This is a genomic window from Moritella sp. F3, assembly GCF_015082335.1.
Taxonomy (GTDB): domain Bacteria; phylum Pseudomonadota; class Gammaproteobacteria; order Enterobacterales; family Moritellaceae; genus Moritella.
Genome location: NZ_BLRL01000002.1, coordinates 57,672 through 173,014, shown reverse-complemented (window position 1 = coordinate 173,014; position 115,343 = coordinate 57,672). Strand labels below are relative to the sequence as shown.

Annotated in this window: 100 protein-coding genes and 1 riboswitch (2 of these 101 cut by a window edge); of the genes, 53 read left to right on the top strand and 47 right to left on the bottom strand. The window is 40.2% G+C overall.

The window, feature by feature from the left end; translation table 11 throughout:
• The 3 genes in view from JFU56_RS03915 to JFU56_RS03905 are tightly spaced (at most 3 nt apart) and all read left to right on the top strand, a layout consistent with a single transcriptional unit that may run on beyond the window.
• Window positions 1-874: the 3' portion of a hypothetical protein gene (locus tag JFU56_RS03915; protein ID WP_198435984.1), read on the top strand. 1,013 nt of this gene lie to the left of the window's left edge; only the last 874 of its 1,887 coding nucleotides appear in the window; its start codon lies off the left edge, out of view; it ends in the stop codon at window positions 872-874.
• 3 nt (window positions 875-877) lie between these two features.
• A complete protein-coding gene (locus tag JFU56_RS03910) occupies window positions 878-2,884 on the top strand; it encodes a hypothetical protein (RefSeq protein WP_198435983.1) in 2,007 nt (668 codons plus the stop codon).
• A complete protein-coding gene (locus tag JFU56_RS03905; protein ID WP_198435982.1) occupies window positions 2,868-3,326 on the top strand; it encodes a hypothetical protein in 459 nt (152 codons plus the stop codon). The genes JFU56_RS03910 and JFU56_RS03905 overlap by 17 nt, the downstream gene beginning before the upstream one ends.
• A gap of 590 nt (window positions 3,327-3,916) precedes the next feature.
• Here the strand turns inward: JFU56_RS03905 and JFU56_RS03900 are convergent.
• The 3 genes from JFU56_RS03900 to JFU56_RS03890 all read right to left on the bottom strand — a co-directional run bounded on the left by JFU56_RS03900 (window position 3,917) and on the right by JFU56_RS03890 (window position 6,668).
• Window positions 3,917-4,339 (bottom strand): hypothetical protein, encoded by a 423-nt coding sequence (locus JFU56_RS03900; RefSeq protein ID WP_198435981.1) that lies wholly within the window; start codon window positions 4,337-4,339, stop codon window positions 3,917-3,919.
• Window positions 4,340-4,366: 27 nt separating this feature from the next.
• On the bottom strand, window positions 4,367-5,296 hold the full coding sequence (locus JFU56_RS03895; protein WP_198435980.1) for a hypothetical protein: 930 nt from the start codon (window positions 5,294-5,296) through the stop codon (window positions 4,367-4,369).
• Window positions 5,297-5,459: 163 nt separating this feature from the next.
• Complete coding sequence (locus JFU56_RS03890) at window positions 5,460-6,668, bottom strand: HEPN domain-containing protein (RefSeq protein ID WP_198435979.1); 1,209 nt, start codon at window positions 6,666-6,668, stop codon at window positions 5,460-5,462.
• Window positions 6,669-7,310: 642 nt separating this feature from the next.
• On the opposite strand from JFU56_RS03890, the gene JFU56_RS03885 reads away from it, so the two are divergent.
• Window positions 7,311-9,461, top strand: a complete 2,151-nt coding sequence (locus JFU56_RS03885; protein ID WP_198435978.1) for a YecA family protein — start codon at window positions 7,311-7,313, stop codon at window positions 9,459-9,461.
• 499 nt (window positions 9,462-9,960) lie between these two features.
• On the opposite strand, the gene JFU56_RS03880 is transcribed toward JFU56_RS03885, so the two are convergent.
• From JFU56_RS03880 to JFU56_RS03865, 4 genes are all read right to left on the bottom strand, one after another.
• Window positions 9,961-10,536 carry a hypothetical protein gene (locus JFU56_RS03880; protein ID WP_198435977.1) on the bottom strand — a complete coding sequence of 192 codons (576 nt, stop codon included), beginning with the start codon at window positions 10,534-10,536 and terminating at the stop codon, window positions 9,961-9,963.
• Window positions 10,537-10,664: 128 nt separating this feature from the next.
• Complete coding sequence (locus tag JFU56_RS03875) at window positions 10,665-11,537, bottom strand: DUF2971 domain-containing protein (protein WP_198435976.1); 873 nt, start codon at window positions 11,535-11,537, stop codon at window positions 10,665-10,667.
• A gap of 115 nt (window positions 11,538-11,652) precedes the next feature.
• The gene (locus JFU56_RS03870; protein ID WP_198435975.1) at window positions 11,653-12,225 is read right to left on the bottom strand and encodes an ion channel; all 573 of its coding nucleotides are present in this window, start codon (window positions 12,223-12,225) and stop codon (window positions 11,653-11,655) included.
• An 870-nt stretch (window positions 12,226-13,095) separates the two neighbouring features.
• Entirely contained in the window at window positions 13,096-14,280 is a 1,185-nt protein-coding gene (locus tag JFU56_RS03865) for a hypothetical protein (protein ID WP_198435974.1), read from the bottom strand.
• 113 nt (window positions 14,281-14,393) lie between these two features.
• Here JFU56_RS03865 and JFU56_RS03860 point away from each other — a divergent pair, with 113 nt between their 5' ends.
• Window positions 14,394-15,584 (top strand): chromosome partitioning protein ParB, encoded by a 1,191-nt coding sequence (locus JFU56_RS03860; RefSeq protein ID WP_198435973.1) that lies wholly within the window; start codon window positions 14,394-14,396, stop codon window positions 15,582-15,584.
• 595 nt (window positions 15,585-16,179) lie between these two features.
• Here the strand turns inward: JFU56_RS03860 and JFU56_RS03855 are convergent.
• The 4 genes from JFU56_RS03855 to JFU56_RS03840 form a co-directional block, all read right to left on the bottom strand.
• Window positions 16,180-16,356: a hypothetical protein gene (locus tag JFU56_RS03855; protein ID WP_198435972.1), complete on the bottom strand. Its 177-nt coding sequence runs from the start codon at window positions 16,354-16,356 to the stop codon at window positions 16,180-16,182.
• Window positions 16,357-16,580: 224 nt separating this feature from the next.
• Entirely contained in the window at window positions 16,581-18,986 is a 2,406-nt protein-coding gene (gene ygjK, locus JFU56_RS03850) for an alpha-glucosidase (RefSeq protein ID WP_198435971.1), read from the bottom strand.
• Between the two features lie 15 nt (window positions 18,987-19,001).
• A complete protein-coding gene (gene ygjJ / locus JFU56_RS03845; RefSeq protein WP_198435970.1) occupies window positions 19,002-20,108 on the bottom strand; it encodes a protein YgjJ in 1,107 nt (368 codons plus the stop codon).
• 515 nt (window positions 20,109-20,623) lie between these two features.
• A complete protein-coding gene (locus JFU56_RS03840) occupies window positions 20,624-20,926 on the bottom strand; it encodes a DUF496 family protein (RefSeq protein WP_026032257.1) in 303 nt (100 codons plus the stop codon).
• 224 nt (window positions 20,927-21,150) lie between these two features.
• On the opposite strand from JFU56_RS03840, the gene JFU56_RS03835 reads away from it, so the two are divergent.
• The 6 genes from JFU56_RS03835 (at window position 21,151) to JFU56_RS03810 (ending at window position 28,310) form a co-directional block, all read left to right on the top strand.
• Window positions 21,151-21,729 carry a VOC family protein gene (locus JFU56_RS03835; protein ID WP_198435969.1) on the top strand — a complete coding sequence of 193 codons (579 nt, stop codon included), beginning with the start codon at window positions 21,151-21,153 and terminating at the stop codon, window positions 21,727-21,729.
• 57 nt (window positions 21,730-21,786) lie between these two features.
• A complete protein-coding gene (locus tag JFU56_RS03830) occupies window positions 21,787-23,673 on the top strand; it encodes an ABC transporter ATP-binding protein (RefSeq protein WP_198435968.1) in 1,887 nt (628 codons plus the stop codon).
• Window positions 23,674-23,692: 19 nt separating this feature from the next.
• Entirely contained in the window at window positions 23,693-24,127 is a 435-nt protein-coding gene (gene msrB / locus JFU56_RS03825) for a peptide-methionine (R)-S-oxide reductase MsrB (RefSeq protein WP_198435967.1), read from the top strand.
• Window positions 24,128-24,267: 140 nt separating this feature from the next.
• Window positions 24,268-25,800: a YdiU family protein gene (locus JFU56_RS03820; protein ID WP_242065839.1), complete on the top strand. Its 1,533-nt coding sequence runs from the start codon at window positions 24,268-24,270 to the stop codon at window positions 25,798-25,800.
• 270 nt (window positions 25,801-26,070) lie between these two features.
• Window positions 26,071-27,945, top strand: a complete 1,875-nt coding sequence (locus JFU56_RS03815; protein WP_242065838.1) for a methyl-accepting chemotaxis protein — start codon at window positions 26,071-26,073, stop codon at window positions 27,943-27,945.
• A gap of 80 nt (window positions 27,946-28,025) precedes the next feature.
• Window positions 28,026-28,310: a hypothetical protein gene (locus tag JFU56_RS03810; RefSeq protein WP_198435966.1), complete on the top strand. Its 285-nt coding sequence runs from the start codon at window positions 28,026-28,028 to the stop codon at window positions 28,308-28,310.
• A gap of 76 nt (window positions 28,311-28,386) precedes the next feature.
• On the opposite strand, the gene JFU56_RS03805 is transcribed toward JFU56_RS03810, so the two are convergent.
• From JFU56_RS03805 to JFU56_RS03795, 3 genes are all read right to left on the bottom strand, one after another.
• Entirely contained in the window at window positions 28,387-28,899 is a 513-nt protein-coding gene (locus JFU56_RS03805) for a hypothetical protein (RefSeq protein ID WP_198435965.1), read from the bottom strand.
• A gap of 97 nt (window positions 28,900-28,996) precedes the next feature.
• Window positions 28,997-29,932, bottom strand: coding sequence for a LysR family transcriptional regulator (locus JFU56_RS03800; protein WP_198435964.1), 936 nt, complete (start codon window positions 29,930-29,932; stop codon window positions 28,997-28,999).
• Between the two features lie 107 nt (window positions 29,933-30,039).
• Window positions 30,040-30,996, bottom strand: coding sequence for a LysR family transcriptional regulator (locus tag JFU56_RS03795; protein ID WP_198435963.1), 957 nt, complete (start codon window positions 30,994-30,996; stop codon window positions 30,040-30,042).
• 132 nt (window positions 30,997-31,128) lie between these two features.
• Here JFU56_RS03795 and JFU56_RS03790 point away from each other — a divergent pair, with 132 nt between their 5' ends.
• On the top strand, window positions 31,129-31,965 hold the full coding sequence (locus JFU56_RS03790) for a hypothetical protein (RefSeq protein WP_198435962.1): 837 nt from the start codon (window positions 31,129-31,131) through the stop codon (window positions 31,963-31,965).
• 175 nt (window positions 31,966-32,140) lie between these two features.
• On the opposite strand, the gene JFU56_RS03785 is transcribed toward JFU56_RS03790, so the two are convergent.
• Window positions 32,141-32,911, bottom strand: coding sequence for a response regulator transcription factor (locus tag JFU56_RS03785; protein ID WP_198435961.1), 771 nt, complete (start codon window positions 32,909-32,911; stop codon window positions 32,141-32,143).
• A gap of 245 nt (window positions 32,912-33,156) precedes the next feature.
• On the opposite strand from JFU56_RS03785, the gene JFU56_RS03780 reads away from it, so the two are divergent.
• The 6 genes from JFU56_RS03780 (at window position 33,157) to JFU56_RS03755 (ending at window position 39,899) form a co-directional block, all read left to right on the top strand.
• Window positions 33,157-34,737, top strand: a complete 1,581-nt coding sequence (locus tag JFU56_RS03780; protein WP_198435960.1) for an arylsulfatase — start codon at window positions 33,157-33,159, stop codon at window positions 34,735-34,737.
• A 112-nt stretch (window positions 34,738-34,849) separates the two neighbouring features.
• Entirely contained in the window at window positions 34,850-36,181 is a 1,332-nt protein-coding gene (locus JFU56_RS03775; protein WP_198435959.1) for an anaerobic sulfatase maturase, read from the top strand.
• Between the two features lie 11 nt (window positions 36,182-36,192).
• On the top strand, window positions 36,193-36,786 hold the full coding sequence (locus tag JFU56_RS03770; protein WP_198435958.1) for a hypothetical protein: 594 nt from the start codon (window positions 36,193-36,195) through the stop codon (window positions 36,784-36,786).
• A gap of 41 nt (window positions 36,787-36,827) precedes the next feature.
• Window positions 36,828-37,856, top strand: a complete 1,029-nt coding sequence (locus JFU56_RS03765) for a hypothetical protein (RefSeq protein ID WP_198435957.1) — start codon at window positions 36,828-36,830, stop codon at window positions 37,854-37,856.
• A gap of 97 nt (window positions 37,857-37,953) precedes the next feature.
• The gene (locus JFU56_RS03760) at window positions 37,954-39,204 is read left to right on the top strand and encodes a carboxylesterase (RefSeq protein ID WP_198435956.1); all 1,251 of its coding nucleotides are present in this window, start codon (window positions 37,954-37,956) and stop codon (window positions 39,202-39,204) included.
• Between the two features lie 140 nt (window positions 39,205-39,344).
• The gene (locus JFU56_RS03755; RefSeq protein WP_198435955.1) at window positions 39,345-39,899 is read left to right on the top strand and encodes a type II secretion system protein; all 555 of its coding nucleotides are present in this window, start codon (window positions 39,345-39,347) and stop codon (window positions 39,897-39,899) included.
• A gap of 113 nt (window positions 39,900-40,012) precedes the next feature.
• On the opposite strand, the gene JFU56_RS03750 is transcribed toward JFU56_RS03755, so the two are convergent.
• The 3 genes from JFU56_RS03750 to JFU56_RS03740 form a co-directional block, all read right to left on the bottom strand.
• Window positions 40,013-40,576 carry a xanthine phosphoribosyltransferase gene (locus JFU56_RS03750; RefSeq protein WP_198435954.1) on the bottom strand — a complete coding sequence of 188 codons (564 nt, stop codon included), beginning with the start codon at window positions 40,574-40,576 and terminating at the stop codon, window positions 40,013-40,015.
• 15 nt (window positions 40,577-40,591) lie between these two features.
• A complete protein-coding gene (locus tag JFU56_RS03745; RefSeq protein ID WP_019442987.1) occupies window positions 40,592-41,917 on the bottom strand; it encodes an NCS2 family permease in 1,326 nt (441 codons plus the stop codon).
• 92 nt (window positions 41,918-42,009) lie between these two features.
• Window positions 42,010-42,111: riboswitch (purine riboswitch) on the bottom strand.
• A gap of 387 nt (window positions 42,112-42,498) precedes the next feature.
• Window positions 42,499-42,849, bottom strand: a complete 351-nt coding sequence (locus tag JFU56_RS03740; RefSeq protein WP_017220730.1) for a phasin family protein — start codon at window positions 42,847-42,849, stop codon at window positions 42,499-42,501.
• Window positions 42,850-43,281: 432 nt separating this feature from the next.
• Here JFU56_RS03740 and JFU56_RS03735 point away from each other — a divergent pair, with 432 nt between their 5' ends.
• Window positions 43,282-43,614, top strand: a complete 333-nt coding sequence (locus JFU56_RS03735) for a hypothetical protein (RefSeq protein ID WP_198435953.1) — start codon at window positions 43,282-43,284, stop codon at window positions 43,612-43,614.
• Between the two features lie 203 nt (window positions 43,615-43,817).
• Window positions 43,818-44,633: an EAL domain-containing protein gene (locus JFU56_RS03730; RefSeq protein WP_198435952.1), complete on the top strand. Its 816-nt coding sequence runs from the start codon at window positions 43,818-43,820 to the stop codon at window positions 44,631-44,633.
• Between the two features lie 61 nt (window positions 44,634-44,694).
• Here JFU56_RS03730 and JFU56_RS03725 read toward each other — a convergent pair whose 3' ends face one another.
• The 4 genes from JFU56_RS03725 to JFU56_RS03710 all read right to left on the bottom strand — a co-directional run bounded on the left by JFU56_RS03725 (window position 44,695) and on the right by JFU56_RS03710 (window position 50,577).
• The gene (locus tag JFU56_RS03725) at window positions 44,695-47,793 is read right to left on the bottom strand and encodes an efflux RND transporter permease subunit (RefSeq protein WP_198435951.1); all 3,099 of its coding nucleotides are present in this window, start codon (window positions 47,791-47,793) and stop codon (window positions 44,695-44,697) included.
• Between the two features lie 2 nt (window positions 47,794-47,795).
• Window positions 47,796-49,124, bottom strand: a complete 1,329-nt coding sequence (locus JFU56_RS03720; protein ID WP_198435950.1) for an efflux RND transporter periplasmic adaptor subunit — start codon at window positions 49,122-49,124, stop codon at window positions 47,796-47,798.
• Window positions 49,111-49,803, bottom strand: coding sequence for a TetR/AcrR family transcriptional regulator (locus JFU56_RS03715; protein WP_198435949.1), 693 nt, complete (start codon window positions 49,801-49,803; stop codon window positions 49,111-49,113). The genes JFU56_RS03720 and JFU56_RS03715 overlap by 14 nt, the downstream gene beginning before the upstream one ends.
• 186 nt (window positions 49,804-49,989) lie before the next feature.
• Window positions 49,990-50,577, bottom strand: coding sequence for a TetR/AcrR family transcriptional regulator (locus tag JFU56_RS03710; protein WP_198435948.1), 588 nt, complete (start codon window positions 50,575-50,577; stop codon window positions 49,990-49,992).
• 240 nt (window positions 50,578-50,817) lie between these two features.
• Between JFU56_RS03710 and JFU56_RS03705 the strand changes: the two genes are divergently transcribed.
• Entirely contained in the window at window positions 50,818-51,351 is a 534-nt protein-coding gene (locus JFU56_RS03705; RefSeq protein WP_198435947.1) for a dihydrofolate reductase family protein, read from the top strand.
• A 70-nt stretch (window positions 51,352-51,421) separates the two neighbouring features.
• Here JFU56_RS03705 and JFU56_RS03700 read toward each other — a convergent pair whose 3' ends face one another.
• On the bottom strand, window positions 51,422-51,784 hold the full coding sequence (locus JFU56_RS03700; protein ID WP_198435946.1) for an MmcQ/YjbR family DNA-binding protein: 363 nt from the start codon (window positions 51,782-51,784) through the stop codon (window positions 51,422-51,424).
• Between the two features lie 158 nt (window positions 51,785-51,942).
• Between JFU56_RS03700 and JFU56_RS03695 the strand changes: the two genes are divergently transcribed.
• The 3 genes from JFU56_RS03695 to JFU56_RS03685 all read left to right on the top strand — a co-directional run bounded on the left by JFU56_RS03695 (window position 51,943) and on the right by JFU56_RS03685 (window position 53,688).
• Window positions 51,943-52,491, top strand: coding sequence for a DUF2975 domain-containing protein (locus JFU56_RS03695; protein ID WP_198435945.1), 549 nt, complete (start codon window positions 51,943-51,945; stop codon window positions 52,489-52,491).
• A gap of 9 nt (window positions 52,492-52,500) precedes the next feature.
• On the top strand, window positions 52,501-52,725 hold the full coding sequence (locus JFU56_RS03690) for a helix-turn-helix transcriptional regulator (protein ID WP_198435944.1): 225 nt from the start codon (window positions 52,501-52,503) through the stop codon (window positions 52,723-52,725).
• Between the two features lie 72 nt (window positions 52,726-52,797).
• A complete protein-coding gene (locus tag JFU56_RS03685) occupies window positions 52,798-53,688 on the top strand; it encodes a hypothetical protein (protein ID WP_198435943.1) in 891 nt (296 codons plus the stop codon).
• 79 nt (window positions 53,689-53,767) lie between these two features.
• Here JFU56_RS03685 and JFU56_RS03680 read toward each other — a convergent pair whose 3' ends face one another.
• The gene (locus JFU56_RS03680; protein ID WP_198435942.1) at window positions 53,768-54,355 is read right to left on the bottom strand and encodes a LysE family translocator; all 588 of its coding nucleotides are present in this window, start codon (window positions 54,353-54,355) and stop codon (window positions 53,768-53,770) included.
• 143 nt (window positions 54,356-54,498) lie between these two features.
• On the opposite strand from JFU56_RS03680, the gene JFU56_RS03675 reads away from it, so the two are divergent.
• From JFU56_RS03675 to JFU56_RS03645, 7 genes are all read left to right on the top strand, one after another.
• Window positions 54,499-54,942, top strand: coding sequence for an Lrp/AsnC family transcriptional regulator (locus JFU56_RS03675; RefSeq protein ID WP_198435941.1), 444 nt, complete (start codon window positions 54,499-54,501; stop codon window positions 54,940-54,942).
• A 117-nt stretch (window positions 54,943-55,059) separates the two neighbouring features.
• On the top strand, window positions 55,060-55,989 hold the full coding sequence (locus JFU56_RS03670; RefSeq protein ID WP_198435940.1) for a patatin family protein: 930 nt from the start codon (window positions 55,060-55,062) through the stop codon (window positions 55,987-55,989).
• A gap of 146 nt (window positions 55,990-56,135) precedes the next feature.
• Window positions 56,136-57,236, top strand: a complete 1,101-nt coding sequence (locus JFU56_RS03665) for an alkene reductase (RefSeq protein ID WP_198435939.1) — start codon at window positions 56,136-56,138, stop codon at window positions 57,234-57,236.
• A gap of 621 nt (window positions 57,237-57,857) precedes the next feature.
• Window positions 57,858-59,255, top strand: a complete 1,398-nt coding sequence (locus JFU56_RS03660; protein ID WP_198435938.1) for a uracil-xanthine permease family protein — start codon at window positions 57,858-57,860, stop codon at window positions 59,253-59,255.
• Between the two features lie 218 nt (window positions 59,256-59,473).
• Window positions 59,474-60,826: an 8-oxoguanine deaminase gene (locus tag JFU56_RS03655; protein WP_198435937.1), complete on the top strand. Its 1,353-nt coding sequence runs from the start codon at window positions 59,474-59,476 to the stop codon at window positions 60,824-60,826.
• Window positions 60,827-61,201: 375 nt separating this feature from the next.
• On the top strand, window positions 61,202-63,112 hold the full coding sequence (locus JFU56_RS03650) for a methyl-accepting chemotaxis protein (protein ID WP_198435936.1): 1,911 nt from the start codon (window positions 61,202-61,204) through the stop codon (window positions 63,110-63,112).
• A gap of 355 nt (window positions 63,113-63,467) precedes the next feature.
• Entirely contained in the window at window positions 63,468-65,378 is a 1,911-nt protein-coding gene (locus JFU56_RS03645; RefSeq protein ID WP_198435935.1) for a methyl-accepting chemotaxis protein, read from the top strand.
• Window positions 65,379-65,485: 107 nt separating this feature from the next.
• On the opposite strand, the gene JFU56_RS03640 is transcribed toward JFU56_RS03645, so the two are convergent.
• Window positions 65,486-66,814, bottom strand: a complete 1,329-nt coding sequence (locus JFU56_RS03640) for an anaerobic C4-dicarboxylate transporter (RefSeq protein WP_198435934.1) — start codon at window positions 66,812-66,814, stop codon at window positions 65,486-65,488.
• 344 nt (window positions 66,815-67,158) lie between these two features.
• Here JFU56_RS03640 and fdhF point away from each other — a divergent pair, with 344 nt between their 5' ends.
• The 3 genes from fdhF to JFU56_RS03625 all read left to right on the top strand — a co-directional run bounded on the left by fdhF (window position 67,159) and on the right by JFU56_RS03625 (window position 74,380).
• Window positions 67,159-71,337 (top strand): formate dehydrogenase subunit alpha, encoded by a 4,179-nt coding sequence (gene fdhF / locus JFU56_RS03635; RefSeq protein ID WP_198435933.1) that lies wholly within the window; start codon window positions 67,159-67,161, stop codon window positions 71,335-71,337.
• 666 nt (window positions 71,338-72,003) lie between these two features.
• The gene (locus JFU56_RS03630) at window positions 72,004-73,494 is read left to right on the top strand and encodes a SulP family inorganic anion transporter (protein WP_198435932.1); all 1,491 of its coding nucleotides are present in this window, start codon (window positions 72,004-72,006) and stop codon (window positions 73,492-73,494) included.
• A 10-nt stretch (window positions 73,495-73,504) separates the two neighbouring features.
• On the top strand, window positions 73,505-74,380 hold the full coding sequence (locus JFU56_RS03625; RefSeq protein WP_242065837.1) for a universal stress protein: 876 nt from the start codon (window positions 73,505-73,507) through the stop codon (window positions 74,378-74,380).
• 133 nt (window positions 74,381-74,513) lie between these two features.
• On the opposite strand, the gene lpxL is transcribed toward JFU56_RS03625, so the two are convergent.
• On the bottom strand, window positions 74,514-75,440 hold the full coding sequence (lpxL, locus tag JFU56_RS03620; protein WP_198435931.1) for an LpxL/LpxP family Kdo(2)-lipid IV(A) lauroyl/palmitoleoyl acyltransferase: 927 nt from the start codon (window positions 75,438-75,440) through the stop codon (window positions 74,514-74,516).
• A 448-nt stretch (window positions 75,441-75,888) separates the two neighbouring features.
• Here lpxL and JFU56_RS03615 point away from each other — a divergent pair, with 448 nt between their 5' ends.
• Window positions 75,889-76,332, top strand: a complete 444-nt coding sequence (locus JFU56_RS03615; protein WP_198435930.1) for a hypothetical protein — start codon at window positions 75,889-75,891, stop codon at window positions 76,330-76,332.
• Window positions 76,333-76,428: 96 nt separating this feature from the next.
• Here JFU56_RS03615 and JFU56_RS03610 read toward each other — a convergent pair whose 3' ends face one another.
• Window positions 76,429-76,977 (bottom strand): disulfide bond formation protein B, encoded by a 549-nt coding sequence (locus tag JFU56_RS03610; RefSeq protein ID WP_198435929.1) that lies wholly within the window; start codon window positions 76,975-76,977, stop codon window positions 76,429-76,431.
• 8 nt (window positions 76,978-76,985) lie between these two features.
• Window positions 76,986-77,141 (bottom strand): DUF5993 family protein, encoded by a 156-nt coding sequence (locus JFU56_RS03605; RefSeq protein ID WP_198435928.1) that lies wholly within the window; start codon window positions 77,139-77,141, stop codon window positions 76,986-76,988.
• Between the two features lie 317 nt (window positions 77,142-77,458).
• On the opposite strand from JFU56_RS03605, the gene JFU56_RS03600 reads away from it, so the two are divergent.
• Window positions 77,459-77,686, top strand: a complete 228-nt coding sequence (locus JFU56_RS03600; RefSeq protein ID WP_198435927.1) for a hypothetical protein — start codon at window positions 77,459-77,461, stop codon at window positions 77,684-77,686.
• Between the two features lie 127 nt (window positions 77,687-77,813).
• Here the strand turns inward: JFU56_RS03600 and soxR are convergent, their stop codons facing one another.
• Window positions 77,814-78,257 (bottom strand): redox-sensitive transcriptional activator SoxR, encoded by a 444-nt coding sequence (gene soxR, locus JFU56_RS03595; RefSeq protein ID WP_198435926.1) that lies wholly within the window; start codon window positions 78,255-78,257, stop codon window positions 77,814-77,816.
• Between the two features lie 115 nt (window positions 78,258-78,372).
• Here soxR and JFU56_RS03590 point away from each other — a divergent pair, with 115 nt between their 5' ends.
• Together JFU56_RS03590 and JFU56_RS03585 are read left to right on the top strand one after the other, a co-directional pair.
• Entirely contained in the window at window positions 78,373-78,783 is a 411-nt protein-coding gene (locus JFU56_RS03590; protein WP_198435925.1) for a RidA family protein, read from the top strand.
• A gap of 101 nt (window positions 78,784-78,884) precedes the next feature.
• Complete coding sequence (locus JFU56_RS03585) at window positions 78,885-79,781, top strand: DMT family transporter (RefSeq protein ID WP_242065836.1); 897 nt, start codon at window positions 78,885-78,887, stop codon at window positions 79,779-79,781.
• Between the two features lie 74 nt (window positions 79,782-79,855).
• Here the strand turns inward: JFU56_RS03585 and JFU56_RS03580 are convergent, their stop codons facing one another.
• Window positions 79,856-81,679, bottom strand: coding sequence for an SgrR family transcriptional regulator (locus tag JFU56_RS03580; RefSeq protein ID WP_198435924.1), 1,824 nt, complete (start codon window positions 81,677-81,679; stop codon window positions 79,856-79,858).
• Between the two features lie 200 nt (window positions 81,680-81,879).
• On the opposite strand from JFU56_RS03580, the gene JFU56_RS03575 reads away from it, so the two are divergent.
• From JFU56_RS03575 to JFU56_RS23185, 3 genes are all read left to right on the top strand, one after another.
• On the top strand, window positions 81,880-82,056 hold the full coding sequence (locus JFU56_RS03575; RefSeq protein WP_198435923.1) for a hypothetical protein: 177 nt from the start codon (window positions 81,880-81,882) through the stop codon (window positions 82,054-82,056).
• Complete coding sequence (locus JFU56_RS03570) at window positions 82,053-82,442, top strand: VOC family protein (protein WP_198435922.1); 390 nt, start codon at window positions 82,053-82,055, stop codon at window positions 82,440-82,442. The genes JFU56_RS03575 and JFU56_RS03570 overlap by 4 nt, the downstream gene beginning before the upstream one ends.
• A 251-nt stretch (window positions 82,443-82,693) precedes the next feature.
• The gene (locus JFU56_RS23185) at window positions 82,694-83,185 is read left to right on the top strand and encodes a type II secretion system protein (RefSeq protein ID WP_198435921.1); all 492 of its coding nucleotides are present in this window, start codon (window positions 82,694-82,696) and stop codon (window positions 83,183-83,185) included.
• Window positions 83,186-83,347: 162 nt separating this feature from the next.
• Here JFU56_RS23185 and JFU56_RS03560 read toward each other — a convergent pair whose 3' ends face one another.
• The 3 genes from JFU56_RS03560 to JFU56_RS22995 all read right to left on the bottom strand — a co-directional run bounded on the left by JFU56_RS03560 (window position 83,348) and on the right by JFU56_RS22995 (window position 84,477).
• Entirely contained in the window at window positions 83,348-83,524 is a 177-nt protein-coding gene (locus JFU56_RS03560) for a hypothetical protein (RefSeq protein ID WP_198435920.1), read from the bottom strand.
• A 1-nt stretch (window position 83,525) separates the two neighbouring features.
• Window positions 83,526-83,795 carry a hypothetical protein gene (locus tag JFU56_RS03555; protein WP_198435919.1) on the bottom strand — a complete coding sequence of 90 codons (270 nt, stop codon included), beginning with the start codon at window positions 83,793-83,795 and terminating at the stop codon, window positions 83,526-83,528.
• A gap of 172 nt (window positions 83,796-83,967) precedes the next feature.
• Window positions 83,968-84,477 (bottom strand): hypothetical protein, encoded by a 510-nt coding sequence (locus tag JFU56_RS22995; RefSeq protein ID WP_242065835.1) that lies wholly within the window; start codon window positions 84,475-84,477, stop codon window positions 83,968-83,970.
• 204 nt (window positions 84,478-84,681) lie between these two features.
• Here JFU56_RS22995 and JFU56_RS03545 point away from each other — a divergent pair, with 204 nt between their 5' ends.
• Window positions 84,682-85,215 carry a type II secretion system protein gene (locus JFU56_RS03545; RefSeq protein WP_242065834.1) on the top strand — a complete coding sequence of 178 codons (534 nt, stop codon included), beginning with the start codon at window positions 84,682-84,684 and terminating at the stop codon, window positions 85,213-85,215.
• Between the two features lie 186 nt (window positions 85,216-85,401).
• Window positions 85,402-85,887 (top strand): VOC family protein, encoded by a 486-nt coding sequence (locus tag JFU56_RS03540; protein ID WP_198435918.1) that lies wholly within the window; start codon window positions 85,402-85,404, stop codon window positions 85,885-85,887.
• 97 nt (window positions 85,888-85,984) lie between these two features.
• On the opposite strand, the gene JFU56_RS03535 is transcribed toward JFU56_RS03540, so the two are convergent.
• Entirely contained in the window at window positions 85,985-86,395 is a 411-nt protein-coding gene (locus JFU56_RS03535; RefSeq protein ID WP_242065833.1) for an XRE family transcriptional regulator, read from the bottom strand.
• 127 nt (window positions 86,396-86,522) lie between these two features.
• On the opposite strand from JFU56_RS03535, the gene JFU56_RS03530 reads away from it, so the two are divergent.
• The 3 genes from JFU56_RS03530 to JFU56_RS23220 all read left to right on the top strand — a co-directional run bounded on the left by JFU56_RS03530 (window position 86,523) and on the right by JFU56_RS23220 (window position 89,082).
• Window positions 86,523-87,728: a C45 family peptidase gene (locus JFU56_RS03530; RefSeq protein ID WP_198435916.1), complete on the top strand. Its 1,206-nt coding sequence runs from the start codon at window positions 86,523-86,525 to the stop codon at window positions 87,726-87,728.
• Between the two features lie 117 nt (window positions 87,729-87,845).
• Window positions 87,846-88,463: a hypothetical protein gene (locus JFU56_RS03525; RefSeq protein ID WP_198435915.1), complete on the top strand. Its 618-nt coding sequence runs from the start codon at window positions 87,846-87,848 to the stop codon at window positions 88,461-88,463.
• Window positions 88,464-88,866: 403 nt separating this feature from the next.
• Window positions 88,867-89,082, top strand: a complete 216-nt coding sequence (locus tag JFU56_RS23220) for a DUF3955 domain-containing protein (RefSeq protein WP_198435914.1) — start codon at window positions 88,867-88,869, stop codon at window positions 89,080-89,082.
• Window positions 89,083-89,225: 143 nt separating this feature from the next.
• Here JFU56_RS23220 and JFU56_RS03515 read toward each other — a convergent pair whose 3' ends face one another.
• Window positions 89,226-90,065 (bottom strand): delta-class carbonic anhydrase, encoded by an 840-nt coding sequence (locus JFU56_RS03515; RefSeq protein ID WP_198435913.1) that lies wholly within the window; start codon window positions 90,063-90,065, stop codon window positions 89,226-89,228.
• A 270-nt stretch (window positions 90,066-90,335) separates the two neighbouring features.
• The gene (locus JFU56_RS03510) at window positions 90,336-92,321 is read right to left on the bottom strand and encodes a methyl-accepting chemotaxis protein (protein WP_374221034.1); all 1,986 of its coding nucleotides are present in this window, start codon (window positions 92,319-92,321) and stop codon (window positions 90,336-90,338) included.
• A gap of 583 nt (window positions 92,322-92,904) precedes the next feature.
• On the opposite strand from JFU56_RS03510, the gene JFU56_RS03505 reads away from it, so the two are divergent.
• Together JFU56_RS03505 and JFU56_RS03500 are read left to right on the top strand one after the other, a co-directional pair.
• Window positions 92,905-93,759, top strand: coding sequence for a hypothetical protein (locus tag JFU56_RS03505; protein ID WP_198435911.1), 855 nt, complete (start codon window positions 92,905-92,907; stop codon window positions 93,757-93,759).
• A gap of 937 nt (window positions 93,760-94,696) precedes the next feature.
• The gene (locus tag JFU56_RS03500) at window positions 94,697-94,900 is read left to right on the top strand and encodes a YaeP family protein (RefSeq protein WP_305798234.1); all 204 of its coding nucleotides are present in this window, start codon (window positions 94,697-94,699) and stop codon (window positions 94,898-94,900) included.
• 75 nt (window positions 94,901-94,975) lie between these two features.
• On the opposite strand, the gene JFU56_RS03495 is transcribed toward JFU56_RS03500, so the two are convergent.
• From JFU56_RS03495 to JFU56_RS03470, 6 genes are all read right to left on the bottom strand, one after another.
• The gene (locus JFU56_RS03495) at window positions 94,976-95,599 is read right to left on the bottom strand and encodes a heme-binding beta-barrel domain-containing protein (protein WP_198435910.1); all 624 of its coding nucleotides are present in this window, start codon (window positions 95,597-95,599) and stop codon (window positions 94,976-94,978) included.
• A 511-nt stretch (window positions 95,600-96,110) separates the two neighbouring features.
• Window positions 96,111-97,283 (bottom strand): MalY/PatB family protein, encoded by a 1,173-nt coding sequence (locus JFU56_RS03490; RefSeq protein WP_198435909.1) that lies wholly within the window; start codon window positions 97,281-97,283, stop codon window positions 96,111-96,113.
• Window positions 97,284-97,390: 107 nt separating this feature from the next.
• Window positions 97,391-98,884, bottom strand: coding sequence for a glutathione synthase (locus tag JFU56_RS03485; RefSeq protein ID WP_198435908.1), 1,494 nt, complete (start codon window positions 98,882-98,884; stop codon window positions 97,391-97,393).
• Window positions 98,885-98,932: 48 nt separating this feature from the next.
• Window positions 98,933-99,472, bottom strand: coding sequence for an RNA polymerase sigma factor SigZ (sigZ, locus tag JFU56_RS03480; RefSeq protein ID WP_198435907.1), 540 nt, complete (start codon window positions 99,470-99,472; stop codon window positions 98,933-98,935).
• Between the two features lie 310 nt (window positions 99,473-99,782).
• Window positions 99,783-100,823 (bottom strand): GMP reductase, encoded by a 1,041-nt coding sequence (locus tag JFU56_RS03475; RefSeq protein WP_198435906.1) that lies wholly within the window; start codon window positions 100,821-100,823, stop codon window positions 99,783-99,785.
• A gap of 537 nt (window positions 100,824-101,360) precedes the next feature.
• Complete coding sequence (locus JFU56_RS03470) at window positions 101,361-102,365, bottom strand: ornithine cyclodeaminase (protein ID WP_198435905.1); 1,005 nt, start codon at window positions 102,363-102,365, stop codon at window positions 101,361-101,363.
• 275 nt (window positions 102,366-102,640) lie between these two features.
• Between JFU56_RS03470 and JFU56_RS03465 the strand changes: the two genes are divergently transcribed.
• Window positions 102,641-103,261, top strand: a complete 621-nt coding sequence (locus JFU56_RS03465) for a TetR family transcriptional regulator C-terminal domain-containing protein (protein WP_198435904.1) — start codon at window positions 102,641-102,643, stop codon at window positions 103,259-103,261.
• A gap of 70 nt (window positions 103,262-103,331) precedes the next feature.
• Here JFU56_RS03465 and JFU56_RS03460 read toward each other — a convergent pair whose 3' ends face one another.
• The 4 genes from JFU56_RS03460 to JFU56_RS03445 all read right to left on the bottom strand — a co-directional run bounded on the left by JFU56_RS03460 (window position 103,332) and on the right by JFU56_RS03445 (window position 107,243).
• Window positions 103,332-104,183, bottom strand: coding sequence for a dimethylarginine dimethylaminohydrolase family protein (locus tag JFU56_RS03460; protein ID WP_198435903.1), 852 nt, complete (start codon window positions 104,181-104,183; stop codon window positions 103,332-103,334).
• Window positions 104,184-104,283: 100 nt separating this feature from the next.
• Window positions 104,284-105,228: a citrulline utilization hydrolase CtlX gene (ctlX, locus tag JFU56_RS03455; RefSeq protein WP_198435902.1), complete on the bottom strand. Its 945-nt coding sequence runs from the start codon at window positions 105,226-105,228 to the stop codon at window positions 104,284-104,286.
• Window positions 105,229-105,658: 430 nt separating this feature from the next.
• On the bottom strand, window positions 105,659-106,795 hold the full coding sequence (gene dapE / locus JFU56_RS03450) for a succinyl-diaminopimelate desuccinylase (protein ID WP_198435901.1): 1,137 nt from the start codon (window positions 106,793-106,795) through the stop codon (window positions 105,659-105,661).
• Window positions 106,796-106,892: 97 nt separating this feature from the next.
• A complete protein-coding gene (locus JFU56_RS03445; RefSeq protein WP_198435900.1) occupies window positions 106,893-107,243 on the bottom strand; it encodes an ArsC family reductase in 351 nt (116 codons plus the stop codon).
• 230 nt (window positions 107,244-107,473) lie between these two features.
• Between JFU56_RS03445 and JFU56_RS03440 the strand changes: the two genes are divergently transcribed.
• The 4 genes from JFU56_RS03440 (at window position 107,474) to lhgO (ending at window position 113,851) form a co-directional block, all read left to right on the top strand.
• Window positions 107,474-108,823 carry a sigma-54 dependent transcriptional regulator gene (locus JFU56_RS03440; protein WP_198435899.1) on the top strand — a complete coding sequence of 450 codons (1,350 nt, stop codon included), beginning with the start codon at window positions 107,474-107,476 and terminating at the stop codon, window positions 108,821-108,823.
• A 474-nt stretch (window positions 108,824-109,297) separates the two neighbouring features.
• Complete coding sequence (locus JFU56_RS03435; protein ID WP_198435898.1) at window positions 109,298-110,320, top strand: TAXI family TRAP transporter solute-binding subunit; 1,023 nt, start codon at window positions 109,298-109,300, stop codon at window positions 110,318-110,320.
• 67 nt (window positions 110,321-110,387) lie between these two features.
• Complete coding sequence (locus JFU56_RS03430; protein WP_198435897.1) at window positions 110,388-112,511, top strand: TRAP transporter permease; 2,124 nt, start codon at window positions 110,388-110,390, stop codon at window positions 112,509-112,511.
• A gap of 14 nt (window positions 112,512-112,525) precedes the next feature.
• On the top strand, window positions 112,526-113,851 hold the full coding sequence (gene lhgO, locus JFU56_RS03425; protein ID WP_242065832.1) for an L-2-hydroxyglutarate oxidase: 1,326 nt from the start codon (window positions 112,526-112,528) through the stop codon (window positions 113,849-113,851).
• Window positions 113,852-113,977: 126 nt separating this feature from the next.
• Here the strand turns inward: lhgO and JFU56_RS03420 are convergent, their stop codons facing one another.
• Window positions 113,978-115,343 carry the 3' portion of an ATP-binding protein gene (locus JFU56_RS03420; RefSeq protein WP_198435896.1) on the bottom strand. The gene runs 686 nt beyond the window's last position, so the window shows 1,366 of its 2,052 coding nt (coding positions 687-2,052); the start codon falls outside the window, past its right edge; the stop codon is at window positions 113,978-113,980.

Genomic DNA, 115,343 nt, shown 5'->3' with positions numbered 1-115,343 from the left:
AACATCAAAGATAATGTATCAAGAACTTGGTATTGCTTATTCAAAAACACATCCACTCTGCCCCTATTTTGATACTAAAGGCAATGTGTTTACGGTGGATTATTGCGGGAGTAGTCTTGCAAGCCTCAATAAGCAGCTTGTAAAAGTAACGGGAGTGAAGGTTAATACAATGCGTTTTAGAGCTACAAAATCAGATACCTTGATGCGAGTCACCGAAGATATCTTTTTGGTGTCTGAGGGGCTTAATAATACCGTTAATTTGGTTGCTAAATCTTATTCAAGCGGCGTTCAGTCTGACCATGACAGCAATCTTAATGCTACATTTTCTGCTCAAATGTCGGTAGCTAAAGGCGAAACGATTACTAAAGCAGTTGAAAATGCAAAGGTCATGCACAGCGATATTCTAAGTGATTACGACTATAAACAGCGTCTACAAGGGGCTCGTGGCGACAATAGACCGCTCATGAAAACCCCCTGTGGTGTTCGATGTCAAGGTGCGACACCTGAAAAGCTGGATGCGGAAGCAAGGCGTATGAAGCAACTAGGTATCGACTTCTCAAAAGATACTGGGCGCTGTATTGACTTCATGGGTTGTTTTGATTGCCCCAGTCACAAATTGGTCGCGTCAGAAAATGATATTTGGCTAATGCTTTCATTTTCAGAAGGGATTAGTGATTTAAAAAATATGGTAGCAGGTAATTCAGCACCCAAAGATGAATATTTCATGGTAGAAACCACGCTCCAAAAAGTGCTTATCCGCCTAAATAAGAAAGCACCTAAAAACTATGCGTCAGCAAAAATTAAAGTCGATAGTGGTGAGTTTCACCCACTATATCAAGATGTAGCGATTGTAGATCAATTCTTTAAGGAGTAAACCATGTCTAAAATACTGATGCAACTCAATCAAGACCTTGCTGAAAATCCATATGTGACATTTAACTCAGACGATCAAGGTGTATCCCGTGTATTTGATTTAACATGGGATTTTCACGCAAAAAAACAGAATACAACCGAAATCAATTTTGGCCATATTGATGATAAACACCGCCAAAACATCCAATCTTACTTGTATGCACTGGTAGAGTGGCAAAAAGAGCATTCATCAAGTGGCGAGCATTGCGCCGTAGGGACATTACTTGAGCATAGAAAAAGTCTTACTGTAATCGCAACACGTTGGGGTAACAGTGATTTCAGCTTATTATCTAATGAACGAGAATGGAAAAAATGTTCAAAAAAACTGGAAGGGTATGGGGCTGAAAATACATGTAATAATCTTGCTAGGAGTGTTAATATATTGAATAAGATAGAATTAATAAGCCGGTATGTCTCTCAAGAAGATAGTGTAAAATGGATTAAAAATGGCGCAGGAGATGGTCAAGCTATCGCTTTACCTGAAGCAATTTACGCTAGCATCCTTAAGCAAACTATCGAATTTGTAGAAACTTTTTATCCTTATCGTCATCAAATCTCAGATATCATGGTAAAAGTCTACGCTTATCAAGATGACATGCTCCAAGTTGAATTAGACACTCTCAGTCTCAACCATATAGATGAGATGACAGTAAATCAACGTGCCTGCTTTACACGGAGAACAAACCGTGACATCTACCGTTGGGCAGCGGTACGCGAACTTCAAAAGGCTCTTCCTTGCTTTAAGGTGAACAGGCAAGGACATTGGTTAGTCGCTTTACTTAAAAAATGTTTTATGTGTGTTGGCTTATTTTCTGCTGCAAGGCAGAATGAGCTAATGACCATGAACAAGGATAGTTATAGCGTTACTCAGTCAGGAGTGTCCAAGGTATCAGGGTTCACCACAAAGAAAGAACATGGTAATAAAATCTATACCACTTGGAATACTGCTCCGATAAGTAAAATGGCATTGGGGCTAGCTTATGATGCTACAAAGGCTACTCGCCAATACGCTTTAAATAAAGTAGAGCAAGGCTTTCAATCGGGTCAATTAACAAAAGATAAATACGACTTTAAAGTTCAAGAGCTTAGCAGTTCTTTCATTGCCGCTGATATTCCATTTTCCTCATCTGAATTACAGGCTAAAAAAAACTTCAAGCTTAGTTCAATTCACGAATTGAACCTTAAAGAATTTAATATTATTGCCACCGAAGAAGATGTTGCGCAATTTGACTTATTAAACCCAAGTAGAGCTGGTGATTTAAAGGTTGGTAGTGGGCTACCAAAATTATCCCCACATGATTTAAGACGCAGCTTTGTTGTTTTTATGGTGCAGAATCGGCTTGGTAATTATTTGACGGTTAAATATCAACTCAAACATGGCAACGTCAATATGTCTAAGTGGTATGCAAACTACTCTGAACTCAATCGCACCCGAGATTTGCTTATGGATAAAGAGTTAATGGGTATGTTTGATGAACTTATCCACGAGTCGGTTGTAGATGCATTTGATGATATTTATAACGAGTCTGAGACACTTAGTGGTAAAGAGGGGGAGCGTATTAGTAAGGAAAAGCAAGAGTGCTTAAGACATGGTGAGCAAGTTTTGATGACTCGAAGTGAGCTTGAAGCGTTAGTTAAATCAGGAGATAAATCCATAGTGAGACTGCCAACAGGTGGTTATTGCACCAACCGTAATTGTGAGCGGTTGTGTTCACTGATGGATATCGTAGAAGCGCCGTGCGAGCACAAGGTTATCACCGACAAAGCTGCTAAAAGATTATCCAAAGAAAGGGATAAACTCATCGCATCATTTAAAGTTGTCAACGATATGGGTGATTATACAGATGAACTGATTTTAGATGCAAAAAAGGTGAAGATTCAAAGCATTGAACCCACTCTTAATGCTCATAAAATTCCTTATGAAAAGTTTAATGATGCAATTAAGGTGTACGGTCATGAAAATAGAATTTAAAGCAACGTGTAAGGCTGAAGGGCTTTTAGTGAATGCGTTTCAACGCTTGCTCGATGGCAAGCCTCTCAGTGTTAAACCGACAGGTAAACTTACGTTAAATCGCATCAACCGAGAGGCGCAGCTCGGCAATAGCTATATTCATAAATTTAAAGAGCTTGTTGAGTATGCTAAACCTATTATCGATGAATATAACTTAAATCGAGTCAAGGCGATGACAACAGGTTTGAATATTGAAATCGACACACCTCTTTCGGAAATTGATAAGCTAAAAAGTGAATTAAGGAAGAGTATTGCCCTAAAAGATAAATATCGTATAGATAAAGAAAATGCGATTAAAGCGAGAAAAGATTTAGAAGCGGAAAACTCTAGATTGTTATTTCGTGTATTTGAATTGCAGCAAGAGTTGCAAGAAACAAATAATACTGTTGTAGTGGCAAAGTAATACTGACCAGTATTTTAGATTTACTCTTGTGAAATTAGTGTCAGAAGACAAAATAGTTTGATCGTTTTTAATGAATTAAAGCCTTTATTTAGTCACACGGCTTAGAACGAACCCCCTAAGCTATTGAATTAGTCAGTTCGTCAAAGATGACTAAAGAAGAGGCTTCTAGAGCGGTTGGGGTCGGGGTAGCTACACTGTATCGTTACATTAAGGAGTCTAAGCAGGTTAGCTAGATGGTACGTACATCACGTCTATAAGATTCCCTGTTGAGGGCAATTCAGAGTTACCTAAATTAGTCATTCGTTTAAAGCAACGCACAAAACTAAGTGTGAAACTAAGTAAAATTATCTGTCTCAGCTTAATTTATTCACAGGTCTACAATTTATCACGTAATAGGTCATAAATTGTCGACCTACATGACTAAGAAACACTGTTATCTAACTGGCATTTGGACAGGAATGGCTTAGAACTTATGCTTCAATAAGGACCTTTCGCATTACTGAAAGTAAAGCGAAGTTGGGATTAACGCCGTGCTCACCGGCAAATTGGGAATGGGCGAAGCGAGTAATTTGTCCGAGTGCAGTAACTTGTTATGTCTTATTACAACTTGGATACTTACCATGCGCAAGGCAATACGATAAGATAACCTTACGCTCTGCAAATTTAGCTAATGCCTTTTTCTGTGCCGAATTTCCTTCTGGAGAATATATCGACAAGTACAAGTCGTGAGGGATTTCATCAACAGGGATTTTATCCAAATATTTGGATGAAAAAGTCCAGCCACCACTATGTCCATTTTTTCTCTTAAAGGCTGAATTAGAAAATGCCTTTAATCTTATTTTTAGTTTCTGCGTTGTTTCACCAACATAAATTATATTATTATCAATAAAATCTACTTTTTCACTTGGTTTAATTTCAAATTTACCAATAATGTAGGTGCCTTGCTGTTCAATTCCATCTTTAGCTTCAAAGTCTTTAAAGTTAAACCATTCTGAAAAAACAATATCTAGCATCGAAAGAATTCCTTTTTAAACAGATTGTTATATGCGTTTTTTATATTCAACTATATCAGCAACAAACAAGTTATTTTCATTATTATTCATATCTGTTCTTTCACTAAAAAAACCTTTTATGACTCTAAACATACCACTTGGAGAAACAACATCATTTTCCTGAGGCAACCAGTTTGACATGAGTATGAGAGTCTCTTGCATTATAACTGATACGAATTCTGCTACTTCTGGTTTTAAAACATAACGATTTAAAAGTAACTCACGAGTGTCCTTTTCAAAATACCCACTATCGTAAACAACAAACCTTGAGTCATGGATTGTAGACTTCATTAGTAATAGCTTATCGTCATTAGCCGGATTTAGTGTCTTCCCATCCACAACTTTAAATTCAATTCCTTTCTCTGCACATGCCTTAAAGTTTTCTTGGTTTTTATATATCAATTCAAGCTTCGTTAAGTTGTTTGATATTTTTAATAACCCTATGGAATCTAGATGGGATGAAAATTTTAAGAAAATACTATCTTTACCTATTTCATTAAATAAGCTTCTTACTTCCGATGAGGATTTAAATATTTGAAAACCCAAATAACTTTGATTTGCTACATGGTTTTTGATTTCACCTTTTTTTAATTTTGCTATACCCATAATATTTTCAATTGTATTCGTATCAAGGTTGTAGCCATAAACTATCTTTTTCACGAAGTACAAATAGCTAAATATGCTAGATGATATTTGTTGTCTAATATGTTGATGGATATATCGAAGTTCTTTTTTTAGGATAAACTGCCTAACGAAATCGTAGAAGAAGTAAGCGATAAAAAAGAATACTCCATTAGCTCCGACTGACAAAAGAACATTCTTAAAATCACCTTCAGGAATAAAAATAGTTGAAATAAAAAACAGTAAAGTAACTGTTCCTAAAGATAGGTATGGCAACACTCTATTTTCTAAATTCATCAACTCTACCTATGGATGCGCACGAGCATATAACGCTGCATTAAGGTGTGAGCAACGCTACTACCAAGCCGAAACCATCGCACCGTAAATACAAAAATCAACGCAGAGACAAAAATGCCAAGCGTTGGGAATCACTCTTAAATGCTTTGTTATTTGCGACTATTTATGCACTATATTTAATTTTTTTAAGTTCTTCGTACATACTTTCCACTGTATTACATGAACAGTACGGTTCCGAAACGAGAAGCTTGGTGATTACATTTCGTATGTAAGATACAAATATTGCATAACTTTCTTCTGACACATCCTTACTACCCGCATGAACAATACCTGAACGAATGGAATATAGCTTTTTAATATGCTTCTCAATTTCAAGCCTGCTACTTAAATCGGAGCCCAATAGTAACGCCGTACTTTCAGATATTTGACTTAAAATTGAAGGGGAGACTATCGACTTTTCGCTGTAAGTAAATATCGACTCCAATGCAATAGATGCTTCAATGAAAGCTGCTTGTATAGCATCCTCTTGCAGTGAGCGTCCTAGCCATTCAATTGCAGTAGCTAACCTTTGCTCTAGCTTTGATTGTCTTTTGTCAATTAGCTGCCAGACCTTATCATACCCGACCTCGCTATTTGAAAAATAATTGTTGTCGAGTGGAATAGGCTCTACATAACCATATCTACTGCTTTCTACATTCAGCTGACCATCACTAGATGAGATATATGCTTTCCGTACTTTAGAACCAGAAAAATGTAAAATCCCGACTTCAAACTTTCGATTTGATGTGCCAATGATATACCTTAAAAATAGGGTAAACTTTTGAAATGCTTCATCTGCAATTTCTTTAGCACGATCTCGGTCTCTCGCGTTTACATTATATTTGATAAGATATTCTGGTTCTTTTCCAAAAAACATAAAGTCATGGTCGCTTTCTTTGAAGTCATGTTCTTTTGCTAACGAAATATGAGATATTTCAAAGTTACCAAAGGTAAGCTTTTGATTTTGATTCATCGCAATGCCAAAAATTTCTCTGTAAACAGAGAAGTCAACCAACGGTGTAGCCTTAAGATCTCGAAATAAAGCCTTAACCTTTTCATCAGTGATTTTTTCATCAGCGAACTTAGCTTCACCAATTGTAGCAATTAGTTTTTTTACAAATACTTTATGTGAAAAAGAATTAAATATATCTTTTTCTTCCTCGTAAAGTGAGTTCACTAACTCTTCAAATTCAAGCAGGTTATTGTGTCCAACAACATTTAACCTTTTATTAGGTAGCCCAAAAGACTTAAAGGGTTGCTCATTTATCTGCAAATTCAAACTTCCGGCCTCAATAAGGTCGCTAATTTTTAATACTTTATCTAATTTATTCATCATTATCCCTGTCAAGCACATCACATTTATATAGTAGGACGTCTCGAATCCCCAAATCCATTCACCATGATAAAGAGCAATTAACCCATTGAAAAAATATTTGTATTAAAAATTTTTTAATTACCTGTTCCTGACAAATCGAGCCGTCTTAAAATTATTTACTTAGTCTTGTAAGTTACAAGAAGTACTCTCTATGCCACTGATTGTATTGCCATTGATTATCGCTGACAAGATAAATCTGATTGTCTTTTGGCAATTCGAGACCACTTACCTAAAGGCTAATGATATTGTATAAAACAATCTCATTTAATTGTTTTCATTAAACATGAGTATTGCAAATAAGAGGGTTATTTTTTCATAAAAATATATGGAAAATAGATATGGATATATTGCGGTTGAGTAACAGATCTAACACGAAAAGGGGCAGATTCTAGTTTGAGTGATTGTAAATTCAATGGTGATTGGTGCAGCTTTTGATTGGTGTTGCTAAGTCGCTTTGTGCCCCAAAGCGACTTAGAAAATACTATTAATTATTATCTATATGAGTGACCAGTTTTACATAACTAATACATTTTTTTCAAGGGAAGTGGTATTTATGTTATTTTACAATTAATTAACGGCAATAAAACGCAAAGGTATCTTATGAATAAAAGCACACTACGTGAGAATGACAAATTTATTGAATTAGAAGAATTATGTTCACAAGCTGGGTTTATTCATGCATTTTCATACCTATGCCAAAGAGATTGTACTATTGGTTTTCAAGGGGAGTTTCAAGGTGGCGATTTACACAGTTTATATACCCCAGAGCGATTAATAAAAACCGAACTTTCAACACTCCATGGGCTTCTGCTCAAGGCTGGTTATGATAACTCAATAATTGATAGTGACAGGCTTAAATATTTAGCTGATAGGTCTGATATTTTGTTGGGAGAAATTCATAAGTCAATGCAAGCAAAAATGATGGGGCAATTTACCCCTCAAAATATAAAGAAAGATGAGTCTGATTTCTTTTCGTCTCCAGACTTCATTCGTGAGTATATTTTTTATAGTGCAGAGCAAGCGTTTGAATTTCAATTTGCAGGTTTTTCTGTTGAAAGATATGAAAAGGACTCTCAGTGGTTGTTGGATAATGTCGGTTTCGATATGAAAGAAGCTCATATTATCTACTTGGCTATTACAAAGATATTGAACGGTGCTTTACAGGTTTTAATTGATAAGGGCGAAGAAAAATTAGAAATAAAGTCATACCTTGAACAAAATGAAATACCTATCGAGGCTATTTCTCAAATAACCAACTTTACAGAGGAAAAAATCACACGTTTTCTAAGTGCGTTTAGTACTAACTCAGAGAGTGATAACACTTGCTTTTCATCTGTCGATAACTTTAATATTTCCAACCCAAAGCCAATTATTCAGATAGATGATAAATATTACTTATTCCAAGTGGTTGCGCTTGCACAATCTCTTTATGAAAGCCCTATATTTTGGCTTAGAAATGACAAAGCATACATGCAAAAAGCTGTTCTTAATCGAGGCGCTTATACCGAAGAATTCGCGTATAACAAATTTGAGTCAGTTTTTGGTAAAGGCAACGTCTTTACTAACATCGACATATACCAGAGTGTATCGAAGAAGGTAGGTGAAATAGATGTTCTGGCTAGATTTGGGAATAAATACCTAATTATTCAAGCGAAGTCCAAGGGCATGACAATTCCAGCCAAAAAAGGACAAGTGGAGTTAGTAAAAGATGACTTCATAAAGGGCTTTCAAAATGCATACCTACAGGCGGTAGAATGCGCCGATGCATTGATGCTTGATGACATTATTCTCAAAGATATAAATGGAAAAGTATTAGACCTTGGAGGTAAACCGACAGTTTGTTACCCCATATGCCTCACATCAGAGAGCTATCCAGCATTAAGCTTTCAGTGCCGACAGTACTTGCAGTATGAGGAGACAAAAAGACTCCTACCTCCGCTTGTTATAGATGTTTTCTTTTTGGATGTGCTAGTTGAGTTTTTAAGCCAGCCTTTATTGCTTTTAAGTTATATTGACAGGCGAGGTAGTTATTTAAAGCCTATGATGGCGAGTACCGAATTGGTGTTTTTATCCATGCACTTAAAGAAAAATTTGTGGTTGGATGAAAACAAAAACGACTTTATGATAATGCATGATGACATAGCCTCTGATTTAGATGCATCTTTCATGGTGAGGAGGTTAAGACTTCCCGGAAATCCTACACCAGAGGGGATTCTGCAAAGGTACTCCAAAGGTTTTATAAGCAAGGTTTTATTTAAAATACAACTTTTAAAGAATGATAAATTGACAGATTTTGGTTTTGATTTACTTAAAACTAACGGTGGTTTTTTAGACACGTTAGACCGCGCCGTTGCCAAAATATCCTACAGTACGATTCAGGATGGGCAAAACCATGACTTCTCAGTGTTGCTTGATGGTAGTAGTAAAACAGGGTTTACCATTCATACCGAGGTTGGAGATTTAGACGAGCAAAAAGCACGGCTATCTTCACATATGAAAGTTAGGAAATACATTGATAGAGCCGATAACTGGGTTGGTATAATCATAGAGCCTGTAAATGGCATGATAACAGCAATGTGTCATATCAATTATCCGTGGGAATACAATGAACAAGCAGAACCCTTAGCTAAAAAAGGTAAAAAACAAGGTGATTTGGCAGGTTTAAAGTCAAAGCTAAAATTTAAAATTGGACGCAATGATAAGTGCCCTTGTGGTAGTGTAAAAAAGTTCAAAAAATGTTGTATAGATTAATTAAATAATAATGTTGTGGCTAAGTAAAACTAGCCACTGGCTTGCCGTTTCTAAGTCGCGATGGGGGCGATAGCGCCTTAGCATTATACCTTCTAACCTCGTTTCGGTTTTGGTTAGATCCTAATTGCGCTCGTAATAGGGTTCGCGTGATCAATTATGATATGGAAAATCACTCCCACTCCTCACATGAGAAAATGTATGGAAAATCAACTTGAACATATTGTGATTGAGTAACCGCTCTAAGCCACTTTGGGGCAAATTTGGCTTAGCGTTATTACACTAAGCCGCAGCTGGACAAAACCTTGTTAGACCACTTCACATTGCACCGTAAAAAACTCGACTTGAACTGAATATGCCGAGCGTTGGAACGCTTTATTAATACTATTTTTTCGCTGGTATTTTTTCTTTAGAGTTCGTGATTACATGCCTTGTATCATTTCGAATAGGCTGTGGTGGTTTTGGCATAGGTGGTTTCTTCTTATCTGACACTGAGTGCTCCTTAAAGGTAATAATTAAATGAAAATACAATAAATGTTATGCATGTAAAAACTGCGGATATGATAGATAAAACTGAAGCTATACGAAGTTTAATTCCACGATTGTGATTAGTCGTACTACCAATGCTACAAGCTGAATCCAACTTCCCTAGAAGTGTATTCATTTCAGTTTCATAAACAAATTGATCTTCTGACTCCCAGCGTGTGTATGCATTGTTTGCATATTCCGCCCAACTGTTTTCATAGAGCTTGGAGTAGCCACCAATTGCTGGAATTGATAAAATGGCAAAGCCAAATGCGGCAACTCCAGATACTATCGCCAAAGAGATGATTACAAGACACGAAACCATTACAGAAAACAGCTCTGTATTCGTTGATAGCTTCGAATGCATCCACTCAACAAAAGCAAAGTCAAAACCAATTAAGACAACTAGAAGCCAAAGAATCGCTCGACTAACAACAACCTGATGCCTGTTAATATCGACCATCTGAACATAATATTCTTTCTCAGCAAGAGTCACCAGTTTGTCTAGTGTTTTACTATACCCCTTAGAGTCATACTTTGTTTCATTTGCCACTGATTGATTGTCCTCTTACGAATAGCCCTAATGCCGCGTTAAGCGGACTAACATAGTTGGTTACAATGTGGAGCGAACTTGAGTCTAACCAACTGTTTTGGTTGCATTTAAACGTCTTGTTAACTGTTTTAACCTCTATAAGGAATAGTTGATTTAACCACATTAACTTTCTGTAATCCTGATTTAGATAACAAAAGCTCAATTGATTTTTTGCTAAGTTCTGAGTGTGGGTTAGGACCTATGACAATTTTTTTAAAGCATTCATTTTCAATTTTTAAATTAACATATGGAATTAGGTAATACTCTGAACTGCGTAAACAAATATTTTCATGGATCTCGCCGTAAACTACATATCTCCATTCAGATTCTTCACTAAAACTAGAGTCTTTCATCAATGTACATGCAGTTTTCATTTGCATAATAACGTCTGATGATACATTTTGATTAATGAACGAATTAGCTTCTGTAAACTCGACACATTTATCTATACCAAGCTTAAGAATATGCTCGGCATATTCAGACTTAAATTTATCATTGTAAATAACTGGATATAAAAGACTATTGCTTGAGTGACTTGATTTAAAATTTGGTTCAACTGTAATAGATACACCATGACAATTTGGAGTATATGCACGCCACTGACTTAGCAGGTCTTTTTCATTAGTGAACGATAATACAAAAACACCGGAGTTTTGTGAAAAGGTAAGGCTAGAACCAATTCCTTCACTAAAAACAAAAAATGGCGATAAGGAGTCTAAAAATCGAGTAACTTTAGCATTTTCTAAGTTCTCTTTCTTTAGCTTTTCATAAGCTTTTTTTAGAAAGTCAAAACCATGAAAAAATTCCTGATGGTCATTTAAATAACTAATTTCAGTCACCCAAAAAGACAATTTCCCATCTTGTTTTACAATATTATTTAAAGCTTCATATGAAGTATAATGACATAGCTCACTAGGTCTTTTTTGGTTTAAATAATCTAAGTAATAATTAAATTTATTCATATATTGATAGGTACCATTGAACAGTTAACGCCTTGCTAAGCGGCGTAAAATTGTTGGGTATAATTTGCGAGGAACGAGCGTAAGCCAACTGTTTTACGTCCGTTTCAGCAACTTGTTAGTTTTTGTCTTGCAACTCAACTCTTTTTAACGCAATTGATGCCACGATACCTGCAAAAACTGCGAAGCCCATAAAGCCAATAATAGATTGAATAGTTGCAATTACTTCTGAGAAAATATCGTTAGGCACGATATTTCCGTAACCTAAAGTTGTTAGCGTAACAGTACTAAAATAGAAGTGTTTCCAAGTTCCTTGAATCTCATTTCCGCTAGCATCCACCACACTTCCAAACATGTATAAGCATGAAAATAACGCGATATAGTTAAGAATAATGAAAGGTACGCTAATTTTTAGCATCGCTGAATCATACGCTGGCTGATAAGACTGTTTGATAATTAAAGCCCAAGGTTTATAAACACCTTGTGAGAACCAAAAGCCAAAAAGCATAAATACTATATATGGCCAAGGAGAATACCAAGCGGTAGCCCAATAAAAAAAATGAGTAAAAAGAATAAATGTGAAAACAGATATTCTGACTCTTAGCTGTGAAGAAAAGGCAAATTGGGCGAAGCTAGTTTGTGCCAACCAATATGAAAACTTGATCAATCGACTTTGTTCTTCATTTTCCATAATTTAATTCAAACTCCAATATATCGATTAACCCGTAAAAAATTCAACATTTGTATAGTAGGACGTCTCGTTTCCTCAAATCCATTCGTCATAAAAATGAAGCTAAGAAATTGAAAATAATATTATATTGAAAATAGTATTATTAATTACTTCTGGATAAATGAGCAGTCCTGTAAATCATTTTTTGAGTCTTGTAAGTTATAAACAAAACTAGCTATACGACTGATTGTATTGGTATTAATTTCTACTGGCAAGATAAACCTGACTGTCTTTTGGCTATTCGAGATTGCTTCCACCACAAATGCCAATAACACTGTATAAAATGATCATATCTAACCGCTTAACTAGGTATAAATATGAGCAACTTAGTTGGTAAATTTTGCATGAACAAATCTATGGAAAATCAATGTTAACGTATAGTTGGTGAGTTGAAGGTCTAAGTCAAAAAGGGGCAATATCGTGTTATCTGACCTAAGCTCCAAGAATATTGATCACCCGTGAATTTGTATCCAAATATGAGCATCGTGATTAAGTAGCCTTGTTAACTTGACTTGATCTTTTCCAGAAAAACAGTCTAGAAATAACTCTATGTGGAAATGGGAGTTTCTTTGTGTCTATTCTTTTAATTTGTTTCCGAAAACACAATCAGTGAGGTTTGACAACCAGTAAAGCACTGTAATTTAAATGGTAATCATAGGTACTGTTATTGGAGAACCGGTGTTTACTGCGCGCTATTTAACCTCGGTAAATTATAATTATGGTGGTAAGCATAAAGCCTCAGCAACTAAGATCTAGACATCAATATACACATTTAAAATACGGCTTAATTATTAAAAAATTCATTGCCGTACCGACTGTTTAATAGCTCATTTAACTAACCAACTCAATAAAGTACCGAGCAATCCCCTCTCTAAAGGTTCTTCCTCCACTGGTTGCGTTCTTGTATTGACAACCTCGCATATCCAGTTTCATAACTGGACAATGTTGCCAGTGTTCTGCATCACGAGAATAGTCGAGCTGCCCTAGCTGGTGACCAACTCTTTCTAGTTCTTCAAGAGTATATTGGTTGCTAATCAAATAATGAATAACCAGTCCTAACGCTTGCCAGATTTGTGTTGAGTAATGGAATCCGTCGCGATTGTACTTCAATTGATGTTGGCAAGATGACAACCAAGCTGAAAAAAATGTAGTGATAGCTGGTTTGATACTATCTAGACGCGGTAAGTCAATCAGGCTCCCATCTGAAAGTTGGTTCATAACTTTTGTCGACATCCTAAGCTTGTTGCCAGCGACGGCTGCAACGATCATATGCAGCATAGTCGATTCAGTAGTAATGAACGGATCACTCTTTGTTACTCGGGTAGCTTTTGTTGACATGCCCCCCATTTTATCTAGCTTCAACTCTTTTGCTAGCTGATGAATGAAATCTTTAACTAAAGACTCACTCGCAATTCTACTTAAGCTGACAGAGTGAAGTTGAAGGCTTCTCTGATTAAAAGTTTTACACAAGCTTAAGATATCTCTTTGGTCTAAATCACCATCATCATTGAAAATTATATTCACCACAAGCTGTTGCTCAGTAAGAATTTTTACAATTCTTCCATCAACTTTTTCTTGATCCTGATTAGTAACAAAATAAGGATACTGTAATTTATAACCAAGCAGATTCATGATGGCACAATACGTCAAAATACCATCAACAAGAAATGCTTTCTTGCGGTAATAGTTTAGCGAATAAAGCGATCCCTTTAGTCCACTTGCAGGTAAATCAGCATTACCAACCGCAATAGTGATAGATAAAGGTGGAGCTAGTTGATCGGAATAAAAAGAATGAGCAATCTCTTGCTCTAACTTTCTAATTCGTTTTTGATTTGTTGAATTAAGTAGCTCAGAAAAAACAGAATCAAGCTCTTCAGGAAGCTCTTCGAATGCAGAAAAATAATGCTGTATTTCAGTTGCCGGAATAAAACAAAGTAAAGATTTCCCCATGCTATAACTGTGATCTACTGATAACCCTAAAACTTTAACATCGGAACTAAGCAACTGTTTTTCCATTATTAACAATTAAATTTAATGACAATTATAAATATATTTCGTATTTCTTCTTGATCAGGGCGCTGCCCCGATCAATAATGCGCCGCTATTTTAATGGTTATAAGAGGTTTAGCATGAATGATAAGAGCAAAGATTCATTTGAGGATAAGTTGGTAAGTGGGTTAATAAAAAAGTATCAACCCCAGCATAAATCTTACCTCGGTAGCTCTAGAGAGCTAATTGATGCATCTCTAGAGCGCTTATCACGAGCTCAGATGAATGAAATATTTAAGAAAAGATCGGATTATTATCCAAATTTGAAAATAATTCAAACATCTATTAAGCATGAGGTTGTGTACATTTCACCAACTTTAGCAAGGGACATATTGCAGTACTCAAGCCGAGGAGCAATCAATCCCGAGCATAAAAATAGACGAGTAAGTAAAGCAGAAGTTAAACGCTATACACTGGCTATGGATGATAGTAAATGGTGTCTAACAGGCGAACCGATTGTATTTAGTTCTGATGGCGAAGTACTCAATGGTCATACACGGATAGAAGCAGCAGCCAACTCATCTAAAGGATTCATTACAGTTATAATTTATGGTGTAACCGACGATCTATCCTTCGCTCACATCGACGTTGGGAAAATCCGTTCTCGTGCCCAAGTGTTGGAAATGGCTGGTGTGCAGGTTGATGCGAATATTTTATCTAGAGTTGCAATGCTGGCAAAAGCTTTCGATCAAACAAAAAACCGTTATGCATTTCGTGGCACACAAGGGACTTCATTCCAACAAGCTGAGATCTTGCATTATGTAGAAAGCCGGGAGGAACTTGCGTTGTCCGTAGATTTTATCTCTAAGTTAGCTAAAAAGCATAAGCATGAGATCCAAGCTGCGCCTCATATCTATGCCTTCGCGCATTATCTTATTAAAGCTGAAACTGCGAACTATGATGGTGAACTAGCTATCACACCAGAGGCTTACTTATCACGGATGATATCTGGAATAGGAATTCAAAGTGAAGGAGACATTGAATACCAAGTTCGTAACTATTTACAAACTCTGGTTGGAGAAGCCAGCTCTTATGCTGTAATTTGTCGATTAAGCAGTATTTTTAAAGGCTGGAACCTGCACCATGCTATCGATATTGTCGGTAATAAAATTGCTGTCCGCCGTGTTGCGAGATACAACAAAGATGAAGACGGTAATCGAACCCCAGCTAAAAGTGCCGGTAATATAAATGAGGCCTTTACCTATCCGTTTGCGGAAAAAGGAAAAACACCGTTAAAAATCCTCAAGCAAGCTAATCTGATACTCTCTTAGATATAGAGATACGGGCATGGGGGAGAGGCTATAAAACATGATGTAAGCATGCAAATAGTCTCTTCCATGACTCTTTTTCACGTTACATGAATGATTAATCTGTTCAAACAAAGATTGGGACAATTTCGGATTAGAGCTGTAAGGATTAGAGCTTTAAACCTAAGCCATTGATGGACAAAAGTGGCTTAGTGCTATTGTACTAACCGAGGTAATACACATTAGATTTTGTACGGGGAGTGAATGGTATCAAAAGCTGTAAATGATTCGTCAAAATTTAGATTTGATTTGTATGTCACATGTAATAGGTTTAAGTAATAGTAATACTTATCTGTTGTCACAACAGGAATCTGATCAGACTATAATGTTATTTATTGAAAAGTGATCAAACTATGTTGTCTTCTGACAATTAGAACATCAACGGTAAACCAGAATAAATATATTTTGATTGAACAACTGTGACCACTATTCGGAAATGATGTTTAATCAATCATTGGTTTAAACAAGTTGAGAATATAATAAGATATTCTTAACTTTTATTATAAAATAATCATAATACCTGAGAGTCTCACAAAACCCTTGGTATAACTAGCCTCTCTCATGATTCATAATAAAATAAATTAATACTTGTGAATAACAGTGCATTCCAAGCTGAGAACGTCATGGTCATGACGATACCTGCAAGGGCGAGAAACACAAATGGACTTTCTTTAGAAGGTAGTTTCGATAGTGCTCTAGATCGTGCTTTAGAGAATACTTTGGATTGTGCTTTCATTACATCGACTGCTAATTGCCTGAGGGGCAGTTAGATTAGCATTGTTAGTGGGTAAATAAAAAGGTCACCACGTTATAGTGATGACCTTTATTATTTAAATAGCCCCGGCTAAGGAACTGTTAATTAACCGCTATTTCAACTGGTTCGTTATGTACCAGTGTTTTGCTTACTTTACGTTATTTACCTATTTACCTATTTAACTAGTTATTTAACGACGCCGTTACTTATTTAGTTTCTTCAGTAAAGAAGTCGTTATACAACATGTATAAGTGAGCTGCACTCCACGAGAAGTTTGGCGCGCCTTGTTGTTCACCCGTAAGCGGGTTGTAGTTCTCACGAATAGGACCGTCTTGTACTAGACCATCAGCGTTATCGAAGAACGCCGTTGCCATTTCAACTGCATCTTCACGGTAACCATATTGCTCCATGCCTTTTAGGCCGAAGTAGAATTGGTCAACCCATACACGTCCACGCCAGTAAATGTCTGGACCAAACGCAGGGCTTGAGATCGCGGCTGTACCCAGTGGCACGTAAGTATTAAACTCACTGGTATCCTTCATCACTTTAACCACTGCATCTGCATTGTCTTGTGTTGCTGCGCCATTGAATAGCGGTGACCAGCCTTCAGGACCTTTACCGCGTTCAACGATTGGGCTACCGGCACAGCCATTTGCTAGCGGTTTGTTTTCAATACGAATATCGTAGAAGAAACCTGTGCTTTCATCAAACATACAGGTATTGATGTAAGTCGCTAGGTTATCCGCTTTACCACGGAATTCTTTCGCTTCATCATCTTTACCCAACATGTCAGCCATTTGCGCTAAGTATTTATTATCGCTATACATGTAACTTGCTTGGTCAACAGACTCTTGCAGTAATGAATAACCAAGCAGGGTACCATCTTCAGCGCGGTTTTGGGCAAATGCTACATCCCAGTCACTGCGTTTACCGCCGCTAGCTACGTAAGCATCAAGCTGCTCTTTATCGATAAAGCCGAATGCGGCGGCGTCATCACGCCCCGATTCCCAAGACGCGGCTGTTTGTGCTGGTACTTCGATATGATCAAAGTTGCCTTCAGCAAGGATCTTGTTGTATTTCTCGATACCCGCGTAAGTGGTTTCTTTGCCATCACGTTTAACCGTGAATAGCATGTTACCGTCTACATCATTGTGGGCTTTATCGCGCGCAGCACCGTATTCAGGTACGCCATTGCCATTGTTATCACGGTTGCGTAACCACCAGTTATGATAAGCGACTAATTTAGGATACATTTCTTCTATCCACGCTTTGTCTTCCGTGGTTTTATACACTTCCATCACTGCCCAAGCGGCTAGACTTGGTTTGGTATTACGTTCGTTCCAGTTACCACCGTCACCGCCACGTTCAGGACTGATGTTATAAGCCAGTAAGTCGGGCACATAACCAGCATCCCATGGACGCACTGAATCGTTAGCTTGGATTTGGTAAGCGAACATCGCACGAATGTTATCTTTCGCTACGTCAGGGTTGAAGTGTGCCATTGCATACGCTTGTTTCCAGGTATCCCACGGCCAGGTTTGGTTGCCCGAGAACCAACGTGCGGTTACTGATGGCGTGACTGAATCAAATTTCATCGCGCCAGCGACACCACGCCAGTTACCGTTTAAGGTTTCCATCGCTTTCACTGCCACACGTTCTTGTTCTGGTGTTGCATGCGTGTTGGTTAAACCTTTGTCTAAATAGCCTTCCCAGCGTTGTGCTGAAGCATTTAAGTACTCCGTCGGGTTCGCTAGTATTGCTTTAATGTTTGCTTGTTCAGCTTGATTTTCTTCCGCTGTTAACACATGAGAATAGGTGGTGTAGAAGGTTGTCGAACCGGTAATAGTTGTTTTAGAGGTAAACTTATGATCATCAATCACAGTCTCCATCGGGATTGATTTATGGATCTGATATTCAGAATCACCTGAAGTCAGTAATGACCACGTCGCACGTACTTTACCAAAGGTAACGGTTAAGCCATCGCCTGTTGCAACAAGTGCACGGTCGTAATCAGGGTAGGCCTGGTCGATAGTCTTATCTGATTGTGATTTACCTTCTTTAGCATGGTTTTTTTCAAGTAATTCACCATCCCATACTAGCTCAACAGGTGATGCTGACGTTACTTTTGTTTCTAGCAATGAGGTGCGGTTTGATGCAAAACGTAATGTCAGTTCAACCGTCACATCAGCAGATGTTAACTTTTGTACCAGTGCGCCCGGTAAGCTATATGCTTCCATGGTGAACGCTACTTTTTTACCGTCTTTGAACACGCTTAAACGGTCAAAGTTGTTCGACATAAAGTTAATGTATTCTTCCGTTAACAGCGCTGTACCAGGGAAGCCACCCATACCTTCGTCGTTGTCTGGTAGTAAATGGCCGTGCCACGCACCAAGGTCAAAGAATGGGTTAAAGCGCTGGTGATCATCAAAATCGTAATCACGCATGTATTCTGGTGAGCCTGTACGGTCTATCACATTTTGAAAACCAGCGGCTTGTAGTTCAGTTACTGATGTTGTATCTGCAGTTGTGTCAGATGAAAAATTTGTCGCACAACCAGTCGTTAGAAGTGCAGTACCAATTGCGAGTGCAATGAGAGATTTATTCAGTGTCATTATCTTAATTCCTTATTACCAGTAGAAGTACTGCATGATAAATACTTGGTTGTCATCTTTTGATGTGTCGTTGCTTAAGTAAAACTTGCTGTCCATTGCGGTCGCAAATTTACCATCGCCATATTCCCACCATACACCAGCATTGACGTAAGAGGTCACTTCATCTTCCGCTGTTTCTAGCTCGTTATTCGCATAGTTGTAACCGGCAGAAAGGTATACGCCTTGCGTTGCTTCATACCAAGTACTGGCCATGAAACCAGTTTCTGTACCTTCGCTTGTTTTGACGCCGTTGCTGAAACTTGCTTGATCGGTGTGATGCCATACACGCGCGGCAACATTTTTGTATTCAGCACCGACTAAAACCATTTCGCCAGCACCATCTGTTACTTCAGCGCCACCTAATAATGTGAGGTCTTCTAATAGATCGTATTGCACATAACCATTCGCCATTGCCGCGTAGGTATATTTGTCGGCGTAGCGATCGTATTTACCAAAATTAACGAGCGCATCATCTTCATCAAACTTGCCTTCTGGTGCCGCTGAGATGCTATAGCGTAATTTACCTTCTAGATTCTGTATTTTAGCTGCGAAGTTTAGATCTCGCGTGTTTGGTACTGTGTAACCATACTCAACGGTTGCATCGCCCCACCATTGGATATCATCTAACGACGAATCGTTACGTCCAACAATAATTTCTGTTTTGGCATCAGTGCGGTAACCCACGTAAGCACGGTTAACGCCCCCTTCGAAACCACCCCAACCATGTCCAGTTGCCCAAGGGTTACCCTCGCCATCGACTTGTACAGTCCAACCTTCTGCGTATAGCAAACCAAACCAGTTGCCCATTTCAATTTCTAGGCCCGCTTCAATATAAGTACCATCGGCGTAACGACCTTTATCGTCACCTTCTAGTGCTGAGTGGCCACCGACACCGAGCTCACCGTAAAAATTAAAGCTTGGTTCATTTGTTGTGGTCGTCGGTTCACTTATTGCAGCAGTTTCAGTTATTTCAGCGGGCTGATTTTGACTATGTGCTGGCGAAGTAACTTCTTCTGCATTGGCGTATAGCGCTGTAAAAATACAACTAGTAACAATCGTTATTTTAGTAAAAATTGTTTTCATTTTATTTGTCTCTGTTTATTGGCAAGGGTTGAATAAACACAGGGATGCTAAGTTGATGTCCTTGTGGATTCAAATGCAGTCTACAGTCAAATTTTGGTTTTACGAATAAAGTTTTACTAAAGTGTGATCTATTTTAGTAAAGTTACACTAGGTTACAATTGGATTAAACAAGGGCTAAATGAAGGGTATTTTAGAGTCGTGCGGAGGTTATATTGTCGGTCGATAAAGTACGAGCATGATTAAAGAGGCGTGCTTATCTGTAGGCGAAGCGATCTGTTAAGCGACGTAGTGATAGCTAAGAGACTGGTCTTTAAGGAATATAATTGGGTTGGAAAGTAAAACTGGAGAGGGGGTTAAGATAAAACACCAAACCGAGCAAGCGGACTTGTGTATTAGGTGCTTATCTTAATGTTGATATCCGCTTATTTATTTTATAAATAATTTTTATTATTAATAATAAATTATTTTTAGGCGCAGATTATCATGTAGGTGTATGGGGTTCGATTTCTCTGCTTTTATTTAGTGCTAACCGCTTTCGTGATAGCTTTAATTTTTTTGCTGATTTCACGGCGTTCTTTAGATAGTTCAGCACCTGTGATGATGTGATCATCAACACGGTCTTCGTAATCTGATTTCATGTTCGCAATGATTTCAACAATTTCTGCTTGAGTCATTTCTGGTGAAAGATAATCAAGTAGGTTATCAAGTAGATCAACACGTTTTTGGTTATCACGGATCTTTTTCGCGTTATCTAGGATTTCACGTTTTAGCTTGTTTTTACGACGAGCACTTTTTACTGCATCAAAAGCATTATTCATTAGTACACCCATATAGTCTGAAAGTTAAGAGACGTTATTAAAAGAAATCCTCTTTAATTTAGCAGGATAATGTCCTAAAAGCTCTGTGTTTTTGAGCTAATGAGGGTTGAGTTTAAAAATTTTGCACTAAATCAACAATGGTTATTTTATAAACCACGCAGTCAAAATGGCGCCTGTGGTATCATTAACAGACTTAGATTCAAATATTAATTGAAGGAATTACCATGCAATATCAAGATCTAACTCAACAGTGGCCAGCGTTCTCTGACGCGATCTTAGCATTTTCACAGCAGCTTGGTTTATGCAAGCAAGGCAATTTAAAGTCGGAGGCGTTATGGTGCGATCATGTGGCTTTGCGCGTTAACGATATTGCCGTTGCCACGTCTTTATTAGCGGAATTTAAACAACGTGGTGAAGTCATTTCTGACAGCATGATCAATGGCCGCCCGATATACATCATTGTATTAGATGAGCCAGTACAACTTGGTGATTGGCAAATTGATTGCGTGGAGCTGCCTTTTCCAGGAAAGTATTATCCACAACAAGGTTGGGAACATATTGAGCTTGTACTACCAGGCAATGCGACAACGATGGCGGAATTAGAGCAATCGTTACGTATGGTTAGTCCTAATATTGACGCTGTGTTAGCCAGTGATAGCAGTATTAAAATTAAACATTCAGCGCCACAAGCGGCAGGTGAAACATTGGCTAATCCGACGATAGCATTCAAACAAGGGGATATCTGTATTAAGGTACACAGTGCAGGTATTAAAGCTGTTGTTGCGAGTGAAACTGCGGCATAATAACTGCAATTGATAATCATTCGTAACAACTTAAGGGTGACGTGGTTTTAGAGCATTATGATAAAAACAACTTCTCAATCTCAGCAGCAAAACAATCAACAATCATCATCAACACAAGCGTCCGACCAGGATGTTTCATCGCGTAATTCAGGACATCGAGGCAATCGGATTAGCTGGAAGTTGATCCGTGAACGCGTATTACGTCAAAAGAAACCGTTAATCAGCGCTCACATTATTGCGGTATTTGCCACTTTAGTCAGTGTGCCTATTCCGTTGATGATGCCCTTGCTGGTGGATGAGGTTTTGCTCGAGAAACCCGGCGCTGCCGTGCAAGCAATGCAAAATATGTTTCCTGAATCATGGTGGGGACCACAGTTATATATTTTAGCTATTCTTGGTTTTGTGGTGTGCCTGCGTCTATCTAGTCTTGTCTTGTCGGTTTGGCAAGCAAGGCAATTTACCATTATCGGTAAGAATTTAAGTTTCTATATTCGTGATAAATTGATGCACCATTTACCTTTGGTATCATTAACTGAATATGAAACTCAAGGCTCTGGTGCGATCAGCTCTCGTTGCATTACGGATGTGGAAACCATCGATAAATTCCTGGCTGAAACCTTGTCCAAGTTTCTTGTTAGTATGTTGACGATCTTAGGTACAGCGGCTATTTTATTATGGATTGATTGGCAACTTGGTCTGATTATCCTATTGCTTAACCCTGCGGTGATTTACTTTTCTCGCTCATTCGGCAAGCGAGTTAAAAACTTAAAAACTCGTGAAAATGCGGCGTTTGAAGCTTTCCAAGAAGCCTTGATTGATACTTTGGATGCAATCCAGCAGTTACGTACAGCGCAACGTGAAAAGCAATATTTTAGTCGTGTCATTGATGCCGCCAGCGAGTTACGTAATAGTGCTATTCAGTCACAATGGAAAACCGATGCTGTTAACCGTTTAAGCTTCACTATTTTCCTTATTGGTTTTGAAGTGTTCCGTGCGATTGCGATGCTAATGGTGGTGTTTGCTGATTTAACGATTGGTCAGATCTTCGCAGTATTTGGTTATTTGTGGTTTATGATGGGGCCAGTACAAGAATTGTTGAGTATTCAATATACTTACTTTGCGGCTTCTGCGGCATTAAAACGCTTAAACAGTGTGTTCGAATTAACGCAAGAGCCACAACATCCATGTGTCGTGGATCCGTTTGCCAGTCAAGACGGCGTGAGTGTTGAGTTTAAAAATGTATGCTTTGGCTATAATACTGAAAACAAAGTGATCCGTAATGTAAATTTAACTATACCGAAAGGTAAGAAGGTGGCGATTGTTGCAGTGAGTGGCGGTGGTAAATCAACACTGGTGCAGTTGTTATTAGGGCTATATGAGAAACAGCAAGGCGAGATCTTAATTAATGATGTGCCGCTGAATCAAGTTGGTTATGATAAAGTACGTGAGAACATTGCGACGGTATTACAGCAACCTATCTTGTTTAATACTTCGATTCGTGAGAATTTGTCTATGGGTCATCAATTTAGTGATGATGAACTGTGGAAAGCACTGCAAGTTGCCGAAATGGCTGACACAATCAAACAGCTGGGTCATGGATTAGATACCTTAGTCGGACGTAATGGTGTACGTCTTTCTGGTGGTCAACGCCAGCGTTTAGCGATTGCGAGAATGGTATTAAGTAAACCTCAAATGGTGGTATTTGATGAAGCGACATCGGCATTAGATACCGAAACTGAAAGTCGTTTACACCATAATTTGAGTGAATTTTTAGCAGATAGAACAACATTAATTATTGCCCATAGACTCAGCGCAATTAAACAGGCTGACTTGATCTATGTGCTCGACGATGGCGAAATAAGCCAGTCAGGACAACATCATGAATTATTACAGGTTGAAGGGCTTTATCAAACGTTGTACGGCCGCTTACAATCAACTCATTAACCGTGAGGATAACAAGAGTATGAATAAAGAAATAAAGAACACAGATAAAAGCAGTATTTCGGTGACTAAAACTGACGCTGAGTGGCAAGCAGAGTTAACGGATGAAGAGTTTCACGTGTGCCGTAAAAAAGGCACAGAGCATCCTTACACTGGTACCCTGTTAAACAATGAGACAGTGGGTGTATATAATTGTAAATGCTGTGGTAGTGCGTTATTTACTAGCGCGAGCAAGTTCAACTCGGGTTGCGGTTGGCCAAGCTTTGATAAAGAGATTAAATCAGGCGCAGTGGTGTATACCGAAGACAACAGTTTAGCTATGCAGCGTATTGAAGTGACGTGCAGTAACTGTGATTCGCATTTAGGCCATGTATTCCCAGACGGACCAACAGAGACGGGTCAACGTTTTTGCATTAACTCGATATCAATGGGCTTTAATGCCGATAGTAAAGACTAGGTCGTCAAGCTAGAACGCTAAAGTAATCGTCACAAAATAGTCGATGAAACATATACCCAAGTTGTTGTTAGGTGTTGAACACAATACCATGCAATAATTTGGGTATATTTATATAAAGCCTTTAACCGCAGGGATAATCCGTGAGCATCGTGAATAAGGCTGCAGACAGCCATGAGCAAATCGATAGTCATAATAAGCTGACAAGTATTGATTCACTGAACTGTGATAATCACTATTCGACCTTGCCTGCGCATTTTTATAACAAGCAAATGCCAGATGGGCTTAGCGACCCGAAAATGGTTAGCTTAAACCCGCAAGTATTAGCCCTGTTAGGTTTAGATAATGTTGTTGCTGATAGCGATGCGTTATTACTGCTATGCTCTGGTAATTATCTACCAAGCGGGTTCACCCCCCTGGCAATGAAATATACCGGTCATCAGTTTGGTCACTATAACCCAGATCTCGGTGACGGTCGTGGTTTGTTGTTAGCGCAAGTTAAAGGCAATGATGACGCAGATAGTACTACTTGGGATCTGCATTTAAAAGGTGCAGGTCGAACGCCTTACAGCCGTCAAGGTGATGGTCGCGCGGTATTACGTTCAAGCATACGTGAGTATTTATGTAGTGCGGCAATGCAAGGTTTAGGCATTCCAACAACACAAGCACTAAGTGTGGTTGTCGGTAGTGACACCGTGATGCGAGAGCAAGTTGAACAAGCTGCCATGGTAGTACGCGTTGCCGAGTCGCATGTACGCTTTGGTCATTTTGAGCACTTTTATTATACTCAGCGTTTAGACGATTTAAAGTTGATGCTGGATTACACGCTGACGCATCATTTCCCTGAAACGCTCGATGCAGAAGTACCTTACTTAGCATTTTATAAACAAGTCGTGACAACAACAGCAGAGCTGATGGCACATTGGCAAGCGGTTGGTTTTGTTCATGGTGTCATGAATACCGATAACATGTCGATTTTGGGACAAACTTTTGATTATGGCCCATTCGCATTCCAAGATGATTTTGATCCCGCTTATGTTTGTAACCACACCGATTATTCAGGTCGCTATGCCTTTAATCAGCAGCCTCAAGTAGGTTACTGGAACTTAATGGCACTAGGTCGTTCATTAACGCCGTTCATGGATATTGCGCCGTTAAATGAAACGCTGCAAACCTATGATGATATTTTCTTGGCGAAATTACGTGAGTTAATGCGTGGTAAACTCGGTTTACAACAAGTGCATGATACGGATGGTGAGTTGATTAAAAACTTGCTAGAAACATTAGCAAGTAGCGCGGTGGATTATACCTATTTCTTCCGTCTATTAAGTGACTTTAATAGCACCGAAGGCGCTGATAATCGTTCGATACGCGATCAGTTTATCGACCGTGATGCATTCGATGCTTGGGCGGTTAAATATCAGCAACGTCTAGCCTTAGAATCGAGTGTGGATGACGTTCGTAAAGTGAGTATGAATCAAGTTAACCCTAAGTACATTTTACGTAATTACTTAGCACAGCAAGCGATTACGCAAGCAACAGACTACGATTACAGTTTGGTTAATGAATTAGTGGCTGTGTTAGCAGATCCGTTTGCCGAACATCCTGATTTTGAAAAGCTTGCAGCCTTACCACCTGAGTGGGGACGTAAAATGGTATTGAGTTGTTCGTCTTAATATTGGCAGTACTAGCTAACCGTATTCTCCCTATATTGCGTTATTATTGTCCACATAGCTTTCGTTTTAATTATGAAATGAAAGAAAATACCCCTACATTGTTAGGTAACAGTCACAACTAAACATTCGTTTTCGTTACATAAAAAAAATCTAAGGTAATATTTTCGTTCTGAGTATCATGCTTATACACGCGATAATTTATACGAGCATGATGACTGTTAGTTGATAACAGATATAGCATTCATTCTTGCCTATAATTTGGAACGTAATATGAAAATGAACAAGATAACCTTGAAAGCTCGATTGATATTAACCGCTTCTCTTGCGGTTTTTATTGGTGCAGGGGCTGTCGGTACAACCAGCTATTTTTCGTCTAAACACAGAATTGAAAATGAGACTTTATCAAGAATAGAAAGTACGGCAAATTCATATAATAAATCGTTAACGGATTGGTTAAGTTCTAAATCTGACACCCTGAATAGCATGCCTGAAAAAACACCATTAATGATGGTCCGCAGTACGTTAAAAATAATCAAAAATGCAGGTCGTTTTGAAAATGTGTTTTTTGCTTATCCTGATGGTCAGCAGAAGAATGCGAATGACGTTGACCTGCCAGAAGGTAATAACGACCCGAGAGAGTGGGGTTGGTATCAAAATGCCTCAATAGATAATATTTTTATGGATACGCCCACAATTGCAGCGGCGACAGGGCATAGAGTCGTGTCGATGAGTAGAGCAATGACATTTTATGATTCTTATATGGTGATTGGCGCGGATGTTAAAATTGATATTTTAATTTCTAATCTAGCGCAAATGCTGATCCCCGGAGATGGTAAAATCTTTGTGGTTTCTAACGAAGGTAAAATCTTTGCTGATGTGAATACAGACCTTATTAATAAGCGCTTAAGCGATATTTCGTTAGATAATAAATATTTAAATAATGCAGAGCCCCAGCTTTATAATGACATGATTAATGGCATCGACAGTGCTGTATATGTTGCGCCAATTAAAGGCACAAACCTAAGAACCATTATCGTTATTGATAGAGCAAGGATAACTCAAGATATTAGAGATAATGCCTTTGTACAATTATTTGCGGCATTGGGTGTTAGTTTAATTGTGTCTTTGTTTATGTTCTTATTTATTCAAAAATTATTAAACCCATTACTTGCGGTTACAAAATCGTTAAAAGAAATCGCGGCTGGGGACGGTGATCTTACTCACCGTTTGGATGCGAGTAATGCAGATGAAATCGGCGAGTTAAGCCAAGCCTTTAATGATGTAGCTGAAAGCCAGCGCTCTTTAGTTGCCGAAGTAAAACATCAAGCAACTATGCTTAAATCTATGGCTGAAATAAGCAAAACAAAATCACATGAAAACAGTAACATCATCAAAGAACAACAAATTGAAGTTTCTATGGTCGCAGCTGCAGTTAATGAAATGACTACGGCAACAGTTGAAATTGCACGTAATGCCGAAGAGGCTGCAAGTTCAGCGCAAGCATCTTCTGAAAGTGCCGAGAAAGGTATGGCTATCATATCTGGTTCTATCAAGTCGATCAGCAATCTATCAAGTGAGATAAAACAGACATCTGATGTAGTTGAAGAGTTAAATTCGCACGTATTAGAAATTAATAGCATACTTGTCGCTATCCAAACGATAGCAGACCAGACGAATCTACTCGCGCTGAATGCTGCTATTGAAGCCGCGCGAGCGGGGGAAGCAGGGCGAGGTTTTGCTGTTGTCGCTGATGAAGTGCGAACACTTTCGCAAAAAACCCATCGCTCTACCGGTGAGATCCAAAATACCATTCAAACGTTGCAAGATATTGTTGGTAAAGCCACTGTATTAATGAAATCAAGCGAAAAATTGGCGTTGTCTACCGTATCAGAGTCCGATCTTGTCGCTGAATCGTTTAATGATATCAATGTGTCTATCCAGAAAATTTCTGACATGTCGACGCAGATAGCCACGGCTGTTGAACAGCAAACCGCAGTAACAGGTGAGATTTCTGAAAACGTAAATAATATTAATAGTGTCTCTGATATTCTATCCGACAACTCGATTGATGCTAACGAACAGTCTAATGTACTTAATGCTGAGGCTAATAAGTTGTATGACAGTGTCTCAATATATACGGTTTAATTATTGAAATATAATTAAGATAATAACTCGATATCTTGTACTATACGGGACAGGTTTCATGATCCCTAGGATTCAGATAAATGAATATAGATAAAGCAAAAAAACGTATTGAAAAGCTCGCTAAAAGAGGCTTTAAAGGCTACCCAATTGTATCATTCGAGTACTTTGGTGCAACGGCTGACACTGCGACAGAAGTTGTGGTGACATTTACGGCAGAAGAAGGTGCTGCGCCGCAAGCTCAAAAATTTGCAAGTAAAAGTGATGCTCGAGAAGATGAAACGATTCAATCAGTATTAGTTAAAACAATTGAACGTACAGATGCGAGCACAGTGACGCAAGTTGACGGTGTGTCGATTATTAAGTAATGCGATGATCACGACGTAAACAAAAATCTGTAGGGGATATTGCTCCCTACAGATTTTTTAGTTTTTAATTAAATCGTTAAAAACTAAAGATAACGCCAGTTGAGAACATTGCACTAAGATCATAAGGTAAAAATGTTTTATCGCGGTCAATATAGTTAAGATCCGTTCCTGCTCTGAAGGCAATATTATCCGTTACTGCAATAACCCAACTAGCCGAAATACTGACCCCAGTCGCTTCTGAGTATCTCATTTCGTTACTCCCAAATCGATTTTGCTTACCCTCATATTCGACCCAACCCGCTTCTAGCTGTAGTGACATTTTAGGTCTATTTACGAGCTGCTTTTGTGCCCCAATGCGATATGTTTTTAACCTGTCGTTATCAAGATATAAAAATTGTGCTGAAGTATGGCTGTAAGATAAATAGACGGCATCCAAGCCTAAGGTATCGGTCAAACCGAGTTGTATTCCTGCACCTGAAATACCAGTCCCTTCATAGGGGCCAATTTTCATTTCTGGTGAAATATGTACCGTATTAGCCAGCGCAGATGTTGAACTGATCAGTAGTAACGGAATAAGTATCTTATGCATAGGATGCGCCTGTATTAAAAGAGTAATAATTTTTAGTTAATACTATTTAAATATGCGGCGGGGGGCTAAACGTTATGCCTTATCTGGCTGATAAGCATTACTTATGATTAAGCTGTAATTGTGTTTGAATTACACCTGAGATTAATTCATATAACCAGTTAAACAGCGCACTATTACGGTGTCTGGTATGGCAATAACTGTAAACGTCAATATAGAAAGGTTCACCTTGTATTTCCACGTCTAGCGCTCGTAGGTTAGGATATTGCTGAATCGGAAATAAATTAGTGTGGGGCAAATACATGTCGGTATGTTGAATAATATCCAGTAATACCATGATGAATTCAGAGCGAAATCCGACTTTATATTCCAAACCATGGGCTTTCATCGTTTCAGCTGCAAGGCTAAAACCTTCATTCCATCCGGGTGATATCATCGACGCAATTTCATAACCCGCATAATCATCAGGGGTGGTCAGTAGGCGTTTAATGGGATGAGATTCTCTGACGATCACTTGGCCGCGTAAGGCTGCTAATTGTTTGCTATAAACTTCTGCTGGTGCTGCAATATCATAATTAATGCCAATATATACATCGTCTTTTTGAATGTCTTCAAGCGTGGAACGCGACCAGCTCACCAATTCAATACTGGCATTGGGCGCTGATGCTTTAAGAGCTTGATAAAGTGCACCTGACAAACATGATAGTACGACGGGGGATAGGGCAATTTTAAGCGATGTATCCAGAGTGGCAGGATCAAAACTTAAGCTGTGATTAATACTGTTTGCTAAGCCATTTAAATGCGGCGCAATGGACGTCGCGAGGGCCTCTGAAAATGGCGTGGCTTTGAGTCCGGTCGGTACCTTAACAAACAGTTCATCATCAAAGTGATGGCGCAACTTGGTTAATGACTGGCTAATAGCAGGTTGGGACACAAATAATCGCTCTGAGGCCTTTCTCATGTTGAGTTCTTGAGAAAGGATCAGAAAGACCTTTAATAAATTCAGATCTAATGTGCTATAGAGATCTTTTTTCATGCCGATCCTGCCGTTAAAAGGGGAATAATTTCTAGTCTAATCAAGTTTGTATTAATAAGACAGTCACTTTTTATAAGTCACCTTGATCAGTTTTAATAATTAATGAGTTAACTCACCATTACAGTGCGACTAAGTACATTATTGAGTTTATCTTCGATTACTTTTTTAACAATCTCAGCGCTAAATTTATATAAGGGTACATGGTGGTTTTTTTCAAGATAATAGAATGCGTGATTGATTTTGTTCGGCAGTTTGTCATTCAGCCATTGCGGTTGGATGCATACCATATCGTCGTCGCAAACAGAGGCGGATAATGTTTCTGTGAGCGCCAGAATATCAGAATGTTTGGCCAAGCAGTTAAGGACTGACATACTTGCTGAGCGATATTTTAAATCGAATAACTTAAAATCACGAGACTGGAACAAGGATTCACTTTCAAGGCTATCGGGTAATAGGCAGCCGCCCAGTGGATATTGATGAAACTCTGCTTGTTGCATGCCACCTGTAACCCAAGGGTGATCTTTTCGAGCCACGATCATGCCTTGGCTTTGGGTTAATGGAATGCAGCGTATTGATTTTGGAGTGCTGATCGGATCGAAATTCATTGCCATATGGACACGCCCCTCAATCATGTCTTTCATGGTATTTTCTGTCCACGTCGTGACATTTATTCTGGCATTAGGCAAAGATTCAAACATGATTGATGTGGTGAACTCGGTGGCAAAACTTTCTAAAAACACACTTGATACCGCCACGGTGAGTTCACCATGAAAGTTCTCTGGTTCAAAATAGCTCACCGGTAATAATAAATCGTCAATGGCCTGAATATTTTCGCTTAAGCCTTCACTGATTAGGATCGCGCGTTGTGTCGGTGCTAACCCATTGTTGGCTGAATAAAATAAACGGTCACCAGTGAATATGCGTAATTTTGCTAATGTTTGGCTGACAGCTGATTGCGTAACACCTAATTTTTTCGCTGCAACTGTGGTGCTTTTAGCCTGATAAATAGCATTAAATATACGCAGGTAATTGAGGTTTATTTTTTCATTATAATTGGTATGCATAAGTTTTTCCATCACGGTATTCGTGGTTTTATTAGTATCGCTAATAGCGGCTATAAGTGGTATTAAATGGCTGCTTCATTCATATTTCCCACCAAGTTAATCGACTCGTTATATCGTTATTTGGAGAAAGTCATGGGTATGAATAAAACGTTATTATCTTTAATTGCAGCTGGTGTGATCAGCGCAACCTGTAGCGCAAGTGTGTTTGCTAATGAGTCTCTGGAATCTCAGAATGATCAGGAGTACCATGATGCCGATCCGAGAAACAGTAACTTCAGAGCCGCTGTATTTTCCAGTGATGCTGGCGAATTAAAACTACTTGCTGGTGGCGGTGCTAGCGGATTAAGCAGTGATATATCGCAAACAATCGGCTTCGCTGAATATTATACTCAGTCTAACAATGCCCGTGTTCGCGCTGCTCACTTCGACCGCTTTGGTGGTGCATACATGGATCTTTATCGTTTAGACGATGCTGCTGGTATGTACACCGCGGGTTATATGCTGCCGTTAGAAAGTGATGATGGCACATTGTTTTTTCCTTCATTGAATTATACTTATATCGATTTTAAAACCGCAGACCTGTCCGAACTTGCTAATTCAGCCATGGCTGGTTCACCATTATCAGTGAGTGGTTTTTCAGTAAGTGATGCTGATATTCAGCAAGCACTCAAAGGTAATGATGCTCATCTTGGTTCCGTAAATCTGTATGCGGTACACCCTTGGAGCGAGACTCACTTTTCTGTATTCAATGTCAATCTTGGTTCATCGTATTCAGGCGTTGATATGCAAGTGGCTAATATTATGTGGGTACAAGGTATTAAAACTCACGTTGCTGATAAGACCATTAACATCATGCTTGAAGTTAAATACGATTCAATGAAGATCCAAACTGAACAAAGTAATTTATCTGATGGTGAAGAAAGATCAGAAGAAGTCACAGTCTCTGTCGGTGTTGATTATCGATTCTAATCGCCGCTACATTTGCTAGCGCTATATTAAGCGTTATGATTATCGATTTATCATTGCTGTATTATCAGTTTATGACTTGCTATTAATTAATTTTAATAGCAAGTCATAACATAAATTGTGCAGTAATGATAAATGACATAAAGAAGGGATTAAGCAGTAAAATTACTGATTTTTGTTAGTCGCTGGAAATACCTAAACCGTTACGCAGCGCAAACTGGATTAGCTCTGCTGGTTTATCCAGTTCTAAAATATCTAACATGCGATATTTATGAGATTCGATGGTGCGTGGGCTTAAGAATAGCTTCTCTGCACATTGTTTAGCACTATCACCTTGCGCTAATAATGTCAGGACGGCACACTGCTTTTTACTCAGCAGTAGTAACTTTTCATTTTCATTTATATCTTGTTGCAAGTTGAGGGCAAGGGTTGAATGCTGCCAATAGCATAGCCACATTTCACACAAGAGCTTGAGGCGTTTTAGATCCTCGTTACCTAACGGCTGATCATTATCGCCAAATCGAGTAAAAGACAGCGCTCCCCACTTTTGTCCAAATAGTTGCAATGGAATAATGCAATGCCAGCGCCCACCTTGCTCGTGTAACTTATTCAGTACTAAGCACTTATCTTTTTGTAATTCCTGTGCGGTAAAGCTGTTCCAATCATGTTTGGTTTTTAATAACTTAAAGTAGTCCTGGTAATTACCATCAATAAAATGCTGCTTAATTAATGGCGGAATACCGGCTTTTTCGACCGACTCGGTTTTACCATTATTAAGTAAGATCATCGAGTTAGGAAATAGTGTAAGCCTATCAATATTAAACCAATCCAATGCATCCATAGCGATCTGACGCCAAAGTTGAATGAAGTCTTTTGGAGAGCTTGAAATTAACGCGTTCGATTGCGCCATGAGCAGTTGTTCGAAATCATTATGAGTAGATTCAGGCATTCTTAGTTCCATGTTTAACACGCAAGTGCGAGTGTGGCAGTGCTAGGATTAAAGTATTTGCTTAAAAGCACTAGCGTAAAAGTACTGCAAAATAGACTTTGTGAGCTTGGATTATGGTTTCAGTGATGTAAATCAATTCACTATTTTATTCAGTAAATTTACTGCTTACTGAATACCTTAGCATATGGAGAATAGCCCGTGATGATTTTATTCACAAATTAGTAAAGCAATCACAGGACATTATTATGTTTAAAAATAAGACGTTTTTGCAATTGTCGATAGGTGCAGTGCTTGCCTCGACTGCAACGGCAAGTTTTGCGACCACCGATGAGAACCGTCCTAATATCTTAGCCATTTGGGGTGATGATATTGGTATTGATAACATCAGTGCTTATACGCATGGACAAGCAGGTCATTGGACTCCCAATATCGACCGAATCGCCAGTGAAGGCGTGTTATTTACTGATTACTATGGCGAGCAATCTTGTACCGCTGGCCGTGCTGCATTTATCACGGGTCAACATCCAATCCGTACAGGTCTAACTAAAGTCGGTATGCCGGGTTCTACACAAGGCATGCGCCAAGAAGATCCAACCATTGCTGGTATGTTGAAAGACAAAGGTTATATGACGGGTCAGTTTGGTAAAAACCATTTAGGTGATCGCCCTGAACAACTACCAACAGCCAATGGTTTTGATGAATTCTTTGGTAACTTGTATCACCTTAATGCTGAAGAAGAGCCTGAGCACGCTGATTACCCTAAAGGTGCTGGCTTTAAAAAACGTTTTGGCCCGCGTGGTGTTATCCATTCGTACGCTGATGGTCGTACAGAAGATACGGGCGCGTTAACCAAGAAACGTATGGAAACGGTTGATGAAGAATTTCTTGCTTCAGCACTCGACTTCATTGATCGCGCACATGAAGAAAAGAAACCTTTCTTTGTTTGGTTTAATGCCACTCGTATGCACGTTTGGACGCATCTGAAAGAAGAGAGCAAAGGCTTATCTAAGCGTGGCGGTTTATATGGTGATGGTATGGTCGAACACGACAACATGGTTGGTGTGTTGCTGGATAAGCTCGATGATCTTAAGATTGCCGATAATACTATCGTTCTGTATACCACTGATAACGGTGCAGAAAAATGGTCTTGGCCTGATGGTGGTACTTCACGCTTTAAAGGTGAGAAGAACACTACATGGGAAGGCGGTTTCCGTGTTCCTGCGATGGTGCGTTGGCCAGCTAAGATCCCTGCGGGTCAAGTCGTTAATGAAATCACAGCACACAATGATTGGGCGACAACATTCCTTGCTGCAGCAGGTGAACCAACAATCGCAGCAGATCTGAAAAAAGGCACTAAGTTAAACGGCAAGAAATACAAAGTGCATTTAGATGGTTACAACTTGTTACCTAATCTCATTAAAGCTAAATCTACCACAGCTGATGACAATAAAGATTGGCCACGTAAAGCCTTTGTTTACGGTACTGATAGTGGTGATGTTGCTGGCGTACGTGTTGGTGATTGGAAAATCCTTTACTCGTACCAAGAATGCCACGGTATTGAAGCATGGCGCTGTCCGATGACAGAAGGCCGCATGCCGTATGTATTCAACTTACGTCAAGACCCGTATGAATCAGCATTTGATACTGCTGGTGCATATGAAACTTGGTTGGTTGAACATCTACCGTACATGTATATGGGCGCTGGTTATACTTTCCAGTGGTTAAATACCTTTAATGAATTCCCACCACGTCAAGTACCTGGTTCATTCTCAATCGATAAGATTGTAGAGAAAATGCAAATTTGGGAACGTGCTCAATACCAATAATCATGACTAATTGATTATGCACAAGTAACGAGCTGCTTAGGTAGCTCGTTACTACAAACTAAGGAGGGTTTGCTACTACCACACCACTGCATCGATAATTAAGTGAGATACCATGACTAATAATCTAAATAACATGATGGATAAAAGCATCGCTAAAAAAGACGTAAACATGTACAACCCGCATCAACCGACTAAGCGTATGAACATCATGACTAAGCCAACGGGTTCAACGTGTAATATTGATTGCCAATATTGCTATTACCTCAGTAAAGAAGAACTACTGGGTGATAAAGATGATTGTAAGCCAGTCATGAAAGACGACATGTTAGAAGAATATATCCGCACTTATATCGAGCAACAAAATCATTCCGAAATTGTTTTCCATTGGCAAGGTGGGGAACCAACACTACTGGGTGTTAACTATTTTCGTGACGTCGTGCGTTTGCAAAAAAAATACGCACCAAAGAATGTCACTATCGAAAATAACATGCAAACCAACGGTATTTTACTCAATGACGAATGGGGCAAGTTCTTAGCAAAGAATAACTTCATGGTCGGTATTAGCATTGATGGACCAGAAATGATCCACAATACCTATCGTGTAAACAGAGCTGGGCGAGGCACGTTTAAGCAAACATTTGCAGGCATCAAGATCCTGCACAAATACAACATAAGTTTTGCCACGCTAACTTGTGTTAACAATTTAACTGGTGATAACGCACTGGAAATATATCGTTTTTTACGCGATGACGTTAAATCTAAACAAATGCAATTTATTCCCATTGTTGAGCCTAAAAGCTTTAAAACGACCGCGCCGCAGCATTGGAAAAATGAAGAGGTCATATTTCAAGGTATGCCTGAAATGGATCCAAGTCACCGGAACTCTGTGGTTGAAAGCTGGTGTGTATCACCGTCGCAATGGGGCAAGTTCCTGTGCACTGTGTTTGACGAATGGTTAGACAACGACATCGGTCAAATCAACGTACCTTATTTTGAAGCAAGTATCGAAGCATGGATGGGACGTGTAAACCCATTATGTACCCTTGCTCCCATGTGTGGCAAAGGTCTGGCTATCGAAGCCAATGGCGACGTATTCTCGTGCGATCACTACGTTTACCCTGAATATAAGCTCGGTAACATCAAAGATAAAGCGCTAGAAGATATGCAATTCTCAGCGGGACAGGAACAATTTGGTCGTGCTAAAGAAGCAAGGTTACCGAAACAATGTCGCGAATGTGAATATCAATTTGCGTGTTTTGGTGAGTGTCCTAAAAATCGTTTTATCAAAACCTTAGATGGTGAGTCCGGCTTAAATTATCTGTGTGGTGGTTGGAAGCAATTCTTCAGTCATATCGACCAATACATCATGATGATCATCGTCAGCATGGGTTATAACGTACATAAAAAGATTAACGCTGACGCCATGAAAATCAAATTTAAATAAAGGTACACGCAATGAAAAAAATACTCATTACAGCGCTATTCAGTGTCGCGAGTCTATTATTGGTTGGTTGCTCAAGTATGGCATCATTATTTCTAGAACGTGATAATGCAACAGATCTAGCAACTGTAACCACTAACATTATTACTGAAGATGCGGCCTATTTCCCTAACGACATCGTCGAGCCGTTGATCGACCAATCATTCGCGACGATGGCTCGAGAATATAAAATGTACGCAACGTATTTTAATATCTGTCAAAAGGCGCCTGATGATGCGGTATGTGAAGCACCGTATAAAAAAGCAATGACACGCTACAAGCAAGCTAAAGCAAATCATGATGTATTAAGTCTGTTGTGGACTTCAGATTTGAAAGACATTGAGATCCCGCCAGCTGCAATGAATGAATTGGGTGAGCTATTGGTTAAACTGGATTATTTACCTCTTAATAAAGGTCAGGAAAGAAATCAAAGCGGTAAATTTACTGTAGAGCAAATAAGCCAAGCTACTTATCATTGGATGCAAAATAAGGGCTTACCAAAGACAGAGACTATCTTGTTATTACATGAGGTATTAATAAAGTCTGACGCACTTAAATTAGCGATTTAGATTAAGAAAATATTTAGCATAGTTAAAACTAGGAATGATCCATGATGAAATACGTTGTTAAGCAAATAATTGAAATACCAGCTAAAGCCATCATGGTTGCAATGCCGTTGGTTGTTAGCTTATTTATCGCATTATTATTGACGACGAGTGTTCGCGCGACAACATTTGATAGCGCTACTCTTTCTGAAATTTCGCAAAGTAAAGAGGCGCCGCTCCAGCAGCGTGTTGCAGCGACAATGGAGCTGGGTAATATCAGCGATCAAAATGCCATCATTGCTATTGGCCGAGCAACACGTGATGACGCGGTTGAATTACGACGAGCTGCTATTTTTGCGGTCGAACATTGGCAGCATTCAGCGCGCTGGGATATTATATCGCCACTATTGAATGATGCTGTAGAAAGCGTGCGATTTGAAGCAGCATTGGCCGTTGTTACTTTATGGCCTATTTTAAATGAGGATCAACGACAAGTACTCGGTGAACAGATTGAAGCATATATGTTGGCATTGCCAAATGATGATGCAGCATTGGTACAGCGCGCCTATTTATATCGCGTTCGCGGTGATTACGAGCAAGCTGAGATCGTCTTTACAGCCGCATTAAATCGCAATATAGGTAATAACGATAACTTCATGTATTTAGAATATGTGGAGCTGTTAAAATCCACCGACAGAAACCAGCAGGCAATCACTTTACTTGAAGATGTTGTGCAAACTCAGATCACTCAACAAGGTAAAGCCAGCAGTGAATTGTATTTTAGTTTAGGCTTAGCGCACTATCGTGAAAAAAACAGCGGTGCTGCAATTGCAAATATTAAACTCGCTCATGAAGAAAATGACCAGGATGCACAAGTCAGTTATACCTTGGCATTGCTGACTAAAGTACAAGAACCTATGGCGGCCGTTGAACTGTTGTCACTGGCTTATCAAGTAAATCCGCAACCTAAATATTTGTATAGCTTGTGCGAGTTACAATTACAACAAGGCATAGATGCGAGTAAGTGTCTGAGTGATTTACGTTTGTTAATCCCAGTACAGATCGTTGATGATTTAATCCTGTCGGTTAAGTAGTTATCCTCGATTGTCCTATTCATCTTATGTTCAGTGTTGATATATATAATAATGTTCATTTAAACTGCACTTCCAGAGAATAGTGATGAACCTTGTTATGACAAAATATAAATTACGCTTAAGTTTGATTATCACCGCGTTTATCTTAATCTATAGTGCGGCGCTGATCGGGTTTGAAAATACACCTGAGGACCCTCATTATTTGACGGCAGATACACTGCCTGCATTTCAACAAGCGGATTTTGATCTTTATTTAAAAGAAACAGAGCATTGGCTGCGTGCTAACCGCGTGTTTGATTCGGCAGATGAAGACAAAGAAATTAAAGCAAACTTACCTTATGAGATAAAGCCAGAAAACCCCAATGGCCAGGGGGTATTATTGGTACACGGACTTGGGGACTCCCCCTTTTCATTTATTGATATCGCAGAGCATCTCGCGCAGCAGGGCTATTTGGTACGAACAGTATTGTTACCTGGTCATGGTAGTAAAGTGGGTGATTTGATATTACCGACGCTCGCTGATTGGCAAGGTGTTGTTGCGCATCATACTCAATTACTCAAGCAAGATGTTGATCAAGTTTGGCTTGGCGGCTTTTCGACGGGGGCTAATTTAGTGACATCGCAAGCGATTAACGATGATGAAATTACTGGGCTATTATTATTTGCGCCCGCATTCAAGTCGGGCACTTTTGTGGCCGCTTTAGCGCCGGCTGTAAGTCACTTTATGACTTGGGCTGATCGCGATCCTGAAGATAACTATACCCGATATAATTCATTACCGATGAATGCTGCCGCTGTTTATTATCAAACCTCAGAGATTGTGCGTGATGCTCTAGAGAAGGCTGGTTATGACAAACCGGTATTTATGATGATGAGTGAGGGCGAGCATGTGATTGATACGGATTATGCGCAGAGCATGTTTAGTCAAATGATGACCAATACCAGTAACAAGTTAGTGTGGAAGGGCGAAGTACAGCCCGATGACACCCGCGCGGTTCGTTTTAGTATGGATTTGCCACAGCAGAGAATATCGAATGGTTCGCATGTAGGTCTGTTATTTTCACCGCTAAACCCTGTTTATGGTCCTGATGGGGAAATTACAATTTGTGATAATGGTCAAAGGGAAGTTGACGAAGCTAAATGCCAAGCTGGTGAAGAAGTATGGTATTCCGCTTATGGTTACCAAGAACCAGGGAAAGTTTATGCAAGGTTAAGCTGGAATCCCTATTTTGCAGAGAGTATGGCAATACTTGATGACGTGATGCAGCAAGGCACATTAAAATCATCGATAGTATTAACTGACGCCCTTTTCGCTCCTATTTTAAAACCGCTTACACTAAGTATGTAAGCCTTAAACACTAAAAGGAGGTAAATGCCTATTGTTTATGTCCTTTTAGTTGATTTTATTTAGCATGACGTTATCTTATAAAAATAAATAAAACATTATAGTAACAACCTATCTACAGGGTGAAGGATGTAGTATTCATTATGCATAAGAGTAAAGGGTTTACCCTTATTGAACTGGTTATCGTGATCATCGTACTCGCCATCCTTGCCGCAGTCGCCATCCCCCGGTTTATCAATATACAATCAGATGCTCGAGTCGCTGTGATTAAAGGCGTTGCAGGGAATTTTAGCTTTGTTGTCGATCAAGTCAATTACGCCGCGATAATGCAAGGCGTTGACGATCAAACAGGGGTTAAAGTGGATGTCGGTGGTGTTGCTATCAATACTTATTATGGTAAGCCGCAAGAGATTTGGGATGAAAGATTGGCAGAGCTAATGAACAGTAATGTGCATTACTTAGGTAATGGTTACTTTCGACGAGAATCTCTAGGTGAAGAGTGTACTCAAGCACCATTGTGTGTCGTCGATCAGACTCCTGCAGCTAGAGTACCTGGTGGTTATACCCAAGGTTGGGGAATGTTGTTTGTGCCAAACGGTAAGTCAGTCGAAGACGGGTGTTACGCGTTTTATGCGTTTAGAGTGCTAAATGGTGTCGTCGTATACAGTGAAGTGTCTACTTTTGAAAACGGCTGCTAGTTAAAAATAAAACGGCTGTGATAGAAAATGACAGTGATATAAAAGCAAAAAGGGGAGAAACAGTTACTGTTTCTCCCCTTTGGTTTACTTTCTGCTAGCTGAGGGTCATTTACTTAAAAGTGAATACCGTTCTCTAGTGAACTGATACGTGCTAATGACAAGGTATTAATGCCTTTGTCTGATAGCATTTTAGCACCAGACTGGAATGATTTCTCAAACAAGATACCAACGCCAACGAGTGTTGCGCTAGTCTGAGCCAGAATTTCTAATGTACCTTCAACCGCATTACCATGTGCTAATACATCATCAATAAATAATACACGGTCATTGTCATTAATGTGTTCAACATTACAATTTAATTCATATGACGAATTTTTAGTAAAGCTAAATACATTGGTTGTTAGTACGTTTTCAGGATCTAACATACTACGTTTTTTCTTCATGACTACTAATGGCACATTCAGTTTTAACGCTACTAACGTCGAGATAGCAATACCGCCACTTTCGATAGTTAGGATTCGGTCAATTTTAGAGTCTTGAAAGTGGATAGCTAATTGCGATGCACACCAGTCTAAAATTTGAATATCAATTTGCTTAGTTAAGAAGCTACTTGCGTCTAAGGCTACGTTGTTAACTGATTTTCCGTGCTCTAAAATCGCTTTTTCTAATAAGTTCATGTGTTCGTCCCTAAATTATGAAAGTGCTAAATAAACAATAAATAGTAGTGCTAGTGAGTAAATTATCGGATGTACTTTTTTGCCATCACCTTGCACTAACATTACGAAACAGTAACTGATGAAACCCATTGCCATACCGTTTGCAGGCGAGAAGGTTAACAAGCTAAATACCATGATAAAGAATACTGGAATTGCAGATTCTTTTTTGTCCCAGTTAATCATCGCTAAGTTCTTAATCATGTAAATACCGATTACAACTAATGCGGGTGCCACAATCGCAGTGGTAAAGATTGAGAACACAGGGAATAGGAACATAGAGATTAAGAACAGCACCGCAACCGTGATAGCACTGATACCTGTTTTAGCACCCAATGATGAGGCTACAGCAGATTCAGAGTAAGCAGTAATTGATGTAGTCCCTAATACCGTACCAATGATAGTGCCACCTGAATCGGCAATTAATGCAGATTTAGCGTTTGGCACTTTTCCGTCTTTACCGATAATACCCGCGTCACGGCCAACACCAACAATCGTACTCAAGCCATCGAAGAAGTCGACAATGAAGAAGATAATAACCAGGAATATTAAGTCACTCATTTTTGGCATTGTCAGTTGTGACAAGTCAAAGATAGCACCAAATGTAGGGGCTAAGCTTGGTGGCATAGAAAATACTTCAGTTGGTATGGTAATCAAGTTACTACCAAGGAAGTGATCGCTTAATAAGCTTAGAATAATCGATGAGATAAACGAAATAACAGTCGCTAGTTTCATATCTCGGACTAAACAACCAATAGCAATGAAGATGCTGACCAGCGCAATGAACACTTTTGGATCGTAGACATCACCCATGCTCACCAGAATAAACGGGTTGCTGACGATGATACCGGCATTTTTAAGGCCTAAAAATGAAACGAACAAGCCCAGACCAACAGCAATACCGAGTTTTAAATCTTCAGGTATGGCTTCAATCATCACCTTACGAGCGGGTGTTAAGCTTAGAATTAAATATAGACAACCAGAAAGGAAAATAGCAAATAGTGCTTCATGCCAAAGTAACGAGATACCGCCACCTAATAAGATAGCTTTAAAGAAGCCATTCATCGACATGCCCGGCGCTAACATAATAGGGTATTTAGAGAACGCACCCATAATGAATGTTGCAATCGCTGCAGACAGTGCGGTAGCTGTAAATATTGAGCCTTTGTCTATCCCTTCGATGCTTCCTAAGATTGCCGGATTCACTGCTAAGATATAACTCATCGCTAAAAAGGTAATTAAACCCGCGTAGATTTCATTTTTTACAGTTGCGCCACGCGCAGACAGGAGGAAGTACTTGTCCATTAATAAACATCCATTACTATTAAGTTGGTTGATTTAAAATGACAATATTCCGAAGTATAACTTTGGGTAGGGGAACCATACCTAAAAAAGGTACAATTATCCTGCTTCATTGTAGGTCTGAAATTTACGGTTTCAGAGTAGAGACTTAAGGCCCATATTGCCAAAATTATACAACGTCACATTGCTTGCGGGGCATCTTAAAGATGTTGACGCGGTTGTCAATTTTTTTGTGTGGCGGCAATATTCAAAACACGTAGATAACTCGCGGGTTAGTCGCTGCTATTATTATGTAGGACTACTACTTATAGGGCTTTGGAGGGATTTACCTCGCTAACGAGGTAATATTGAATTATTTTTAGGGCTCTGACTTTCTGGTCAATATTTGAACAAGGTGATAATATGCTTTATACAGTCATATTTGTTTAAAAAGTAGTACAGCTGCTGGTAAATCCATCTTTTTAAATGCTAAAACGAAAAATGGTGAGCCGAGGCTCACCATATCTATTCATCACTGCTATTAATAGGCAGGTATCAATATCTACATTTAAGATTCAGTTATTATACTGAGTCTTAAATGTGTCTTATTTTTTAAGTTCAGCGATTGCTTTCGTTAATTCGTCAACTTTAGCGTTTAGCGCGTCAACTTTAGTGCTATCAACACCAGAAATTTTAGTGAACACTTGATTTACACGAGTTTCTAAAACGTCAGTCGAGATTTTTTTATCAGACAATTTTTCTTTTGCTGTTTCTTCAATTTTAGTGCCTTTAGCAACTAATTCTTCAAATAATGTTGAAGATTTATCTGATACTTTGTTCGCTTCATCAATGCTTTTACCGTATGCACCAAGACCTGCTAACCAAATATTTTTAGCAATTTCGTCTTTGCTGCTCCAAAGTTTCTTCGCTGTATCAACTACGTTTAATTGTGTCATGGTTTTATCCTTTCAGGGTGCGTTTCGATTTGTTGAAGCCAGAATAGGGTTTTAAATTAGAAAATGCATACAAATTATGGATTAAGTTTTATAGAAAAATAAAGATTAATTAGAATGGATTTTCAGTTTTACTGTGGTCAACTTAAACGATAAATACTTCGCGGTATAATCGTCCTTGTTGCCCATCGTTAGGATTAACTAAGTTGGACTCGGTTAGTAAAGAGGAAAAGGAGAGGGACGAGGTGTTAAATATTGAGCTATTACTTTACTCTTTGTAACCATATCTTATTTTAAATGAGCAATTAGCTTCTGATCACAATAATTTAATTTTATTCAGCAGTCGTTTCTCTACGATGACGACTATAATGGTTTGGCAGACTAAAAATGGCTCGGCAGACTACATTTAATTGAGATCTAATTGAGAGGCTAACAGTGGAATTTCATATATTAGTAAAAGATGGCTTGGCACTTATTTCACGTATAAAGCATGAGATTAGCTTTATTCGTGCTTGTAATTACACACAAGCAAATCTAGATATTTTACACACAGCTTCTTTTAATTTAGATTCTGCGGCAGACTTATTGAATTACGCTAACGAACTTGCCTTGAATAATAATATTGCTGCAGGTGAAAAAGTGCTGATTGCCAGTGATGCGATCAAACACGTCCAGTCAATGTTATCGCGTCAATTTGATGCAGAGATAGACTGTGGCGAGAAACCTTGGTTTAAGGCTGTGACAGATAATATTGGTATTTGTGCTTAGTTATAATCGACTTAACATAGACCTAAATTAGATTGTTTTTTCTATATTTAAATCATGCATTTGAGCTATTCATCATAGTTTCAATCAAAAAAACCCTGCAATGTAAGTGAATGTAAGTGTCCCCCGTTATTAAGCCATTATTCCATGTTACTGTACTTCGCGAAAGTGAGGGTATATAGCTAATAGGGAATAAAGGTTATACGATGGATTTTATGAATGATTACGCTAAACTGCACCAGAATATTGTCGACCTTATCAAGCAAGATAACGAGTATGGTTTTTCCATCACCGACAAAGGCTTAACTTTTACCAGTGTGTTTCAACCCATTTTTGACCGCGAACATAATATCTACGGTGTCGAAGCGCTCGCCAGAATTTTTGATTCCGATGGTGCTACGATCAACCCCCATGATTACTTTGAATCTATTCGTCATGATGACGAGTCCAGTGCGATTGCCACGTTAACGTGTGCCATTATCCATATGTTAAACTTCTCTTACTCTTGTCACTACGATAAAAAACTGTTCATTAATGTTACCCCTGTTATATTTGAGATCTTGTCTAATCATGATATTGCGGTTGATACCCTTGTTAGGGGGTTAAAGAAAATCGGCCTATCTCCAGCGCAATTAGTTTATGAAATTATTGAATTCGAAGGGCGTAATCTTGAGTCGGTATTAAACGGGATCCAGAAACTCGCAGGTTTTGGTATCGAAGTCGCGATTGATGATTATGGTAGTGCTTATTCGACTGAAGAGAGAGTTCGAAGTGTTAGACCTGATTATTTGAAAATAGATAAAAGTATTGTCGATTTACTCGCAGCATTTAAGTACAACAAGTTTCATCATGCTGTCAGTCTCGGGCATTTGATTAAAGCAAAGACTATTGCCGAAGGTATTGAAACTGAAGCGGTATTTGAGCGTTGTGTAGCGTCAGGGGCTGATTATTTTCAGGGATATTATTTAGCCAAACCACAGCGGCTAGAGCGTTTAGCAAGTGTCGCTAGACCACATAAGTGATAGCGTCTAGTTAGGCCATTAATGTTAGCCAGCTATTCTTTAGCTGGCTAACATTACCCGTTTACGCTTCTTTGTGACGTTCTGTTAAACCAAAATCATCTAAGATGCCATAGAAGGCTGGTAAGATTAAAATAACCAATAGTGTTGATGCGATTAAGCCAAAGATTAACGCCACAACTAAGGGGATAATGACTTGTGCTTGAATGCTTTGCTCCAATAGTATTGGCATTAGACCCGCAGCCGTTGTTGCTGTCGTGATTAAAATCGCGCGGATACGGTTAGTAGTTGCATGGATAGCCGCTTGCCTAATGTCATTGCTTTTGACTAGGTTCTCTTTAATAAACTGCACCAGTAAGATCGAGTTATTCACCACTATCCCTGCTAGCGACGTAAAGCCTAGCATTGACGGCATCGTCAGATCGTAATTCAGCATGAAGTGGCCCCAGAACACGCCGATAAGCGCGAGCGGTATAGCTAACATCACAATGATAGGTTCAATATAACTGCGGAACTGAAAACTGAGAATAGCAAATACAACAAACAAACCTATCGAGAAACTCTTTACCATCGAGTTCCCCGTTTCAGCTGTCGATTCTACTTCACCACCTAAACGCACTTCAATGCCAGGGTATTTCTGTGTTAGCGTTGGCACGAAGTCTTTTTGCATACCAGCCATTAGCTCAACGGTATTAGCTTGTTCTTTATCGATATCGCCTTTTAATGACATCGTTCGAATGTTATTAATGCGGTTTAACTGGCTAACACCACGACCCCATTCTACTTTTACAATACTGGCCAGCGGCACTTGGCTTCCATCAGCAAGGGTAAACGGAAAGTCTTCATAATAAGCCAGGTCAGAACGATACTGCTCTGCCAGTCTCACGTCCAGTTCGACATTTTCACTGCCAATTTGCAACTCATCAACGGTGATACCGAAAAATGCGGCGCGCAGTTGCATAGCAATATCTTGTCCTGTGACGCCAAATGTTTCAGCACCGGGTAATAACGACATGCGCAGTTCTGGTTTACCATCACGTAGATTAGTAATGATGTTACTTACGCCATTAAACTGGGCAAGGTATTGCGCGAGTTCGTTACCCGCATCTTTTAAGGTCTGAATGTCAGGGTGGCTTAATTCAATATCAATCGCACGGCCAGCCGGACCAATCGCCGGTTCACGGATTATTAAGTTGGTGACCCCAGGAATAACTCCGATTTCTTGTTGCAGCGCCGCTAAATAATCAGCCATACGGGTATCACGTTTTTCTGAAGTCAGCAAATCAACAAAGATAGTCGCGACATGTTCACCACTTTCACCGGCATCGGGATTCGTACCACTTTGGACTGTAATGTATTTAAGTAATGATTCATTATCAGGCTGCTCACCAAATTGGGCGCTGGTTGTTTTAATATTGTTGGTAATACGAGCCACTACTTTATCTGTTTTCTCCAATGGTGTGCCCGGTGGCATCAAGACCGTAATTTGAACCCAGTCACCTTCAACTTCAGGGAAGGCTGAAAAGCGTAACATGCCACTTGAAGCCAGCGAGATGGTACCAATGAATAAGGCAATAATACCTGCTGTGACCATATAGCGACGGTCGACCACAGCACCAATCACTTTAGGTAAAATAGTAAACTGGAAGTATTCAAACTTCTTATTAAAGCGGCCTTTAAAGCTATTTTCTGCAACGCTGTCATCGGCATCTTTTACTGACGCGTACAAGTGATGCGGCAAGATCAAAAACGCTTCAACTAGCGAGACGCTCAAGGTGATCACTAAGGTTATCGGGATGACTTTCAGTACTTCACCCATGTCACCTTCAAGAAAGGCCAGTGAACCAAAGATAGCAACTGTGGTTAAGAAAGACGAAAAAACCCCGTTTTTAACCCGATTAACCCCTTTAACAATACCAGCGAGTTTGTCTTCGGTTTTAGATAGTTCATGGGCGACACTTTCGGATAATACAATGGCGTCATCCATCAATAAGCCAATGGCGACGAGCAATGCAACCATCGACATTAGGTTTAAGCTAATCCCCACTAATGACAGTACATACATGCTGGCAAGGAAGGAAACAGGTAGACCCATGGCAACCCAAATAGCATAACGCCACGGGAAGAATAACCACATAACCAGGAATACTAAGATGAAACCCTGCCAACCATTTGATAGCAGCAGATCAAGACGGTCTTTGGCGACAGATGCCATGTCTTTAGTGAGTGAGAATTCAATGTTGTCGGGGGTTTTTAGTTTTTCATCGACAATAAACTGTTGCACTTCTTCAAGTACATCAAGCGAATCATCGGCTTTTGATTTTTTAATATCTAGCATGGTACCTTCTTTACCATTTACCGATATTTTTGATTCATCTAACTCAAAGCGTTGCGTGATCGTCGCGATGTCTTTTAGTTGTACTTTACTGCCATCTTCGTTACTTAAAACAATGATCTCACCCAGATCGCGTGGAGTATAACGCTGGGCATCAAAACGCAGTAATATCGTACTGCTTGGGGTATTTAAATTACCACTGGGCATCTTCACATTTTGTTTAGCAATTTGATTTGCTACATCTTGTACAGAGACATTCAGTTGGCGCAGCGCGACTAAATCAAGTTCGACACGTAACTGCGGGTCAGAGAAACCATTTATCTCAACTTGAGCTATGCCTTTTAAGCGTTTTAGGCGGCGCTTAACATCTTCGGCATAGAGTTTAAGTTCTTGTTTATCCATGTCACTGTAAATCACCAGACTGACCACATCGTCATAGGTCATCAGTTCTTTTACAACTGTGGTTTCTACTTCATCAGGGAATTGGTCAATAGCGTCAACTTCGGTTTTAATATCCGATATAAACGTAGTCCCATTACCGTCGTGCGTCATTTCTGCAGTCGTAACCGCCATGCCTTCGCTAGCGCTACAGGTTAGTTTTTTCAGGTTGTTGATACCGTCTAGGGCATCTTCTATCGGTAAACAAATTGCTTGTTCGACATCTTCAGGGCTCGCACCAGGGTAGGGCACAGAGATCTGTGCGATAGTGACGGAAAAGTCAGGAAATGTTTCCCGTTTCATATCTGGCAGCGTGATTGCACCGAGAGCTAAAAACATCACCATGACTAAATTGGCAGCCGTTGGGTGTTTGGTAAAGAACTGGATCATGATTATTTATCCTCTGTCCATACTGTTGGTGCTAGCTTTAAACCATTAGCGACAGGGATAATATCGGATAATACAATTTGCTGACCAGCTTCCAGACCTTTGGCCTTAATGGCAGCAACTTGGTCGCGGATAAACAGTACTTCAACTTCTTGCAGTTGGAGTCTGTTCTCTTCATCGACCAAGTATAAACGGTTGTTATGTAGCGCTTGTAATGGCACGGTTAATTGCTGTTGTGCTTGACCATTAACGGTTACTTCAACAAACATCCCCGATATAATTGGGCTGTCAGTGGGATCGTTACGTTTAATGAACTCAAGGAAATCAAAGTCAGCTTCAACCACTAATCCTGCGGTACCTAAGCGAGCATCAATTTCACCTAAAATACGGGTTACTTTACCTTGCCAATGGGTTTCTGATGACGAGTTTCGTAAGGTTATTTGTGCAGTTAAGTTAGCAATGGCAATATCTGGCACGGCATTGAGGTTATCGAGTATTTCTTGGTCTTGCTTTAAGCTGTGTATCAAACGGCTTAATTGGCTGGTGGGCATTTTCGCTTCGACTTCTAATTTTGACACATCATGCGCCAGCATTAGACTGGTACCCGTAGACACAAACTGTTGTAGCTCGGCGCTAACATCAATAATACGGCCGTCAAATGGCATGGTAATAATGGTATTTTCTAAATCCAGTCGGGCTTGATCAACTTGACTCTGACCTTGGGCTATTTGTGCTTGTAGGGCTTTTTTACGCGCTGGTAGTTGGTTTACTTGTGCTTTTAAATCATTTAGCTGTAACTGAGTATTGTATAACACGCGCTCTTGCTGTTCTAAACTCGACGCTGATATTGTGCCTTTTTTGTTTAATTTGATATTACGTTGGTATTCTTTTTCTTCTAAAGCGAGGGTTTTCTTTTCGACTTGGTATGAACGTGTTAGACGCTGTTCTTCAATATCTAGCTTTTCAACTTCTGAATTAATATTGTCTAAATTAGCTTGTGCTGTGATGAGGTTTAACTGATAAGACGCAGGGTCGATACGCAACAGTTCCACGCCCTCATTAATAAAGGTACCACGCTGTAAACGTTCATTTTTGTAAATCACTTTACCGCTGACTTCGGTGATCCCTTGCCACTTATTTTTAGCCACGACATTGCCATAGCCTTTTACTGCTGGGGCTATATTCTGGGTTTGTATCTGGCTGACATAAACGCTTTGTGCTGGCTCAATCACTTCTAATACAGTGTCTTTTTTCATGATGGCATTATTTATTGCCATGATACCTAACCCTGTTGCAACGCCGATAGGTAGCCACAGTAGTTTAGATTTCTTCATTGTATTGCTCCGTAGTGATTGAGTTAATTAATAAAGTGAAATTTTGTTGTGCTAGTTGACGGTAAAATTGCGTGTCGATAGCGGTTGTTGTTAATTGTTGGAGCAAAGGCTTAAATGCACAAGGAAAGATGCATAAACTGAGCATTTGTACGGTTAATATTTCCGGATCAAGCTCAGGTTTTATATCACCTTTGGTTTGTAGTTTAATGAACATGTTTTTAATCAACTTGAAGGATTGTTGGGGCCCTTCTTGAATGATGTGTGCTTTAATTTGCGGGTTATCATTGCTAGTCATGTTGCGTCTGACGATATTGTGTAAGCTTTTATTCTCTTGCATGGTGGTGTAGTAAAGCGAAAATATATCATGCAGGTGCTGTACTTGTGGTTTCGCGACATAACGTTTAAAAATATCTAACATTGGCTGACGATATTGCGACATGGATGCGTGAAATAAACCTTCTTTATTTTGAAAGTAATAACGGATCATCGCTGGTGTGGTATTGGCTGCCGCAGCAATTTTACGGGTGCTAATTTGGTTATATTCATGTTTGGCAAAGAGATCAAATGCCACTGTCATTAGATGTTGGCGAATATTGGTGTCGGAAGATTTTGTTGGTCTGCCTATATGACGAACTTCGGTGTCGCCTTTGTTATCATCTTCAGTATCGTTGTGATCCATGTCTATGCCATCATTAATTAATCAGTTGGATAATTCTGAACCTGTTTAGTTAAATTATCCAGATGAATAATTTCCCGTTTTTACCGTTTTGGATAAATTAGAGGTTCAGCGTGTATCGGTTACTTACTACTGACTCATTGCCATATTAACTTATAGTTAAATACAGACTGCTTGCTAATATACTGATTATTCAAGCTCATTACTGTGCGTTAGCCCTAAGCAGTATAATTCCAGAGGGCCAGCTAGCATATCCATCGTCAACGCTGTTTTTGAAGTATTACAGTTTAAGGCTAGTGCGAAACCGTGTAGATAATCGACTAATAAATCGAGTCCTTTTTTGGCTGCTCTCGGCGTTAGCTGGAGAGGACTGATGACAATCTCAAAACGATCGATGAATACTGCCGCCGGACTTTCACTCTCCATCGATAGGAGTGTTTCGAGTAAGCCTGGATAACTGTTTAATAGCTGTAAATAGCTGTTACACAAGTTATGTAATTCTGATTGCCAACCTTCATAATCTCGCTCATCCGTGTTCTTTGGTTGATAAATATCAGTAATCAGTGAGGTTGTGATGGCTTCAAGCAGGGCATTTTTATTACTAAAATAATGATAAATGGCCATCGCATCAATCTGTAATGTACTGGCAAGCTTGCGGATACTTGGAATCTTGCCTTCCTCTTGCATAAACGCTTTTGCAGCTGTGATGATAACTAAACTGCTGAGTTGGCTGCTTGAGCCTCTTGGTCGACCGCGTTTTTTATCCTTGACAGACATTGTTGATCCTCGCTAAACTATTTTGTAAATTCTACGCTGTAGAATATTTTATACCAAAACAGTGTAAAAGCAATGTAAAAGCCAAGACCCTTAACGATTAACGATTAACGATTAACGATTAACGATTAACTGTAGTTTGAGTATTGGCTGTGAATACGGTGAGTAGTGAACCAAATATTGAAACTGAATATTGAAGTCAAATACCGAAATAAAAACTTATATAAAATAGTGGAGCACAAGATGTCGAATAGCGTTTTTATAGCAACAAGTTTAGATGGATTTATCGCAGACAAGGAATGCAGTGTCGATTGGTTACACATGATCCCAAATCCAGATGGTGATGACATGGGTTACGAAGCATTCGTTGAGCGTATTGATGCCATGGTGATGGGACGTAATACGTTAGATATGGTATTAAGTTTTGGCGTTGATTGGCCGTATACAAAACCGGTGTTTGTATTAAGTAATACATTAACATCGGTACCTGCGGGTTATGAGGATAAGATCTTCTTGCTTAAAGGTGACATTAAAGATGTTGTTGAGCATATCAATGCTCTGGGTTTTAAGCGCTTGTATATTGATGGTGGCGTAACGATTCAACAGTTCATGCAATCGGATATGATTGACGAGTTAATTATTACCACTATCCCGGTTGTACTCGGTGGCGGTTCTCGTTTATTTGGTGATCTGGACGCAGCCGTTAATTTTAAATTGCTTAACAGCGAAGTACTTTTAGACACAATTGTACAAAATCAATTTGTTCGAGCTAGTTAAACTATATTGGAACTATATTGGAATTGTATTGAAACCAAAGTTCAAAAAGGAACTTGGTTACGATCAGTGGTTACTGATTTAAGCCTAGTTCTTTTTGCAGCTTTTTCGTCAGCCCTAAAGACACGATACGATAGGATTCTGTAAGGTAATAGCTTAATTCCTCATCCGTCTCTATTTTGCTTTCGAAGTGTTGTATCCATTTCATTCCACGGGAAGCAAAGTAGGGGGCTGGTTTATAACCAGCGAGATCACTTAAGAAATTAAAGTTAAGTTCTGAGGTTTTAAAAATGAATGCCGCTTGGTTATCTTTACTTAAACCGCCAATCGCAAATACCTTACCACCAATCTTCCACACATGAGCATTGTTCCACTGCATGACATAGGTGCTGGCTGATAGTGATCCACAAAATTTATTGAATTCATCGTAAGTCATTAGTGAGTCCTTGATATGTTATGGGTGATACTTTGATCTGCGCTGATTAATATACGCATGCAAAATAACAATTAATTATCGTAAATCGATAATTAATTGTTGAAATGTGATGTTTTGTACTTTAGTATCCAGTTATCAATTTAACAGGGTTATTTATTATGTCAAAAATTCAAAAGCAAAGCCGTCGTGCTCGTCTATTTTTTCAAAGCCTTTTTGTACTAACGCCAATTGCAGTGTGTTATTACTGGCTAACGGTTGAAACATCATATGATTTTCTTACATCATTTGGCATTATTCAGGTCACTCATAACGTTGAGAGTTACACACAATTACCATTGACGTTAACAACGCGAATATTAGCGGCCATAGCCAGTTTATTTTTATGTAGCATCATTATGTATGCGCTTAAGGTACTGATTAATTTATTCCGCAGCTATGAGCGTAACGAGATTTTCACTCTTGATAATGTGATGCGTTATCAAAAATTAGGTTACAGCTTATTTTACTGGGTTGGTGCTTCTATTGTTTACGGGGCATTAATGTCGGTTATCTTGTCGTTTAATAACCCACCTGGCGAACGCATGTTGGCGATTGGGTTTGAAGGATTGGACTTTTTAACATTAGTACTTGGTTTTATCATCTTGATTATTTCATGGGTGATGAAAGAAGGTTATATTCTTGCTGATGAAAACGACCATACGATTTAAGGAGTTGGGATGACTATTTGTATTAATTTAGATGTAATGATGGCGAAACGAAAAATGCGCTTAAAACATCTCGCTCAAGAAGTTGGCATTACAGAAGCAAACCTCTCGATATTAAAAAACGGCAAAGCGAAAGCGGTTCGGTTATCGACACTGGATAAACTTTGTGAAGTACTTGAATGCCAGCCTGGTGACATTCTTGCGTTTGAAGTTAATAGTGATGATAACTATAGCTAATATCATAGCTTAGCATGCTATTGATAATAAGCCGTTTTACGGCTTTTTTTATATCTAAAATAGAGGGTTTCGATGATTTTTTTATCTATTAAAGCCCGAGTTTTACTCGGACTGTATTTATTGATTGTAGCGACTCTTGCAGTTGGTATTCACATTCAAATGACTAATGCTGGTGTTAGTTACCCTCAGTGGGTCGATCAACCCGTCTGGCTGCCACTGTCACTTTTTATATTACAAAATATAGGCATATTATGGTTGAGTGAACGCATTAAAGAATGGAAAACGTCGTTAAGTTTTATCGGTCAGTGGGCTGTACTATTTATTACGATGGCTGCTCTACAAGAGCTACTTATACGTTTACCGTTAACAGCGGGTTACACCGTCGATCAACAGTTTCTGTATTTATGGGTTTCTAACTATTTACCTGAACTGCTACTTACGTTAATGACTACAGGTGTCATTAACGTGATTAGTCGAACATTAATGTTAAACAATAAAGTAATCGCTGTTCTAGTCGTTATCATTTTTACAGTTTTGTCTTTGTTCTTCATTCAACCTGTGTTTCAAGATATAACTCAGCCACTGATGCCATATTTGACGTCCCCTGATTCAGCTGGTGTTTTAGAGGTGCCTTACCCATGGCAGGTAGATGTGATTGCCTCACTGACTTTTATTGAACCTGTGATCGCTTCGTTTTTTGTTTGTTATTTGATTTATTTGAACCATTATTCTAAACATAAAAATTTAATGGTACAGACTATTTTAACGTTATTAATATTGACAGAGAGTGGCGTAACTTTTGTATTTTATCTGTATTATTCAAGCATTGAGTCCTATGTTGATCGTATCTTGAGTATTAGTCAGTTTACCTTGGAGTGGGTATTCATCGGTGTAGCGGTGAGTTCTGCTGTTGTATACCTGACACGGAAACAACGTTCTGTCACAATATACTCTGCATGGTAGCACCGTTGGTTTGTGGGTAAAGATACCCACAAACCAAGCTTTCTTCTAAAGCCTAGCTCTAGTTATTATGACGATAAAATCAAAGCATCGGCACAATTGAAAATACCAACAAGCCCGCCATGCTGTAGTTAAACAGTTTAATTCGATGTGGTGCTTGTAAGCCGCTTTGTAATTTCTTCCCCGCGGCCGTCCACAAGCCAACTGACGGCACAGTGATAAGTGCAAATACCAGCGATACCAGCAGGATATCTTGTAATTCAGTAGAGGCTGCATACACACTGATTGCTGTTAGTACCATTGTCCATGCCTTCGGGTTTACCCATTGAAAGCTTGCGGCTGACAGAAACGACATCGGTTTATAATCAGATGCAGCGCTGCTCATGGATTTACTGGTGGCGATCTTAATTGCTAAATACAGCAGATAAAAAATACTAACAATGCGCAAACCTTGCTGCACAGAAGGGTAGCTACTGAATAGGCCCATCAAGCCAAAGCCAACCAAAACCACCATCACACTGAAACCAACAATAATGCCTAACATGTGTGGGATCGTGCGCATAAAGCCAACATTCGCACCGGATGTCATCAGCATAATATTGTTTGGTCCAGGTGAAACTGTTGAAACAAGGGCGAAAGTCATAAGTGCTATAAGTTGTTGATATTCCATTTTATACTCGCATTATCGTGTTTATTTTGTGTAGATGAAGCGGTGTAGCTGTCACACTGTGTAGTTGTATTTTAAATAACAATGCGGTAAATTTTGTGCCTATATTTGCTCTTATTGATGAAAATTCACAAGGAACGGTTGCTATGGATAGATTTGACGAAAGGATCTTGCGTGAGCTTAAATTAAACGGCAGATTATCCAATGTGGAGCTTGCTGAACGCATCGGATTATCAGCTTCTGCCACACTCCGACGTGTACAGGAATTGGAACGCAGTGATGTTATCCAGGGTTATCGCGCAGTATTTAATGCCAAAAAACTGGGTATTGGCTTTATTGCTTATGTCACGATAGGTTTATCGAGCCACAGTAAGAAATCACAACGTAGCTTCGAAGATAGTATTATGGAAGCAAGCCAAGTGACCGAGTGCCATAACGTCACCGGCTCTAGTGAATATTTACTCCGAGTGGAGACGGAAGATTTAACGTCTTACAAACGCTTTCATTCCGGTGTACTGGGGGAGATCCCGCAAGTCTATTCAATCACAACCTTGGTGGTGATGGACACACCAAAAGATGAAAGAACCTAAGGATTAATAGATCATAATATTGTTTATATTGTCCATTTAATTTACTGTCAATTCGACAAATGGCTGTGATATCGTGTTGAAACTTATTTGGACACTCGTTTATTTGTTGGAATTTGAATGCCCGGAAATCACTATTACTATTCAGCTAACCATTCTAAAGAAAGCCGTGATTACAATGTTAATAAAGCAAATTGTATTGCGCTTGTGGTTGAAGGTGGTGGGCAAAAAGGTATTTTTACTGCTGGTGTATTAGATGCTTTTCTTCAAGAAAAATTTAACCCATTCTCATTATTAATTGGCACATCTGCAGGCGCATTGAATCTTGCATCCTATATTTGTGGACAGCATAAGCACGCTTATCGAGTGATCACTGAAGCCACTATGGACAAACAATTTTTTAATATGCGTTCTTTTCTATTCGATCATAAGGGTCTGGATATCGATTGGTTACTTGAGCAAACCAAAACCACGATACCGCTTGATTGGCATAGTGGTAATGCAAATATGAAAAACCGTGAAGTGCTGGTGACAGCAACTCAAGATAATAATAATCAGGTCGATTATTTTGATTTAGCTGACTCTGGTTGGGAACTGGCTTTAAAGGCGAGTTGTTCTATTCCCGGTATTCATAATACGCCTGCGATCTTAGACAAATATCATTGGTTAGATGGTGGTGTTCAGGCGCCAATCCCGTTAGAAGAAGTATACCGACAGGGTTATAAGCATATTGTCGTGATCAGAACAGCCCCACCAGAGATAAAATATGAGCATCCATTTTTAGCTAAGTTAACGCCACATATTAAAAATGCAAAAACCAAAAAGCTTGTTAATAACTTAATTGATCATGAAGCATCTTACGGTAAAGCTCAGCTGTTTTTAGATAATCCGCCAAAAGGTGTATCTATATATGAACTGCACCCGACAACGTTATTAAAATCCAACTTGATAGGCAGTAAAAAGACGTCACTTGATGAAGATTATCAACAAGGTCTCCATTGTGGGCAGCGGTTTTTAAACTCTTTTCAAGGGCTGGATATGTATCAATGAGTGACATTAATCATTAAAAATAATTATCAAAATCATTAAGTATCATAATTTTCTTATTAAAATGTTTTTCTATACACTGCTGTTATCGACACGAAGCAGGCCGCAAAGGGCTTGTTTAACGTCTGTAAATTAACAGGAATGACAACATGAAAAACGCACTCTTTCAAACAATTCAACTTGGTAAACTTACGTTAAAAAACCGTATCGTAATGCCACCAATGACGCGTTCTCGTGCCAGTCAGCCTGGTAATGTAGCGAATCAAATGATGGCTGAGTATTATGCCCAACGTGCTTCAGCAGGTCTTATTATTGCTGAAGGCACACAAATATCTCCTATGGGTCAAGGTTATGCTTGGACACCGGGTATTTATTCTACCGCGCAAATTGCGGGTTGGAAAAAAGTGACTGAAGCCGTGCACGCTAAAAACGGCACTATCTTTGCGCAACTTTGGCATGTAGGTCGCGTAACACACCCTGATAATATTGGCGGTATGCAACCGATATCTTCTTCCGCGGTGAAAGCTGAAAATGTAAAAGTATTCATTGATAACGGCACTGACGAAGCGGGTTTTGTTGACGTGGTTGAGCCACGAGAAATGACTAAAACAGACATTAAACATGTTGTTGCTGAATATCGTCAAGCGGCATTAAATGCGATTGAAGCTGGTTTTGACGGCATTGAGTTACACGCAGCGAATGGTTATTTGATTAACCAGTTTATTGATTCTGAAGCGAATAACCGAACCGATGAGTACGGTGGTTGCATTGAAAACCGTTTACGATTTATGAGTGAAGTGGTTGCTGCAATGGCTGACGCGATTGGGGCTGATCGTATTGGTGTACGTCTTGCTCCATTTACCTCGTTAAACGGTACTGTCGATGCAACACCTGTGGCAAGTTATGTTTCTGCGGCTGCTGTGTTAAATAATTATAAGGTTGCTTATATCCATATTGCTGAAGTCGATTGGGATGATGCGCCTGAAACACCGGTCGCTTTTAAACTGTCTATACGCGCCGTTTATCAAGGTGTCATTATCTATGCTGGTCGTTACAACGATGAAAAAGGTGCTAAAGCGATTCAATCAGGGATCATGGATATGGTTGGTTTTGGTCGTCCTTTTATCGCAAATCCAGATCTGCCAAATCGTATTAAAAATAGCTACCCATTAGCCACGCACAATCCTGAAACCTTATTTGGTGGTGCAGAAGCTGGATTGATAGATTATCCTGAATACACGGAGAGTTAAGTCTTACTTTTAGCGATAAAATACACTGCTAAAAATATTGCAGCTAAGGACAGGTGAAGGTGAGGCAATCGCGATATTGTGCTCGCTTTTATTGGTTTATATGAGCCCTCATACAAGATCAACGTTTACATCAATCACCTAACTATCTTAACCTTCTAGGCGTTAATACAATCTGCGTCATTATTGTATTGATATTTCTTTATTATTGTTCTAGATTTTACCGTGTGAAATAAAACACTGCATCAGTACATTTATTTAACATTTATTTTACTTTTATTGAAAAGTGAGATGTTACAGGGTGTTTTGTTTATGGTTATGATTTTAAAGTCTTTATTTATCCATTTTTAATGCCAACAATGTTAAACCTACCTCTTTTTAGTTTTTAAGCCCGTTATTTGAATTTCACTTTGTTGCAACTTGGTTCTAATATTGTGTACAGTATTTGGAGTTGTAGTTTTATGACCGTTTCACTATCACGATGATGACAGTCCTGATGACTTTATTTATGGTAGTGATATGACAGCGTTATGACGGTAGCAGACTTACAAATTGGCAGCATTAATCTTAGTTAAAACTTTGATTTAAAAACTATTATCAGATTGAGTTGAGGTAGGTATGAACATGGAAGGCAATAAAAGTGATTTGTTGTATGGATTACACGATCGCCCCGAACCACTAAAAGCGTTGTTTGCTGCTTTTCAGCATATTTTAGCCAGCTTTGTGGGCATCACTACGCCAGCGCTGATTATTGGCGGTGTACTCGGATTAGGCAGTGAATTACCTTATCTGATTTCTATGGCGTTATTTGTGTCTGGGGTGGGCACTTTTTTACAAGCTCGACGTGTAGGACCCGTTGGTTCAGGTTTGCTTTGTGTGCAAGGCACGAGCTTTGCTTTTTTAAGCGCTGTACTGGCTGCTGGTTTTATTGTTAAAAATCGCGGTGGTAGCCCAGAAGATATTTTAGCGATGATTTTTGGTGTCTGCTTTGTAGCCTCTTTTGTGGAGATCGCATTGAGTCGTTTTATCCATAAACTACAACATATTATTACCCCCGTGGTCACTGGTATTGTGATCACGACGATTGGTCTATCTCTGATTAAAGTTGGTATGACCGATATCGCGGGCGGTTTCGGCAATGAACATATTGGCGATTCAAAATACCTTATTGTCGGTGCTATTACATTAAGTACGATCATCCTTATTAATCGTTCAAGTAATCAGGTATTACGCCTTTCTGGCATCATGATTGGTATGGTGGTGGGTTATATTGCGGCTTATTTTATGGGGATGGTAAACAGTGAGATTGCTGATGTACCTGTTATTTCGGTACCGTCTCCGTTTAAATATGGTTTTGATTTTGAGCTAGCAGCGTTTATTCCTGTGGCGATCATTTCTATTGTAACCGCTATCGAAACAACGGGTGATTTAACCGCTAACTCGATGGTATCGAATGAACCGACGCGTGGACCTGTGTATATCGAACGTATCAAAGGGGGTGTGTTAGGTGATGGTATTAACTCTTGCTTAGCGTCTATTTTTGGTAGTTTTCCAATGTCGACCTTTAGCCAAAACAACGGTGTTATTCAGTTAACCGGTGTTGCAAGTCGTTATGTGGCTTTTTATATTGGCGGCCTGTTTGTGTTATTGGGCTTATTTCCGGTTATCGGGGCGGTATTACAAACATTACCTAAACCGGTACTAGGGGGGGCGACGCTGGTGATGTTTGGTACTGTTGCTTCTGCGGGTATTCGTATTTTAGCGACAGCAGATCTCGATCGTCGTGACCTGCTTATCATGGCTGTTTCGTTTGGTCTTGGCCTTGGTGTTGTTGCTGTCCCTGAAGTAACGAGTTCATTCTCGCCTTTGTTTAAGAGCATCTTTAGTTCTTCCGTTACCGTATCTGGATTGTCAGCTATTTTGATGAGCTTGATCTTGCCATGTAAACGTAAAATAGCAGAAGATGAGGCTACATCAGAAGTAAAATCAAAGGTGGCTGAGCAAAAAAGTGTAACGGTGTAACCATTGACTTTCCCCCTGTATTTTGTTGTTATTGCTTTAATCAGGTAGCGTTTGCGCGTTACTTGATTGACTGGAGGCTAGATTAAATAGCCGTGATTTTAAATCAACTGATTGTGTACCTTTCCGGTTTGTGCACTTTTGGCTCCTACATCCGGGTTTGATTAATTAGGACTATTTAGTCTTTATTATTTTTTAAATCCTGACAATTAGGAGCTTATATGCAAGTTAAATCATTGCGCCTGTGGATCAAGAATCCACTCGACTGTTTAGATCCCGCTTATGCTGGCGGTATTGTTATTCAAGACGACATTATCGTTGAACTCGTTCGTGTTGGCGCAGAGCCTGTTAATCCAGTTGATGATATTGTTGATGCAAGTCAGCATGTGCTAATCCCCGGTTTAATTAACAGTCATCATCATTTCTACCAAACCCTGACGCGCGCTTTTCCTGCTGCATTAAACAAAGAGTTATTCCCTTGGCTGCAAAGTTTATATCCAGTGTGGGCAAAATTAACGCCGGAAATGATCGCCACCTCAACTCAAATTGCTTTGAGTGAATTATTACTGTCCGGTTGTACCACAGCCAGTGATCACCACTATTTATTCCCTGATGGCCTTGAACATGCTATCGATATTCAAGTTGAACAAGCTAAAAAATTGGGTATTCGCGTGCACTTAACGCGTGGTTCAATGAGCTTAGGCGAAGATCAAGGTGGATTACCACCGCGTACAACGATTCAAACTGATAGCGAAATTTTAGATGATAGCCAGCGCTTAATTAGGGAGTATCATCAATACGAAGACGGCGCGATGACCCGTATCGCATTGGCACCTTGCTCGCCGTTTTCGGTGAGTGAAGAATTGATGACTGCTACCGGTGATTTAGCCCGCGAAAACAATGTGCGATTGCATACTCACTTAGCTGAAACGCATGACGAAACCGACTTCTGTATTAAAATGTTTGGCGTGCGGCCTGTCGATTACCTTGAACGTGTTGGTTGGTTAAACGACCGCACATGGTTAGCGCATGGTATTCATTTTAATGATGAAGAAATAACGCGGTTGGGTGGTGCTGGCGTTGGTGTTTGTCACTGTCCATCATCGAATATGATATTAGCGTCGGGACAATGTCCGACATTAGCACTGCAAGCTGCAGGTAGCCCAGTTGGTTTAGGGGTTGATGGTTCGGCGTCTAATGATGGTTCTAACATGATAGGTGAAGTTCGCCAGGCGCTGTTATTACAGCGACTGCGTTATGGTGCTAGTGAGATCACTCATCAAAAAGCCTTTGAGTGGGCGACAAAAGGCTCGGCAGGTTGTTTAGGGCGTGATGATATTGGTGAAATTGCCGTGGGTAAACAGGCAGATGTTGCTTTGTTTAAACTCGATGAAATTCGTTTTGCTGGCGCGGGTACACCGGTTGCAGCCTTATTACTGTGTGGCGCGACGAAAGCCGATAAAGTCATGGTTGCCGGTAAATGGCGAGTACTTGACGGGGAAATCGTTGGGCTGGATCTAAACCAATTGATGGCAAAGCAGATCATGCTGGCTACCCAGTTAGCTAACGCTTAGTTTTAATCACTAGAGCTATATCTATAACCTCTAACTTAGACCGACTACTCTTCCACTTCAGAGCGTCACCATATTGGTGGCGTTTTTTCACTTTAAAGTCACAATTATTAAACAAATAGATAGCTATTAATTATTTTATGATTTTTTATTCATGTTTCCCCAATTAGTGCCGATACGCTACACCATGTGTCATTGATGGATTATTCAGAACATTCTCATTATTAGGACGTAATAAATAGAGAATGAAGAACACAGCTAGGGTTATGTTGTTAATTTAAAGCATATTCTAAAGTTGTTAGACACTACTGCGGTTAATCTTATGGATGTAAATTTTCAGCAGGTAATCTCTAATCTATCTAATTGTGGAATAAAATAATGGTAAAAAATTTAGGATTCAAAAAAGTCATCATATTGTCGGTAGTAATCTTACTGACCGCTATTTTACTGGTTTCAAATATAATTTCTTATAATATAATTAAATCTAAAACCATTGAAGATGTGAATCTGCTATCTAGTTCAATAGTAAACTACGAAGCCAATAAAATTGAAGATTGGTTTACAGCAAAAACGGATGCGCTTAATGCGATGTCCCAAAAATATAAGTCAGATAGTTTAGGTGACGATTACGTCACAATCGCGCGACTTATAAAAGAAACCAGTGGTTTTGCTAGCGTCTTTTTCTCATTCGATGATGGTGCCTCGTATTCAACCGCTAGAAATGCAGACTGGGTTAATGGCGTTGCGATAACTGCGCGTTATGATGCGCGTAAACGCCCTTGGTATACCAAAGGTAAGAACACGGCAACGTTAGATGTTACCGATGTTTATAATGCGAGAAGCACTGGTCTTCCGGTTATTTCAGTGGTGCGTAATCTTGGTAACGGTGTACTGTTAGGCAATATTGGTTTAGAAATTCTTGAAGAAACCGTTAAAAATGTCGACTACCCAGGTTCTGTCACTGCCATTATGGATAGTGATGGTAATGCATTAGCGTCAAATTCAATGGCATTGAAAACGGGCGTTAACTTTTCTGATATCGGTATGGATAACGTTAAAATAGCGATGCTAAATGCGCATGCCAATACAACGAGTTATACTGTCGGTGGTGTCGATAAATTAGCGTTTACGCAAGAGATTACCCTTATTAATGGCAAGCGCTGGTATTTATTTATTGGTGTTGATAAATCAGTTGCTTATGCAGAAGTGGATGAGGCGCTAGAAACTTCGATTGTGGTTTCTATTATTATGCTCGCGGTGGGTTTATTTTTGACTATTACAGTGCTAAATATAGCTTATCGTCCGATCGTATCACTGAAAGAAGTTGTGATGGATTTATCTAAAGGTAATGGTGACCTAACACGTCGTTTACCGGTAGAGAGTAACGATGACCTCGGTGATATTTCCGCAGGTATTAATATCTTTATTGGTAATTTGCAAACGCTGATGTTAGAGATCGATAACTCTTCACAGCATATTTCCGAAAGTGTCGGGAAATTAGAGCAGCAAACGACGAGCAATAATCAAGTACTGGATGCGCACTCAATTGAAACAGATCAGATAGCCGCTGCTGTAGAAGAAATGAGTGCCACGGCGAATGATGTTGCCAGTAATGCTGAGGAAGCATCACAATTTACCGATGCCATGAATAAACAGGTTGATACATCGAAAGTGACGGTGACATCAACCACATCAACAGTATCTCAGTTGGTTGAAGATGTTGAAAGTTCATCAAAAAGTATCCAAGATATTGAAAAAGATACACAAGCCATCACTAAAGTACTTAATGTGATTGGTGAAATTGCGGAACAGACCAATCTACTGGCACTTAACGCAGCAATTGAAGCGGCGCGAGCGGGTGAGCAAGGGCGTGGTTTTGCTGTTGTTGCTGATGAGGTGCGTGCACTTGCAGCTAGAACACAGGTGAGCACGGCTGAAATTAAAGAGACGCTAGATGCATTAACGGCAGGTTCAAGTTCAGCTATTGCAGCGATGAATATGACTCAAGCAACTTGTCAACAAGCTGCTGAAAGCACTTATGCGGTAGCGACAGACTTGGATCATATTGCCAGTTCTGTTACGCAGATTAATGATTTAAATACGCAAATTGCAACAGCAGCGGAGGAACAGAGTAGTGTGTCGCTTGAAGTAACGCGTAACATGACTGCGATCCGTGAAATGGCGCAAGAGTTAGCGATAAATGGTCAATCTACCGCGCAAGAATCGGTAAACGTGGCAGTCGCAAACGAGCAGCTAAAATCAATCGTAGGACAGTTTAAACTAAGATAACGTTTCACCTTGTTAAATTGAGCCAATCAAAAGCCATTAAGTGTTAATACTTAATGGCTTTTTTGCATTTTAGAAACGCAATGACTCAATAAATGGATGGGCATTAATTATTTTATGATGTTTTACTGATGATTTATTAATGTTTCACTTGAAGGCGCCGATACACTGTTGGTGTCATTGATGGATTATTCAGAACATTCTTATTACTAGGAAGTGATAACAGGGAATGAAAGACGTAAAGAGTATGAATTTATAAATTCGACTCGGCGTTGGTTAGGCACGACAACTGCTCATTTTAATGGATATAAATTACCGCGCAGTTACCCTCTGGTCTATCTAATTGTGGAATAAAATAATGCTAAAAAATTTAGGTTTCAAAAGGCTCATCATACTGTCAGTCATCACGTTATTGACCGCTATTTTACTTGTTTCAAATATAATCTCTTATAACATCATTAAATCTAAAACCATTGAAGATGTGAACTTGCTGTCTACTTCAATCGTTAGCTATGAAGCCAATAAAATTGAAAATTGGTTCACCGAAAAAACCAAAGCATTAAATGTGATTAACCAAAAGTATAAGTCTAATAGCCTAGGTGACGATTATGTCACTATTGCGCGATTAGTAAAAGAAACGAATGGTTTTGGTGGGGTGTTTTTTGCTTTTGATGACGGTGTTACTTACTCCACTGCACAAGACTCAAGCTGGGTTAATGGTGTCGCGATCACCGAGCGTTATGATGCCCGTCAACGTCCTTGGTATAGCTTAGGTAAAAACGCAGCAACATTCGATATTTCAGACGTATATAACGATGCTGGCACAGGCCTGCCGGTTATCTCTCTTGTGCGTAACATGGGAAATGGTGTGTTATTGGGTGATATTGATTTAAGTATCCTCGAAGAAACCATCAAAAATGTTAACTACCCAGGTTCTGTTACCGCGATCATGGATGCTGACGGTGATGCATTAGCCTCTAATTCAGCGACATTGAGAACAGGCGTCAATTTTAATGATATCGGTATGGGTAATGTGAAAACCGGTATGTTAAGTGGCCGCTTGAACACGACTGCTTATACCTTAGGTGGTGTTGATAAACTTGCCTTTACCCAAGAGATCACCCTGATTAATGGCAAGAGCTGGTATTTATTTATTGGTGTTGATAAATCAGTTGCTTATGCAGAAGTTGATGAGGCGTTAGAAACGTCGATTGTGGTTTCTATTATTATGCTCGCAGTGGGTTTATTTTTGACTATGACGGTACTGAATATTGTTTATCGTCCGATCATTTCATTGAAAGAAGTGGTGACTGATTTATCTAAAGGTAATGGTGATTTAACACGTCGCTTACCGATCGAGAGTAAAGATGACCTTGGTGACATTTCTGCGGGGATTAATACTTTCATTGCGAATCTGCAAACACTGATGTTAGAGATAGATAACTCTTCACAACATATTGCAGAAAGTGTTGGCAAGCTAGAGCAACAGACCACAACGAACAATCAAGTATTAGAAGCACATTCTATTGAAACTGACCAAATCGCAGCGGCAGTAGAAGAAATGAGTGCAACTGCAAACGATGTTGCCAGTAATGCTGAAGAAGCGTCGCAGTTTACCGATGCTATGAATAAGCAGGTAGGTACGTCGAAAGTAACGGTAAGCACAACAACAACAACGGTATCTAAGTTAGTTGAAAATGTAGAAAGTTCATCAAAAAGTATTCAAGACATTGAGAACGATACCCAAGCCATTACTAAAGTACTTAATGTCATTGGTGCTATTGCAGAACAAACTAACTTATTGGCACTTAACGCGGCAATTGAAGCGGCGCGAGCGGGTGAACAAGGTCGTGGTTTTGCTGTCGTAGCGGATGAAGTACGAGCACTAGCGGCGAGAACACAAGTGAGTACGGCTGAAATTAAAGAGACATTGGATGCGTTAACAGCAGGTTCAAGCTCAGCTATTTCAGCGATGAATATGACTCAAGCAACCTGCCAACAAGCGGCTGAAAGCACTTATGCAGTGGCTGATGATTTGGATCATATTGCTACTTCTGTTATGCAAATTAATGACTTAAATACGCAAATTGCCACGGCAGCTGAAGAGCAGAGTAGTGTGTCGCTTGAAGTGACGCGTAACATGACGGCGATCCGTGAAATGGCGCAAGAGTTAGCGATAAATGGTCAATCTACCGCGCAAGAATCGGTAAACGTGGCAGTCGCTAACGAGCAGCTAAAATCAATCGTAGGACAGTTTAAACTAAGATAACGTTTCATCTTATTAAACTAGATTTAATTAAAAGTTATCAAAAGCCATTAAGTGTCATAACTTAATGGCTTTTTTAATGTGATTGATTTTTTAGTTATCTTGATGTGCTAACCAATGACGATCTGTCCTAATACATAGCCAAGCAGGCAAGCAGAAACAACACCGATTAAGCCGACTGACATGAATGAGTGGTTAAAGTAGTATTTACCAATTTTGGTGGTACCCGAGTTATCAAAGTTCACGGTGGCAATATCTGATGGGTAGTTGGGAATAAAGAAGTAACCATATACCGCAGGCATTAAACCGATCACCAAGGCTGGTTCGAGTCCCAGTGCTAAGCCGACTGGTAACATCATCCGCGCTGTTGCCGCTTGTGAGTTAACCACCACAGAGACTATAAATAGGGCTAACGCAAACGTCCAAGGATGTAACGTCACCATATCAACAATACCTGCTCTGAATTGCGGCATAGCGTATTGGAAATAAGTGTCTGACATCCAAGCAATACCAAAAATAGCAATGGCAGCAACCATACCCGATTTGAATACTACGCCATTAGGTACGTCACGCGGATCTGTTCTGGTCGCCAGCAAGATCACACCACCAAACGCTAGCATCATCATTTGGATCACCACCGACATTTTGATTGGTGCAGCGCCTTCGCTGATCGTTCTAATCTCTGGGAACATGGCGATCACCACAATAGACACAATAGCACCTAAAAAGATAAGCACTGCGTTACGCGCTTTTGTTGGTAATTTTTCATCTAACGACGTTGATGTGGTGTTTAAGATCTTTTCGCGCCAGATTGGATCTTTTAGACGTGCTTGGTACTCCTCATCATCGTCTAGTTCTTTACCGCGGCGTAAGCTATATAGCGCTAACATTAAGGTACCAAATAACGTCGACGGCACCGTCACCATTAAGATCGACAATAGGGTAATAGAGCTATCGATATCGACGAGTTGAGCTAAGTAGAATACCACTGCAGCTGAAAGTGGCGATGCGGTGATACCTATTTGTGAGGCTACAGACGCCGCGGCCATTGGGCGTTCAGGACGAATGCCATTTTTAAGTGCGACATCACCAATGATTGGCATAATTGAATATACCGCATGACCAGTACCCAGCAAGAATGTCATCGCATAAGTAACAAAAGGGGCAATCAGCGTTACCCGTTTTGGATTTGTTCTTAAAATACGCTCGGCAATTTGCAGCATATATTTAAGCCCGCCAGCAGCTTCGAGAATTGAAGCACAGGTAACCACCGCGAGGATAATCAGCATCACAGTGACAGGCGGCGAAGTCGGCGGCATTTTGAAGATAAACACTTCAATCACCAAACCAATCCCAGAGACAACCCCTAACCCTATGCCACCATATCGAGAACCGGTATAGAGCACGACCAATAAAAATAGAAACTCAAAATACAACATAACACTACCCTTTATATAACTTTATGGGTAGAAAGGTATCTTATAAACAAGTTCGTTAAATTGAACTATTACTCAGTTCGAGCAGAAGAGGTCATTAATTAATACGCAATTGATATTAAATAAGCTTTTGATAAATAATGTAATTATCACTCAGTAATGTGATCTTCAGCTTAGATTTTCTTTTATCACGGCGAACAACAGCTTACCTTAACAATACCAGTGCACTTGTGTGTTGAAAAAAAATCACCGCGGAGAGTGTTCCACATCAAAGCATTTTTCACTGCCTTTGTTAGATTGACTACATAAATTAAATTATGTAGTTCAGAGATCTTACGAGGCCACCTATGATAAACGTTACATTTAACGGACAGCAATTTACCGTCAATGCCCAGCAAACCTTGCTTGAAGTCGCTACCGACTGTGATATTGACATCCCCTCATTGTGTGGCTTGAATAAAAGCGGCGAGAAAGTGCCGTGTGATCTCTGTGTAGTCGACATCGACGGGCAAGGTATTAAGCGTGCTTGTGAAGTGCAAGCTGCTGAAGGCATGGCGATAACTACAGCCTCTGACACCTTATCGTCATTACGCCAACAATCGCTTAACCGCATTCTTTCAGACCACTATGCCGATTGCGAAGCACCTTGTCAGACTGCGTGTCCTGCTGGCGTTGATATTCAATCTTACCTGTATCATATCTCTCAAAACGACCACACTAAAGCGGTTGAAGTGATTAAACGTACTTTACCTATGCCACTATCGATTGGCCGTGTGTGTCCGGCATTTTGTGAAACAGAGTGCCGCCGTAGTCTCGTCGATGAACCGTTAGCCATTCGTCAATTGAAACGTCATGCTGCCGATATCGATTTAGCAGCGCAAGAACAATACGTACCACTAAAAAAGCCAGCAAGAGGTGAATCTATTGCCATTGTTGGTAGTGGTCCCGGTGGCTTAACTTGTGGTTATTACCTTACTAACGAAGGGTATGACGTGACGGTATTTGAATCTATGCCGGATGCAGGGGGGTGGTTACGTTATGGTATTCCTGAGTACCGCTTACCTAAAGCCATTCTGGCGCAAGAAATTGAGATCATGTGCCGTAACGGCATGCAGTTACTGACCAACAAAAAATTGGGGCGTGATTTTAGCCTGACAGAACTGACTCAAGACTATGATGCGGTGTGTTTAGCGGTTGGTGCGTCGCAAGCGGTAGATATGCAATACACCGGCAGTGACTTGGATGGTTGCTATCTGGGTGTTGATTATCTTAAAGATTACGTTACCAATGGTAACTACACCACAGGTAAAAAAGTGGCGGTGATTGGCGGGGGTAATACCGCGATTGATTGCGCGCGAACAGCTGTTCGTGATGGCGCTGATACGACATTGATTTACCGACGAACTCGCGCTGAAATGCCAGCGGAAGATTATGAAATTCTGGAAGCGGAGCATGAAGGGGTTAAATTTCACTTTCTCACGAACCCAGTAGAAAACATGGCCGATGAAAACGGTCGAGTACATGAAGTCAAGTTAGAGAAAATGGCCTTAGGTGACCCTGATGCATCAGGTCGTCGCCGCCCAGAAAAAACCGGTGAATACTTTACCGAAGCCTTTGATACAGTGATTGCTGCGGTATCGCAAAAGCCCGATTTAAGCTTCATGGAGCAAGAAACCTTAGATTTGCCGTTAACGCGTTGGAATACCCAAGATGCCAATGAAGATACGATGCACTCTGGTGTGGGCAATGTATTTAGCATCGGTGATTTCCGCCGCGGCCCTGCAACTGCGATTGAAGCCGTTGCCGATGGTCGTATTGCCGCAGAAGCGATTGATCGTTATTTTGATGGTGATATGGAAAATATCCCGGTTAAACAATTCAACTCGAAAAAAGCACCTAAGATCAAACAGGTCGATACGGTGCAATTTGACAATATTAAACAGGTTATGCGCTCAGTCATGCCTGAGTTGAGCCCACAAGCACGTGAGTTAAGTTTTGCTGAAGTTGAAACTGGTTTTGATAATGATGAAGCCATGCGTGAAGCGGCGCGCTGTTTAGAATGTGGTTGTCAGGCAAATACCGACTGCCAATTACGTGATTTTGCGACTGACTACAAGGTCGTGGATGCTGATATTTATACCAAGGCTAGCCAGGAAAGCTGCCAGAAGTTTGCTGTAGATGACAGTTCAGAGTTCATCGTCTTTGATGCTAACCGTTGTATTAGCTGTGGCCAATGTGTCGATGCTTGTAACGAGCAAGCGGTACACGGTGTGTTGAGTTTCATGAAGAATGATGATGGAAAGTCAGCCAATCGTCCAGCATGTCGCCCTGGTTTTGAGCGTGGTTTCAGTATGGGGGATTCAGACTGCGTGCAATGTGGACGCTGTGTGCAAGTCTGTCCGACGGGGGCATTGGTTGATAGCCGTGATAAATCCCAAGGCCGTATTGAAATGCTAAAACCAGTTGATACCATTTGCACTTATTGTGGTGTTGGCTGTAAGTTAACGATGTTTGTTGATGAAAGCCAAAATAAGATCCGTTATGTGCAAGGGGTGAAAGACTCGCCGGTAAACCAAGGCATGTTATGTGTGAAAGGGCGCTTTGGCTTTGATTTTGTCAGTAGCAGCGAACGTCTCACGACACCGCTAATTCGTAAAAATGGGGTGCTAGAACCGGCAAGTTGGGAAGAAGCGATCACGCTGGTGGCCGCTAAGTTTAATGTGATTAAAACCAAGCATGGTGGTAATGCATTAGCAGGTTTCTCGTCAGCAAAAACCACCAATGAAGATAACTTCGTTTTTCAGAAATTTATTCGTCGTGAATTAGAAACGAATAACGTCGATCACTGTGCTCGCTTATGCCATGCCTCTACGGTAACAGGCCTTGAAGCCGCTATTGGCAGTGGCGCGATGACCAATGATATTCCCAGTATTCAGCATTCGGATTTGATATTTATTATTGGCTCTGATACCACCTCTGCGCACCCCATTATAGCGTCACATATCAAGCAAGCCGTGCGTCATGGCAATGCGCGTTTGATTGTTGCCGACCCTAAACGTATCGATATTGCCGACCATGCGCAGTTGTATGTTGCCCATCGTCCGGGTACGGATGTGATGTTAATGAACGGCATCATGCAGCAAATTATTAAAAACGATTGGCATGATCAGGCTTACATTAACGACCGTACCGAAGGTTTTGCGGCGTTAAAAGCAGAGGTAATGTCCGATAGTTATGCGCCGGATAAAGTCGAATTAATCACGGGCGTGAAAGCGCAAGACGTGATTAACATGGCTGAGATGATCGGCACAGCAGAACGTACCGCTGTGTATTATTCGATGGGTATAACCCAGCACACCACTGGACATGACAATGTACGTTCAATTGCCAACCTACAAATGTTGTGTGGCAATATCGGTATTGAAGGCGGTGGTATTAACCCATTACGTGGCCAGTCTAATGTGCAAGGTGCTTGTGACATGGGGGCACTGCCAGGTGATTTCCCCGGTTATCAAAAAGTGACGAAACCAGAAGTGCAGGCCAAATTTGCCAAAGCGTGGAACAAGGCTAATTTACCCAAAGAAGCGGGTTTAACATTAACAGAGATCATTGATGCAGCCTGCCATGACGAAGTGAAAGGGCTGTATGTGATGGGAGAAAATCCGGTGCTGAGCGATCCGAATCAAGCCCACGTGATTGAAGGTATCGAGAAACTTGATTTTCTTGTGGTACAAGATATTTTCTTAACCGAAACTGCGCAGTATGCGGATGTGGTTTTACCTTCGTGTTCGTTTGCAGAAAAATCAGGTCACTTCACCAATACCGAACGCCGTGTGCAACGTATTTCGCCAGCGGTGAAACCACCGGGTGAAGCGAAAGAAGATTGGATGATCATTCAAGATATTGCTAATGCTATGGGCAGTGACTGGGCATACCAATCGGTTGCAGATATTACCAAAGAGATCACGCAATTGACGCCACAATATGCAGGTATTCATTGGGATAATGTTGGTAAGGATGGCGTGCAATGGCCTTGTGCGGATGATGCATCTGAAGGTACCCGATTGATGCATACCCAGCAGTTTACCCGTGGTAAGGGTGAGATGGTGGCTGTGCCATTCCGTTATGCCGCAGAGTTACCTGATGATGAGTATCCGTTGATCTTGACCACAGGACGTTTACTGGAACAGTTCCATACCGGCACCATGACACGTAAAACTAAAGGCCTAGATAACCTTGCTGGGCCGCGGGCAATGATCTCTGTGGCGGATGCTGAGCGACTCGGGATTAGAAATGGTGAAATGCTGACGGTATCAACACGTCGTGGCAGCATTGAAACCCCAGCGTTTGTGACGAAACGTATGCAAGCTGGCGTGGTGTTTGTACCATTTCATTTTGCGGAATCACCAGCCAATCGTTTAACGACGACTGCAACGGATCCACATGCCAAGATCCCTGAGTTTAAAGTCGCAGCGGTGAAGATTGAAAAAGTCAGTTCGTCGATTGCTCAGGCATTAGCCCATTAATTAATACCCTTAGTGGATTAGGGTCTTTACTTTAAACTGACACAAGGCATATAATACCCCCCGGTATTATATGCCTCTTGCATCATGCTTTTCACCATGACATGGCGTAAACCAAATTGAATTTATTTTAAGCTGAATTTATTTTAAACCAAGGTACAGAGATGACGCCGCCATAACCCTAGAATCCCCCCCTCTAAGCAATTTATATGACTTGTTATGATTTCTTATATTGAATTTCTTATATTTAAGTAAGTAACTAAGTCAGTCAGGCTCTTGCACGTCGTAAGATCCTTATAAATTGAGATCTATTTTCCTGACATATTTTAAACTGAGCTAGCTAAAACATAAGTATTAGCGTTCGCATCTGCGTGACATTTAGCCTCATTTTAAACAGGAATTCTCCAGCATGGTTTTATCACCATCGCTATTTATCGTTTTAAAGAACATTAAATTGAATGCGGTTAACCGCGCCAAAAATTATCCTTGCTGAAGGTCCTTTACCGTACCTGAAATAGCACAAGGCGCTTTATTTTGGTCGACTTTGGTCGCTTTATTTTGATTTTTTGATGGGTTTAACGTTCAGTTTAATCGTTAATTAAAACGAAATATCCGTGCATCTGCGCACGCTTTCACGTGCGTGAACGGTGCATTTAAACAAGGATAAGTATGATTTTTTTGTCAAATAAACAAGATTGGTTAGGTAATATTAAAGGCGATATACTCGCTGGTATTGTTGTTGCGTTAGCGCTGATCCCTGAAGCTATCGCGTTTTCTATTATTGCTGGCGTAGATCCCAAAGTGGGTCTGTATGCGTCGTTCTGTATTGCGACTATCGTGGCGATCACAGGTGGTAGACCGGGTATGATCTCTGCTGCAACTGGTGCCATGGCACTACTGATGGTAACGCTCGTTAAAGAGCACGGTCTAGAATACTTACTCGCAGCAACCTTATTAACTGGTGTATTACAAATACTCGCGGGTTACTTACAACTGGGCAGTCTAATGCGCTTTGTCTCTCGCTCTGTGGTGACTGGTTTTGTAAATGCCTTGGCTATTTTAATCTTTATCGCGCAATTACCTGAATTAACCAATGTGACTTGGCATGTTTATGCAATGACGGCGGGTGGCTTAGGTATCATTTATCTATTCCCGTATATCCCCGTGATTGGTAAAAGTATTCCTTCACCTTTAGTGTGTATCATTTTCCTGACTGTGTTATCACAGGTTATTGGATTAGATATCCGTACCGTAGGTGATATGGGCGAACTACCTGATGCCTTACCTATCTTCTTATGGCCTGAAGTACCGTTTACTTTAGAAACGCTATGGATTGTATTACCTTACGCGCTGGGTTTGTCTGTTGTCGGTCTTTTAGAGTCGATGATGACAGCGACGATTGTCGATGATTTAACGGATACCAAAAGTGATCGTAACCGTGAATGTAAGGCGCAAGGTATTGCTAATATCGGTGCTGGTTTAATGGGGGGGATGGCTGGTTGCGCTATGATCGGTCAATCAATTATTAACATTAAATCTGGTGGTCGCGGTCGATTATCTAGTCTAGCGTCAGGTGTATTCCTGCTGATTATGGTGGTTTTCTTAGGCGATGAGCTCAAGCAGATCCCGATGGCGGCCTTGGTTGCTGTGATGATCATGGTCTCGATTGGTACATTCTCGTGGAGCTCGATTAAAGATTTGAGAACCCATCCTATATCAAGCAGTATTGTTATGTTCGCGACGGTTATTACTGTTGTCGGTACGCATAATTTAGCCATTGGTGTCTTTGTTGGTGTATTACTATCAGCAGTATTTTTCGCGCACAAGATCAGCCGATTTATGATTATCAAAAACACCCAAACACAGCAGCAAGTGCGTAATTATCAAGTCACTGGGCAGATATTTTTTGCATCGGCGGACAAGTTTGTTGATGGATTTGATTTTAAAGAAGTGGTTGATAATGTGGTTATCGATTTATCGCACGCCCATTTCTGGGATATCAGTGCCGTTGGTGCGCTCGATAAAGTGGTGATAAAGTTCCGCCGCGAAGGTGCAACCGTGAATATTGTTGGTATGAGTGATGCCACTGCCACCGTAATTGATAAATTTGCCATTCATAATGACCCGGCTGCTGTTGAAAAAATGATGGCTGGCCACTAAGGAGAACACAATGAGCAAGACTACTAACAAAACTATAGAGAAAATAATAGCCGGTATTGATGGGTCTAAATTGGCTCAAGCTGTCTGTGACACAGCTATCTGGGCGTCAAAACGCTTGGGTAATGGTATTGTATTTCTACACAGCATTGAGAAAAAACCACAACATGGCGCTGATGATTTAAGTGGCTCGATTGGTTTAGGGGCGCGCTCGGCGTTGCTTAACCAAATGACTGAACTCGATGAACAGCGCGGTAAAATGGCCATCCAATTGGGCAATGAGATGCTCGGTGCTGCTGTGGACAGATCTAATTCAGCAGGACTCACGGATATTGAATCGTTGCAACGTCATGGTGACTTTGTCGAAGCATTAGTTGGTTTAGAAACGGATGCGCGTTTAATGGTGGTAGGGCGCTGTGGTAATGGTCATCAAGGTGACTTTAAAGCCTTGGGATCACATATCGAAACCCTGATCCGCCAAGTACACACACCTATTGTGATTGCACCGCAGGACTTTAGCGAACCAACCAATTTTATGTTGGCCTATGATGGCTGTGAAACGGCAGACAAAGCAGTACAGCGTATTATTGAAGGTGGTTTACTTAAAGGCATGACATGCCATTTAGTGACGATCCAAAACAGTGATAAAGCCCAAAAACAGAAATTTGAACAGGCTCAAGCGCGACTTACAGCTGAAGGCTTTGATGTGATGGCAACGTACCTGAAAGGCGATATATCTACAGTGCTGATGGATTACAAACAGCGCAATGGGATCCAGCTGGTGGTGATGGGGGCATTTGCCCACTCTAAGGTAAGAAACTTTTTTCTGGGGAGTAACACCATCCGCATGATTGAAAACAGTCAAGTGCCACTTATCGTACTTAGGTAGCACTTATGCAGTGCTTATTTAGCACTTTGATTCGAAAGTGATTATTGACGTGTAATGAATCAGTTTTGACCTTACTAAATGCTTCTCGGCTAGTTTATAGCTGAGAAGCATTTTTTATTTTTTACTGATAATATTATTTATAGACGGACGGCGAATCTGGATCTGGACGGGTTTTAAAGCGTCTATGTAACCACATATATTGAGCGCGTTCTTTATTAATTATTTGTTCGATAATGCTATTACCTCGTTTAGCGTCAGCGACTTCGTCCTTGGTTGGGAAGTCATCTAGCGGTGGTAATATCTCGATGGTATAACCCTTATCATCGGCATTTCGTACTACGCTGAATGGCAATACTTTGGCTTTACCCAGACGTGCGAGGGTACTTGCCCCTGTGATTGTTGCGGCATCAGGCATTGCGAAAAAAGGCACAAAGGTTGCGCTAGAGCGTCCGAAATCTTGGTCGGCGGTATACCAGATCACCTCTGATTTACGTAGGCAACGCACCATCTGTCTAAGATCGCGTTTAGGCACAAGTGCTTTATTCGATCTGAGTCGACCTTTTACCTGCATGTACTCCATTGCTGGATTTTTATGTGGACGGTAAACACCGACACCGGGGTGGAACTGACCAAATATACGAGCGCCCATTTCCAGTGGTAAGCAGTGTACGGCAAACAACACAATGCCATGTCCTTCACTGAGGGTTTTGTCTATATGCTCTCGACCTTTGATGGTCATGTGACGCTGTACTTTTTCATCTGACCACCACCAAGCATTGGCAATATCGAAGATCGCTTTTCCGATCTCTTCTACGTTACGTTCTAGCAATTGCGTTTGCTCTGCTGCCGGCATATTTGGGAAGCATAGTTCTAAATTACGTTGGGCGATCTTAACGCGACGGCTAATCAGTTTTTTAATTAAACGGCCTATGCTTGCACCTATTTTCATTTGTTTGTCTAAGGGAAGTAGTAGGGTTAATCGTGCCAAACCGGCAAAAAACCACAGTAACCAGAATTTTGGATGAAACAAGTGATTGGAGAACTGCGCTTTTTCTATCATAGAGGCCTCAAAATAGTGTCATGAATATTAAAAAACAGTCCCTGATCCATGAGCCTGATTCATTATTATAGAATAGGAAATAATACTAACAGGTGTTGTTTTATTTAATAATTTATTAATAAAATCGGCCGTGAGTCATATTTTAACGCCGCCATTTGCACTCACTACCTAAAAGCAGTAAGTGGACACTTTTTATTGCTTAGTGCATGTTTAATGCCTTGCTTTATTCTCGTTCGATTCACCTAAATAACCAGCGTTACAACTAAGTTTACTAACGGCAGACACTCCCATAGCCTTAGCAAGCAAAGCTATGTTAATGTAGAGTAATAAGAAAGACACTATCCTTAAATCTCCCATCGCAGGTTTGATGCGGCAGAAATAACAAAAATTTATTCACTTTACTCTAGGCTTATTGCGTAACAGCCTTGTATATAACTAGGAAATAGACATGTTTTTGCTAAATAATATACATGATAAAAATTATAAAAAATGCTATCCAACAGAATCAGATGTCATTTTTGATATCTCAGAAAAGCAGTTAGGTAGTGCTAAAAATGCGGCTTGGAACGAGCTTAAAGAAGGCAGTATTGTTTGTGTAGTCACCAGTACGAGAAGAGTCAGTACTTTTTGCAAAGTAACGGCCATTAAAAGCGTTGAAGAGATTGATTCGGATGGTGGCGAAATGTTTGCTCTATTTGGTGTCGTAATCGCCAAGCTTATGCCTGAAAGCAACATGGGTTTATTACTGAGTAAATTTAGCGTGAAACATCAGTATCTTCCGAGTAATAAATTTAGTATCGGTTTTCATGTAGCAGATTTAGGAACAGCGTTAGATCCTTTAAAAGTGAAAACAAGAAGCGGACCTAAAACTATCAGTGAGCTGAAAGGTTGATGCTTACGTAATGGCAAGTGAGGCGCGTTTACTCGCGCTTATTATCATTGTGCCTCTATGCTATAAAATATCGAGACACAATACCTGCATTCAGACTTAACGGAACAGCCAGTAACTCACTGGGTCACCTGGACATTCATATGGTCCACATTCTGCGAACGCATTCAGCATATTCGCAACTGTCACTAGAATTACAATGATAATCGCTATTTTTGCGATATTACTCTGCATTGAAAAAGGGATGTATTTCACTTTTTCATATTGAGCTGAAAAAGCCATCATTATCGCCGTACCAAAAATGATAATGACGAATGTAATAAATGCCCATGTATAAAAATGCATACCTAAGAAAGGCGCGCCATAGCCTGGAGTACCTGGAATCACATGTAGTGACATTTGACGTAATGCGACGGCTGCGCCGAAAATCGCGCCGATAATCATGCCGCTGTAATGTACCATGCGTGGACCAAAAATGATGTTACAGAATAAGCCAAATAAAACAGCAATAAAGCCTACACGTTGTAATAAACACAGCGGGCAAGCTAGAACAGATTCTACAATTTGTGAGTAGAATGCATACCCAAGTACTATTGATAATGCCAGTGCACCTAATGCATTTAGCTGGCGAGATAAATTATTCGTCATGATGTGTCCTAAAGTAAGATTTCTAAGGCGTCAGTTGCATGGTGTGAAAGCCAAAATGCGCTAACGACAAGCGAAAGTGCAAAGCCATAAAATGACCATTCTCGTTTTCCTTTTAATGCCAATAGCATGCTGACCAAATATAAGCCGAAGATCAGTGTCATCATCTTTAATTACCTTAGTGTTCCAATAAATTATATTATTCAATATACTGACGTACGTCATGGTTTTCAATTGCAAAGTGTGTAAGCGTTGCATTTATTCTAAAATGGAACTAACTTATACCTTTATGGAATAAGAGGGTTTGTTACCGTAATACATAACGTTGGACACTGTTGTTCGGGTGTAGCTTGACCTAAGTCTCGAATTAGTCTTTACTATATACCTATATTGATATAGTTTGAGCCAGATCATCATGTGCATTTTCAGTTAGCAGAACAATAGCCGTATTGGTAATTTAATCCATTGTGATGGCTGTAGTGATATGACAGATAAAAAGCTTATCCGCATTTTGAAAGTATTTATTGTTATTGGTATTTCGCTAATACTGCTAGGTCACTATCTCTTATCGTACACAGATTTCACTCAACAGCATGGTGTGACAGGCATTATGATTAGCGCGGGCTGTATTGCATTAGGGTTTGCGTTCTCGCTACCAACGAAGATGTATCTGACCTTTGTGCTGGTTAAACGCGAAAGCGAACAAAAATAATCACAGCAATAATTATTATGGGAAAGGAGATTGTAAATTATGAAAGAAACGACACGGTATTTACTGGTATTAGTTATGTTTGTCGCTATTCAGGCATGTGATTAATCGTTCAAGGCGTTATTCTCCGTCATACATCGACTAACCGTTGTGCACCATCGCCATTTTCATGCAAGATATCATCAGGATTAAGTAAGTGGCATTTTTTCATACTCAAGCAGCCACAGCCAATACAACCAGTTAAATTCTCTCGCAACGATTCTATCTGCTTCATCTTATTATCCAGATCTTTTTGCCATTTCTTGGCTACTCGTTCCCAGTCCCGCTTTGTTGGCGTTTTGTTCATTGGTAGGCCTGATAGCTCTTGCGTGATCTCTTCTAGTGTAAAACCAATCGACTGCGCCACTTGAATTAAAGCAATTCTCCGTAACATCGACGTGTTGTATCTACGTTGGTTACCACTGGTGCGTATCGATAGTATTAAATTTTTCGTTTCGTAAAAACGTAGTGCAGAGGTAGCGACACCACTGCGCTCTGATAGTTGACCAATGGTTATGAAATTGTTATTTATCATTATCTTGAACCTATCTTTTTTGCTTTAAAATAATTCAAACTAAAGCGTTGACTTAAAGTTAACTTTAACAATTATACTGCAGCCATCGTTAAAAACAACAGCTCAGGAGAGCCTTATGACTTCAGTAGTAAAAAATACAATCGTAAACCCAGATGGCCTATATGATCCAGAACCGAATGGTTATAGCCATGTCGTTATTTCCACTGGTGGCAGCGGTATCGTCCATTTTGCAGGGCAAGGCGGGGAAGATAAAGACGGTATATTATCACCTGAATTTGCGAAGCAAGTAGAGCAAGCTTTTGAGAATTTACGTATCGCGTTTGCAGCGGCGAATGTACAGCCAAATCAAGTTGCTAAATTAACGACGTTTGTTGTTGGATACGACCAATCGCAGTTGGATGTAATGACATTACATGTACGTAAAACCTTTGGCAAAGCCCTGCCTGCACAGTCATTAGTACCCGTGCCAAGACTTGCATTAGATGGCATGCTGTTTGAAGTTGAAGCGGTCGCTATTATCGATTAATCATTTTAATGAGATATAAACTTAAAGTTCGCGTTAACTTTAGGTTTATATCTTCTCTCTTTATGCATACCATTTATGCGTACTATTCAGGTTAACTTTCTATGTTACTTAAAACTATGTTACTTAAAAATTATTTAACGTTATTAGCGATTGGATTCATTTGGGGATCGCAATTTATATTTCAAGAATTGGCGTTAGCGAGCTTCTCACCAATTTGGATTGGCGCCACACGTGCTGTTATTGGTGCGCTGACTTTGATTGTTATTTGTAAATCTATCGGTATCAAAAGCACAAGTAATCAATGGGTTCTATTCAGTGTGATTGGCTTGTTAGAAGCAGCTATCCCATTTGTATTGGTGCCGTGGGGACAGCAAGATTTAGACAGTTCTATTGCCGCTATTTTGATGGGAACACTGCCATTTTATGTCTTATTGTTAGCGCCTGTTTTTGTTAAAGGGGCAAAGATTAATGCGGCTAATACCATCAGTGTCGTTGTTGGGTTTAGTGGTTTGGTGGTGCTATTTTATCCTGAGCTATCTTCCGGCGCAGGGGATATCGATTTGATTAGCGCGCTCGCTATTATTGTTGCTGCGGTGTGTTTTGCCACTGCCTTATTATTACTCAATCGTGTCCGAGATGAACACCCGCTAATCGTTGCTCGTAACGTACTGTCAGCGGCGAGTATTCAGCTAATTGTGATTGCATTCATCACGACCCCTTTTGAATATCAAGCTGCATCGTCAACCGCAATATTGTCAATCTTGTACTTAGGCTCGATATGCGCAGGTGTTGTTTATTACTTATATATGATGTGTATTAAGAATGCTGGCCCCGTATTTACGTCAATGACGAATTATATTGTCCCTGCGGTTGGCGTGTTTATTGGTGCGTTGGTGACACATGAATCAATTCAACCTAATACATGGTTCGCATTGTTAGTCATTCTCGCGGCGTTGTTCATCAATCAAATGTTATCTAAACAAGATCAAGCAGCTTAACCATACAGGCGAGGCGCTAGGATATATTAGGGTATAAGCGCTCGCCTTTGTTTGCTAATTAAATCCTCTCAGCGTTAAATGTTAATTAACTCTTCAGACCAAACGCCTTGTATATCAGGCCAACCCCATACATTGATCGATACGCCTTTGAGCACGCCTTGAAAATACAGCGTTTGCCTGTGGTGGAGCATCGGTATCATCCAGTGTTCAGTGATCATCGCCGTGCTAATCGATTCCAATTCAGTAAGGTAGCTGGTTAATGGTTGCTGCTGACGAATGTTGATGAGCTTGGTTTGCAGCCAATCACTGGCTTCAGCAGACAGGCTTTGATTGAGGATCGCATTCGATAACATCCAGTGGAATATTGACGTCGGTAGGTTGTCGTCCAAGTCTAGGCTTATCAATATCAGGTCTTCATCTAGGCTATTGGCACTGGCTTTTTGTACTAGTTCCTCAAAGCTATAGACGTTGACTTTGCACTCAATATTCGCTTCTTTAAGTAATGTTACCATCGCCTGTGCGCATTCTTTTAACGTATGGTGCTCGAAGATAGCAATGGTCAGTTTATTTGGTAAAGGTTGCTCTGCGGTGCCTATCGAGATGACTTTTAACCAGCTAGACAATAGGTTATATGCAGGTATCGCTTCAATAGGATTGGTTGATAGCTTTAACTCTGCCATCAACTTATCAGCGGCGAGCAGTTGGCTGAGGTATTTTCGTTGCATCAGGGAAAGCTTTGCTCTGCTGTTGATCATCGCGAGCAAACAGCCATATTCGATTCTGCTTTTTTGATCGCTTTCAACGATTGACTTATTACTTGGTGTTTTTTGCTCAAGGCCATTCGCAGCATAGTTTGAGCGGATTTGACTTATTTTTTGCACTACATTCGCTTGTATCTCCGTGGTACATGGCGCGCTCGTTTGTGCAGATGTCACTTGCCATATCGTGACAGTATCGGTGAGTGCGCGATGACTGTAATAGTTGTCGTAGGCCTGTAAGCGTAGATACTGCTGCGTATGCTCTTGTACTCTAAATGCACCACTGCCGACAATCGTTTTAGCGGCATTTGACTGAGCGTTCGGGTAAGTATGTAACTGAGATTGTAACTGAGAGCTGGGTTGAATCGAATATTTCACATCAGCAAGCAGTCCAGCAAATCCAAGGTCGGGCTGGTCTAGCTGAAAATCAATACAGAGTGGGTTTATCACTGAAATATGAGTGACATGCGCCAGTTCAGTGTTATATGTCGCGAGTCGTTTTAGGCGATTAAATAATTCAGCTATCTTCTCGGCATTAATGCTACTGCCATCATGAAAGGTCAGCGCAGGGCGTAAGTAGAATCGCCAGCGCAGCTGTTCAGCGTTATAAACCCAATGATGAGCCAGTTGCGGCGTGATAATGCCATCTTTGTCGCATTGTACTAAGCAACAATAGACCTGACGCAGCAGAAATCGCTCACTGTTTCTTAACGCGATATGTGGCAGTAGCGCCGCAAAAGAACGCCCATAAGTTAGCTGAATATGTAGCCGACCTTCACGCTGCACCGCGCCCGATGTATTTTGCAGCAAGCGCCCAAATAACACCTGGTCATGGTCGATCAGCGCCAGTGCTTTCTCGTATTTACCAATCGCAATCATCTGCTGTGCAAGTTCTGCTTTTAGCTCATCGATGGCGTAACTCAGATAGAGCGTTGACCGCTGATTACGTCCAGCCTTTGGTGTCCATTCTAACCAACCTAAATCGCGCAACTCGTTTAGCAGGGTGCGGCAGTGTCGGGTGCTGGTGAACATGACTTCTGCGACGTCTTGCAGGGTGATGGCTATTTCTTGTTTTGCCCCCAGCTTCGTTAGCCGAGCGTAATACAGCATTTTTTTATCATTATTCAAAACAGGCAGCATGTGAACACCTCGACTTCCGTATTTAGACCGAAAGTAGGATTAAAAAGACATTGTTAGCAAGGTTACAGCTTTAACCGGAAGTAAACAATATTATTAACTCTCTTTTTCACTTCCTGTTATTGGAGGATACTTACCTCATTATTTAAGCAACGCGTAACGCTTAAATAACGCCGTAGACACATAGAAATAGAGGTATGAGCATGTTCAAGACAATTAAAGCAATCTTTCAAGGCACAGCAAACAGTACACTCGCTGAGTATTATCTGGCTCGTCTGCAAACCAGCAAAAGCGCTGTTGAAATCGAGGCTATCTTTAGCCTGAATGCATTTATGTCATTCAATGAAACCGAAGAACAACAAGATGAGGTGCTGAAATGAGAATTGAGCATGTAGCGATTTGGTGCAAAGACCTGGAATCAATGAAACGTTTTTACACGGACTTTTTCAATGCCAAAAGTAATGCTAAATATGAAAACACGCGTAAAGGTTTTCAGTCGTATTTTCTGACCCTGCCTGATGGACCACGTATCGAATTAATGCAAATGGATTCTGTGTTGATATCTGCGGCGGATGTATTTCCACAGTTCACTGGCCTTGCTCACATTGCATTTTCTGTTGGCTCAGAGGGGAAGGTAGATGCAATGGCTACAAACTTTATCGAGCAGGGTTATGAAGTGCTTGATGGTCCACGTAGAACAGGCGATGGTTACTATGAATGTGTGGTATTAGATCCAGAATGGAATCGTGTAGAGATAGTCGTTTAGGAAGATTACCTTTTATGACCCCGCTGTTAGAGGCGCTTACAATAAATATACAAGATTATAATCAACGACACTAAGGAGGTGATAAAATGAATATTAAAGAGGATGACTGAAAGATCATCTTCTTATATTGCGGTGAAAGCCGTTTTTATTTACACATAAGCAATAAAAACTTGTATGGATATTTAATTCTTGGCTTCGGATCTCTGAGGTTACACATCATAAGGATATATTTTATTTAAAAGAGTAACAAAATGAAAAGCAGCAAAGGTTTTACATTGATTGAGTTAGTCATTGTTATTATCGTACTGGGTATCTTATCAGCTACAGCAATTCCAAAGTTTATTAACATTCATAGTGATGCTCGAAAGGCTGCATTAGATGGGTTCATAGGTGGATTTACTAGCACTAATTCAATAGTCATGAGTAAAGCAGCTATTTTAGGTGTTGAAAATTCAGTTAAACCACAAAAACTAGACGGTACAGATATTTATATTGAAGATGGAAGTATCATGCTGACGGTTGATAACATTAAATCGGCAATGAATATTAGCGGGTTTAATATTGCAGAGGGGGGGAGTACCGACGGTGGAAATACTATCATTGTATATCTTGGAGATAAACTTCCCAGACTTAAAGAACTAACAAAAAATAAGTGCAGTTTATATATCGTTAATTCATATACACCTGCAAATGGAAGTTTAGAAAAAGGTTTAAGAATAACAAAGGAATATGATAAATGTTAATTCTAAATAGCTATGTGTATGATGATATTAATACGGGTTTATAAGTTAAATGCTTAAATAAAGTGGATTTAACTATAATGATCACTTACTAACACCACGTATTTTGTTTAATTTAAAATATATAAAGCCACACCGATTGAGGTATGGCTTTATTTTTAACCGTTAATCAACGAACAACTGTATAATGACATCTTCAGCAATTTCAACAGCCACTGGGTGGCAAAGGTGTGGGTTCATAGTGCATTTATTCGCTAATTTGATTGGTACATAATAGGATGCCGCCATTATTAAGCACAGCAATGAACCAATCGCAATATCGTATTTTCTATGTTTCTTCATATTACACACACACAAATTGTAAGCTTGATTGTGGTGTACTAAGTAGCGTCGCAGCTGTCACTGCTGTGTATTCAACCTTTGGTAACTTCTTCAGTGTTCTACACATCTTATTAGAACTTAACATTGAGTCCGTTAACAGTTTATTTGGACTTACTAGCGGACTATCGCCAACCATCACAATTAAATATCCATCATGGCCATTTGGCATTATATGAGTTTGGCTTGAACAACCAGATAATGCCAATAGCGAAGTAAGTAAAGTGTATTTCATATGGCGCTCTGTATTCGTTATATTTAACTTTTAAACGCATTCTATATTTTAAATTTATTGATTGCTGTAAGCGTTTGTAAAACGTAAAAGCCTCAGAAAAGAGGCTGTTTAATTATTGTTGATGAGTTGTCGTTCTTACTTATCTTATTTGTTACTGACTAGATTATGTATTTTAAAATTGATAATTTAATGTGAATACAAATACATCGGTCTGGAGCGCAGTCTCAAAACCAAGCCCTTTATAATTAACATTTATAGTGGGAGAAATTATGGGGGTAACACCAAATAATTGAATGTTGTTATTATCTTTGGTATAGCCAGTCATACCACCTAATCGGAAACCCAAATCAGCCCAATTATTAAGAGGCCATTTCTTGTGGTAGGACAATATATATGAGCGATTATAAAACGAATTGATCATGGTCGACGCTTCAAAACCTTTATAACCGATTCCCATGATTTGATTGTTTTCATTTTTATTTCGAGAGGTCAGATGATAGGTCCTACCTGTATATGTCAAAACAATACCTTTATCGTCATAAAAAGAATTATCGATGAAATCATGATAAGCCCTAGTATAAAAAGTTTCATCATCAGGGGAATTACTCTCTGGCATAGACGCTTGAGAATATAATGGTAACGATAGGCAAGAATAAAAAACAAAACTACGTGAAGAAATCATATTAAAACTTATATTAAAAAGTGCATTAAAATTAAGGCTGAAATATATACATAAGCATGTGTAAAAAAAGTCGAACTTTATTTATGTAACTTCGCTTACAAACCCTTACATGTACACCATTTACACTCGGGTTTAGCTGACATAGCATCCGCCATTATATGGATATCATCCACTGGAATTACCCCAGACATAATGCAATTTAAAATGGATAAAATGAAAAACACTGGCTTTACACTCATAGAATTAACTATATCTATTATCGTCATCGCTATTCTAGCGGCAATGGCGATCCCTCGTTTTATCAATATTGATATCGATGCTAAGAACGCTTCACTCGTTAGTTTAAAAGCCGCAATCGAATGTGCGATTAATATCTCTCATAATAAGATGACTATTGATGGTATGGAAGATGAGGCGGCGCTCAGCTATGCAGAATCAGCCGCGTACTATGAAGGCTGTGAGTGGTGCTCTTTTGACTACGGTTATCCAGTCGCAGATACCTTAACCCTTAAATATTTAGTCGATGGCATCGGGACTGTTCAGGACGATGATAGTTTTGCTTTAGCTGAATGGACAAAAATATGGGCTGGTGCGGTTGTACTGATCACGCCAACAAGCAACGCGACATTATCGGCAAATAATTACCCTGTCTTAATCGACGATAACTGCTATGTGAAATATACCAGTTATGACCAGGAACCTAAAAAGCCATTAATTGAAATAGTGGCATGTGATTAAACACGGTGCAGCTCTCTTTGATAAGTAATCAAAGTTCCCCCATCCTTTATATTTTTTGACAACAAACGATCATTACAATAAATTATCAAAAACATTAAAAATGATAATTTCAGTTAATCATCTATACTACTTATACTCACTTCATCAAAACAGACAAGCAACTAACAACGCAAAAGTGAGTATATTATGAAGATGAATCATGTCGGTATTATGGTGGGCGATATGGATAAAGCGGTTGAGTTTTACACTAAAGCGCTTGGTCTTAAAATTGTAATGAATAACACTAAAGTAGTTGAAGAACGTGAGACTGCTATCGGTAAAATGTGTATAGCTGTATTTGGCGAAGGCTTTAAAGGGTTCAACATTGCCCATCTGGTTTCTACTGATGGTATCGGCGTTGAACTATTCGAAATGAAAGAGCGTCAAGAACGCCATGATGTTGATTTTACTCGCCTTGGTATCTTCCACTTCTGCCTGCAAACAGATGATTTTACGGGGGCAATCGCAAGAACAGAAGAATTCGGCGGTAAAGTAAGAATGGATATTCACCGCTACCATCCAGAAGATGATAGCAAGCAAGCTAAAATGGTTTACCTAGAAGACCCGTTTGGTAATTTATTTGAACTTTATTCACACACTTATGAAGAAACGTACGCTTCTGACTATGAGTAAAATAAATTTAGCATCAACCAAGCCTCCATTATTGGAGGCTTGGTTGATCTTATCTTAGCGAGTCGCTTGGCAAGTTCTACGAAGACAGTTTTTTAGCTTAGCTCTCTTTCTGGTCACGTTGTTGCAGGTTTTTATACACACTACTCAGAAATTCAATGTCTTCTTTTGGTGCCGCAAGCATTTGATCGAGAAAATGCAACGTACTTGCTGAGAGGGGTAATTGCCCTCCATGCTGGCGTTCAAGTTCAGTCATCGGGAATATTTGTAGAATGCTGATATCAAGTGCTTTGGCAATGCGGAAAATATCAATCAGGGTAAAATGACTTCGGCCTTCACGCTCCATCTTTTCATAGAATGACGAGCGGCCAAGGTTCGCTTTTTTAGCAAGTGTATTCTTAGATTGCTTTGAATGTACCATCATGGTTTCGATGCGCTCAATCACCATCATGCGAAACTCTCGCTCTTCCACCCCAAAGAACTCAAAGCCTTCTGTTTCTATCTCTGCCATCGTTTTTGCCTTTCCGATTATCTGGAATTTAGCATAGCATTTCATCCGAATAATGGACAAATGTTTCGATAGTATGACCTCAACGCTTAAGGGGAATACCCAAGCTTCAGTTGATGAGGACTGAATTATGCTAACTTTTAAACGAACGATTATTGCAGCAACAGTAGGGTTATCTATGTTATCTGGTGCGGCTAGTGCTATTTCATTAGAGCCAGTAGCTGGCTTGAATGTGCAGCAGCCATATTACGCACCTGAAAATTTTGTTCAGCAAACTAACATGCCGATAGTCGATATTAGAGGTGTACAAGAAGCGGATTACGTAAAGGTATTTGAAAAACAGATTGGTGAGCAGGTTCGACGTGGTATTAAAGAAGCCAAATATGTTTATCAGCTGGCTGGTATTGACTTTTCTCAGTTTGAAGCGCAGTCAAAAACAGTACTAGATAATTCTCGAAAGTTAAATCCTGAGTATTTTGTTATTGTTGAAGCCTTGGCAAAAGTTGGTGGGATCTCGGTAGAAAAGATGTTCACCCTGAGTCAATTGGATGCAGCATTAGCTTCTGCGGCGGAGACTGCGTTGAGAGGTTGTACTACCATTAGTTTCGATGGTACAGGTGTAGTAGGGCAGGTGAACGATACACCATCTTTATCTGGTGGTAACTATTGGGTTTTACAAGCGGATGACTTTATCCAAGTTATGGCGTCAGGCTTCTATGGTTCAGGGCAAACATTGGGTAAAGACCTAGGGGTTGTGATCAACTTTCAAGGCACTGATTCTGAAGGTGTTGGCTTAGACTCTCCGATGGCGATAGAGCTCGGCGCGTTGCAAAACTATATCGTTCGACATGCTAAATCCGTGGACGAAGCGGTTAAAATTCTAGAAAAACATAGAACGGTAGTGGCATCACACTTTAACTTTGCCGATAGCCAAGGTGGTACGGTCGGTGTCGAAATGCTAAGTGAAGGCAATTACGTGATTAAGCGTGCTGCTGGCATCGGCCATGCTAACCACTCAGAAAAAGCGGGTGTTATGCAAGCCTTCGCGGAATCTGTAGGGATGGCAGAGAAAAGTAAACAGCGTACAATCGCAACCGCTTATACCGAATGGCGTGCGGAGTTTTCGCAGCAGTTTATTGATAATACACCTGAGGGTAATATTGATGCCGCAAAATATGTGCTTAATACCAAGCCTATTGCTCAGCATGCCGCATACGGGTCGGACTTTATTACGACATTAACCGCTGTCATGGATACCAAAAAAGGCTGTATGGAAGTTGCCCCCGGTGTGAGCGAATGGAACAATTTCCAAAAAGTATGTTTTAACGAACTGTAATCATGTCATTTAAATAATCTGTAGTCGTTAACTGAAACAAGCCTTCTTTATTGAGGGCTTTTTTAATGCTTTTTACGGTATTATGTCTACAGATAAAATCCAATAAAGGTGTTAATAATGAAAAAGTTAGTTTATATCGTATTGGCTTGTGTCAGTGTATTGGCACTAGTGAACGTGGCTCGTTATATGGGGGATTCCAGCAGCAAGGCACCCGATTATCATTCAGAAGTAATATTGACGTTATTCAGCATGAAGACCAGCAGTGATTTTATTATTAATCTGCCGGATACTGGTGATAGCGTTAAACTGACGTCGATAATTGACCTAGGCACGCCGCACGGTAAAGCGCAGGGGAATTATCAGGTCGGTGAAGAACGTGGTGAGGTATTACTCGATTACATGCACATTAATCCGTTAGGTCAGATCACCGCTGACAATCGTATTTATTTTGTCGCGCCATTTACTGTCAGCAACCAAGGTAGTGGGGTATTCACTTATGTTGGCTTATTTGAGCAAGACATTGATAACCAAACCATACAACACTTAGACTCTTATTTTATTGGCGACCGAATTAAGCTTAATGAAATGCGCCTTTGGGATTCTAAAATCGAACTGTCATTCAACCAACATGGTGAGCAACAAGCGTATGCTGAAGTGCCTACTGAAACCGTGCATTTAACGCTTGGTGTTGATGGTGCTATCCCGACTAAACTGCTTAAACAGCAAGATATTTAACTTAAAGGGTAACTATGTCAGCCTGCTATCTGTAATAGATATCACAATTGTCTGGGGCTGTATCTTCTCGCCCCTGATCTGTATCTAGAATCGCAAGTACGGAGTTATTTCTGTGTTCTTCCTGGCACCAATATTTCGCGTAATCATCAGGTTTTGATGGGTTGTATTCATGATAAGCGCATGACGCGAGTAAATTGGTAAGTAGGGATATAAATATAATCTTTTGTATACGGAACATCAATTTAACCTGAATGAAGTATGGATCATGATATTACATGCGTGTTTTAGCAGAGTACATTATTGAGTTGTAAGAGAATGTCAGCAGTTGGTTAAATCAGTATGAACTTATTCATTTTTATAATGGTCGTAAATATACAATTAATTTACGAATGGATATAATTGAATGAAAATATTAAAAAAGTTTTGGTTATCAGTTTTATTTTTGGCTTTTAGCGCTGCATGCTCTATCAGTTACAACCTAATTGGTTCGTATGTCGATGGAGATGGAGTGCTTATTGAATCTTTTGGATTTATTCCTCTTTCCTTTCTGTTTATATTTCTTGCTTTAATTTCCTTTCTTACGTCATTGTTCTGGAATCGCAATAATAGAGTCTTTTGATTTTTATATTATGTTACAGGTTAAAGAATGAATGAGTTCGCTAGATTTAAATAGCGAACTCCAGGTTTATTGAACTTTCACATCATATTCTTATGTGTATGAATAATAGTGGATATCATTACTTTGAAGTAAGCGTTGATATGTTACTTGTTACTCGAGAGTAAAGCTGGGTTGATGACTAAGTTTCTGACTCCATGTGCATGATCTTCATCGAACTCATTGTCTTTTAACCATGCCGAAACACTATTTATGTCTACCTTCATTACTTGTGGGCGAACACTCCAACTTACCTGAAATGGCGACGATACTTCGTTATAACTTGGCCCTGTCGTCGAGCCTGCATACTGTATTGGTGTACCCGTGTTGTTTGGAATGTTAACAGCCTGATACAGCCCATTGACCATACCGAGTTTAGTGAGTTCGACAAAATTCATAGCCTTATTATCGTTCACTAATACGTAAACTTGGGTTTCTACTCTTAGTTGAGGATTGTTGTTTGCATCGCTAAGGCAGGCTCCTAAGGTTGCACCAGGCTCCACTTGCGCTGTTGAGTAGACATAGTGTGCTTCAATCGTATCGCCAGGGGCAAGGTTATCGTGTTTACTGGTTTTTGCTTTATGTTGAAGAGGTGATAATTCTTGTGGTGTTAACTTGCCTGAATATTCATAACCGCTTTGATATCCATGCCCGTCACCATTGCCAGCATATTTGGTGAATTCACCGCCTTTATGTTCTGCATTTTTATGGAAATGAATATTGCAGAGGTTCATTTCTGTAGACGCTGGAGCAAGGGAAAATAGTCGTTTGTTTTCGCCTTGAAGCGTGTCGATATCGCGTGGTGATTGCGGGCCAAACCCTTTACCCTGACTACTAGCCGCGAGTTCACTTCTTTGTTTTTCTATGACTTGATCTGCGACTGCCGCATTCACTAAAGATGGTAAAAATGCTGCTGTTATACATAACGCTAGAATTTTGTTTCTCATATTTATCTCTTTTTATACAGGTGACTATAAACAATATGAATCTAAGTGGGTAGATACGATAACAGTATTGTCGCGTCATCTCAGGTCAGACCTGTAAATTAGAGCGCTGGCATAGATATTAATAATTAGGTATGAGAATTGAGGGCAAAATGTCATGCTTTTAAGCCTAAGACTGAGCGCTGTAATGCACCTTTAGGATTAGCACTATTAAGTATTTAAACAAGGCGAGCATGATAATGAGATAACCTCTCTATACCATGCTCGTTGTTGTTAGCTTAATTTAAAACGAGCAACCAATGCGGCAAGCGTGTCATTTTCACCGGTCAGGTTTTTCACACTTACTTTTGTTTCTTGACCGTTTTTGCTTAACACTTGCACCATCTCTTGGATGGTATGCATATTACGCGTTATTTCTTCAGTCACGGAACTCTGCTCTTCAGATGCGGTTGCAATTTGCGTACTTAAATCATTAATTTCAACGATAGAGCCTGTCATACTATCTAGGCTTTCAGTGACTAATGATGTGTTTTCGGCCACTTTCTGACAACTCTCGGTTGTATTGTTCATTGCTGAAACGGCTGAATCAGCTCGAACAGTGAGGCTCTGCAGCATATCATTAATCTTAGCGGTACTGTCTTGGGTTAAAGCAGCTAAAGACCTAACTTCATCAGCCACAACGGCAAAACCACGACCTTGTTCACCTGCTCTTGCTGCTTCAATCGCGGCATTCAATGCTAACAAATTGGTTTGGTCAGCAATGCCACCAATGACTTCTAATACCGTGGCAATATTTTTAGTGCCTTCATTCATGGCATGTATACTTTTAGCGGTATCATCCATTTCAGAGACTAAAGACATGACGCTATTCGATGCCTCGACAACCGTTACTTTCGATGCTTGCGCGTCATCGTTTGCGACTCGAGTACTCGTTGCCGTTTGAAGTGCATTTTGGGCAACGATGTCTGCGGTTGTACTCATCTCGGTAATTGCCGTTACTGCTAACTCCGTTTCTGCGCTGTGGTTATCCAGCGCTTGAGTATTACGCTCAGACTGTGAATGAATATCATGAATACCGCGGGTAATATTTTTTGACGCACCAGAAATATCCAACATCATCGATTGTAAGTAACCAATAAAGTTATTCACCGAGTGACTAATATCGGCAACTTCATCATTGCCCCTAATCACTAATCTTGAAGTGAGATCGGCTTCGCCAGTTGATAAATTATCAATACTTAATTTCAGTACCAATAATTCACGAATAATACGGTTGATAAGCCAAAGTGAAAACACAATAGCAAGAATGAAAAGTACAGTAGCGAATTTAAAGCTATTTTGTATTTCAGTATCGAAGATATCCGCTGTCGCTGTCGTCAAACTTTCTTCAATGGTAGAGATTTCACTCTCATAGGTACCAGTCCCCAATGACCAGCCCCAGTCAGGGAAGATGTTACGTACGTATAGGATCTTATTCTCTACTTTATTCGTGTCTTCATGTTTAAATGCCGCAGACATGAAAATGTCGGATTTACTCTGAAGGCGCGTAGCTGCATCACTAGTAAAGTCTGCAGTCGTACCGATTAATTTAGCGTCTCGATGCATAAGGATTTTGCCCTTGGTATCCTGGACCCAAAAGTAACCGTCTTTACCGTATTGAGTTAGGCTAACGGCATTCAGCGCCATATCAATTTTGCTTTGTCTTAATCGACTTGTATATTCACCAGTCGCAATAACAAGGTTCAGTGGCTCGAAATAGAAAGAAGCCGACATTTTTTCTTCAACTTTATCTGACGCTGGGTTTAGAAAGTAATACAGGCTATAACCAACCGTTGATTTTTTAGCACTGTTAACAATATCTCGAGCGTAGTAATTGCCTTTTTTATCTTGCGAGTTATAGCTAGAGGCACCGATAATACGGTGGTTTGCGCCATTGGCTATGTTTTCAATTGAATCAGCATCATAAGCAAAAATGTAACGACCATCATTCCAGCGATAGTTATCAATAAATGCGTTGATATTTGCTTGTGCATCGTCGTCCGACGGCGCATCTGCATACATATCAGCAATGGTTTTTTTGAATGTTAAGATCTCAGTGCGGAGTTCTTGTCTGATTCTATTGGCAGAAGAGGATTCATATAAATTAGCTAAAGATAAGCTCAGGTTGTCGGTTTGACCTTGTAAGTTATTCTTTATTAAGCTTTCGACTTTTGTACGTATGTTGACTTTCTCTGTCGCGAGCACTGTCTTTTCTGTCATGAAAATACTTGTAATAAAGAACCCGTTAACAAGTAATAGCATCACGCAAATTGTAATAGTTAATTTTATTTTAATTGTTATTTTCATTAGACCAATTTCTGAAGCGTGTGATTCAAGATAAATCACTAAGATCACAGGAAAGTAACATATAAATTACATTTTTCAATACCTCTATTATGTATTAACGAAACACTCTGTAACGATATTATTTACAGTTATTATCATAAGTAACAATTAAACAACTGAATTAACTATAAATATCAACATCAAAGAAGATGTTAAGTAATTTTAACTTGCATTTTAAATGCGCAATTATTAATCGCCTAATCGATATTTAATAGCGTACAGGTTGTTTTTCAACCCTATTATATTGCTGATTTCATCGACGTTCATCATACATTTCTTAGTTATAAGCTACTATTCCATATCGTATTATTCTGTTTATCATTAGTTTCAGGTTTAGCTCAATAATTGCTGTTATTTACTTCCTTATACCTACAAATGGTAATAGAGTAGTCTTTCTAGGTGTAAGGATATGTATCTTGCCATTCTCACATAAATGCCACGTAAACAAGGAAAGCAGATGTCTAAAATTAGATTTGATGAAACAGCTCGCAGTGAACGTTATTTTACCGCGACATTACTGTCACATTTATTAATGGTCAATGAGTTTGCAGGGCTAAAAGCATTGTTTAAAAAGCTTAATATAATGCCTGATAATACCCTTTCAGCTGATATTGAAATCGTTACTGAACTTGATCCATTAAGAGATGGGGCAAAAGCGAAAGGTAATATAAAGGATATATTTAAAGAGAGGGGCCGCGTTGCTGTTCCTGACTTATTTCTAAGATGGGGCAATCAGATCTTAGTTATAGAGGCTAAGTTTTTTACTGCGCCAACAGTCGTCGCTCTCGCTGATCAAGTGACTAAACAGCATGACGCGATAGCGATGATATTAGATGAAACCCAATATAGCCATTGCGAAATTAAATGTGCTTTGTTGACGGTTAATGAAGTGCGGGACGAAGATGAACTCTTGTCTGGTATATCGCAATTAACATGGACTGGTGTGATTGACATATTGCGAGATACATTAGGCGAAGAGCATCAAAGTAATATTGATTATTGCTTTAAAATCCTCGAAAACGCAGTTAAAAGAAGTGAAAAAGAGCTAATCAGTAATGTAGCAGATTATCGTCTAATCGCTAATATAGGCGAATTACTTAAGGCGTTACCTGAGCTTATCGTAAGTGAAGAGTTATTCGTTGGTTATACCGGCGGGATTGATGCTTTAGAGATAGCTGAGCTTGCCACGCTTGAACAACGCAAACATTATAAAGTGTCGAGATTACAGCCGAACAGTAATTGGGTCCGTATCGATGTTGTCATTAAGAAGTACTTGGATCTTAAGTTAGGTAGTGATTCTAGCATCGATTGATAATTTTAACGGGGATGGGTAAAACTGTACTTAACACTCTAGACTTATAGAAATATAACAACCACTCAAACATCGTATTATTGGAATGTTACTTGATAAAATAGATGTTTCAGGCTTATTTTAGCTGAAACATTGATTCCCCAATTTAGTGCAAAATTATCCCATCATGTTTAACCAGTCATAGCTAAATTAACATCTATAAATAAGGCTTAGAGTCGGTATCTTAAGTGAGTATGCTTTTGGTTCTGCGCTGTGTTAACAAAAACAACGGCAGCACAGTAAGGTAAATGTACTGAAGCCGCTCAGCCTTTCTAAATTACCACTTAAACGCCTATCCAACCGTTCTTATATTAAATGGAAATTAAGAGGTATAGGCGTCTTAATTATATGCTTAGTATTTATTTACTATTTAATGCAGAGGTATTTTCTTTTACTATTACTGATTAAATCGTTTTATCTAGTCGTTATTCGCGCAAATACACGTGTAAACATTCTGGTTAAAGTGTAAATATAAATATGATGGAATTATTATGATTGTTCGAGCTTACTCGATTTCTGCAAAAAAAAATCAATTTTGGCATAAGCTGCACATAATTTCGTTGCTGATTATAACTTTGTTTTCGGCCTATCAATTATTGGAGTTCAACCGCCTTATTTTTTCTTTAGGGTTTATTTGTGTCATTCCTTCAATGGTGCTGTTATCTAAATCATCAACGTATAAAAGAAAGTATTTAACATAAATGAGATTTTAGTTTGCTATTCATTGAATAAAAGCCTCCTCGTTAGAGGTTATTAGGGTTAAATCGTCGATATGCATTTACCAACCAAGATCAACACATCCTCAATTAGCCAACCTTAACGCTCGACATTGAATTACTGCAAAGGATAAAATAGCCTCATATTAATTTTAAATGACTCTTCTATATAAGGTATTACCATGAACGTGTATCAGTGTTGTGACAAAGTCCGTGAGTTGTATTCATTAATCGGCAGTGGCGATCAAGGTTATATCCCCAAAGCGATTGGCTGTGCACTTAAAGCGTTAAACGATGTTGCGGGTGATGAGACTTTGCCTGACGATGTTCGCGATAAAGCCGCTTTTGCAGCTGCGAATTTACTTATTTCAGACTTTGAAGATTAGTCTTTCTTTACATAGAATAAATAAGCAGTCCAAATAGGGCATAACACCATAATGTTGGACTGCTTTGTCTTAACGTTATTTTGTTACTCTGATTAGTGTGCTGCTATCGGTATGCGACATTGGCTGACCGTAAATATCTAACATCGTATTTTGTGAATAAGTTAGTTTATTTTCTTCAATTTTGATGTTCATACTAAAGCCTGTTGTTGAGGCTTTCCCTGTCATATATGAACCTTCAGCTATCCCTCGTGCAGGTGCAGTCAGTGTCATTGTTTTACCTGCAACACCTTCAGCGGTGACACAGGTAGTACGTGGTATGCAAAATGAGTTGTATACCATTTGATTTTTAGCATCATAGATAAAATAACCACGTTGATCATGAAATTTAGAGCCATCTGACTTTCTAAATACTTCTTGTTTGTAATATAAAGCCACTAAGTATTGCTCGCTTGCATTCTCGGCATCTGCTGCCGCTTCAAACGTCATTGTTTCGAAAAAAGGACTCACTGCAAGAGAGCCTGCTCCTTGTTCAGAACCGACTTTTGCAGGTGCAACATCAACACCGGCTCCTTCCATTGTTTTCCAAGTCCCTACAAGCTGGGCGAGAGGGCCAAAATCCATCCCGTTAATGACATTTTCATTCGCAATTGTTGAAAACGACATTGCAGATGCGAGGCTAAGTACAAGTAATTTTTTCATAAATATAATCCTTAATTAGTCCAATGGGCTTTATTTTCTGCGGCCAATATAGTTGGTTAGCTGAGAGTGGACGTTGATCTAGGACAAGCTTAATTTATGTTTGCTATACTTTGTGGGTATTTTTAAGTTGTTGAATTAACTTGATAAGTTTGACCAATTGGTTTGATTGTTAGAACCTTTTGAAGGTCTTGGTAATGTGATCTGTCGACGAATAATTGAGTCGTCTTGTTTTCTAAAACGTAAAAATGCGAGCATGGTATGGAACATTTATAAGTAAATTAATCCACATCATACTCGCCTTTATTAGCTTAAATCCTAACAGAAGGTTACGACTCGACAGCACCGCCACTTTCAACCTATTCAACAAAACTACCCGCTAGATTTTTAACTGGAGTCAGCCCCATATCTGCAGGCGTTTTCGCAGCATAAAGTGAACGTAGCCCGCGACACAATAAAATACGTAGGTTTTGTCTTAATATGCGTCGCTATATAGTTGAGCTTAGCGTTACGCCTATTCACTATCTATTGCTGATTTCAACAACGTGAGTGAAGCCTGAATTTGCGCTAACGGTGATGCAAAGTTCATGCGATAGAAGTTTTCATCAGGCTCACTAAACCAAGTGCCTGGGGTAAGCGCCAATTTTGCTTGCTGTGTTAATAGCGATTTAAGCTGCGCCGACGTTAATCCTAAGCCAGTAAAATCAAACCAAATTTGATTAGTGCCTTCAGGTTCAAACACTTTCACTTGTGGCAGTTCATTGGCCATAAATGCGGTGATCCAATTGCGGGTATTTTGGGTATAACTTAAAAAGGCATCAAACCATGCTTGGCCTTGCTGATAAGCTGCGATGGTCGCGTTCGTGGTAAAGATATTTTCGTGGTCAAGCGACATTGATACCACGGTGCTTTTGATCTTCTCACGTAATACTTTGTTGTCACTGTAAATATAACCATTGGAAATACTGTTTAAGCCGAAGTTCTTAGCTGGCGAACCAATAATCGTTAAGCTGTTGTCATAATCTAATGAACTAATACTGGTGAATGTGGCATCGTCAAACACGATGTCGCCATGGATCTCGTCACTAATGATGAGGGTGTTATATTTCTTCGCTATTGCGACCAGTTGTTCTAATTCTGTTTTGTGCCAAACTCGACCGACAGGGTTGTGCGGGTTACATAACAACACCATTTTCACCTTGCCACTTTGCAATTGTTTTTCAAAATTTGCAAAATCCATGACATATTTATCATTGTCGATTTGTAACGTGTTGTTCACTGCTCTACGTCCTGCCGATTCAATTAAGCGGCGAAATTGATGATAGACCGGTGTTTGAATTAATACGCCATCACCTTCGTCAGTAAACTCGCGAATTAATAAGGCTATTACGCTTAATACACCCGGTGCTGGTACAAAGTGGTCGGGGTTAAGGTCAAGATTGTGACGGGTTTTATTCCATTGTGAAATAGCCTGGAACACCGTTTTAGAATCGAATTCGTATGAGTAAGTCTCGCGGCTCACCAGCTGTTGCATGGCTTGGGTTATCGGTGAGGCAATGGGGAACTCCATGTCTGCAATCCAGTAAGGGGCAACGTCGTCGGTGCCATAGACTTGCTTAAGCATATTACTGTCGTGCTTGATGAACTTGTTGTTAATATCGGTCTGACTTGGTGCTAGTTTCAGCATGGGTTTATCTCTGCCATTGTAGTCTGATATAACTAAGACGGAGATAAATAAAAAAGACGCAGATTATTTAATGACTCATCACTATTATTTAATGATGAGTCTTGGAGCTAATCAATCAGTGCAAGAGAATCTAAAATACCTTTACCACTGTGGATCCCACCCTCATTTTCACTCGCTGGTTTACTGCGGATTAAATACCCTGCATAACCCGCTGATTCCGTTACCGGCTCTCCATTGTAATAGGCGGTAAACAGACCTATTTCACTGACCAAATCGTCTATTTGAGTTTGCTCGCCATCACGCACTGCAATGGTTTGCGTCTCGCGTTCATGTGGATGTAAACGTAACATTAACGCCCATGCGTCGTACTCAGTGGGTGCAAGTTGATTTAATTTATCGCTGATATCGTCACCAAAAATACAGTGACCACCACCTTCACCTTGATTCTTTAATACCCATGCTTGTTTGTCTGCTTGGGTGTTAAACCAAGTGATGGTGCTTTCATTCACTGGCTTCATTTCTGCAAGCACACTTTTGACTAATTGCGCTTCTTCTAGTGTCAGTCCCCAGCGCACATAGTCTTGAGCGGGCATTATCGTGAGCAGCATTTGTATGGTTTTGCTGGTGGCCAACTGCTGGCCAATAGTGGCATTCATCGCTACATGGTGTTGTTCGATAAACAATCTTGTCTGGCTTAACGTCTGACAGCATACGGATTCATTACGCTTTGGAGAATAGTAGTCTGAATATTGGTAGCCAGCGCGTAGATACACCACGTCGATAGCACCGACACCTTCTAACATTAAGCGTTGGTTGTCGCCTGTTGCAAGCTGGGTACTGAGCTGCTCAAACGTCCGCCTTACTGTGCGTAAGCCATTTTTCTGCAGCGCGATTTCAAGTAAGTGCTGGTCGTAAACATTATCCTCATTGTCTTGGATCACCATCAAGAAGGTTGGCTTAGCTTGGGGCATGTCGGCAGTAAATGTCGCTTGGACTTTTTTAGCGGCTTGGGCAATACCATAAGCGAGTTGTTCTAGGCCTTGATTTTCTGCTGGTGTCGCTGGGCTCGTTTCAGAACTACTTTCAGAGCTAGTTTCAGACCAGGTGCGATAAACCGCTGGCCATTGGTTTGCCATAAAGGCGTGAAACTCTGTCGCACGCTGTCCAAATGGCGCCATACCTGCCGCGATACCATTAAATTCGATAACTTTAGCGCCGTGTTGACGGTCATCCATAAAATCGGTGCGCATTAACAGTAAAGGTGTACGTGCTGGATTAATGGGATGATCTTTATCACCATGCGCTTGCTGATGCAGCGCTAACAAGCGACCGAAAAAGGGATCGGCTTTGGCCATGTTTTTTAATGATGATTGTAGGTAATCATGGTCTTCAGATAGGTTGCTGATTAGCTTGGTGATCAGCGGGGTTACTTTACGCAAGTGTTCATACACTTCACGCTTCATTGTCATTGGTGCAATGCTAAAAGGGCAGTGTCTTGCTGTGTTGTCTGCTTGACGAAATGCAACGCCATGCATGATTGCCCATTCTGTGGCGTCTTCAATTACGTGCTGTGGGATCATTGCGTTTGCTTGGTTATTCATTTTTACTCCAATAAAGGGTAACTGCTGATGCGCTGCTTTATACTCGGGCTAGCATTTAGGAGAGCTACTACCATCTTTTCTGGTGTAGTCGACAATACCGTTTTGGTCTACTTCAAAATCACAACATGCCATCATTTGTTCACGAAATTTGACTCTGCCTCTTTGTACGCGGCTCTTGGCTCCAGAAAGCGATAAACCCAGTTGTTGGGCTATGTCTTTTTGTGAAACCCCCTCAAGCTCTGCTAAGCGCAGTGGGATGCCGTATTTTTCTGGTAGTTCGTCAATCAAAGGACGCAAACATTGCGCTAATTCTTCGCGAGCTTCAATGCCTTCATCTTCCTCTTCAGCCACGAGGTCGTCGGGTAGGGGGTCATAAGGCTGACGCCCTCGATAAAAATCCATGATGGTGTTGTGCGCAATACGATAAAGCCAACCTTTGAGGCTGCCAGTTGATTTTAATTGATGTAAATTACTGCTGGCCTTGATGTATACATCTTGCAGGATATCGTCAACAGCGTTGGCATCATCAATGCGCTTGCTTACATAACCGCGCAGTTGCGCTTTGTGATTTTGCCATTCAGATAACATATTTATGGAGCCTCAACTTAATCGATTTACGGTATGCATTAATTACAGTAATTGTTATTTACAGTACTTATAGCCAGACGGTGTTATTTACCAAAAGACGCAAAGAATAACCCACTTTGTTTATTTTATTTGTATCGTCACCATTGTGCACCTTTATTCTGCCTTAAAACGCTTGGATGAAATAATGATAATTCAGTTATCTCGTACTCCAAAACGCAAAAAGGCGAGCATGATAATGAACTATGTCCACATCAATGCTCGCCTTTGTTAGCTTAAATACGCAGTTCTAGACCTGCATATTTACACCAATTTATTCTTTACCGAATACGTTGTTTTCTTGCTCAAGTACGCGGATAAAGGTAGTACGCTTGCTTAGCTCTTTTAATGAAGCTGCACCAACGTATGTACAAGTAGAACGTACGCCACCTAGGATATCAAAAACAGTGTTTTCGATAGGACCACGGTAAGGAACTTCTACTGTTTTACCTTCTGAAGCACGGTATTTAGCAACACCACCTGCGTGTTTGTTCATCGCAGTTGTTGAGCTCATGCCATAGAATTTTTTTGTTTTCTTGCCATCAACTTCGCACAGTTCGCCGCCACTTTCGTCGTGACCAGCTAACATACCGCCAAGCATAACGAAGTCTGCGCCGCCGCCAAATGCTTTAGCAACGTCACCAGCACAAGAACAACCACCGTCACCAACAACCATGCCTGAAAGGCCGTGAGCAGCGTCAGCACACTCGATGATTGCAGAAAGTTGTGGGTAACCAACACCTGTTTTAACACGTGTAGTACATACTGAACCAGGACCGATACCAACTTTGATGATATCTGCGCCAGACAGGATAAGTTCTTCTGTGATTTCACCAGTAACTACGTTACCAGCCATAATCGTTTTAGTTGGGTATGCTTTACGTACTTTACGCACGAAATCAATGAAAAATTCTGAGTAACCATTAGCTACATCGATACAGATAAACTGTAGACGATCATCTAATGCTAGAACTTGTTGAAGTTTTTCGAAATCTGAATCAGATGTACCAGTTGATACAAAGATGTGGTCAAAGATTTCTGGGTTTGCTTCTAGGAACTCTTTCCATTCAGCTACAGTGTAATGCTTATGTACAGCTGTTAGCATTTTGTGTGCAGCAAGTTCTTTCGCCGCTTCAAATGTACCTACAGTATCCATGTTTGCAGCAATAACCGGTACACCTGTCCAAGTGTACTTGCTGTTAGGGAAAGTGAATGTACGCTCTAAGCTTACTTGTGAACGACTCTTAAGAGTTGAACGTTTTGGGCGGAAAAGTACATCTTTAAAACCTAGCTTCAATTCTTGTTCTATACGCATGACATCTATCTTCTGTTTGTCTGCACAGGCTCTTATTCTTACGCGATGCTATATAGCAGGCGCAAGGAAAACCCTAAATGAATGGGTTCATGGATGGTACTGTGCAAAAAATTATAAGGATTTTAGTTTAAGCGGTACAAGCGAATCGTGTGTGCGGGTAAGCCGCGTTTATCCAACGCGCTTATACGGACTGATATTAGTCTAAGGCTTGTTATCTTGTAAAGTCTTTATTTTCCGGTTGAGAGGGTGAAACCGTCATTTCTTGACTCGAAAGTCAGTATTTATGCGGCTCTAGAGGGGGTAATAATAATTGAAAATAATTTTAAACGAACAAATGGCTAACATAGGGGGGATTTATGAACCGTAAACATGTTTATAGCTGGCAAGGACAAGCTAAAAAGGGGAAAGCTAAAAAAGACCAAGCCCACAGTATTGAGTGCGAACTGTGAGTGCTTGGCCAAGGGTTTTATTATGAATGACGAACAGGAACCAACTAGCCGCGACAGGCTAGGCTCGTCATTTTAACGAGCTACGCTTTTATAGCAGCGAGAACAAGTTCTTTACATCGCTTAGATCTGGGATTAATTCCATTTCGCTGCCGATGTTGTGTTGCTTAGCCAGTTTGTAAACTAAGCGTAGTACCGAGTAATCTTCTAGGGCAAAGCCTACAGAGTCGTACAAGATAGTGCCGTCTGTTGCTACGTTCAGCGTTTTTTCGCCTTTCACAATTTCGTGTAATTCAGTGCAAGTGAAGTCACTACCCAGTTGTTGGATCTCACCTTCAACACGTGATTGTGGTAGATACTCAACAACAATCGTTGCGCTTTCTACTAGTTCTTTTTCGATTTCAGTTTTACCTGGGCAATCACCGCCAAGACCGTTAATGAATACGTCTTTGCTGATCATGTCTTTGGTTAATACTGTTTGGTATTTTTTATCTGCTGTACAAGTAGTAATTAAATCAGCACCTTGAACCGCTTCACGCGAGTCTTTACACGGCGTTAGGCGAATATCGAAACGCGCCATGTTCTGCTCGAACTTACGCATTGCTGCAGGATCTGTATCAAAGAAACGTACTTCTTTTAAATCAAACATGAACGAGTAAGCAAGGAACTGAAACTCACTTTGCGCGCCAGTACCGATTAACGCTAATACTTGTGAATCCGCTTTCGCTAAGTGCTTCGCTGCCATCGCTGACGTTGCCGCCGTACGGAAACCAGTCAGCAGTGTCATTTCTGAAAACATCAGCGGTTCGCCAGTTTCAGTTAACGATAATTGGCCTGTTGCCATTACTGTCATTTTATTTTGAGCTGGGTTTTTTGGGTGACCATTCACGTATTTAAACGAATACATTTCCGCATTAGAAATCGGCATTAACTCGATAACACCGTCTTCAACATGGTTAGCAACACGTGCGCATTTATCAAAGTCGTGCCAATTTTTGTAATCTTCAGTCAATGTATCATTAAGCTGAGCAAAAAATTCTTTATAGCCAACTTTCTCGATTACCGCTTTAATATCTTTAATTTCTAAAACAAGCATGATGATCCTTTTAAATTCCGTCTAAGGTAGAAGAGAAAAATCGAATTTTTCCATTACAATCATGATTATAAAAATCAATGAGTGGTTTATCTAATACGTTTAATGTTGAGATACACACTTGTTATGTGTATCCGTTAAAATGTTATTTATACCGATTTAAGTGTTATATGTATCGGTTTAAGCTTATTAAATTGCCAGCATCACGCCCTCGGGGTATGATTAATTTTCGTCTATTAGACTCACCTTATACTTAAATACGGATTAAATACCTGCCTATGCCAGCCAAAGGAACTAAAGGTAAAAACCGTAAACAAGAGTTAATCAATGCCACATTAGATTGCATTGCTAACGAAGGTTTACAAAAAACCACAGTACGTAATGTGGCTGAATATGCCAATGTCACCAACGGTCTGATCCGTTTTTACTTTTCAGGTAAAGACGAGATGCTACGCGCCGCGTATTCGGCATTGCTCGAGATCATGTACGTTAACGCCCGTGTCGAAATTAACGACCAGGACGTGTGCGCCAAGACACGATTACAGCACTTTATACAAGCGACGTTATCAGCGCCAATTGTGTCACCACGTACCGTGTTGTTATGGGCTAACTTCTTGCCGATGACTTACATCGACCCTGAAATGGCCGCTATTCGAACTAATGAATATGCTAAAACAACGAAGATATTAGCGCCGTTGATTAGTGCTGCATTAGCCACCGATAATATCAAAGTTGATCATCATGAATGTGAGATTCTAGCGATTAAAATCAATGCTTTGATTGATGGTTTATGGCTAGAGGGCAGCATGGCTGCCTACAAATTCAAAGATAATGAACTGGTCAATATCGGTATCGACAGTGCGTCTGCTATCCTATCTATTTCGTTAGATAATATCTAACCGGTTCTGTAAAAAGAATTAGATCTAGCACTCATAAATAGTATAAACATACACACTGTCGTATTACTGTTTAATGACGTTCTAGTGGGAACGTCATGCAGTGTGGACCACCGCCTGTCTTCAAAATTTCCGTCGAATGCAACTCAAATACCGTGAAACCGCGTTCACGTAATTGCGCGTTTACTTTGGTATTAGCGCTTAACGAGATGATACGTTTGTTACCCAGAGCTTGCAGGTTACAGAAGTGCTTAAATACGCCTGCTTCTTCAATCTTAATTAAGTCGTAACCGGCTTCATCAAGGTAAGCTTGGAATTCTGCTGGTAAACCGTCGTAATACGTTACGGCTGTCTTTTCACCAACGATATTAAAGATCATATCAAGGTGTAGGTATTCTGGTTTCGAGTTAACCGAAATGATGGTGTAGCCTAGTGGTTCAAGCTGTTCACGGATACTTTGGATGCCTTTTTCATCAGAACGTTGTAGCGTACCAATGGCTAGCGTTTTTTCATCCAACTGCCAGAAGTCACCGCCTTCTAATACACCTTCATGACAAGTCGCGATGATTGGCACACCGAGCTCTGCTAATTTTTCTGCATAAAGTAGGCTTTCTGCGTGACGTACTTCTTCTTTAAAGCGGCCAAGTACATAACCTTCTTTGATGTTGAAACCAAAGTCACGGGCAAATACTTGGCTTGATAAATGTTCAGTCGGTGCAAGCACTTCAACATTAATGCCGTTTTGCTCATAGATATCAATCAGCTGTTGGTGCTCGCTTAGGCATTTTTGTTGATCGATTTGCTCGCCTTTCTCTAACCAATCTTCTGCAATTTTGTTAATTGGTGAAAGATTGAGGTACGTTGGAGAGCAAAGCAATACTTGTTTCAATTCGCCTGTCGCTGATTTTACATAACTGGTTTCCATAACCTTTTCCTTTTCCATAAGTCTTATCTTTTAATTAAAATTATTACTGGCTGAATACGCACAATCTCGATTGAATAAACGAGGCGCATTCAGGTCTAAATTAGGTTCTTGGGCTGAGATGGATGCCGGCGATCATGCAGCGGATAGAACCGCCAGCTAGTTCGATAGTCGGTACACTAAAGCCTAAGATTGTTGAATGTCGTTCAATACGCTCTACTTGGTCAGGTGTTAATGCGTCTTTCGCACGTTGTGACATCACCAAGTGGCTTTTGCCCTTACCTGTTAACTCAATTGCGTTACCGGCAAAGTTATCAATTTGGTCGAAACTCAGTTCAATGACTTCGATATCTGATTCTTCTAAACGTTGGCGAACGGCAGCGCGACGAGCTTCATTTGGGATCATGTCCAGGCAAATAAGCGCGTATTTAGAGGCGACACACATCATCACATTGGTGTGATAAATCGCGGTGCCAGATGCATCTGCAGTTTCAAACGCCATTGGTTCGTATTGGAAGATAGCGCAGAAACGTTCCAGAATAACTTCGCTAGAACGGTTTGATTTAGCGGTATAAGCGATACGGTTTACGTTATCTAATACCATTGCGCCAGTGCCTTCAAGAAACAGTTCATCCCACTCTAAACCAGAGAAGTCGATAACATCTTGCACGCGATAATTGGCTTTTAACATTTCAATAATGTCACTGCGGCGTTCACGTCGGCGATTTTGTGAATACATTGGGTACAACGCAACATGGCCACCACTGTGGGTTGAAAACCAGTTGTTTGGGAATACTGAATCTGGGGTTTCTTTTTCCCCAAAGTCATCAAATACGTGGACGTTGATGCCGTGTTCGTTTAATCCTGCGACCACGATGTCAAATTCATTTTTTGCTTGTAGTGATATGCCTGTGCGATCTAACTCAAGTGAGTCTTGCTCATCGAGGCCGGTTTTTTGAAAAGCATTATCAACTGCAGTTTCTGGATTCGAGAAAAATTTCCACGGTCGAACCATTACAACTGAATTTGGCGCTTGGATTAAAGCCATACAACTTCCTTTTATGAAATCATGTTTAACAAACATGTCATTAACAACGAGTCATTAAAAACTTGTCATTAAAAAAATAGGTGTTTTGCAAAACTATGCAACTGCATAAACAATAAGGCAGACATTGATTAAAGTCAATTAATCGGCAGTGTAATGAGCACGTGTTGATGGCTATAAAATTCTATAAACAGCTATGTTAGATATGTTAATGCATTGTAAATATTAGTTTTTTACTGTTTGTTAATAAATTATAAAATTTGTTATGGAATGTGATGGGGTTATCGGTTTTATATATCGCGGCAGGGAGATAAGTTAGCTTATTATGGGGTATTTGTGATTTTTAGCAGGGTAATAAAAATGGCTTGAACTGAGTCAGTCCAAGCCATTTATGCATAATGTTAGCTCACTATTTAGCTAATATGTTTATACGCTACTTAGCTAACAGCTTAATAAGCGTTTGCTCGTAAATGTCAGCTAACTGCTCAATGTCCGAGATCTTCACGCATTCATTCACTTTATGAATTGTCGCGTTTACAGGCCCTAATTCGACTACCTGTGCGCCAGTCGGTGCGATGAAACGACCATCTGATGTACCACCTGAAGTAGACAATTCTGACGGGTAACCGCACACACTTTCAATTGAATCGGTGATGGCGTTTAGCAAGTTACCTGGTTCAGTAAGGAAAGGTTGGCCGCTGTGGATCCAGCTTATTTCGTAGTTTAAGCCGTGCTTTTCAAAGATGCCTTCAATACGGTATTTGATTAAATCCGCTGTTAGCTCTGTTGAATAACGCAGATTGAACTGACATGTAGCGTCACCTGGTACTATGTTGCTTGCACCTGCGCCACTGCGGATATCGGTGATTTGTAGCGTTGTTGCAGGGAAGTAGTCATTACCTTGGTCCCATACTACCTGGCTAAGTTCAGACAAGGCTGGTGCTAGCTTGTGAATTGGGTTTTCAGCAAGGTGTGGGTAAGCCACGTGACCTTGAATACCTTTAACCACGATATCGCCAGTAAGTGAACCACGACGACCATTCTTAACGATATCACCGACTTTATTCGTGCTTGATGGTTCGCCAACAATACACCAATCGATTTTTTCGTTACGTGCTTCAAGGGTATCAATGACACGGGTTGTGCCGTTGATGAACGGGCCTTCTTCGTCACTGGTGATAAGTAGGGCAACCGAACCTTGATGATCAGGATGCGCTTTAATGAAGTTTTCAACAGCCACTAAGAAAGAGGCAATTGAACCTTTCATGTCAGCGGCGCCGCGGCCGTGTAAGTAACCATCGATAACCGTAGGTACAAATGGGTCTGTATCCCAATCTTCAATTTTACCTACAGGGACAACATCGGTATGCCCTGCAAAACAAAATACCGGTGCAGTGGTACCACGACGAGCCCAAAGGTTAGTGGTGTCTTCAAATACCATGGTTTCGATAGTAAACCCCAGTTCTTCAAGACGTTTGATCATCATTTGCTGACAACCAGCATCTTCGGGTGTTACTGATTTACGGCTAAGTAGGTCTTTGGCAAGTTGTAGTACTAAACTGTCTGACATGAGTAATTCCTTTTTACAGCATATTGTGAGCACTGGCTTATGTGAAAAGCCAGTGCTTTAAGTATTGGGTGTTATTTAGAGTGCTTATGTTGACTCTTTACTTTGAAAAGAGGGCCGCATAACTGTCGGCTTTAAAGCCTAATGTTAGCTTTCCGTCTACATCAAGAATCGGACGTTTGATCATTGCAGGCTGTTCGATTAGCAATTCAATAGCAGTCGCTTCAGTTAGCGCTGCTTTTTGCTCATCGCTTAATTGACGGTACGTGGTACCACGTTTATTCACGACTTGTTCCCAACCCAGTGTTTCACACCAAGTGATCAGTTGTGCTTTATCTAAACCATTAACGCGGTGATCGTGAAATGTAAATTCAAGTTCGTTTGCTTCTAACCATTTTTTCGCTTTCTTAATGGTGTCGCAATTTTTAATACCGTACATCACAGTCGTCATTTCAATTCCTATTGGCTTTCTATTTTTCTGTAAACATCATACTGCCAGTATAAATAATTGGCTGATAATTGGTAGTGCTAGTGACGGTAACAGTGCTGATTATCAGAGATAGTGTTGGATCTATCCACTGTGGATCTGTTATGTCGTTATTTGCGAGCTAGCTCCTTTCCAATCGCCGTGGTATTTCTTACCCTGTCAGCATTATTTATACAACACAGGACGTGGAAATTATGCCGCAACAATCAGTTATTCAAGTCGCACTCATTGAAGACGACGAGATTGTGCGCTTGGCGATTAGTCAGCGACTTCAGCTAGCGGGTTATGATGTTATTGAATGTGCAGATGGTGATTCGGCATTAAACAGTATTCCAGCAGCTTTTCCAGGCATTGTTATTTCTGATGTGCGCTTACCTGATATCTCCGGTTTAGCGCTGTTACCACAGCTATTAGCTAACAATCCTGAAATGCCGATTATTCTGATGACAGGCCATGGGGATATTAATATGGCCGTTAATGCATTGCGAGACGGTGCATTTGATTTCTTAGAGAAACCTTTTGATCCAGATAAATTAATTGAAACCGTTGGTTGTGCAATTGAGAAAAGACAGTTACAACTTGGAGCCAATAAGCGTGAGGAATATTTACAGCAGGCACAAGGGCTAGACCAAATCCTGATTGGTTCGAGTCCTGGTATGGTTGAGTTACGTCAACAGCTCGTTAAAATCGCCAATATCGATACCAATGTCATTATCTATGGTGATACTGGTTGTGGTAAAGAGTTGGTTGCAGATTGCTTACATAAAGTAAGTACACGCTCAAAAGGTAATTTTGTGGCGTTAAATTGCGCAGCTATTCCTGAAGCACTATTTGAAAGTGAGCTATTCGGTCATGAAGCAGGGGCTTTTACTGGGGCAATTAAGAAACGTATTGGTAAGTTAGAATATGCAGATAAAGGCACACTGTTTTTAGATGAAATTGAAAGTATGCCGCTTAATATGCAGATCAAGATGCTACGTATTTTACAAGAGAAGTTAATTGAACGCGTAGGTGGTAACAAGTCGATAGCGATAGATGTGCGGGTTATTGCTGCTGCTAAAGAAAGTTTGAAAGATAATGACGCATTTCGCCAGGATTTATTCTACCGTTTGAACGTCGCCCAATTATATTTACCGCCGCTGCGGGAACGTGGCGAAGATATTTTATTATTATTTGAGCACTACGTTAATTTGGCTAACAGGCATGCCAAGCCATTATCGGGTATGGATGAAAAAACGTTATTGGCGTACGGCTGGCCAGGTAATGTGCGAGAGTTAATTAATGTGGCGACGCGTTTTGCCCTCGATGCGGTGTTAACCGTTGCTGATATTTTGGTGACCAAGCCGATAGTCAGTGTTGATACCAGCTCTAGTGAACTGTCACTGGCAATGCAAACGCAAAACTTCGAGAGAAAGGTAATTGACGAAGCCTTGCGAACGCATAAAGGTAGTATTATTGAAGTCATGGATATGCTTGATTTACCACGTCGGACGTTGAATCAGAAAATGCAAAAATATGACCTGCAGCGCGCAGACTATATTTAGTTATTTGATTTAATGTAATTGAATGCAATTTAACTGCATTATTTACTCAGGTGGCAAGATCTTGCTTATTGCCACTGCTTTATTCTACCGATCTACTTCTCCCACTATTGTTCATACTCGTTTTAAATTACCCCTTAAGTATATGCTATTGATCTTTTTAGATGATATTCCAGCATCGTATTACCAATCAATTATGTTTTAATATTGTTAATGTGATGTTTACCCCCTTAATGCGCGGATGGGCTATTTCTTGCTTATCAAAACCTTGCTTATCGGCATGATCTTGCTTACTTATTGTTGTTAATTATTTTAAGGTTATATTTAACAATGAGTTAACTTATGGCATTCTTGTTGCAACCTGTCATGTATAACGGACGAAATAATATTGTCTATTACTCATCAATGCTCAGTAATAGACAATGAAATTAATAGTAAAAACACGCTTTACGTTAACAATAAAAACAAGGAAAGATCATGTTTAAAGGAATGTTAAAAAAATCATTATTAGTATCAAGCGTCATACTTGGTTTAGCTACGACATCTGCAGTTGCTGAAGAGAAACGCAGTTATATTCTTGCAACAGCATCGACGGGTGGTACTTATTACCCTGTGGGTGTTGCACTGGCGACATTAAGTAAAATTAAACTGGAGCCAAAATATAAATTTTCATTAGCGGCGATTAGCTCTGCTGGCTCGGGTGAAAATATTAAATTACTGAGTGACAATGAAGCGCAATTTGCCATTTTGCAAGGTTTGTATGGGGCATGGGCTTGGCAAGGTGAAGGACAGTTTAAGCAAAGTGGTCCACAGAAAGACTTACGTTCGGTGAGCATGCTGTGGCAAAACGTAGAGCATTTTGTTGTGCGTAGCTCGTTAGTTGAAACGGGCACTATGAGTGATTTAAGTAATTTAAAAGGTAAGAAGTTTTCTATTGGTAAGAAGAATTCGGGTACTGAACATTCAGGTCGCCAGATCATGAGCGGAGTGAATGTTGATCCGAATAGTTTTAACTTGGCTTATTTAGGTTACAGCTCAAGTACTGACGCGATGCAAAATGGCGCGATTGATGGGATGAATATTCCAGCTGGTATGCCAGTTGGTGCGATCACGCGGGCTTTTGCTGCGATGGGTGATGACATCTCTTTATTACAATTTACAGATGAGCAAATCAAACAAGCAAACAGCGAATATCCACTATGGACTAAATTCACTATTCCAGCAAATACGTATCCAAGTCAGAGCAAAGCAGTAACGACGATTGCGCAGCCTAATTTTTTAGCGGTACGTGATGATGTGTCTGAAGAAGATGTTTACCTATTAACGAAAAATATATATGAAAACCTACCGTTCTTAAACAGCATCCATAAAGCCACGAAAGCAATGGCGGTAGAAAAATCAATTAAAGGTCTACCAGTACCATTACACCCAGGTGCTGTACGTTATTACCAAGAAATTGGTTTAACAATCCCTGCTGAGTTATTACCAACCGCACTGTAACAGACGACGTTAAGTATTGATAAGAAGGACTGCTACCACGATGGTAGCAGTCAAAAAGGAATTTGTTATGGACAAGCAAGTCGAAGAAAAGTTAGAGCAATTTGAATCCGCCACCCGCACTGATTTTCCCTGGGTAACCGCGTTTATTTCTGCCTGTGGTGTGGTGCTGTCGTTATTGCATATTTGGTTTAATACCTTTGCTACCATCCCTGAATTATGGGCTTCTGCTACTCACTTTGCTGGGTTTTCTGTTATTTGTGCGCTTTGGTATCCGGCGCATAGAAGTCTAAAAAGCAGTAAGTTAGCACTCGGTGTTGATATTGTAATCGCCTTCGCGGCACTTGCTTGTTTAGCGTATATCCCTTTTGCTGAAGATGCCTTGTATGAACGTGGTGTACGTTTTATTACCAGTGATTGGGTGTTTTCAATTATGGCGATCATCATTGTATTGGAATTGATCCGCCGTACGATTGGCTGGTTTATTCCGGTGTTAATTGTTATCTCATTAACGTATGTGGTGTGGTGGGGTCAGTTAGTACCCGGTATGTTCCATTTCCCTGGGTTAAGTTTAGAAACCTTGTTGTATCGCAGCTTTTATAGCTCAGAAGGTATGTTTGGCGCAATCTCACGTATCAGTTGGAGCTTTGTGTTCATGTTTATTCTGTTTGGTGCTTTTCTGGTGCGCTCTGGGGTTGGTGATTACATCATTAACCTATCGCGTGCGGCGGCAAATAAAGTCATTGGCGGTCCTGGTTTTATCGCGGTGTTAGCATCAGGTTTGATGGGATCTGTATCAGGTTCGAGTGTGGCTAATACTGTATCGACAGGCGTTATTACTATTCCTCTGATGCGTAAAGCGGGTTTCCCCGCACGTTTTGCAGCAGGTGTTGAAGCGGCTGCATCAACGGGGGGGCAAATAATGCCTCCGGTGATGGGTGCCGGCGCGTTCATTATGGCTTCTTATACACAGGTGCCTTATGTGAGTATTATCGCGGTATCAGTTGTACCTGCACTGATTTATTTTTTGTCGGTGGCATTTTTTGTACGTATCGAGGCCAAGCGCAGTAACATCCAACAAGTTAACGCGTCTGATGATTCATTCTCATCTGTACTTTTAGCTGGTTGGTATAATTTAATTCCACTCGGGGTATTAGTGTTCTTATTAGTATCTGGGTTCACGCCGACTTATTCAGCTGGTTTATCGATTATCTCTGTCGTTGTCGCATCTTGGTTATCACCCAACAAAATGGGCATAAGAGCGGTATTTGAAGCACTAGAGCAGGGCGCTAAAAACATGGCGACGACTGCGGTACTCTTAGTTGGTATTGGTCTGGTTGTTAATGTGATCAGTACGACTGGTGTGGGTAATACCTTTTCGTTAATGATCAATGAGTGGGCTGATGGTAGTTTGATGTTGATGTTAGCCTTGATCGCGCTGGCCTCATTAATCCTTGGCATGGGTTTACCGGTGACGGCGGCCTATATTGTCTTAGGCACCCTTTCTGCGCCGGCGTTATATACATTACTCGCCGAAGCCCAGTTGGTGCAAATGCTCATGGATGGTCTGTTACCAGCGCAAGCACACGGTATATTCATGTTAGCCGCTCCGGAGCAAATGAGCGCATTAGCTCAACCAATGACGCAAATGCAAGCTGAAAGTTTATTAAGCTTGGTACCGAGTGATTTCATGGGGACTTTGTTAGAGCAGGGGTTAGGTGCTGATAAGGTGATGCTCGCATTACTTTCTGCGCACTTAATTATTTTTTGGTTATCACAAGACAGTAATGTTACTCCGCCAGTTTGTTTAACAGCATTTGCTGCCGCCACTATCGCGGGTACACCACCAATGCGTACGGGGTTAACTGCATGGAAAATAGCGAAGGGCTTGTACCTAGTACCGATACTGATGGCTTATACCTCGCTGGTGAGTTGGGATATGATGACGGTGGTCACGGTGGGCTTTTTCGCTATCATAGGTACTTATGCATTTATTGCGGGTATTGAAGGCTACTTAGAAAGTGAATTGAATATTTTCCTACGTGGATTTTCGTTATTACTTGGTTTAGCAATGACGTGGCCCGATTTACCCTTAGTCGTCAGGGTTGTGGCGCTAGTTAGTTTTGTGGGCTTGTTTGTGTATACGAATCGCCGTTATAAATCTGTGGTAACGGCACCTGCTGCTGCCGTTTAGTTAGGGATAATAAAATGACATTAACGACATCAAATGTGGCAACAGGTACTGATAACAATTGCACTGATAGCAATACTACAGTTAAGAATGGCACCGATAATAATAACTATGATTACATCATTATCGGTGGTGGGATTGTTGGTGTTTCAACGGCTTGGCAGCTGCAACAGCGTGAGCCGGAAAAGCGTATATTATTAATCGAAAAAGAAAGTAAGTTATCACAGCATCAAACTGGCCATAACAGTGGGGTGATCCATGCTGGGGTTTATTATGAACCCGGCAGTATGAAAGCTAACTTCTGTAAAGCTGGTGTGGCGGCGACGAAAGCGTTTTGCGCTAAGCATGATATTCCCGTTGAAAACTGCGGCAAACTGCTGGTGGCAACGAATGTACTCGAGTTACAACGTATGGAAGCACTGTATAAACGTTGTCGCGACAATGGCATCGACGTTGAATTATTAGATGCTGCAGGTCTTGCTGGAAAAGAGCCGAACATTACTGGATTAGGCGCAATCCTGGTGCCTTCTACCAGTATCGTTAATTACAGTTTAGTCACCGAAAAAATGGCGGAAGCATTTTGTGCGCTCGGTGGCGACATAGCCTTAGAAACAGAAGTGACGCATTTAATTGAAAGCAGTGAACAGATTGATGTGCAATGCCAGCAAAAGGCACCGTTAGGTCATTCGTTCAAAGGCCTCAGTTATGTCGCTAAATTCTTAATTACGTGTTCTGGCTTAATGGCCGATCGCGTGACTAAGATGCTTAACATTGACACTGAATTTCAAATCATTCCTTATCGCGGCGAATATTACCGTTTGCAGTCTCAGCATAACAATATTGTTAATCACCTTATTTATCCTATCCCCGATCCTGAGTTGCCATTTTTGGGCGTACATTTAACGCGTATGATCGACGGCTCGGTGACGGTTGGTCCTAATGCTGTACAAGGGTGGAAACGAGAAGGGTATGGCAAAGTAAACATTGATTTACGCGATATTGGCGACATGCTTAAGTTTGCTGGTTTTTGGCGAGTGAGTGCTAAGAATTTAAAAACGGGCTTAATTGAAACCAAGAATTCGTGGTGGAAGCCGGGTTATTTGAAGCTGGTTAATAAATATTGTCCTGCATTGAAAGTATCTGATTTAGAGGATTATCCAGCGGGTATTCGCGCGCAAGCGGTATTGAGAGATGGCAGCTTAGTGCACGATTTCTTATTTGCCGAGAGCCCACGTAGTTTACACGTTTGTAATGCGCCATCACCTGCCGCGACATCTGCTATCCCAATTGGTGATTACATTTGTAATAAAGTGCATGATAAGCATCTAACACCAGCACTATAGCAAGAACTGTCATTAGTACTATCATCAGTATTATCGGCAAGCTAAATAATGTTAATCAATAGCCCTAATAAATCACCTTCACTACGAAAAGCTTAGCTGATTACATTCAGCTAAGCTTAGCTTAACTCAATTACTGGTATCCGCTTTGAGCATCAGGGTAAATGTCATGCCTGTTTGCTGCTGATTATTGTGTGCAAATATCTCGCCCTGCATATCCCGCATGATATTCGCTGTGATAGCTAATCCAAGTCCTAAGCCTTCGCCAATCTTCTTGCTGGTATAAAAAGGTTCGAATAAGTGGGTCAATGCCGCTTCATCGACGCCGGAACCATTATCCATTACATTGATGTGTATTTTGTCTTTAATCATGCGTGCGCTGATGAGCAATGTCGGTTGTGACGTTTGCTGAAGGGCTGCCGCGGCATTACTGATTAAGTTAGAAAACACTTGGTGTAATCGATGTGGCTCGGCTAATACCTGTGGCAATGCGTCCGGAATATCCAGCGTGATGGTTATGTGGGTGAGTTGGGGTTGCTGCAGTATAAATACTTCGCTCAATACATCTGTTATTGACGTAGCAATTAAACGTTCTGGGCGATTAAAGGCGAAAACCTTAAGTTGTGCTGTCATCGATAACATGCGCTGAACCAGCTTATCGATTAAAGCCATGTTGGATCGCAACACTTTAGTATTACCTTGCTCCAAAAATAGCAGGTTGCTGGATAATAAGGTTCTGATACCTGTTAAAGGCTGGTTTAGTTCATGGTTGATTGCGCTAGACATACGCCCAAGCGCGGCCATTTTACTGCTTAATAATAACTCTTCTTGCGCGGCATATAGTTTTGCTGTGGTTTCTTGTACTCGGGTTTCGAGTTGTTCATTTGCTTGTGATAGGGCTCGTTCAGCGCGTTTACGTTTACTGATATCAACAAATGTCATCAATGAACCACGTCGTTGTGACCAGGCCAGTGGTGTAATGGATAATAAAGCTGGAAAGTCATCACCATGATGATTATGGGCAAACACTTCAATGCCAGTGAAGGTTGGCGTGATTAATAGGTCATTTAATTGGCTAACAACAGCGTTATTGTCTTGGTGTTGAGTAAGTAATTGGCTGGCATATAGCTTATGATTATTGTCATTCTTATCAAAAGTGTCATTACTTAATCCGAAGTAGCGCATTGCTGTTGGGTTGATATAGCTGATGCTGCGATCATTATTGAGTAATACTAATCCGACGTTGGTACCTGCAATCATCTGTTTTAATGCGGCGTGAGAATAAAGCTTTTGTTTACGTTCATAGCGATATAACAGCACAGACAGTAACAGTGACATTAATATAGCGGAAATAAATCCTGCTACATCCACTTTCCGATATAAGTCATTTAATGGCGTCAGGTAGTAAATATGCCATCTTAGATCGTCTAACTGCACTTGTTGTACTTGATAGTCACGGTTAGCAATCGTCCAGCTGTAGATATTAGCGTTATTA

Excerpts from the sequence above, each read along its gene's own strand:
- ygjK (WP_198435971.1), bottom strand. The coding sequence starts at position 18,986 with ATGACACTGAATAAATCTCTCATTGCACTCGCAATTGGTACTGCACTT.
- JFU56_RS03680 (WP_198435942.1), bottom strand. The coding sequence starts at position 54,355 with ATGGAATATCAACAACTTATAGCACTTATGACTTTCGCCCTTGTTTCA.
- JFU56_RS03485 (WP_198435908.1), bottom strand. The coding sequence starts at position 98,884 with ATGAATAACCAAGCAAACGCAATGATCCCACAGCACGTAATTGAAGAC.
- JFU56_RS03805 (WP_198435965.1), bottom strand. The coding sequence starts at position 28,899 with ATGCATAAGATACTTATTCCGTTACTACTGATCAGTTCAACATCTGCG.
- JFU56_RS03745 (WP_019442987.1), bottom strand. The coding sequence starts at position 41,917 with ATGGACAAGTACTTCCTCCTGTCTGCGCGTGGCGCAACTGTAAAAAAT.
- JFU56_RS03625 (WP_242065837.1), top strand. The coding sequence starts at position 73,505 with ATGAGCAAGACTACTAACAAAACTATAGAGAAAATAATAGCCGGTATT.
- JFU56_RS03785 (WP_198435961.1), bottom strand. The coding sequence starts at position 32,911 with ATGCCTGAATCTACTCATAATGATTTCGAACAACTGCTCATGGCGCAA.
- dapE (WP_198435901.1), bottom strand. The coding sequence starts at position 106,795 with ATGTCAGACAGTTTAGTACTACAACTTGCCAAAGACCTACTTAGCCGT.
- JFU56_RS03650 (WP_198435936.1), top strand. The coding sequence starts at position 61,202 with ATGGTAAAAAATTTAGGATTCAAAAAAGTCATCATATTGTCGGTAGTA.
- JFU56_RS03715 (WP_198435949.1), bottom strand. The coding sequence starts at position 49,803 with ATGGATCACAACGATACTGAAGATGATAACAAAGGCGACACCGAAGTT.
- JFU56_RS03910 (WP_198435983.1), top strand. The coding sequence starts at position 878 with ATGTCTAAAATACTGATGCAACTCAATCAAGACCTTGCTGAAAATCCA.
- JFU56_RS03590 (WP_198435925.1), top strand. The coding sequence starts at position 78,373 with ATGACTTCAGTAGTAAAAAATACAATCGTAAACCCAGATGGCCTATAT.
- JFU56_RS03705 (WP_198435947.1), top strand. The coding sequence starts at position 50,818 with ATGTCGAATAGCGTTTTTATAGCAACAAGTTTAGATGGATTTATCGCA.
- JFU56_RS03535 (WP_242065833.1), bottom strand. The coding sequence starts at position 86,395 with ATGGCAGAGATAGAAACAGAAGGCTTTGAGTTCTTTGGGGTGGAAGAG.
- sigZ (WP_198435907.1), bottom strand. The coding sequence starts at position 99,472 with ATGTTATCTGAATGGCAAAATCACAAAGCGCAACTGCGCGGTTATGTA.
- JFU56_RS03585 (WP_242065836.1), top strand. The coding sequence starts at position 78,885 with ATGTTACTTAAAACTATGTTACTTAAAAATTATTTAACGTTATTAGCG.
- JFU56_RS03475 (WP_198435906.1), bottom strand. The coding sequence starts at position 100,823 with ATGCGTATAGAACAAGAATTGAAGCTAGGTTTTAAAGATGTACTTTTC.
- JFU56_RS03700 (WP_198435946.1), bottom strand. The coding sequence starts at position 51,784 with ATGACTTACGATGAATTCAATAAATTTTGTGGATCACTATCAGCCAGC.
- JFU56_RS03460 (WP_198435903.1), bottom strand. The coding sequence starts at position 104,183 with ATGGAAACCAGTTATGTAAAATCAGCGACAGGCGAATTGAAACAAGTA.
- JFU56_RS03435 (WP_198435898.1), top strand. The coding sequence starts at position 109,298 with ATGTTTAAAGGAATGTTAAAAAAATCATTATTAGTATCAAGCGTCATA.
- JFU56_RS03660 (WP_198435938.1), top strand. The coding sequence starts at position 57,858 with ATGGAAGGCAATAAAAGTGATTTGTTGTATGGATTACACGATCGCCCC.
- JFU56_RS03895 (WP_198435980.1), bottom strand. The coding sequence starts at position 5,296 with ATGAATTTAGAAAATAGAGTGTTGCCATACCTATCTTTAGGAACAGTT.
- JFU56_RS03515 (WP_198435913.1), bottom strand. The coding sequence starts at position 90,065 with ATGAGAAACAAAATTCTAGCGTTATGTATAACAGCAGCATTTTTACCA.
- JFU56_RS03720 (WP_198435950.1), bottom strand. The coding sequence starts at position 49,124 with ATGAAGAAATCTAAACTACTGTGGCTACCTATCGGCGTTGCAACAGGG.
- JFU56_RS03685 (WP_198435943.1), top strand. The coding sequence starts at position 52,798 with ATGATTTTTTTATCTATTAAAGCCCGAGTTTTACTCGGACTGTATTTA.
- JFU56_RS03545 (WP_242065834.1), top strand. The coding sequence starts at position 84,682 with ATGGATAAAATGAAAAACACTGGCTTTACACTCATAGAATTAACTATA.
- JFU56_RS03640 (WP_198435934.1), bottom strand. The coding sequence starts at position 66,814 with ATGTTGTATTTTGAGTTTCTATTTTTATTGGTCGTGCTCTATACCGGT.
- JFU56_RS03560 (WP_198435920.1), bottom strand. The coding sequence starts at position 83,524 with ATGAAGAAACATAGAAAATACGATATTGCGATTGGTTCATTGCTGTGC.
- JFU56_RS03830 (WP_198435968.1), top strand. The coding sequence starts at position 21,787 with ATGATAAAAACAACTTCTCAATCTCAGCAGCAAAACAATCAACAATCA.
- JFU56_RS03890 (WP_198435979.1), bottom strand. The coding sequence starts at position 6,668 with ATGAATAAATTAGATAAAGTATTAAAAATTAGCGACCTTATTGAGGCC.
- JFU56_RS03755 (WP_198435955.1), top strand. The coding sequence starts at position 39,345 with ATGCATAAGAGTAAAGGGTTTACCCTTATTGAACTGGTTATCGTGATC.
- JFU56_RS03710 (WP_198435948.1), bottom strand. The coding sequence starts at position 50,577 with ATGTCTGTCAAGGATAAAAAACGCGGTCGACCAAGAGGCTCAAGCAGC.
- JFU56_RS03600 (WP_198435927.1), top strand. The coding sequence starts at position 77,459 with ATGACAGATAAAAAGCTTATCCGCATTTTGAAAGTATTTATTGTTATT.
- JFU56_RS23185 (WP_198435921.1), top strand. The coding sequence starts at position 82,694 with ATGAAAAGCAGCAAAGGTTTTACATTGATTGAGTTAGTCATTGTTATT.
- JFU56_RS03580 (WP_198435924.1), bottom strand. The coding sequence starts at position 81,679 with ATGCTGCCTGTTTTGAATAATGATAAAAAAATGCTGTATTACGCTCGG.
- JFU56_RS03615 (WP_198435930.1), top strand. The coding sequence starts at position 75,889 with ATGTTTTTGCTAAATAATATACATGATAAAAATTATAAAAAATGCTAT.
- JFU56_RS23220 (WP_198435914.1), top strand. The coding sequence starts at position 88,867 with ATGAAAATATTAAAAAAGTTTTGGTTATCAGTTTTATTTTTGGCTTTT.
- ctlX (WP_198435902.1), bottom strand. The coding sequence starts at position 105,228 with ATGGCTTTAATCCAAGCGCCAAATTCAGTTGTAATGGTTCGACCGTGG.
- JFU56_RS03570 (WP_198435922.1), top strand. The coding sequence starts at position 82,053 with ATGAGAATTGAGCATGTAGCGATTTGGTGCAAAGACCTGGAATCAATG.
- JFU56_RS03530 (WP_198435916.1), top strand. The coding sequence starts at position 86,523 with ATGCTAACTTTTAAACGAACGATTATTGCAGCAACAGTAGGGTTATCT.
- soxR (WP_198435926.1), bottom strand. The coding sequence starts at position 78,257 with ATGATAAATAACAATTTCATAACCATTGGTCAACTATCAGAGCGCAGT.
- JFU56_RS03555 (WP_198435919.1), bottom strand. The coding sequence starts at position 83,795 with ATGAAATACACTTTACTTACTTCGCTATTGGCATTATCTGGTTGTTCA.
- JFU56_RS03725 (WP_198435951.1), bottom strand. The coding sequence starts at position 47,793 with ATGATCCAGTTCTTTACCAAACACCCAACGGCTGCCAATTTAGTCATG.
- fdhF (WP_198435933.1), top strand. The coding sequence starts at position 67,159 with ATGATAAACGTTACATTTAACGGACAGCAATTTACCGTCAATGCCCAG.
- JFU56_RS03525 (WP_198435915.1), top strand. The coding sequence starts at position 87,846 with ATGAAAAAGTTAGTTTATATCGTATTGGCTTGTGTCAGTGTATTGGCA.
- JFU56_RS03835 (WP_198435969.1), top strand. The coding sequence starts at position 21,151 with ATGCAATATCAAGATCTAACTCAACAGTGGCCAGCGTTCTCTGACGCG.
- JFU56_RS03610 (WP_198435929.1), bottom strand. The coding sequence starts at position 76,977 with ATGACGAATAATTTATCTCGCCAGCTAAATGCATTAGGTGCACTGGCA.
- JFU56_RS03430 (WP_198435897.1), top strand. The coding sequence starts at position 110,388 with ATGGACAAGCAAGTCGAAGAAAAGTTAGAGCAATTTGAATCCGCCACC.
- JFU56_RS03675 (WP_198435941.1), top strand. The coding sequence starts at position 54,499 with ATGGATAGATTTGACGAAAGGATCTTGCGTGAGCTTAAATTAAACGGC.
- JFU56_RS03905 (WP_198435982.1), top strand. The coding sequence starts at position 2,868 with ATGAAAATAGAATTTAAAGCAACGTGTAAGGCTGAAGGGCTTTTAGTG.
- JFU56_RS03575 (WP_198435923.1), top strand. The coding sequence starts at position 81,880 with ATGTTCAAGACAATTAAAGCAATCTTTCAAGGCACAGCAAACAGTACA.
- JFU56_RS03810 (WP_198435966.1), top strand. The coding sequence starts at position 28,026 with ATGAATATAGATAAAGCAAAAAAACGTATTGAAAAGCTCGCTAAAAGA.
- JFU56_RS03815 (WP_242065838.1), top strand. The coding sequence starts at position 26,071 with ATGAAAATGAACAAGATAACCTTGAAAGCTCGATTGATATTAACCGCT.
- JFU56_RS03510 (WP_374221034.1), bottom strand. The coding sequence starts at position 92,321 with ATGACAGAAAAGACAGTGCTCGCGACAGAGAAAGTCAACATACGTACA.
- JFU56_RS03465 (WP_198435904.1), top strand. The coding sequence starts at position 102,641 with ATGCCAGCCAAAGGAACTAAAGGTAAAAACCGTAAACAAGAGTTAATC.
- JFU56_RS03860 (WP_198435973.1), top strand. The coding sequence starts at position 14,394 with ATGAATGATAAGAGCAAAGATTCATTTGAGGATAAGTTGGTAAGTGGG.
- JFU56_RS03655 (WP_198435937.1), top strand. The coding sequence starts at position 59,474 with ATGCAAGTTAAATCATTGCGCCTGTGGATCAAGAATCCACTCGACTGT.
- JFU56_RS03885 (WP_198435978.1), top strand. The coding sequence starts at position 7,311 with ATGAATAAAAGCACACTACGTGAGAATGACAAATTTATTGAATTAGAA.
- JFU56_RS03800 (WP_198435964.1), bottom strand. The coding sequence starts at position 29,932 with ATGAAAAAAGATCTCTATAGCACATTAGATCTGAATTTATTAAAGGTC.
- ygjJ (WP_198435970.1), bottom strand. The coding sequence starts at position 20,108 with ATGAAAACAATTTTTACTAAAATAACGATTGTTACTAGTTGTATTTTT.
- JFU56_RS03540 (WP_198435918.1), top strand. The coding sequence starts at position 85,402 with ATGAAGATGAATCATGTCGGTATTATGGTGGGCGATATGGATAAAGCG.
- JFU56_RS03870 (WP_198435975.1), bottom strand. The coding sequence starts at position 12,225 with ATGGAAAATGAAGAACAAAGTCGATTGATCAAGTTTTCATATTGGTTG.
- JFU56_RS03500 (WP_305798234.1), top strand. The coding sequence starts at position 94,697 with ATGAACGTGTATCAGTGTTGTGACAAAGTCCGTGAGTTGTATTCATTA.
- lhgO (WP_242065832.1), top strand. The coding sequence starts at position 112,526 with ATGACATTAACGACATCAAATGTGGCAACAGGTACTGATAACAATTGC.
- JFU56_RS22995 (WP_242065835.1), bottom strand. The coding sequence starts at position 84,477 with ATGATTTCTTCACGTAGTTTTGTTTTTTATTCTTGCCTATCGTTACCA.
- JFU56_RS03630 (WP_198435932.1), top strand. The coding sequence starts at position 72,004 with ATGATTTTTTTGTCAAATAAACAAGATTGGTTAGGTAATATTAAAGGC.
- JFU56_RS03665 (WP_198435939.1), top strand. The coding sequence starts at position 56,136 with ATGAAAAACGCACTCTTTCAAACAATTCAACTTGGTAAACTTACGTTA.
- JFU56_RS03645 (WP_198435935.1), top strand. The coding sequence starts at position 63,468 with ATGCTAAAAAATTTAGGTTTCAAAAGGCTCATCATACTGTCAGTCATC.
- JFU56_RS03840 (WP_026032257.1), bottom strand. The coding sequence starts at position 20,926 with ATGAATAATGCTTTTGATGCAGTAAAAAGTGCTCGTCGTAAAAACAAG.
- JFU56_RS03770 (WP_198435958.1), top strand. The coding sequence starts at position 36,193 with ATGAAAAAAATACTCATTACAGCGCTATTCAGTGTCGCGAGTCTATTA.
- JFU56_RS03780 (WP_198435960.1), top strand. The coding sequence starts at position 33,157 with ATGTTTAAAAATAAGACGTTTTTGCAATTGTCGATAGGTGCAGTGCTT.
- JFU56_RS03470 (WP_198435905.1), bottom strand. The coding sequence starts at position 102,365 with ATGCTTGTTTTAGAAATTAAAGATATTAAAGCGGTAATCGAGAAAGTT.
- msrB (WP_198435967.1), top strand. The coding sequence starts at position 23,693 with ATGAATAAAGAAATAAAGAACACAGATAAAAGCAGTATTTCGGTGACT.
- JFU56_RS03790 (WP_198435962.1), top strand. The coding sequence starts at position 31,129 with ATGGGTATGAATAAAACGTTATTATCTTTAATTGCAGCTGGTGTGATC.
- JFU56_RS03495 (WP_198435910.1), bottom strand. The coding sequence starts at position 95,599 with ATGAAAAAATTACTTGTACTTAGCCTCGCATCTGCAATGTCGTTTTCA.
- JFU56_RS03690 (WP_198435944.1), top strand. The coding sequence starts at position 52,501 with ATGACTATTTGTATTAATTTAGATGTAATGATGGCGAAACGAAAAATG.
- JFU56_RS03730 (WP_198435952.1), top strand. The coding sequence starts at position 43,818 with ATGGATTTTATGAATGATTACGCTAAACTGCACCAGAATATTGTCGAC.
- JFU56_RS03695 (WP_198435945.1), top strand. The coding sequence starts at position 51,943 with ATGTCAAAAATTCAAAAGCAAAGCCGTCGTGCTCGTCTATTTTTTCAA.
- JFU56_RS03865 (WP_198435974.1), bottom strand. The coding sequence starts at position 14,280 with ATGGAAAAACAGTTGCTTAGTTCCGATGTTAAAGTTTTAGGGTTATCA.
- JFU56_RS03760 (WP_198435956.1), top strand. The coding sequence starts at position 37,954 with ATGACAAAATATAAATTACGCTTAAGTTTGATTATCACCGCGTTTATC.
- JFU56_RS03605 (WP_198435928.1), bottom strand. The coding sequence starts at position 77,141 with ATGATGACACTGATCTTCGGCTTATATTTGGTCAGCATGCTATTGGCA.
- JFU56_RS03740 (WP_017220730.1), bottom strand. The coding sequence starts at position 42,849 with ATGACACAATTAAACGTAGTTGATACAGCGAAGAAACTTTGGAGCAGC.
- JFU56_RS03750 (WP_198435954.1), bottom strand. The coding sequence starts at position 40,576 with ATGAACTTATTAGAAAAAGCGATTTTAGAGCACGGAAAATCAGTTAAC.
- JFU56_RS03440 (WP_198435899.1), top strand. The coding sequence starts at position 107,474 with ATGCCGCAACAATCAGTTATTCAAGTCGCACTCATTGAAGACGACGAG.
- JFU56_RS03490 (WP_198435909.1), bottom strand. The coding sequence starts at position 97,283 with ATGCTGAAACTAGCACCAAGTCAGACCGATATTAACAACAAGTTCATC.
- JFU56_RS03875 (WP_198435976.1), bottom strand. The coding sequence starts at position 11,537 with ATGAATAAATTTAATTATTACTTAGATTATTTAAACCAAAAAAGACCT.
- JFU56_RS03445 (WP_198435900.1), bottom strand. The coding sequence starts at position 107,243 with ATGACGACTGTGATGTACGGTATTAAAAATTGCGACACCATTAAGAAA.
- JFU56_RS03855 (WP_198435972.1), bottom strand. The coding sequence starts at position 16,356 with ATGAAAGCACAATCCAAAGTATTCTCTAAAGCACGATCTAGAGCACTA.
- JFU56_RS03670 (WP_198435940.1), top strand. The coding sequence starts at position 55,060 with ATGCCCGGAAATCACTATTACTATTCAGCTAACCATTCTAAAGAAAGC.
- JFU56_RS03505 (WP_198435911.1), top strand. The coding sequence starts at position 92,905 with ATGTCTAAAATTAGATTTGATGAAACAGCTCGCAGTGAACGTTATTTT.
- JFU56_RS03775 (WP_198435959.1), top strand. The coding sequence starts at position 34,850 with ATGACTAATAATCTAAATAACATGATGGATAAAAGCATCGCTAAAAAA.
- lpxL (WP_198435931.1), bottom strand. The coding sequence starts at position 75,440 with ATGATAGAAAAAGCGCAGTTCTCCAATCACTTGTTTCATCCAAAATTC.
- JFU56_RS03795 (WP_198435963.1), bottom strand. The coding sequence starts at position 30,996 with ATGCATACCAATTATAATGAAAAAATAAACCTCAATTACCTGCGTATA.
- JFU56_RS03900 (WP_198435981.1), bottom strand. The coding sequence starts at position 4,339 with ATGCTAGATATTGTTTTTTCAGAATGGTTTAACTTTAAAGACTTTGAA.
- JFU56_RS03765 (WP_198435957.1), top strand. The coding sequence starts at position 36,828 with ATGATGAAATACGTTGTTAAGCAAATAATTGAAATACCAGCTAAAGCC.